Genomic DNA, 109,960 nt, shown 5'->3' with positions numbered 1-109,960 from the left:
CCGTCCCGCCGATCACCCGATACCCCTCAAGATCCTCACTCATCGCCGCACCCTACCGCCCACCCCCGACCCCCGCCCCGGACCCAAACCCCAGCCGAGTTGCCGGGCAGTCGGCCGTATCTCGGCCCCGAACACGCCCGACTGCCTGGCAACTCGGCTGATCTTGGCCGATCTGGCGGGGTTGGGGTGGGCTCGGCGGGACTTGGGGCGGTGGTGGTGGGATGATGGCCGGGTGTCCGGGACCGACCTGAGTGCTGATCTCGCCGCCTGCCGTGCCGCGCACGAGCGGCTGCACCGCACGCTCGACCGCGTCGACGACCTGGTGGTGCGCCAGCCCAGCCGGCTGCCGGGGTGGACGGTCGGGCACGTGCTGACGCATCTGGCCCGCAACGCCGACAGTGTGCTGCGGCGGCTGCGCGCGGTCGAGCGCGGCGAGCTGGTCACGCAGTACGAGGGCGGCCAGGCCGGCCGCGCCGCCGAGATCGAGGCCGGTCACGCCCGGCCCGCCGCCGAGATCGTCGCCGACCTGCGTGCCGCCGACGAGGCCGTGGACGCCGCGTTCGCGGCGGCCCCGCCGCAGGTGTGGGCGCGTACGGTGCTGGCCGGGGACGTCAACGAGATCCCGGCGACCCGGCTGGTGTTCGCGCGCTGGCGCGAGGTCGAGGTGCACCACGTCGACCTGGGCCTGGGCTACGGCTATGCGGAGTGGCCCGACGCGCTGGTGGCGCGCTGGCTGCCGGAGCTGCTGGAGCAGCTGCCCGACCGTACGGACCGGCACGGGCTGATGGCCTGGATGCTGGGCCGCGCGGAAGCGCCCGAGGTGCGTTCCTGGGGCTGACCGGCGGTCGCGGAGCTGCCGTGGCTCAGCGCTGGTAGCGGTGGCCCTCGGCGTCCGGGTCCGGCCCCAGGTGGACCGTGACGCGGCACTGCGGGTCGCCGACGGCGATGCGCTCGGTCAGCTCCACGGTGGCGGTGCCGTGGTTGCGGGCGCCGATGCCGCCGAAGACGCTGGAGGTCATCCGGCACAGCGCGGGGGCCAGCCGGACCGCGTCGCCGAACGGGCAGCTCCGGTTGCCCAGCACGATCCGGTCGTCGCTGACCTCGATCACGTAGAAGTCGCCGCCGATCGCGGCCTTGAGGCGGACGTAGCACTCGGCCAGCTGGGCGGATGTCAACCGCCCCACGATCTGCCGGGCGGCGCGGAACTCGGCCTCCATCTGGCCGCCGACGGTCGCCCCCACGTGCGCGACCAGCTCCTGCGCGCGTTGCAGGCCCGCGTCGTCCTCGACGGCCCGCGACAGCTCGACCACCAGCGCGCGCAGGAACGGCTCGCGCCCGAACCCGTCCGGGCCGGACTCGCTCGCGGCGGGCAGCGGGTCGGTGACCCGGGCGGGCGGGTCGAACGACTTCTCGGCGGCCCGCGCCACGGGCAGGGTGGCGCTGACCCGCTTGCCGCCGCCGCGCTTGGCCGCCACGGCCAGGTCGGTGGCCAGCTGCGACACCAGCCACATGCCGCGGCCGCGTTCGGCGGTGACCAGCGGCGGGGTCAGGTCCGGGGTGAACAGCGGGCCGAGGTCGTGCACGGTGATCGTGGGGTGGACCCGGTGCCAGTCGACCGACACCCAGATCGGGCCGCCCGCGTGCTCGACGGCGTTCATGATGAGCTCGGAGACGGTCAGCTCGGCCTCGGGCACGGCCACCGGGTCGTCGGCGTGGCGGGCCAGGTAGGTGCCGATCTCCCGGCGCAGCAGGCTGCCGGCCTCCGGCGTCGGCGGCGACAGCAGCCAGTCCATCTCGTCCTCACAGGTGCTCGGGCGCGGGGTGGTCGTAGGTCCATGCTCCCTGCTGGGGCGGCAGAGGACAACGCGAGAGCGCGGTCGGCGGTGATCTGCGTCGTTGACGCTCGTATGGGCCCCTGCTACCGTCCAAGCCGCCCGCGACGGTCTGGTGCGGATTACCCCCGTTAGGGGTTATTTGCCGTATCCGCCGCCCCGCTCGCGCGTCGGCGACGAGGCCGGTAGCCCGTACCCCGCCAGCGAGACGAGGTAGCTCTGCCATGACGGTTGTCCACCCCACCCGCGGCTACGCTGATGTCCTGGTCGGACTCCAGTACGGAGACGAGGGCAAGGCGAAGATCATCGACCTGCTCGCGCCCGACTACGACATCGTGGCCCGGTTCAACGGCGGCGCCAACGCCGGTCACACCATCGACACCCCTCAGGGCCGCGTCGTGCTCCAGCAGGTGCCGTGCGCGATCTTCCAGCCCGGCACGCTGCTCTACATCGGCTCCGGCTGCGCGGTGAACCTGTGGAAGCTCGTGGCCGAGCTGGACCAGATCGCGGCGCACGGCGTGGACCTCACCGGCCGCCTGCACGTCAGCGACCGCGCCGCCGTGGTGCAGCCGGTGCACCTCATCGTCGACGAGCGCAACAGCGCGGGCATCGGCACCACCAAGAACGGGATGGGCCCGTGCTACGCCGACCGGGCATACCGGATGCGCGGCGGTGCCCGCACCAACCTTCAGTTGCGCGACGTGCTCGCCGACCCGGCCGGGACGGTCGCGGCGATGCGCGCCGCGGCCGAGGCCGAGCTGGCCGCGTCCGGCGGCGACACCGCGGCGGCGCACCGCGACCTGGAGGAGCGCCTGACCTCGTTCGCCGCCTGCGTGGAGCGGGTGCGGGGATACGTCCAGCCGCGCCGCACCTGGCTGGCCGAGCAGGTCGGCGCCGGGGCGCGGGTGCTGTTCGAGGGCGCGCAGTCGATGATGCTGGACGTCGTGCACGGCGACCAGCCGTACGTCACCGCCAGCCACACCGTCCCCGCGTACGCCTACGTCGGCGGGGACCTTCCGCCGCGGTTCCACCGGTACACCATCGGCGTGGCCAAGGCGGTCATGTCCCGGGTCGGCAACGGGCCGTTCCCGTCCGAGCTGGGCGCGGAGCGCTCGGCGGCGTACTTCGCGCAGGCCGTCTCCACCGGCCGGGGCCGCGCCGAGGAGCACGCCGAGTTCGACGTACAGCTGCTGCGCGCCTCGACCGACGAGCTGGAGCTGGGCATCGCCATGCGCATGCTCACCCACGAATACGGCTCCGGCACGGGCCGTCCGCGCCGCATCGGCATCCTGGACCTGGAGCAGCTGCGGGAGATGGTCGTCGCGGTCGGGGTCGACGTGGTCTACCTGAACAAGGTCGACTGCCTTTCCCTGTACGGCGAGACCATGTTCAACGGCATCCCGGTGCGCGTGCCGGCCACCGCCGAGCACGGCGCGACCCGGGTGCTGCCGTCGTTCAGCGCCGCGCAGCTCGACGCCGCCCGCCCCGACGAGCTGCCGCTGGAGCTGCTGGAGTTCCGGTCGTTCGTGGAGCGGGAGATCGGGGTGCCGGTCATCGGATTCGGGATGGGCCCGCAGCGCGATCAGATCACCCAGTTCTTCCGGCTGGGCGAATACGCGCACTGAATTCCGAACGGAATGTGCGCCGGAAAGACAGGTTTGCGGCGGCGCGGCAAGGGGCAGTCCAAAAGCAGCGGAGCAACCCCTTTCGCGCACGTTAGGAGCACTGTCATGACTGTCGCCGGAATCATCTCGGCAATCATCGTCGGCCTCGTGATCGGCGCTCTCGGCCGGCTGGTCGTGCCGGGCCGGCAGAGCATGCCGATCTGGCTGACGATCCTGGTCGGCATCGTCGCCGCCCTCATCGGCACCGCGATCGCGCAGGCCGTCGGCGTCGCCGTCACGGACGGCATCGACTGGATCGAGCTGGTCTTCCAGGTCGGTCTGGCCGCCCTGGGCGTGGCCCTGATCGCCGGTGTCCGCGGGCGCAGCTCCGTCTGACGCAGCTGCTCAGCCCGGGTCGGGATACGTTCCCTACCCGGGCTGATCCGTGTCCGGGTACTGGAACACCGCGTCGAGTCCGACGCCGAATACCCGGGCGATCTGAAATGCCATCTCCAGCGACGGCGAATAGCGGCCCTGCTCGATGGCGATCACGGTCTGCCGGGTGACCCCGACGCGGTCGGCCAGCTCCGCCTGGGTCATCTCGCCGTGGGCGAACCGCAGCGCCCGGATCGAGTTGGTCACCCGGGTCGGCTTCACCACGACTGGAAGCCCCGCCGGTACGACACGATCTTCACGACCGAGGCGAGCAGCGACGACAGCACGAACGCCAGGTAGATCCCGTTGGCGATCCAGAACTGGTCCACCCGCAGCATCGCCATGGCCAGGGCGGCGATCGCGCCCGCGAGCACGAACCACTGCCCGGTGTACTCGCCGAACCGGTGGATCTCCCGGTCGCGCTGGTCCTTGCGGTCGGCGTCGGCGGGGGAGGCGATCGCGGCGGCGATGTACAGCACGATCGCGCCGACGATCGCGGCCCCGACACACCACAGCAGCGTCCCGGCGTAGGGCACCTCGGCCAGCGGGGTCTGCCCCGCCCGGCCGAGGACGACCGCGACGTAGACCGAGTACGCCGCGACGGTGACGGCGATCATGATCCAGGCGCGCTTCTCCTCGAAGGCCATGCCCCGAAGGTAGGGCCGCGCCCGGGTCATGTCAAATATTCTTTACTTCTCCTCGATCCCGGCGAGCTTGGCCAACGCGATCCGCAGCGCGGCCTTGGGGCGCGCCCCGACCAGCGAGCCGGCCAGCTCGCCGTCGCGGAACACCAGCAGCGTCGGCAGCGACATCACCTTGTACGCCCGCATCGTCTCCGGGTTGGCGTCGGCGTCGATGGCCAGGATGGGCAGCCGGTCGCCGAACTCGTCGGCCAGCTCGGTCAGGCTCGACGAGATCCGGGCGCACGACGGGCACCACTCGGCCCAGAAGTCGAGCACCACCGGCCGGTCGGCGGCGAGCACCAGCTCGGCGAAGGTGGCATCGGTGACGGCGGTCAGCACGGGTTGCAGCATGATTCCTCCCGGTGGGCGATGGCGTAGTCGAGCTGACCGGCCAGGCGGCCGCGCACCGCGGCCAGCTCGGCCAGGCACGCGTCGACCTCCTCGAGCTTGCGGCGCAGCACGGCCACCGAGTCCGGGCAGACGTCGCCCGAGCTGTTGCCCGCGCGCAGGCACGCGACGAACGGCTTGATGTCGTCGAGCCCGAAACCCACCGCGAGCAGCGTCCGGATCTCGTGCACCACGCGCAGTTCGGCCTCGTCGTACACCCGGTAGCCGTTGGCGGTGCGCTGCGGGCACACCAGACCGTGCGCCTCGTAGTAGCGCAGGGTGCGGGCGCTCGTACCGGCGCGTTCGGCAAGCTCACCGATCAGCATGGGACCACGCTAGACATTGCCGCCGACGTCAAGGCAAGACGGCGGACACCGTGCGGTCCGTCACAGGGGCGCGCAGGCCCGCCAGGAAGCCCCGGAAGTCGGCCGCCAGCGTCAGCTCGGCGGCGAAGTCGGCGTCGAACCAGGCCACGGTCGGCTCGGCGCGCGGGCCGCGCGGGCGGTAGTCCAGGGCCGCCCAGCTGTGGCCGGTAGTGCTGCTCAGCAGCACGATCCCGGACGGCAGCCCCCAGTACGACACCAGGAAGGGGCTGTCGAACAGGGAGAGCATGCCCGCCCGCCGCCCGACGCCGAGCAGGCTCTCGAACGGCACCTCGTCGGTGCACCACGACGTCGCCCCGTTGACCGGGAACGCGCTGAACGGCCGGGCCACCCCGCCGCCGTTGCGCAGCCGCAGCAGCTCCAGCAGCGACCCCGGCAGCACCACCCCGAGCGTGGTCTGCACCTGGTTGACCAGTTCACGCGTCAGCGGCGGCTGCGCGCCGTGCGCGCTGTCGCTCCAGAACGACGCCCTGATCTCATCGAAGCGGGTCACGGCCCGGGATGTTACCGACCCCGGCCGACACGCAGGGGGCGGCCCTGAGCAGTGCCCACGGCCCGTGTTAGCACATCCGTTCGCGCCGCTGCCAGGTAGGTAACGACCGTCTCGCCCGGCGGTGCTGGCATGCTGATCAGGTGGCACAACCCGTTGGCGCTACCGCGCACTGGCAGGCCGTGTACGCCCGGACCGAATCCCGGTCCGCCAGCTGGTATCAGGACCAGCCCGCAATGTCGCTGCGGCTGCTGTCCGCCGGAGGCGTCGGCCCCGGCAGCTCCGTCGTCGATGTCGGCGGCGGCGCCTCGACCCTGGTCGACGCGCTGCTCGACCGCGGCGTCACCGACGTCACCGTCCTGGACGTGGCGCAGTCCGCCCTCGACACGGCCCGCCGCCGCCTCGGCGACCGGGCCGGGGCCGCCCACTGGATGGCCCGCGACCTGCTGACCTGGTCGCCGCTGCGCCGATACGCCGGCTGGCACGACCGGGCCGTGTTCCACTTCCTCACCGACGCCGCCGACCGCGACCGCTACCGCCGGGTCCTGGAGGCGGCGCTGGCTCCGCGCGGCCAGGTGGTGCTGGGCGTGTTCGCCGAGGACGGCCCGCAGACCTGCTCCGGCCTGCCGGTGGTCCGCTACGGCCCGCAGGAGCTGGCCGCGCAGTTCCCGGGGTTCGTGGTGCTGCAGGCCGAGCGCGAGGAGCACCACACCCCGACCGGGCACGTGCAGCCGTTCACCTGGCTGCGGCTCACCCGCGCCGACCAGCTCACCCCGACCTGGGCCCCGGCCCCGGCCCCACAGCCCGGCCGCGTCGTCTGACCCGCCGGGCATACCGGCTGACAACGGCGCCTGCCCGCCAGGGCGGCGCCGTTCCCTTTCATCGAAGGACTGCTATATTGGCGGGCATCGTTGTGTCCCGGCCACAGCCCGTCCCCGTCCCCGATGAAAGGGAAACGACGATGAGAGCAGCTCGCTTCGTGGTGGCGGCCGCCGCCTTCGCCGCGGTGTTCGCCCTGCCCGGCGTCGCCCAGGCCGCCGTCAGCCAGACGTTCCACGCCGACTCCGGCGACGCCTGCCGCTACGGCGTCACCGACGGCACGCTCAACTGGCGCTTCGGCTCCACCTCGCCGGTGCCGGTCACCGCTGTCGACGTCAGCGGCAAGCTCACCGACCACCCCCAGCCCATCGACCCGGTCACCCAGTGCCGCGACGACGGCTACTACAGCACTGCCACGTTCGTGGCGTACTCCGGCAGCGTCGAGGTGGACCGGGCCAGCAGATCGGTCGACAACGGCTCGGTCGCGCTGACGTTCACCCTGAACACCAGCACCTTCTCGACCAGCATCAACCGGGTCGTGGTCCAGGTCTGCCGCAGCCCGCTGCACACCGTCCCGCCCAGCTACTGCGGTCGGGCCGTGACCTACCTGGCCCCTCCGGCCGCCTGACCCACGGACCGGCGGGCGGCCGGGACCCCCGCCGGTCCCACCCCGCGTCCCACCGCGGTGGCCCGCTCGCGTGCAGTTTCGGGGAAAGTGCACGAATCGGGGCGTCCATTCGTGCACTTTCCCCGAAACTGCACGGACCGGCACCGCAAGACGGGGCGGGGCGTGCAACGGATGGCGAGCGGTTCTCGTTTCTGATGGGTGTGACCCCCTCTGAAGAGCTCGACTTCACCCGGTTCGTGCGGGCGCACGGCGACCGGCTGCTGCGGTTGGCGCGCCTGCTCGTGCCCGACCCGGCCGAGGCCGAGGACGTGCTGCAGACCGCGCTGCTGCGGCTGACCCGGCACTGGTCGCGCCGGCTGGACTCGCCCGAGGCGTACGTACGCGCGGTGCTGGTCAACCTGGCCAAGGACCGGGGACGCCGCACCCATCTGGTGCCGGTGCCCGTCGACGTCGAGCCCGACCGGATCGGCGCCGACCCCGACCACGCCGAAGCGGTCGCGGCCCGCGCCCAGCTGGACCAGCTGCTGGCGCAGCTGCCGCCCCGCCAGCGCGTCACCGTCGTGCTGCGCGTCGTCGACGGGCTGTCCGAGGCCGAGACCGCGGCGCTGATGCGCTGCTCGGCCGGCACCGTCAAGAGCAACCTCGCGCGCGGGCTGGACAAGGTCCGCGCCGCCCTGCTGCCCGCGCCCCACCCCGAGAAGGAGACCACCCGATGACCGACGATCCGTCTGAGCGGCTGCGGACGCTGGCCGCCGCGGCCGCCCCGTCCGTACAGGCCGACCCCGGGCTGGCCGGCCGGGTGCTGGGCCAGGCCCGGCGCGGGCGGCGGCTGCGCCGGTGGCGCAACCTGCTGCTCGGGCTGGGCGCCGGGACGGTGGCCCTGTCGACGCTGGCCGCCGCGACGCTGCTCGGCCGTACCGACTTCTTCACCGTCGTCGAGCCCAGTGGCGCGATGAAGCCCACCGTGGGCATCAGCGAGCGGGTCGTGTTCGACCGGTCGCTGAGCCCGGCCCGCGGCGACATCGTGCAGATCCACATCGCGTACGGCGGCGACGAGTACGACGCGATCTTCCGGGTGATGGGGCTGCCGGGCGACACGGTCGCCTGCCCGGCCACCGCCGCGGGCACGTGCGACGCGGTGACGGTCAACGGGGTGGCGGTGGCCGAGCCGTACCTGGACCAGGCCACGGCGCCGTTCGCCCCCGTCGCGGTCCCGGCCGGGCAGGTGTTCGTGATGGGCGACAACCGGCCCGCCGTCAACGACTCCCGCTACCACGGCCCGGTGCCGCTCGCGGCGGTCAGCGGGGTCGCAGTGCAGATCAAGAGCGAGGACGGCAGGGTACGGCTGGTGCCGGGCGCCCCGCCGCACGACGGGCCGGGGGACCAGGACAACGTCGACCCGGCCGGACCGGTCCCGCCCGCCCGCGCGGTGCCGGCGGGCTGAACGGGGGTGGGCGGGCGGCCGGAAGGCTGCCCGCCCAGGATCAGGCGGGTGGCAGCGCGTCGGCGAACACCGCGCTGATCGTCTCGCTGACCAGGACCAGGATGCGCCCGTCGGCGGAGAAGTTGCCCGCCGCCATCCCGGGTTCGGTCCACAGGACGCGGCCGGTGCCGTCGAACAGGACGGTGCCGCTGTCGTCCACGGCGTGGACGAGCGGGCCGTGCTCGGCCCATACGCAGCGGGTGCACAGGATCGCCAGGGGCGAGTCGGCGGGCAGCTCGCTGCCCGAGGGCACGAGCGACGTGCCGGTCACCCGGTCGCCGTCCAGGGTGAGCAGCGCCGCGCCCGGCACGAGGCCCGCCTCGCCGCCGAGCCCGCCCGCGACCAGCAGGCCGGTCCCGTCGGTGGCGAAGGCGAGCGCGTTCACCCCGGCCAGGCCGGTGTCGTGGCGTAGCACGGTCTCGCCGGTGGCGGCGTCGCGGATCACGATCTCGCCGCCGCCACCGGCGTGGGCCAGCCGCCCGCCGTCGCGGTTCAGCGCCACCGGACCGCACGGATCGGCGGGGGTGCTGAGGCGGACCTCGCCGGAGGCGGTGTCCACCACGCGTACGCCGTGCGCCGCCGAACCGGCCGCGACCAGCCTGCCGTCGGCGCTGAACCCGATCCGGACGCTGGCCCGGTCGACGTCGAAGAAGTCGTCGCCGTCGGCGGTCGGGCCGAGGTCGAGCTGCCACAGCGCGGTGCCCTCGGGCACGGCCCAGGCGTGCAGACGGCCCTCGACCGAGGTGACCGCCACCGTGCCGTCGGGGCTGAGCGAGGTGTCCAGGGCCTCGTCGTGGAAGTGGGCGCCGTCGAGCAGCATCCGCGACGGCAGCTGCGGCACGGCACCCCAGACGACGATGTCGCCGCCGTTGTGGTGCCATTCGGCGGCGGCGGTCACGACCAGCCAGCGCGGGTCGTCGGGGCAGGCCACCGAGGTCGCACCGTGGTAGAAGTACGCGAAGTCCGCGTCCTCGTCGGGTTCGGCCAGGGCCGGGCGTCCGCTCTGGACGTGGTCGAGGTCGCCGAGCTGCCGCCAGGCCGCCAGCGCGTGGCACGGCCGGGACTGGCCTGCGGCGTACTGCTGCCACCAGGCGTCGGGCATCGGCCGCAGCCGCGGCGGCCAGGACCGCAGCAGCGGTGCTGCGGTGGCCAGCTCGTCGGGGGATGCCTGCTCCAGCAGCGGCCAGGCCTGCTCCCAGGCCTCGGCGGAGGGCTCGCCGGCCAGCAGTGCTGCCAGCGTGATCCGGTCACCGTCCACATCGTCCCCCTTGTCCGCATGCTGCGTCGGTGCGCGGCATGGACCGTACCATCGCGACGCACGCGAGGTCGGCTGGTGATCGTGCGGTATCAGGGCAGCAGCCGCCGGTCGGCGGCCACCCGCGCCAGCAGCTCGCCGGTGAACGCCGACGGCCGCAGCGCCGGGCGGCCGGTGCCCTGCTCGGCGGTCCAGGGCTGCCCGGCGGTGGCCGCGTCACCGGTGCCGGGCCGCCAGCGGACGGTGAGGAAGCCGCCGGTCAGGAACCGGGTCGCGGTGAGGCCGCCGTCGGCGGCGGTGTCGGTGCGCACCGCGACCCCGCCGACCGTGGCGACGGCGCAGGTGGCGGGCCCGAGCTCGACGTACGCGGTGAGCCGGGTGGTCACCGCCGCCGCGCACAGGTCGCCGCCGGGGACGCCGCCGCCGTCGCCGATCAGGGCCGCCGACAGGGAACCCTCGCCGCCGTCGTCGGAGACGACGAGCCTGGTCACCGAGACGTAGCGCGGCAGCGCCCCCGCGTCGGCGGCCAGGCGCCAGGTGTCGGTGGCCCCGTCGGGGCGGACCGCGTACCCGGACGGCACTGCCCCGGTCAGCACCTGCGCGATGCGGCCGCCGTGGGCGTGGGCGGCGTCGGGTCCGGGCAGCCGCGGCAGCGGCACCGCCGAGACCGCGGCGGCGGTCGGGGTCTGCTGCGCGAGCGGCGCGGGGCCGGGGGCGGCGGGCAGCAGCGCGGCCACCGCGGCGGCGGCCAGGGCGGCGCAGGCCAGGCCGCCGCCCGCGGCCAGGCGGGTCCGGCGCCGGTCGGCGTGCCGGGCGGCGGCCAGCACCTGCGCGCTGTCGCGCAACGGGGGCGCGGGCGCGTCGAGGATGCGGTCGCAGAGGTCCTTCACGTCGGTCATCGCATCCCCCAGTTCGGCCGCAGGCTGTCGGCGTCGACCGTGCCGTCGTCCAGCAGTTCGCGCAGCTGTGCCAGGCCGCGGGCGGTCTGGCTCTTCACGGTGCCGGTCGAGCAATCCATCGCCTGCGCGACCTGCTCGACCGACATGTCGGCCCAGAAGCGCAGCACCAGTACCGCTCGGCGCCGCCGGGGCAGCCGGACCAGCGCGGCGTGCAGCGCGGACCCCTCCTCGGCGTACTCGTCGCGGACGGCGCTGTCGAGTGCGCTGCTGCCGGGCTCGGTGGCGTACTCGCGCCGCCACGGCCGCCGCCGCTCGTCGAGGAACGCGCGCAGCAGCACGCGGCGGGCGTACTGGTCGAGGGCGTCGTGGCGCTCGACCCGGTGCCAGTGCCGGTAGAGCTTCGTGAACGCGGTCTGCACCAGGTCCTCGGCCAGATGCCAGTCCCGGCACAGCAGGTACGCGGTCTTGCGCAGGTGGTCGGCGCGCTCGGCGTAGAAGGCGACGAAGTCGGCCTCGGGGGCGCGGCGGTCCCGCCATCCCAGCAAAGCGTCACCTCGTCTCATCCCGGCCTGTCGGCGTCCTGCCCGCGTTCGGGCGGACCGTGCGGCAGGAACACGGAAGCGGGCCGCCGCAGGGTTGCCCGGCCCGCTATGACGATCACCACAGCCGCTCGGGGCGTCCACCCGGGCAACCCGGGGCCGCCGGGGCTCCGTGTCTGTCCCGGTGCGAAACCCCGCGCCCGGACGGAGAGGACCTTAGACGATGAGGATTCGCAGGTGGAGCGCGGTGCTGCTGCTGGCGCTGCTGACGGGAGCCTGCTCGGACGGCGGGGCGGCGCCCGAGGTGGCCACCGCCGCGACGCCCGGCGCGAGCGCCCCCGCGGCCGCGCCGCCGAGCACGCCGTCGGACGACCCGGTGCAGCGGGAGCTGGAGTTCGTCGCGTGCATGCGCGAGGCGGGCATCACCGACATGCCCGACCCGGTGCCCGGCGACCGGTCCGGGCGCAGCGCGCTGCTGCACGCCATGGACGACCTCGGTATGGGCCTGAAGGACTCGTTCCAGGCGGCGCTGGACGGCTGCATGAAGTTCCTGCCCCCGGCCGCGGCGCAGAGCCCCCGCCCGGTCGGCGACGTCGAGAAGCTGCGGCAGTACGCCCAGTGCATGCGCGACAACGGGGCGACGGACGTGCCCGACCCGGACCCGGTGACCGGGCACCTCGACCACTGGATCCGCCAGGACGACAAGGTCGCCATGGCGGCGCTGGAGAAGTGCCGCAACCTGCTGCCCACCGATCCGTCCCCGAAGCCGAACCGGTGAGCGTCCGGTTGCGCCGGCGGGCGGTGCTGGGCGCGCTGGCGGTGGCGACCGGCGCCGGGTCCGGCTGCGACGGCGGACCCGGCCCGGCCGCGGCCGCGCCGCCGCGCACCGCCGAGGTGCTCCGGGAGGATCTGGTCGAGTTCACCGACGTGCCCGGCGAGCTGGGCTTCGGCGAGGCGCTGCCGGTGCGCTACCCGCGCCCGGCCGAGCCGGACGGCGACGGGCTGGGGCTGCTCACCTGGCTCGCGCCGGTCGGCTCGACCGTGTCGCGGGGGCGGCCGCTGCTGCGGGTCGACGACCTGCCGGTGGTGCTGCTGTACGGCCCGCTGCCCGCGTACCGGCCGCTGGCCGTGGGCAGCCGGGGCCGCGACGTCCGGCAGCTGGAGGCGAACCTGGCCGCCCTGGGGCTCACCAAGGGCGGCGCGGACGAGCGCTACACGGCCGCGACGGCGGCGGCGGTGCGGCGCTGGCAGCGTTCGCTGGGCCTGCCGGAGACCGGGGCGGTCGAGCCCCGGCAGCTCGCGTACGCGGCCGGCCCGGTGCGGGTCGACGCGCACGCGCTGCGCGTCGGCGACCCGGCCGACGGCGAGGTGCTGCGCTGCACGGGCGCCGTCCGCTCGGTCGCGCTGCGGCTGGACGACCAGCGGCGGCACCTGGCCGTGCCCGGCACACCCGTGACGGTGCGCCTGGCCGCCGGGGCCGAGGTCGCGGGCACGGTCGAGAGCCTGGGCCCGCCCGCCGCGGGCGCCACCGGGGAACCGGAGGTCACCGCGTACGTCCGCGTGCCCGACCAGGCCGCGCTGGCCGCCGCCGGGCAGGTGACCGTCCGCTTCACCGCCCAGCGCCGCCCGGGGGTGCTCACGGTGCCGGTCACGGCGCTGGTCGCGCTGTCGGAGGGCGGCTACGGCGTACAGGTCGCCGACGGCGGCAGCACCCGCTACGTCGCCGTCCGGACCGGACTGTTCGCGGGCGGGCGCGTCGAGCTCACCGGCGGCGACATCACCCCCGGCACCCGGGTGGTGATCCCTCAATGATCCGCGCGAGGAAGGGCAGCTTGTCATCGCATTCCGACGTGGAGGGTGCCCTGCTCGACCCTGAGGGCACGCACGTGCTCGAACTCGTCGGCGTGTCCCGGGCGTACCCGGGCGGGGTCATCGCCGTCGACGGCGTCAGCCTGGCCGTGGGCCGCGGCGAGTTCGTCGCCGTCGCCGGGCCGTCCGGATCGGGCAAGTCGACGCTGCTGCACCTGGTCGGGCTGCTCGACCGGCCCACGGCGGGCACGGTCCGGGTCGCCGGGCACGACACCGGCACGCTGCCCGACCGGACGCTGGCCGCGCTGCGCGCCCGCGCCATCGGCTTCGTGTTCCAGCAGTTCCACCTGGCCCCCGGCGTACGCGCGCTGGACGCCGTCGCCGACGGGCTGCTGTACGGCGGCGTGGCCCGCGCCCGGCGGCGCGAGCGGGCCGCCGAGACGCTGGACCAGGTCGGTCTCGGGCACCGGCTGCGTCACCGCCCGCATGAGCTGTCCGGCGGCGAGCGCCAGCGGGTGGCCATCGCCCGCGCGCTGGTGAAGCGGCCCGAGGTGATCCTCGCCGACGAGCCGACCGGCAACCTGGACTCGGCGGCGGCGGCGACGGTGCTGGACCTGCTGCGGCGGCTGCACGCCGACGGGACCACGGTCGTGGTCATCACCCACGACCAGGGCATCGCCGACAGCCTGCCCCGGCGGGTGCGGATGCGCGACGGCCGGGTCACGGCCGACAGCACCCGGCGGGAGGCGGCGGCATGAGGCTGCCCCGACCGGCCCGGCTGCGCACCACCGACCTGCTGCTCATCGGGGTCGGCGCGCTGCGTGCCCGGCCGTTGCGCGCCGTCCTGTCGGCGCTGGGCATCGCGATCGGCATCGCGGCGATGCTCGCCGTGCTGGGCATCTCCGCCTCGTCCCGGGCCGACCTGGACCGCACCCTGGACCGGCTCGGCACGAACCTGCTCACCGTGGCACCGGGCGAGGCGGTGCTGTCGGGCGAACCGGCGGCGCTGCCCGCCGAGGCGGTGCCGATGATCCGCCGGATCGGCCCGGTGGTCTCGGCCGACGCCGTCGGGCTGCTGCCGCAGGCGCGGGTGTACCGCAACGACCGCATCCCGGAGCAGCAGTCCGGTGCGATCGCGGTCATGGCGGCCGACCTGGGCCTGCTCGGCACGGTCGGCGGTAGCCTCGGCACCGGCACCTGGCTGAACCCGGCCACCGAGCGGTTCCCGGTGACGGTGCTCGGGGCGACGGCCGCCCGGCGGCTCGGCGTCACCGGCGCCGGGCAGCAGGTGTGGCTGGGCAGGCAGTGGTTCACCGTCGCGGGCGTGCTCGCCCCGGTGCCGCTGGCGCCCGAACTGGACTCGGCGGCGCTGGTCGGCGGCCCGGTCGCGGCACAGCGGCTCGGGTACGACGGGCACCCGACGACCGTCTACTGCCGCACCGACCCCGACCGGGTGCTCGCCGTACGCGACGTGCTCGGGGCCACCGCGAATCCGGCGGACCCGCTGTCGGCGCGGGTGTCGCGGCCCTCGGACGCCCTGGCCGCCAGGCAGGCCACCGATCGCGCCTTCACGGGGCTGCTGCTGGGGCTGGGTGCGGTGGCGCTGCTGGTCGGCGGGGTCGGCGTGGCCAACACGATGATCATCTCGGTGCTGGAGCGGCGCGGCGAGATCGGGCTGCGCCGGGCGCTCGGCGCGACCCGGCGGGCCGTGGCGGCCCAGTTCCTGGTCGAGTCGCTGCTGCTGTCGGGCCTGGGCGGGGCGGCCGGGGCGCTGCTCGGCGCGGCGATCACCGCGGCGTACGCGGCGTCGCGGGGCTGGCCGGTCGCCGTGCCCGCCTGGGCGACGGCAGGCGGCGTGGCGGTGACCGTGCTGGTCGGCGCGGTGGCCGGGCTCTACCCGGCGGTCCGCGCCGCCAGGCTGTCGCCCACCACCGCGCTGGCCGCGGGATGAGGCGATAGGGAAGCCGGGACGAGGCGATAGGCAATATCTGACTGATTTGTAGAGAATTCTACATGTACGTGAGCTTCATATTAATCTGCGAAACATGGTCCTGTTTTCCTCCACGGCGGGCCTCGCCGCGCTGGTCACCGCGTCGCTGGCCGTGCCCGTGGCGCCCGCCCCGGGCAGTGTGGGCGCCGAACCCGGCACCCGCGCCGGTGCGGTGATCCGCGCTGCGGTGCCCTGTCCGAAGACCCCCGCCCCGAAGTGGTCCATGCCCGAGCGGCCGTCCCCGCCCACCGACGACCCGGTCCACCGGGCGGTCGGCGGGGAGGAACTGGCCACCACCGGTCTGGCCGTCCCGCCGGGCGCGTCAAGGCCGCCCGCGGTGAGCGCCACCTCGTGGATCGTGGCCGACCTCGACACCGGCGCCGTCCTCGGCGCCTGCGGCCCCCACGAGTACGGCGCCCCGGCCAGCGTGCAGAAGCTCCTGCTCGCCGCCACGATGCTGCCGAAGCTCGACCCGCACGAGGTGATCACCGTCACCCCCGAGGACATGGACTTCGAACCCGGCAGCTCCGCGGTCGGCCTGGTCGAGGGCGGGAAGTACTCCGTCGAGATGCTGTGGCTGGGGCTGCTGCTGGTCTCCGGCAACGACGCCGCGAACGTGCTGGCCCGCCTCGGCGGGGGGAGCGGCGGTGCCGCGGCCGGGGTGCGGGAGATGAACGCCGAGGCGCAGCGGCTGGGCGCGTACCAGACCCACGCGGTGACCCCGTCCGGGCTCGACGGGCCGGGGCAGTACACCAGTGCGTACGACCTCGCCCTCATCGCGCGGGCGTGCTTCGCCGACCCGGCCTTCCAGCGGTACACCATCACGAGGCAGGCCAAGGTCCCCGCCCAGCGCCGGCACGTCAAGGGCTTCGAGATCGGGAACCAGAACCGGCTGCTCGACGAGTATCCGGGCGCCCTGGGCGGCAAGACCGGCTACACCGACCTGGCCCGCCACACGTACGTCGGCGCCGCCGCCCGCAACGGCCGCCGGCTCGTCGTCACGCTGCTCGGCGCCGAATACCTGCCCCTGAGCGGCTGGCAGCAGGGCGCCGCCCTGCTGGACTGGGGCTTCTCCCAGCCCGCGGACGCGGCGGTCGGGCACCTGGTCGACCCGGCCGGGGCCGCGTCCCCGGCACCGGTGGTGGCGGCCGCTCAGCAGGCCTCGACCGCCGGCTCGGGCGGGGGAACGGGAACGCCCCGGATCCTCGCCCTCGGCGCCGTGGTCGCCGCGGCGGGCCTGGCGATCTCCGCCACCGCCCGCCGCCGGCGCCGGCGCACCTGACCTTCCCGGCCGGCTGCACTTTCGGGGAAACTGCACGAACGAACGCTCGGATTCCAGCACTTTCCCCGAAAGCGCAGCCAACCCATCCGCATCCGGTAGGGAAAAGAAAGAGGGCCTGTCCGCTATGCGGACAGGCCCTCTTTGCTGGTGGGCGATACTGGGTTTGAACCAGTGACCTCTTCCGTGTCAAGGAAGCGCGCTCCCACTGCGCCAATCGCCCGTGCTCTTACGAGGTGGAGACGGGATTTGAACCCGTGTACACGGCTTTGCAGGCCGTTGCCTCGCCTCTCGGCCACTCCACCGTGGTTTTACGTCCTTGCGGCCGTGCTCCGAGCGGATGACGAGACTCGAACTCGCGACCCTCACCTTGGCAAGGTGATGCGCTACCAACTGCGCTACATCCGCTTGTCAGTTTCGCCCGCCTTCCGGCGTGCTTGCCCAACGGATGAGAACTTTAGCCGGTCGAGGTCGGTCTTGCCAAACCGGGGTGCCCCGGGCGCGTCAGGCCTGGGGTGAAGGGGCCAGCCCGGTGCAACGAGCTGCCTGGTCAAGTCGCTGCTGGACCGCCTTGAGGGCGTTCCCGGTGACCGGGACGGGCTGCCCGTTGTTCGACACGGTGCCGGGCGTGAACACGCGGCTCTTCACCTTTCCGTTCTTGATGACGACGGTGAGCAGGCCGGTGTCGGTGCTCTTGGACACCGAATACCAGAGGAAGTTGCCCAGGCCGTAGTGGACGTACGTGTCCCCGAGGAACCCGTCGGCCAGCAGGACGTGCGCGTGGGTGCCGAGCACGAGGTCGGCGCCGCTGTCGGCCATCAGCTTGGCGAAGGTCTTCTGCTCGCCGTTGGGGCAGCTCTGCCCCTCGGTGCCCCAGTGCATGAAGACGATCACGACGTCGGCCTGCGCGCGGGCCTTCTTGACGGCCGCCACGGCCAGGTTCTTGTCGAACGCCATCGCGATGCCGGGCCGGGTCGCCGTGGGCTTCCACTGCTCCTTGAGGTCGTGCACCTGCGACATGCCCACGATCGCCAGCCGCACCCCCTTCACCGTGGTCAGGTACGGCGCGTACGCCTCCTCGGTGTCGTGCCCCGCCCCGACGACCGGCTGCCCGGCCTCCTTTGCCGAGTCGAGCGTGTCCAGCAGCCCGATCTGGCCGTAGTCGAGGGTGTGGTTGTTGGCGATCGACACCAGGTCGATCCCGGCCGCCTTGATCGCCGCGTACGACTCCTTGGGCCCCCGGAAATGGAACTCCTTGGGCTGCTCGCTGCCGCGGTCGGTGATCGGCGTCTCCATGTTGACCATGGCGAAGTCCGCGGCCCGCAGCTGCTCCGCGTACGGCCCGAATGCCGTGTCCGGGTTCTTGAGCAGCGCCAGGGTGCGGCCGGTGAAGTGCACGTCGCCCGCGAAGGCCAGCGTGATCTCCTCGGCGGGCGCCGGCGCGGGCGAGGCCGTGGCGGCCGGCTCGGCCGGACCGGCGGGCGGGTGCCAGGACGCGGGCTGCCGCGCCGCGCACGCGGCCAGGGCGGAGAGCAGGGCCAGGCAGGCGAGGGGGCGGGCGGCGCGGCCCAGGCGCGGTCGGGTCACCGATCGAGGGTACGGGCATGTGAGGGCTGCTCGCATCGGCGAGTCGGTGGTGCCGGACACCCGCGGCGCGCGGAAGGGGATACCGAGTGGCGCGGGCGGCGGGGCACCCGCTAGAGTTCTGTCTCGTCAGGCAGCAAGCCGCAGGGCAAGCCACCTGACATGCGGATGTAGCGCAGTTGGTAGCGCATCACCTTGCCAAGGTGAGGGTCGCGAGTTCGAGTCTCGTCATCCGCTCCACATCAACGATCGCCGGTAGCCCTCGGGCCACCGGCGATTCGTGTTTCCGGCCACTTCGCGGCCGCCTGCGCCCGCTGCCGGCATCCGCCCCGCGCTTACATAAACGTTGGCCTATGTCGTCGAGAACGATCACCGCCCAGTCGACGAGATAGGCCAACGTCAATGCTGAAGGCAGGGCCGCGGGCGCGGGTGGGGCGGCGGGGCGGACGGGTCAGGCCTCGCCGCGCAGGTAGCGGGCGGGGACCTCGTCGGTGAGCCATACGTCGTTGGCGCTGCGGTAGAAGTGGTGGCCGTCGTCGGCCATCGCGGCTGCGGCGACCACCAGGATCACCGGGGCGCCGTGGCGGCTGCCGACCTTGTGCGCGGTCTGCGCGTCGGCGGACAGGTGCACGTGGTGGCGGCTGCCGCGGTGCACGCCGTCGGCGTAGATCGAGGCCAGGTTGCGCCGGGCCGTGCCGTGGTAGAGCAGCTCGGGGGGCTCGACGGGGGTCAGGCCCAGTTCGACCTGCACCGAGTGGCCCTGGCTGGCCCTGATCCGGTCGCCGTCGACGGCGAAGCGCTGCTTGTCGTTGTCGGCCACCACCGTGTCGAGCTGGGCGCGGGTGACCCGGTGGCCGTGCGCGGCGAGGGCGCGCAGCAGGGTGTCGATCTGCACCCAGCCGTCGGGGCTGAGGGTGATGCCGATGCTTTCGGGGGCGTGTCGCAGCACGTACGACAGCCGCTTGCTGATTTTCACCGTATCCATGTCGATGCCACGGTAGGCATGGGCCGCCACCGCTGTCGACGCGTTATCGGCCCCGGTAGGGCAGGCTGCGCGGGCCGGTGACCAGGCCGCCCGCGGCGGTGACGCGGTCGCGCAGGCCCCGGTCGGCTGTGGCGACCACCACGGCGGGCCGGTCCGGGGCCTCCTGCCGGACCAGGCCGACGATGGCGTCGTCGCCGCTGCCGGGGGCGGCGTGCACCCGTACCCCCGGGGTCTGCGCCACGTCGCGGGCCGCGCCCTCCACGACCAGCACGACCTCGATCGGGCCGGGAAGTTCCGGCACGCCGGGCAGGCCGGTGCCGGGCAGGTCGGCGATCGCGTCGCGCAGGCGGGTGGCGGCGCCGTGGCGGTCGCGCCACCAGCCGTCGGGGACCGAACCGACGACGTTGGCGGCGTCGACGATGAGCAGGGGGAGCGCTGTCATGCCGACAGTGTCCCGCGTGGCGGGCCGGGGGCGGGGTTCGACGCGGATCGGCCCGGCGGCTGGCGCGGGCCGCCTAGGCTGGCGGCCATGGAACGCATTTCTCGCCTCTGGGCCGCTGCGGTGGCCGGTCTGCTGTCCACGATGCTCGTGCCCGCCGTCGCATGGGCGGAGGAGTCCGGCGTCGCCGAGGAGTTCAAGAAGCGGCGCGGCGGCTTCGGCTTCTTCGGCGGCGGCGCGCTGTGCTGCCTGGTCGTGGTCGCCCTGATCGTGGTGGGCGTCGTCTTGGTCATGAAGCGGCGCGGCAGGTAATCGTCGGGTGCCGGTGGACGCGTGGCGGGCGCGCCCACCGGCGGAGTTCGATCAGGCCGGAACGGCGGCCTTCACCATGGTGAGGACGTGCTCCACCAGGGTGATCAGGACGTTCTTGACCGAGACGCGGTCACGGGCGTCGGTCAGCAGCACCGGGACGTGGCCGTCCAGGTCCAGCGCCTCGCGCACCTGCTCGACGGTGTAGCGCTGCTCGCTGTCGAAGCAGTTCACCGCGATGACGAACGGCGTGCCGCGCTGCTCGAAGTAGTCGATCGCCGCGAACGAGTCGGCCAGGCGCCGCGTGTCGGCCAGCACGACCGCCCCCAGCGCCCCGGTGGCCAGCTCGTCCCACAGGAACCAGAAGCGGTTCTGGCCCGGGGTGCCGAACAGGTACAGCACCAGGTGCGGGTTGATGGTGATCCGGCCGAAGTCCATCGCGACCGTGGTGGTCGTCTTGGCGGACACGCCCGTGATGTCGTCGGTGCCCATCCCGGCGGTGGTGAGCACCTCCTCGGTCCGCAGTGGACTGATCTCGCTGACCGCCCCGACCAGCGTGGTCTTGCCGGCGCCGAAACCTCCGGCGACCAGGATCTTCAACGCCTGGGGGACCGGCGCGGCGTCAGAGCGCACGGAGTCCATGGATCACCGCCTGGAGGGTGTCGACATTCGGAAGGTGGTCGGTGGACGGCGGATCGTAGCGTGAGATCAGACCGTCCTGGAGCAAATCGCACAGCAGCACGCGGACCACGCCCAGGGGCAGGTCCACACGGGAGGCGATCTCGGCCATGGCGCGAGGCTCCTGGGTGAACGCCAGGATCGACTGGTGTTCGGGGGAGGGGGTGTCCGCGGCCAGGGTCGCGGTCGCCACCACGTACGTGATGAGGTCGAAGTCGGACGTCTTCGGCCGCACCCGGCCGCCGGTGACCATGTATGGGCGGACCACCGGCCCGGCCTCGTGGTCCCACCAGGCCGGGCCCTCCTCGACTACGGGGTCGACGGGGTCAGTTGACATCGGCACCCGGCCGCGACGGCGTGGCCAGGTGCGTGCCGACGCGGGTGGCGAGCATGGCCATCTCGTACGCGAGGATGCCCAGGTCGATGTCGGGGTCGGCCAGCACGGCCAGGCAGGAGCCCTGACCCGCGGCACTGACCAGCAGGAACGCCTCTTCCATCTCCACGATGGTCTGGCGGACCGGGCCGCCCTTGAACCGCTGGCCCGTGGCACCGGCCAGGCTGGAGAAGCCCGAGGCGACCGCGGCAAGGTGCTCGGCGTCGTCCCGGGACATGCCGGTGGAGGCGCCGGTGAGCAGGCCGTCGACGGAGAGCACGACGGCGCAGCGGGCCTGCGGCACTCGGGCGAGCAGGTCGTCGAGCAGCCAGTCAGTCGCGGGTCGGGTCGTCGTCGGTACCACGTCAGGCACGTCCTTCCAGGGTGGGACTGTCTTCCAAGCCGGCGCTGTCCTGCGGCCGGCTATGGCTCACGGTGTCTTCCCCGTTGTCGGAGATCTCGGTGACGGCTTTAGCCCGCCCGCGCACGGTACCCGACTGGAACGCGGACATCATCGTCCGTACCTGATCGGCGCTGCGGGCGCGTGGGGGCGCCGATTCCGAAGCCAGGGAGAGCGTGGTGTCCTCCCCCAGGGCGGCGGGGCTGCCCGCGGTGGCGGGCTCGGCGGTGCTGCGGCGTACCCGCTTGGGCAGCAGCAGCGCGGCCTCCTCATCGGTCCTGGCGCTCGCGGTGCCGAGATCGATCGTCTGCTCGTCGAGCGGGGCGGGCACGGCGGCCTGCGCGGTCACGGCGGGCACGCGCGGCGCCACGACCACCGGCTCGGTGCGCCCGCTGTCGTCGTCCAGCACGAGCTCGGCCGGGACCAGCACGACCGCGGTGATGCCGCCGTACGAGGACGGCCGCAGCCGCACCGTGATGCCCTGGCGGGCGGCCAGCCGCGCGACCACCAGCAGGCCCAGCCGCGAGCTGTGCGACGGGTCGAACGCGGGCGGCTCGGCCAGCTTCGCGTTGGCCTCCAGCAGTTCGGCGTCGCTCATGCCCAGACCGCGGTCCTCGACGTGCAGGGCCAGCCCGTGGCTCACGACCTCGGCGAAGACCCGGACCCGGGTGTGCGGCGGGGCGAACGAGGTGGCGTTCTCCAGCAGCTCGGCGACGAGGTGGATCAGGTCGCCGACCGCCCGGCCGACCACCTTCACGTCCGGCATGCGGTCGACCGTGACCCGCTGGTAGTCCTCGATCTCGGAGGTGGCGCCGCGGACCACGTCGATGGTGGGCACCGGGTGGCGCCAGCCGCGGCCCGGGGCCGCACCGGCCAGGATGACCAGCGCCTCGGCGTGGCGGCGCATGCGGGTCGCCATGTGGTCGAGCCGGAACAGGTCCTCCAGCTCCTGCGGCTCGGCGGTGCGCCGCTCCATCCGGTCCAGCAGGGTCAGCTGGCGGTGCAGCAGCGCCTGCGACCGGCGGGCGATGTTGAGGAAGACGTCGCTGATGCCGCGGCGCAGGATCGCCTCGTCGACGGCGGCGCGCACGGCGGTGCGCTGTACGGCGCCGAAGGCGTGGCCGACCTGGCCGACCTCGTCGGTGCCGACCGCGACCAGGGGCACCTCGGTCAGCGACGGATCGTTGACGACGGCGCCGGGCTGGCGCAGGGCGGCGATGGCGCGCGGCAGGCGCTCGTGCGCCACCTCCAGCGCCGACACCCGCAGCCGCTCCAGGCGCCGGACCACCGACCGGCCGGTGCGCAGCGACAGCACCAGCGAGATGACGGCGCAGATCAGACCGAGCAGGCCCGCGGAGATGGTCTTGACGAAGGCGCCGATGCCGACCTCGTTGGCCAGCTCGGAGGTGGCCGCGGCCGCGGCGCCCTCGGCGGCGTCCATCTGGGTGATGATCGCTTGGGTGGTGCTGCGCCAGATCGCGGCGTCCAGCGGGAGCTTCCCGCCCGTGCGCGCGTTGGACAGCGACTCCTCCATCGAGTACAGGGTCGTGTACGTGTCGCTGGTGAAGATCTGCTGGAACGTCTCGCGGTGCGGCGACTGGAGCGCCGCCTGCGACTCCTCCAGCAGCTGGCGGCGGGCGCCGATCATGCGCAGCAGCGCGGTCTGCTCGGCGGTGGTGACCTTGCCGTCGGCCACGGCGCCGGTGACCACGGCGTCCTCGCGGTTCAGCATCTCGCGGCTGCGGCTGACGGCGAACAGGCCGCGCGCCGACCGGGCCAGATCGGGGTCGGCCAGGTCGGTCAGCGGGGCGAACGCGCGATACAGCGTGTCGATGAGGTCGGAGTAGTCGCGGACGATCGCGGCGTTGTCGGCGCGCTTGGCGTCGATGTCGGCACGGGTCTGCGGCAGCCCGTTCAGCGCGGACAGGAACGCGTCGACCAGGCTCAGCTCGTGCGGAGAGAGGTCCTCGCGCAGGCCGCTGTCGGCGATGCGGCGACGCAGGATCTGCTCGTCGGCATCGGTCTTGGCGCGCTGCTCGGTCAGGGCCGCCGAACCGGGCTTCTCGGCCACGGAAAGGAGGCGCTCCTTCTGCAGCGCCGTCATCACGTGTTCGCCGTAGTTGCCGAACACCTGCTCGTACTGTCGGGCGTGCAGAAGGTTGAGCGCGCCATCCGCGGTGACCGCGACCGCGAAGGCGGACAGGCCGGTGATCGCTATCAGCGGGACCACGGCCAACGTCATGATCTTGGCGCGGATACTCCAGCCACGGTTTCTCACACTGACCACGTCCAAGGTACGGCGCACCGCGGCATCGACACGGGTCTGCGCCAACCCAGCCGAGCCCCCATCGGTTTCGTGACATGCCACAGGGCGCTGTTCGACAATTGCCTTCGGGCCAAGAAACTAGCCGCCCGAGAGTGCTCCTGTCCACTGCGGTGGATGTCCACAGCAGACATGATCACTTAAGGCGACCAAGGCATTGCGCTGGGTGTATCACCTTGGCATAGACGAACCCGCCCGGCAGACTGTCGCACGGCCCGCGTTCCCCCAGGGAGATCACTATGGACACTCTCAGCCTCATCTCCGCCGTGCTGTCCGTGCTCGGCGCGGTGGTGGCCGGCGTGATGACGACCTGGTCGGCGCGCAAGGCCAGCATGCTGGAACACCGGCTGGCCGAGCAGCGCCACCAGGAGAGCAAGGCCGAGCAGGCCAAGGAGGTGCTCAGCCGCTACCGCGAGCCGCTGCTGCTGGCCGCGTTCAGCCTCCAGTCGCGCCTGCACAACGCCGTCAGCGGTGTCTACTTCATGAACTTCCTCGACCACGACGACGTCGACGAGCGCCGCTACGCGCGCGACTACACCGTCTACGTGCTGGCCGAATACCTGTGCTGGGTCGAGATCCTCCGGCGCGAGATGCGGTTCCTCGACCTGGGCGACGACGAGAGCAACCGCGCCTTCACCCGCCATCTCAGCGCCGTCACCAACGAGCTGTCCACGCTGAGGCACCCGCTGCCGCACTTCCGGCTGTTCCGCGGCCAGCAGCGGGCCATCGGCGAGCTGTGCATGGTGTCCGGGGCCAACGGCCGCAGCGACAGCATCACCTACCCGGCCTTCTGCACCAGGATCGACGGCGAGCCCGAGTTCCAGCGCTGGTTCGGGCGCCTGCGCACCGACGTCGACGAGATCGTCACCCAGCGCCGCAGCGGCTCCCCGGACGGCAACGTGCGGCTGCTGCGCACCCAGCACGCGCTGATCGACCTCATCGACTTCCTCGACCCCGACCGCACCCGCGTCCCCGACGACCGGGCCAAGCTCCGCGAGCCCGTCGCGGACCAGGGGTCCGGGACCGGAACGGCCCCCGCACAGGCCGCGCCGACCGGGGCCTGACCGTCGCTGTCGGACAGGGTGGCTATGGTGCCGCCCATGTCCGAAGCAACGATGCCGCCGTGGACGGCGGAGCAGGTGCAGGCGCTCGCGCCCGACGCCTCCTCCTTCGCCTCGGCGCGCAAGCTCGCCGCCTCCGGCGGCTGGAGCAGCACCGGCACCGGCGGCGAGCCGGCCGGACTGTGGGGTTTGTGCCAGGGCAGCGGCAGCAACCCGTACCAGATCTGCGTGGACCTGACCGAGCCCGCGTACAAGTGCTCCTGCCCGAGCCGCAAGTTCCCCTGCAAGCACGGGCTGGCGCTGCTGCTGCGCTGGTCCGGCGGCCAGGTGGCCGCCACCGAGCCGCCGGACTGGATGGCCCAGTGGACCACCGGCCGGGGCGCGCGGGCGGAGAAGAAGGCCGAACGCGCCGCCGCGCCCCGCACCGAGGCCCAGGACCGGGCCGCGCAGCGCCGCGCCGACAAGCGCGCCGAGTCCGTCGCGGGCGGCGTCGGCGAGCTTCGGGTATGGCTGGCCGACCAGATCCGCCACGGCATCGCGGGCCTGGACCAGTCCGGCTACAAGCCGTTCGAGCAGGTGGCCGCCCGCCTCGTCGACGCGCAGGCCCCCGGGCTGGCCGCGGCGGTGCGCCGCCTGGCCCCGCTGCCCAGCTCCGGGGCGGGCTGGGAGCAGCGGCTGCTGGCCGAGTTGTCGCTGCTGCACCTGCTCACCGGCGCCGCGACCGTGGACGACCTGCCCGACGAGCTCGCCGCGACGGTCCGCACCCGGGTCGGCGCCCCTGCCACCACCGAGCAGGTGCTGGCCACCGCGCCGGTCCGCGACACCTGGCAGGTCGTCGGCGTACGCGACGAGGCCGAGGACAAGCTGACCAGCCGCCGGGTGTGGCTGCGCGGCCGCGACACCGGCCGGGCCGCGCTGGTCCTGTCCTTCGCCGCCCCCGGCCAGGCCCTGCCCGTCGACCTGGTCCTGGGCACCGAGGTCGAGGCGGACCTGTGCTTCCACCCCGGCGCCGCCCCGCTGCGGGCCCTGGTGGCCGAGCGCCACGGCGCCCCGCGGCAGTGCCCGCGCCCGGGTCCGGTGCACACCGTGGCGGGGGCGCTGGACGAGCTCGCCGCCGCGCTGGCCGCCGACCCGTGGCTGTCGGCCTGGCCGCTGCTGCTGGCGGGCAGGCTCGTGCCGGGGCAGCCCTGGCACCTGGTCGACGCCGACGGCGACGCGCTGCCGCTGGACCCGGCCGCGGGCGAGCCGTGGCGCACCGCCGCCGTCGCAGGTGGCGGCCCCGTCACCCTGGCGGCCGAATGGAGCCCCGCGGGGCTGCGGCCGCTCACCGCGTACACCGAGGGGGAGGTGGTGCGGGCATGAGCGAGCGAAGCGAGCGAATCATGAGGCACTGTGCGACCGAGCCTCATGCCGGAACCACGCGAAGCGGGGTTCCGGCATGAGCGAGCAGACTTCCGCGCTGTGGCCGGAGCTGCTGTCCAGTGCCCTGGTCGGCACCGACCGGCGCGCCTGCGCCCCCGAGGCGGTCCCGCCGCTGCTGGCCGGGGCGGTCCCGGAAGGGCCGCTCGACCCCGACGGGCTGCTCACCGCGGCCGCCGTGGTGACCGTGGCCGGCCGTGCCGCGCAGCGGCCCGCCCGGATCGAGGTCCCGGCCCCGGCCCCGGCCGAGACCGCCGCGTACGCCCCGGCCGCGGCCCAGCGGCGGCTGTCCGGGCTGCTGTCGGGATCGGACGCCGAGCTGGACCGCTCGGTGCAGCGCGACCTGGTCACCGAATGGCTGACCCTGGCCGCCGGACGGGGCCTGCTGGTCGCGCCGACGCACCTGGTGCCGCTGCTGGAGCAGGCCGACTCGGCCCAGCGTGCGCTGGTGCGCGCCGTCGGGGGCGCCCGCCTCCAGTGGCTGTGCGCCGAGGGCCCCGGCCGCTGGTCCTGGGCCGTGGCCACGCCGCAGCAGGCCCCGGCCGGCGACGACTGGGACACCGGCCGCGTCGAGGCCCGCGCCGCCCACCTGGCCCGGCTGCGCGCCGCCGACCCGGCCGCCGGACGGGACCTGCTCGTGCAGGCGTGGCCGCAGGAGAAGGCCGCCGACCTGGCCGTGCTCATCGACGCCTGCGCCACCGGGCTCGGGCTCGACGACGAGCCGTGGCTGGAGAAGGCCCTCGACGACCGGCGCACCCAGGTCCGCGACGCCGCCACCCGGCTGCTGGGGCGGCTGCCGGGCTCGGCATACCGGCAGCGCATGGCCGACCGGGTGCTGGCCTGCGTGGCGGCGCCGAAGTCGCGGCGGATGGAGATCACTCCGCCCGCCGAGTGCGACGACGGCATGCGCCGTGACGGCATCATCGCCAAGGCGCCGGCCGGGACCGGCGAGCGGGCCCACTGGCTGGCCCAGCTCATCGCCGCCGCCCCGCTGGACTGCTGGGCCGCCGTCGACGCCGACCCGGCCGCCGTGCTCAACCGCAAGGCCTCCGACGACTGGGGCCCGACCGTCCGGCAGGGCCTGGCCCGCGCGGCGGTCGCCCAGCGCGACGGCGTATGGGCCAAGGCGCTGCTGTCGGCCGGGTTCTCCGACGCCGGGGAACTGCACGTACAGCTCGTGGCCGTGCTGCCGCCGGAGGAACTGGCCGAGACCGTCGCCACGCACGTGCGCCGCAACGTGGACAGCGCGGTGCGGCTGCTGCCCGCCCTGCCCGAGCCCTGGCCGACCGTCGTGTGCGAGGCCGTGCTGGCCGTCCTGCGCGACCGGGAACGCTCCAGCAGCGGCCGCTTCCAGCTCCTGCGCCGCGCCGAGACCGGCCTCGACCCCGCGTACGCGCCGCAGCTGGCCGCACTGCTCGACGACATGCCGCAGCTCTACGTCCAGCTGCTCACCCGACTGCACACCATCCTCGCCATCCGGCACGACATCCACCGGGAGTTCGCATGACCGCCACCATCGACACGCCGACCGTGCTGCGCCCGCACGCCGAGCAGTCGTACGCCCACGAGCTGGCGGCCCTGGCCGCGGCCGACGACAAGCCCCGCCCGCCCGGCTGGCGCCTGTCCCCGCAGGCCGTGGTGACGTACCTGCTCGGCGACGGCGACCAGATCTCCCCGAAGTACATCGGCCCGCGCCGCCTGATGGAGGTCGCGGTCGCGACCCTGGCCACCGACCGGGCGCTGCTGCTGCTGGGCGTGCCCGGCACCGCCAAGACCTGGGTGTCGGAGCACCTGGCCGCCGCGATCAGCGGCGACTCGACGCTGCTGATCCAGGGCACCGCGGGCACCCCCGAGGAGGCCATCCGGTACGGCTGGAACTACGCCCGCCTGCTCGCCGAGGGCCCCACCCCGGCGGCGGTCGTGCCCAGCCCGATGATGGTCGCGATGCGCACCGGGGCCATCGCCCGGGTCGAGGAGCTGACCCGTGTCCCGTCGGACGTGCAGGACACCCTGATCACCATCCTGTCCGAGAAGACGCTGCCCGTGCCGGAGCTGGGCGACGAGGTGATGGCAGTCAAGGGCTTCAACGTGATCGCCACCGCCAACGACCGCGACCGGGGCGTCAACGAGCTGTCCAGCGCGCTGCGCCGCCGCTTCAACACCGTCGTGCTGCCGGTGCCGGGCTCGGTCGACGAGGAGGTCGACATCGTGCAGCGCCGGGTCGCGTCGCTGGGCCGGTCGCTGGAGCTGCCGGAGGTGCCCGACGCGATCAACGAGATCCGCCGCGTGGTGACCGTGTTCCGGGAGCTGCGCGAGGGGCTGGCCGCCGACGGGCGTACCAAGCTGAAGAGCCCCAGCGGCACGCTGTCCACCGCCGAGGCGATCTCGGTGATGACCAGCGGCATGGCCCTGGCCTCGCACTTCGGCGACGGCGTGGTCCGCGCCGCCGACGTGGCGGCGGGCATCCGCGGCGCGGTGGTCCGCGACCCCGTCACCGACGCCGTCATCTGGCGGGAGTACCTGGAGACCGTGGCGCGCGAGCGCGACGGCTGGAAGGACTTCTACCGGGCCGCGCGGGAGGCGGAGTGACCAGCGACCGCGTGCACGTCTTCGGCATCCGCCACCACGGTCCGGGCTCGGCCCGGGCCCTGGTGCGGGCCCTGGACGAGCTGCGCCCCGACCTGATCCTGGTCGAGGGCCCGCCCGAGGCCGACGCCCTGGTGGCCCTGGCCGCCCACGAGGGCCTCCAGCCGCCGGTGGCGCTGCTGGCGTACCCGACGGGCACCGGCACCACCCCCGGCGAGGGCGCGTCGTTCTGGCCGTTCGCGGTGTTCTCGCCCGAATGGCAGGCGCTGCGCCACGCCGCCGTCCACGACGTGCCGCTGCGCTTCTGCGACCTGCCCGCCGGGCACCGCTTCGCGGCTCGCGCCGCAGCCCAGGCGCCCGCCGAACCCACCGCGGACGCGGAGTCCGAAACGGACGCCGTCGACCCCGCCGAGCTGCGCGTCGACCCGATCGCCGGGCTCGCGCACGCGGCCGGGTACGACGACGCCGAACGCTGGTGGGAGGACGTGATCGAGCACCGCCGCGACGGCAACCCGTTCGCGGCGGTCGCCGAGGCGATGACCGAGGTCCGCAAGGACAGCCCGGCCATCGCCGAAGACCTGGTCCGCGAGGCGTACATGCGGCAGACGCTCCGCGCCGCGCTGCGCGAGGGCCACCAGCGCATCGCGGTCGTCTGCGGCGCCTGGCACGTGCCGGCGCTGTCCGGCGACCTGCCGCCGGAGAAGGCCGACAAGGACCTGCTCAAGGGCCTGCCGACGGTGCCGACCGCGATCACCTGGGTGCCGTGGACGCACGGTCGGCTGGCGTCCTGGAGCGGCTACGGCGCCGGAGTCACCTCACCCGGCTGGTACCACCACCTGTTCACCACCGACGACCACCCGGTCGAGCGGTGGCTGGTCGAGGTCGCCGGGGTGCTGCGCGGCCAGGACCTGCCCGTGTCCAGCGCCCACGTGATCGAGGCGACCCGGCTGGCCGACACCCTCGCGGTGCTGCGCGGGCGGCCGCTGCCGGGCCTGGCCGAGGTCACCGAGGCGACCCGGTCGGTGCTGTGCGACGGCGACGAGACGCGGCTGGAGCTGATCCAGCGGCAGGTCGTGGTGGGGGAGCGGCTCGGTGCCGTACCCGACGAGACCCCGTCGGTGCCGCTGGCGCGCGACGTGGCCGCCCAGGCCAAGCGGCTGCGCCTGGCCACCGAGGCCCTGGTCCGCGACCTCGACCTCGACCTGCGCAAACCCAACGAGCTGGAGCGCAGCCGCCTGCTGCACCGGCTGCGGCTGCTCGGCGTCGACTGGGGCCGCCCCGCCCAGCGGGCCAAGGGCGGCAAGGGCACCTTCTGGGAGTCCTGGCAGCTGCAATGGCAGCCCGAGTACGCCGTCGACCTGATCAGCGCCAGCGCGTACGGCGTCACCGTCGAGCAGGCCGCCACTGCCAAGGTCGTCGACTCGTGCGCGGGCGCCGACCTCGCCGGGCTCACCGGCCTGCTGGAGTCGTGCCTGCTCGCCCAGCTTCCGCAGGCCCAGCCCGCGGTGCTCAGGGCGCTGGCCGACCGGGCCGCCGTCGACACCGACATCGCCCAGCTGATGGCGGCCGTGCCCGCACTGGCCCGGTCGCTGCGCTACGGCGACGTCCGCGCCACCAGCACCGACGCCCTCGCCGAGGTGCTCGCGGGCCTGGTCACCCGGATCCGGCTCGGTCTGCCCGGCGCCGTCGCGGGCCTGGACGACGACGCCGCCCGCGCCCTGCGCGTCCACCTCGACGGCACCCACGAGGCGCTGACACTGCTCGGCACCGAGCTGCCGCTGCGGCAGGAGTGGCTGGACACCCTGGCCCGGCTCGTGGACCGGCCCGACCTGCCGGGACTGCTGGCCGGGCGGCTGCTGCGACTGCTGCGCGACGCGGGCGTCCTCGACGCCGACGCGGTCGAACTGCGGCTGGCCCGCTCGCTCACCGTCGGCGTGCCCGCCCCGGCCGCGGCCGCGTACGTCGAGGGCTTCATCGCCGGTGGCGGGCTGCTGCTCGTACACGATGAGGCACTGCTGTCCCTGGTGGACCGGTGGCTGGTCGGCCTCGGCCCGGACACGTTCACGGCGGTGCTGCCGCTGCTGCGGCGTACCTTCGGCGCCTTCGCCGCCCCCGAGCGGCGGTCGGTCGGCGTACGCGTAGGCCACCTGGGCACCGGCGGCTCCGGCAGTCCCGCGTCCGGTGACGACGAGCTGGCCGCCCTGGACCCCGATCGGGTCGCCCTGGTGCTGCCCACCCTGAAACTGCTGGTCAACGCCGGAGGGAGTCGGTCATGAGCGACGAGGAGCGGCTGCGCCGCTGGCGGCTGGTGCTCGGCGGCGACGGCGACGGCACCGGGGTCCAGCTGTCCGGAACGGACTGCGGCATGGACGACGCCCTGTCCGCCCTGTATCGCGGTGAGGACGGCGGCAGCACCCGCAGTGCCGGGCTCGGCGGGTCCGCGCCCAAGGTCGCCCGCTGGCTCGGCGACATCCGGCAGTACTTCCCGTCGACCGTGGTGCAGGTCATGCAGGCCGACGCGATCGAGCGGCTCAACCTGACCCGCCTGCTGGTCGAACCGGAGATGCTGGAGGCGGTCGAACCCGATGTGCACCTGGTCGGCACGCTGCTGTCCTTGAACAAGGTGATGCCGGACAAGGCCCGCAGCACCGCCCGCATGGTGGTCGCGAAGGTCGTGGCCGAGCTGGAGCGGCGCGTGGCGAACAAGACCCGCGCCGCGGTGACCGGTGCCCTCAACCGCGCCGCGCGGATCAACCGGCCCCGCCACCGCGATATCGACTGGCAGCGCACCATCCGCGCCAATCTCAAGCACTACCAGGCCGAACACCGCACGATCGTGCCGGAGCGGCTGATCGGCTACGGGCGCCAGACCCGGTCGGTGCAGCGCGACGTGGTGCTGTGCGTGGACCAGTCCGGCTCGATGGCGGCGTCGGTCGTCTACTCGGGAGTGTTCGCGGCGGTGCTCGCGTCGATGAAGACGCTGCGCACGTCGCTGGTGGTGTTCGACACGGCGGTGGTGGACCTCACCGACCAGCTGCACGACCCGGTCGAGGTGCTGTTCGGCACCCAGCTGGGCGGCGGCACCGACATCAACCGGGCCATCGGCTACTGCCAGGGGCTGGTCACCCGTCCGCGCGACAGCATCTTCATCCTCATCAGCGACCTCTACGAGGGCGGCGTGCGCGCGGAGATGCTGCGCCGGGTCGCCGCCATGACGGCGGCGGGGGTGCAGGTCATCGTGCTGCTGGCGCTGTCGGATGAGGGACAGCCCGCGTACGACCACGGCAACGCGGCCGCGCTGGCGGCGCTGGGGGTGCCGTCGTTCGCGTGCACGCCCGACGCGTTCCCGGAGCTGATGGCGGCGGCCATCGAAAGGCGTGATCTGACGCCGATCATAGAAAAGATCAAGAGCTGACCGTTTGCGCAGCTCAGGGGACCCGGCCGCGCTGACCTGGGGAGGTTGACGGGCGCGGCCGGATCACTCTGATCACACCGCGTGGTGACGCTGCGGTCAAGTCGTCCGGTCGTACGGCACGGGCAGGCTGACCGTCGCTGGGAGTTCCCTCAATGCGTGAGGAACCAGTCCCAGAGGCGCTGGAACACCCCCGGGCCGAACGTCAGCCGCAGCGAGATCATCACGATCGCCGCCACGAACAGCAGCCCGGCCAGCCCGATGAGCAGGCGCAGCGCCAGCGGCTGCCGCTTGACCCACCCGGTCCAGCCGCTGAGCTTGCCCCGGCCGAAGACCAGCAGGTTGCGGGCCCAGGCGAACTCGATCGCCCAGATGCCCAGGCCGGCGAAGACGATCAGCCAGCCCGGACCCGGCAGCGGGATCAGCACCAGCCCGGCCAGCACCACGAGCCCGCCCAGCAGGCCGATGACGATCCGCAGCGCGTACCGCCCGGTCGGGTTCGCCCGGATGGCGAGGTAACCCAGGCGGGCCCGGTCCTTCAGGCCGGGGCGAGCGGGCGCCTCCGGTTGCCGAAAGTCCGGTTTGTCAGCCATCGCCCCAACCCTGTCCGTCTCGCGCACCGGGCTCTTGAAATCACCCGTCACCAACCCTGATGACTGGACGTTACCGGAGTGTGTCGACGCCTTGGGCGGCATCACAATTGAGCAATTCAGGGCAAAGCACGGCATCTTACTCCCTGTAGGTGCGCCGGGGCCCGCGTTTTCATCGATCTTCCCGCGATCGGGTGAGATCGTAACGATGACGGAGCGTATAAGGGAGAGTCACCTTGAGTATGGGAGGGGCGGAGCGATTGAGCTCCGCCGCAGTGCCGGGGGGAGTACGTCCATGAGTGCCATCCGTCCTACGACCGTCGAGGTCGAGACATCGCTGCGGCTGGTCGCGCCCGACGCGACCTCGTTGCCGGTGCGGGCGAGCCTTCGCTACGACCCGGTCGACCCGTACGCGGTGCATGTGCTCTTCCACGCCGAATCCGCCGGCGGCGAGGCGGTGAGCTGGTCGTTCGCGCGCGAACTCCTGGTCACCGGACTCGACGAGCCGGCCGGCATCGGTGATGTGCGGGTCTGGCCCTGGGCCACCCCGCGCGGCGACTTCGTCGCGCTCGCCCTGTCGTCGCCCGACGGCAACGCGCTCTTCGAGGTCCCCCGCAGCGTCCTCGTCCGGTTCCTGCGCCGCACGTACGTCGTCGTACCGCGCGGCCGCGAGACCGACCACCTCGACGTCGACGCCGCCGTCAACCGGCTGCTGGCCGGGCGCTGAACCAACTCGACCCCACCACCCCGGCGGTCACCGACCGTCACCAAAGACCGGACGAGGTGCTCGCGAGAGCACCTCGACCTGTTTTGTGCGGGTTCTGGTCGGCGCGACGCGCCGAGGAGGTACCGAGATGCGAGCCAGGCTGGACATGCTGTAGAGTTCCATCTCGTTGCGGGCGATTGGCGCAGCGGGAGCGCGCTTCCTTCACACGGAAGAGGTCACTGGTTCGATCCCAGTATCGCCCACCAGATCAGAGGGCACATCCTATTGATGGATGTGCCCTCTCTTGGTATCTGGGTGACTAAGTCGGCAAGTTGGGGCGCCGCATCACCGAAGACTCAGCAGCTTCGCGCAAGCCAAACCCTTGAGATTTGCCGAATTGATCTCTGAAGGATCAAGGGCCGCTGACGCGGCCCGGCGCACCGCGTCCCCCCGCGCTCTGCCTGCGGCCCGCGCGGGGGACGCGGGCGCCAGCCGCCATGTTCGCCTTGAACCCCAAGAGCCATGTCGGAACACCACCGTGGACCAGACCGCGCCTCCCGCGACGCCGCCACGCCCGAACACCACAGCAACCACAGACCTCAGGGCTCCGCCCCGAACCCCGGCCACCGCTTCAGAGATGCACCCGGCACAGCTGCGGGAAGAAGGTGGGAAGAGTGGGGGTAGGGGTGGTGATCTCCTTACGCCGTCACCACAAGGGCAGTACCACACCCGCCGGCGGGCAGCTCCGCTCCGCTCCGCCACCCGCCGGCGGCTGCGGTCTGGTCAAGACTGCCGCCGCAAGGAGATCACCACTCGCCACGAATCGTCCTGTCGGCTCTCTCTCCCGGCCAGGCGGCTAGAACTCACGTCACGACCAGCATAATCTCGCGCGTGTAAGGCGCTGAGGTGGGACCATATCGCACGTGACAGATTTTGTCCCCGCCAAGAGCGCGATGGAGAAGATTCCGAGCCCGGAAAACGATCAGTACTTGTGCCCGCACAGCGCATGCGGGGTGTTCGCGCTGATGAAAGATCTTCCTCTTTTCAGGAGAGTCGAAGAGCACAAGTTCGCGCCGATCAGGTACTTCCAGACGCAGCAGTGCATGGCCTGCAACGAGAACATCGTTTGGTATCGAACCAATACAGACGGCTGGCGCATGGTGTTCCCGCTGTCGAAGGTGGGCGTATCGCCTAGTGCTGATATGCCTGACGACGTTCGAGCTATCTACGAGGAAGCCCGCGACGTTTCCACACTTTCACCGCGAAGCGCGGCAGCGCTTTTAAGGCTCAGCCTCCAGATGCTTGTAGATGACATTGAGCCGGGTTCCGGCCAGATCAACGACAAGATTGCGAAGCTTGTGCAGAAGGGCCTCGACCCCCAGGTCCAGCAGGCCATGGATGTACTTCGTGTCGTGGGCAACAATGCCGTGCATCCAGGAGAGATCCAGATAGACAACAGCACCGACCTCGTCGGATCCCTCTTTGCACTGGTAAACGTCATCGTTGACCAGATGATTTCCCGGCCGAAGCGCATCGGGACGTTGTTTGCCGCCCTTCCACAGCGCAGCCGCGACCAGATTGCACAACGCGACGCTGTGCCCTAGGTGGGCGCCGGTGAAGCGTTCGGGACGAGGGGTCCAGTTGCCCGTCGAGAGTCAGCAGAAAGTCAGCGAACCTGATGGCTCCTGCTTACCCTGAGCACTTCCAGTCAGTTGCGGAAGCACAGCGTTCCAGGCGCGTTGACAGCGGGCGATACCGGGGGAGAGCCCAGGACCGTGTTCACACGGAAGAGTCGGCTGGTTTCGATCCCAGTATCGCCTACCCATGCGATACGGAGATTTAACCCTTCTGAAGTCCCAGCTCGATGAGCTGGGACTTCGCTCAGCGTCGGCGTCCGCTTTGAGTACATTCGGCTTGACTGTACGTTTGGCCCGGCGCGAACCGGCCGTGCTGCTTGCGTGTCGCGCTATCAGGGTGGCGCTTCCTCGGTCGGTCGTGAGCGCATCATCAGTCCTGGCCAAAACTAGTGTCGAGCGCACACCGCACCCCCTAATATGGACACGCTTGCAGAGGAGGGCACATGCCACTTGCATTTCGGGATCAGTTTGCACATTACTTAGTCCCAACCGACAACGATCTTCGAACCTCATTCACGCTGGGCACGGTAGTTGTGGATACCAACGTGCTCTTCAACGCATACCGATATACAACCGAGGCAAGTGAACAACTGCTTAGCGCTTTGGAACGCCTTGAAAAGCGAATCTTCATTCCCCATCAGGTTGGTGAGGAATTCTACCGAAACCGCATACGCGTGATGAGCGATCTCCGTAACGGCTACGCTGCGCTCGCTGCAAGCATCCGGCAGGCAGAATCGAAAGTCAGTCAGGAACTTGGCGAGCGCATCAATGAACTGTTCAAGCGCGTCTCGCTGTCGGATGAAGAGAAGTCGCGTTTGACCGAAGCATTGACCAATGCTTTTACGCCGCTATCCAGGGTCGTGTCCGACCTTCAGGACAAGCACACTCCAGTGCGATCCTTCTCCAAGGACCCAATATTAGATCGAATAGAGTCGTTGTTGAACGGCAAGATCGGCCAGCCATTCGTCGATGATCTCGCCGAGCGTCTAGCTGAGGCGGATCGAAGGATAAAGAACTCCGAGCCTCCCGGCTACCGCGACGGCAACAAGGATCAGTCGCATGGTGACTACTTTGTGTGGGCACAGACTCTTGAACACGCCAAACGAGCCGGTGCCAGTCACATCCTGCTCGTAACGGGCGACGAGAAAGAGGACTGGTTCCGCCAAGTCAACCGGAAGATCGTATCTGCACGACCGGAATTGGTAAAGGAGGCGCGTGAGTACGCAAACTGCCATCTTGTCATATTGAACGTAGGGGAGTTTTTAAAAAGCGCAAAGAGGTTCCTCGATGCAGAAGTGAGTGAGGCAACCATCCGCCAAGCTGAGGTGCCCGCATCAATTGCCGCGAACGTGGGGGACCTCGAGATCGAGAATCTAGCGGCGTTGGCGGAGCGAATGAGCTACGAAATCGGCTATCACTCGGCCGAACTAGAATCGCTTCAAGATAGCGAGCGTCGCCTCGAAATGCAGTCACGTCACGTAAGCGACGAGCGGAATGTATTTTTAAAAAGCCCATCTGGTGTTAGGGATCAAGACGGCTACTATTCGGACTTGTACGAACTTGACTCTAAGGCCCGTCAGATCAGTAGATTGCTGGAGGGGGTATCACATCGAAGGCGTCACCTCGAAAGCGCCATCCTTGAGCGCCGGGACAAGCTTACGCACATCGAGGCAGAGTTAGTTGCCTGGCGAGCCCAGCAGGCGAAGGCCAGAAGCCTTCATCAACGCGCAGGCTGATCGCCGGCACAAGTGCGGACCTCGCATGACGGCTCGATCATGAGCACAGTTTACGGCGGGTGACAGCGCAGACGGAGGCATCATGTTGTGCCCGGCGCCCGGCTGCCAGTGTTCGCTACTTGGGGCCTCAACGGCGCACCTGCCACGCAGGTACCAGACGAACTCCAGGTGTCACTGCTACGGGAGCAGATTCAGCAGCGGCCGGTGGGACCGTCTAGGGGACGGCCCGCGGACGGCGTAATCCCAGTCCTGATCTACGTGGACCATGGCCGGCTCACCCGGTGCGCGATAGTCGAGAGCGATCATGTCGTGGCCAGCCGAGCGGCACTGCGCGATGTATGCACCGGACTAGGTTGGTTAAGCCTGACCGAGCGTATGGCGTCAGGTGCTATCGAAGAGAAGGAGCGAATGTGCGCCACCTACCTACCGTGCCGCTGGCGGTCTCCGCGCTGCCGACTGTCACCAGCCGCGACGAGTACGAAGCCGCCCGCGCCAGTCTCCTTGTCAAGGAGAAGGCGCACACCCGCGCGGGCGACGCGATCGCCGCAGAACGCCGCCAGCTACCGATGATCGAGATTCCCGGGTCCGTCACCGTGGTCGGCGCGAAGGGCGAGGTTCCGTTTCTGGACGTCTTCGAGGGGCGACGGATGCTCGTCGGCTACTTCCACATGTGGCATGACGGCCAGCCGGCCGAAAGGCAGTGCATCGGCTGCACCTACTTCGCATCCCAGGTCCAGGGCCCGCTGGCGCACCTGCATGCACGCGACGTGACGTTGGCCTACTTCTGTGAGGGCACCTACGAGGAGAGCCGACCGTACGCAGACTTCATGGGCTATACCGCGCCCTGGTTTTCGGCGCGTGACGCGGGCGACGGACTGCTGGCCGGCCGGGATTTCGGCTGGCTCGGCTGCTACGTGCGCGACGATCACGGCCGCGTCTACGAGACCTACTGGACGACCGACCGCGGCACCGAGGCGGGCTTCTGGTCCTACAGCCTGCTGGACCGGACCGTGTTCGGACGTCAGGAGGCGTGGGAGGACGCTCCGGACGGCTGGCCGAAGATCTCTGCCGGGCTGCACCAGTGGCGTGCCGACGGTCGCCCGCTGGCGCAGTGGGGCGTCACTGACCAACCCGCCGGGTAGGCGGCCGCCGTCAGGGTCACCAGCTCAGATCGACGACCGCCCGATTCGGCCGTGGACCGTGATCGGACGCCCGCTCGGCGAAGGTCCTAGAACCGGAGTTCATCGAGACGTGCTCGACGTCCGGGGCGTCGGTCTGACCGGTTCGAGGGGCGGGCGCGTACGGGACCGCTAGTTGCGAGCCAGGGACCGTACGCGCCCGCTGTGCCCCGCCGGTGTCGGCGGGGAGTCTCAACCGGCCAGATACGGCCGGACCAGAGCGGGTTCGACCGCTTGCCAGTCCGCGAAATGCGCCAGCAGTTGCGCTCCGCGCAGGCGGAATTCGCATGGATGCACTCGACCGCAGCGGCGGCAGCATCCGGTGGCCTCACGGCGGTGGACCAGAAGCAGGTAAGCGCCACGTGCTGCCTGAGCCTCGGCATACCGCTCGAACTCGCGTTCTGCGATCGGGGTCCCCATCGCATGCCCTTCCTGCGCATCGTGATCTTCTGGTGGGCTCGTCGCGACGGCCTTGACCATCCCGTGCTCACTCGACATCAACTGGCTTGAGCCACATCTGGCTTAAGCCAGTTTGCATCGATGGATGCAGCCCGTCAATAGGTGGCTCAAGCCAGTTGGGGTAGCGTAGAGACGACACCCCTACGAGCAGGTTGGAAAGGCCATGACTGATCGCGGCGAGGATCGGCGGCCACCGAGCAGGCGTATCGCAGACGAGCTGCGGGACAAGATCGAAAGCGGTGTGTACGCGCCTGGTGAACAGTTGCCCTCTGAGCGTGAGCTGGCGGCGACCTACCAGACGGCGCGCAACACAGCGCGCGAAGCGCTGGCGATCCTCCAGTCCGAAGGCCTCGCGGCGGCTCGCCACGGCAAGGGCGTCTTCGTCCGCCAGCGCAGGCCGCTGGTCAGATCCGGCGCCGACCGCTACTCCAAGCGGGCGCGAGACAAGAGCGGACTGTCGCCGTTCCGGATCGAGGTAATGAAGCAGGGCCGGATCCCGAGCACCGAATGTCGGTCCGTCACGCAGGTCCCCCCGCCCGCCGATGTCGCGGAACGGCTGGACCTCGACCCGGCGACCGACCTCGTAGTCCGGCGCGAGAACTGGTACTTCGCAGACGGTGAGCCGGTTCAGATCGGGGTCACCTACATCCCGGTGCCGATCGTCCTCGGTTCGCCGCTGGCCACGGAGAAGACCCTGGGGCGCGGCAGCATCTACGCCCGCTTCGAGGATCTCGGCCGGTCCATTACCCGCAGCCGCGAGGAGATCAGCTCCCGGATGCCGACACCCGCCGAAGCGTCGGGCCTGATGATGCCACCCGGCGTGCCGGTCATCGTCGTACTGCACACCAGCTTCGACCAGGACATCAAGCCGTTCGAGGTCACCCGGTTCGTCATGCGGGCCGACCTGACCGGCCTGGACTACCACATGCCGATCGAGGACTGAGCGTGCGCAGGGCAAACGTCGCACGGCTGGCGCTGCTGGCCCTGCTATGGGGGTCGAGCTTCCTGTGGATCAAGCTCGCACTGCGAGGTTTCAGCCCCGTGCAGCTCGTCTTCCTTCGACTGCTGCTCGGGTTCGCCGTGCTGGCACCGATTGCGCTCTACCGACGACTGCCCAGGCCACAGGGGATCGCGACCTGGGGACATCTGTTCGTCGCCGCGCTAATCGCCAACGCCGTGCCGTACGTGCTGTTCGGGATCGGTGAGCAGACCGTCGCATCCAACGTCGCGGGCGTACTCAACGCAACGACGCCCCTATGGACCTTCGGCGTTGCTTACCTTGCCGCCACGGACCGGGCCGTCACACCCGCCCGCGTGATCGGCATTGTGGTCGGATTCCTCGGCACCGTGCTCATCTTCTCGCCCTGGCAGTCCGCCAGCGAGATCGCCAGCGCGGGAGGACTGGCCTGTCTCGCCGCCTCGGCCTGTTACGGGGTGAGCTACGTCTACATGGGCAAATACCTGGCAGGCCGGGGTATGCCACCGCTGATGCTCTCTGCGAGCCAACTCGGCGCCGCGACGGTGCTTCTCGCGATCGCGCTGCTAGTGTTCGGCACGCAGCCGGTGACCTGGCGCGCCGATGCGGTCATCAGCGTCGCAATCCTGGGCGCGCTGGGCACAGGAGCTGCCTACGTCCTGAACTACCGGCTGATCGCAGATGAGGGACCGACAGCCGCGTCCGCGGTCACCTACCTTTTGCCCGTCGTCGCAGTTGCGTTGGGTGCACTTGTCCTCGACGAAACGGTCACCGTGGGGATGGTGTCGGGAACCGCGCTGGTGCTGGCAGGAGTGTTCCTCATCCAGCGGAGGAAAGCCGCGGTAAGTAGCCGCTAGTCCGTGATCTCGGATGGCACGGCTGAGGGGCATGGTTGCAGGCCGCCTGATGGCTGACGACGCTCTGGGTCGTCGCGCTCTGCCGTTGTCGCGATGCAGCGCTGTTTCGGCCAAGGGCGTTTGATTGCCGAATTAATCTCTATGGGATCAAGGGCCGCTGACGCGGCCCGGCGCACCGCGTCCCCCCGCGCTCTGCCTCCGGCCCGCGCGGGGGACACGGGCGCCAGCCGACGAGACAGCCCAGGATCCCAAGAACCATCACGGAACACCGCCGTGGACCAGACCGCGCCTCCCGCGACGCCGCCACACCCGAACACCACAGCTATCTCAGACCTCAGGGCTCCGCCCCGAACCCCGACCACCGCTTCAGAGATGCACCCGGAACGGCGGCGGGAAGATGGTTGGGGAGGGGTGGTTGGGGTGGTGATCTCCTTACGCCGTCACCACAAGGGCAGTACCACAGTGCCGGCGGGCAGCTCCGCTCCGCTACGCCACCCGCCGGCACTGTGGTCTGGTCAAGACTGCCGCCGCAAGGAGATCACCACTCGCCACAGCCCGACGCGTAGCGTCCGATAGGTCACGGTGAACGCACTCACGGCCGATCCGCCAGGATGCACGGGCTGGGTACAACAGACGATGTGAATCCTCGATGGATGAAGAGCGCCGTCACAGGCAAGCCCGCCGAACTGGTGAGGTTCCCCCTGGCGTTGGCCGCCGTGATCCTCTCTGCGATCGTCGTCCTCAGCGGTACCGGCGTACTTCTCTGGCTCGGGCTGGGGTCGCCTTCCCTCGGCGTAGGTGTCCCGCCGGTCTCCACCAACCCGACCGGCCCCGCACCGACGACGACGCAGTTGACCACGCAGGACCAGCTGAACATGGTCCAGATCGCCCTCATCATCACCGGCGGACTCGGCGGCGTCGTCGCCCTGGTCGTGGCCTACCGCAAGCAGCGCATCGCCGAGGACGCACACCGCTGGGCCGATGAGGCCAACCAACGCGCCATCGAGGCCAGCAGCCGAGACGACACCAGGCTGTTCAACGAACGATTCACCGCCGCCAGCGCCCAACTCGGCCACGAATCAGCCGCCGTACGCCTCGCAGGCGTCTACGCCATCGCCGGACTCGCCGACGACTGGCAAGCAGGCCGACAGACCTGCATCAACGTCCTCTGCGCCTACCTACGCATGCCCTACCAACCCGACCCCAAAGCCGAAGAAGGCGGATGGATCAAAGGCGAACGAGAAGTACGCCTCACCATCATCACCATCATCCGCGACCACCTTCGCGCCGACCCCGACACCGACACCCTCAGCTGGCGCGGACACGAACTCGACTTCACCGGCGCCACCTTCGACAGTGGCGACTTCAGCGACGCCCACTTCACCGCCAACACCAACTTTGCCAACACCACATTCTCCGGCGGCGAGGTCGGGTTCGTCGGGGCGACGTTTTCCGGCGGCACGGTCTGGTTCGGCGGGGCAGCGTTCTCCGGCGGTTCGGTCGGGTTCGTCGGGGCGACGTTTTCCGGCGGCACGGTCTGGTTCGGCGGGGCGACGTTCTCCGGCGGCGAGGTCAGGTTCGACAGGGCGACGTTCTCCGGCGGCACGGTCTGGTTCGGCGGGGCGACGTTCTCCGGCGGCGAGGTCAGGTTCGACAGGGCGACGTTCTCCGGCGGCGAGGTCAGGTTCGACAGGGCAGCGTTCTCCGGCGGCGAGGTCAGGTTCGACGTAGCGACGTTCTCCGGCGGCACGGTGAGGTTTGACGTAGCGACGTTCTCCGGCGGCGAGGTCAGGTTCGTCGTGGCGACGTTCTCCGGCGGCACGGTCTGGTTCGACGGGGCGACATTCTCCAGCGGCGAGGTCAGGTTCGACGGGGCGACATTCTCCAGCGGCACGGTCGGGTTCGACAGGGCGACGTTCTCCGGCGGCGAGGTCGGGTTCGTTGGGGCGAAGTTTTCCGGCGGCACGGTGAGGTTCGTCGTGGCGACGTTCTCCGGTGGCACGGTCGAGTTCTTCGGGGCGAGATTCTCCGGCGGCACGGTCGGGTTCGAGGTAGCGACGTTCTCCGGTGGCACGGTCGGGTTCGACGGGGCGACGTTCTCCGGCGGTGAGGTTGGGTTCGTCGGGGCGAGATTCTCCGGCGGCACGGTCGACCTGTCTATCCTGAACAGCTATCAGGCGCCACCGCAGTTCGACCCCTGGACCACGCCGCCGATAGGACTCAAGCTTCCGCAAGACAGCGAACAGGCGGCAGAACCATCCAGCCACAGCCAACAGACGACGACACTGGAAGACGCCGACGGCAGGCCGGACGAGCAACAGCCAACACAAGACGAACTCAGCCAAGAGGACTGATCGCGTTCGGGACGAAGCGCTCCGGCGCCCGCCGAGAGTCAGCAGAAAGTCAGCGAACCTGCTGACTCCGGCTTGGGCCGAGCGCTTCCAGCCAGTGGCAGGAGCGCAGCGTCTCGTGCGCGTTGACAGCGGGCGATACCGGGGGACAGGCCAGGACCGCGTTCACACGGTAGAGGTCAGTGGTTCAATCCCAGTACCGCCCACAGGTACACACACGTCAGAAGCTCGCTAGAGATCAAACCTAGCGAGCGTCTTCGAAATTGTTGGCGGGGTCAATGCTGCACGAGCTGACGGCGTTGGGGCGGTCGCTGCTTGGCGACCGCCCCTGAACTCGCCACACCGACCCGACCCGATCCGATCCGTTCGGGTCAGTACGCGGAGGTGCAGAGGAAGATGCCCGATGTGCTCCAGGACGTGGAGGCGCACGCCTCGGTCTTGTAGCCGGCGTCGTCGAACTGCTTGCCCCACTCGTGCGGCCGGTTGCTCGGCGGCCCGATCTGGTCGGCGGTGAAGTACTCGTAGGTGACCTCGCCGGTGGAGGCGCTCACCCACTTGCGCCGCATGTGGATGTAGTAGTACTGGTTGAGGCCGCCGTAGATGCGCCCCCAGACCGTCCGGCAGGTCGGGCTGTAGCGCAGCTGCACCGTGAGGCCGTGGGATGAGGAGTAGGCCGACACGGGGGTGGTGGCGCCGCTGGCGCACACGACGCCGTTGGGAGCGGTCTCGTCGGGCCACGTGTAGTTGCACGCGGACCCGCATGCGCCCGCGGCCTGCGCCGGTGCCGCGATGAGCAGGGACGCGACGCCTGCCAGAACCGTGACGACGAGCATAAAGAGTTTCTTCATGCGGATGAGCGTCGTCGGGCGCCTGTGTAGCGGCAACGAGGTGCGGCCAGTACCTAATGTTGCTGGTGGGCCTCCTGATCGGATACCCACACCACGATCTCTCGGCGGCCAGCTGTCCGACGACGCCGACTCAGCGTTTCGGGCATCCCGGTCGACTCTGGGCGGTCTTCGAAACCGGGGCTGCGCCCGAACAGATTCCCTCCATGTCTGCCGGTACCCTCCTGCGGTGGCGGAAGGCGGCAGGACACATGTGCAGGTATTGGCTTCATTTCGACATCTCCGGGATCTATCCGCGCGGCTGGCCGCCGGTGGTGGGTGTGACTGGCCGAGACCTCGATGACTGCCTGGAGATCGTCCGATGCCGGTACGGAACACCTGTGCCGCCCATGACGAAGATCGTCGAGAATCCAGATCTGACAGACTTCCGGCCTGGCACCGTGCCCCTCGGCAGGCCGCTCGGTGTGTCCGTCTGGCGGGGCATCTGGTATCCGCCCGAGAACATCACCGGACCTGAGCCTCCAGAACGCCAGCGAAGCCACCCGCGCCCGAAGGGCACCCTGAGGGCAGGCAGTCACGTGCCGGAGGCCACGACGAACTACGCCAGCTCGCGCTGCGCCTCGGCATGACCCCTCTCGATCCGCCCGACCCGTTAACGTGACCGGGATGCGTATCGCCATCACCGGCCACACCAAACTCCCGGTCGACACCCTCACCCTCGTCGACCTGGCGCTACGCGACGAACTGGCCCAGCACGCCACCCCGGCACTCGTCGGAGTGTCCCTGCTGGCAGACGGACCCGACCAGCTTTTCGCCCACGCCGTGCTCGACCTCGGCGGACGGCTTGAGGCCATCGCCGTTCAACCCGAGCACCGCCACTTCGACCAGGAACCCTTCGCCGCCCTCCTGGCTCGAGCCGCCGCGGTGGATCACCTCCCGCTCTACCCCACACCAGCGCAGGCGTGGACCGCGGGCGCTGAGGAACTCCTTCGCGGCGCAGACCTGCTCATCGCGATCTGGGACGGCTCCGACCCCGCCGGCAATGGCGGCACCGCCGACGTCGTCGTCCGCGCCCGCGTGCTCGGCGTGCCGGTGCGAGTCCTTTGGCCATCCGGGGCGAAGCGACGATGACTGCCACGTGCGCCGGTTGGGCTTAACGGATCGACGGCTCTGCCTGAAAGTATCGACGGTCGGCAACGGAGATGTCGCCTGACCTGTGAAGGAATGGTGAAACTCGCTCGCCGCGTTTGCGGGCGGTTGTTATACACGATCGTATGTCATCAATGTGGATTCGCCGGGCGGCATGCGTCCTGGCGGTCGCGACATCGGTCGCGGTCGTTGGCATCGCCGCGCCCGCGTCAGCGCAGGCAGGCAACCCGCTCTGCCTCAGATCCATCAACTTCGCCGCCAACCACGTCGACGCCCGCAACGGCGACGCCGTGGTCGCGCTGAAGTGGACGGTCCGCAACACCGACACCGCAGCCACGGACCTCAACGGCCTGCTCAAGCTGTACATGGTCGACAGCGCCGGCAAGCGGCTCGGCCAGCTCTACGAGGTCGACTTCCGCTACAACGAGCAGTGGTACACCAAGGCCCGCTGGCTGTCGGGCACGCCGCAGGAGTCGACGTACCAGTACGACTTCGTGGTGCCGAAGTTCGGCAGGACCAAGCAGGCGCTGTGGGCGGTCGCGGAGGTCGCCCTCTCCGACGAGCTCGGTCACTCCACGACGGTCACCGGCACCGCGCTGGGCGCGGCGACGCTGAAGGCCACCACCCTGGCCGACTCGACGGCGCCGAGCTTCACCCAGTTCTACCAGGAGCCGATCAACAACGAGCGGCCGTACGTCTACGTCAAGGACCAGGTCGGCTACCTGCGCTACTACGCGTCGCTACAGGACACGCAGGCGGGCTTCTGGAAGGGCACGCTGCGGCTGACCGGTCCGGGCGGGCAGAAGCTCGACACCGCCTTCGAGTCGGCCTGGTTCGTGCGCGACCCGCGCTGCGGGCCGTACACCGGCGGCGACGTGAACTACACCAACTGCGGCATCGAGGTGAGGTTCCCGGCGGGTACGGCGTCGGGCCGGTGGACCGTCACCGGGCTCACCCTGGTCGACAACGTCGGCAACAGCACCACGCTGACCACCCCGGAGACCCCCGCCGTCACCGTCACCTCGAACGAGACGGTGCGGGCGACCGGCTTCACCGCGACGCCGAACCCGGTCAACAACTGGGCCGGGGACACGATCACCACGCTGAGCTTCACCGTCAGCGGGGCGCAGGGCGGCGTGACCGAGGTCGTCGCCGACTTCATCAACTGGGGCTGCACCCAGACGACCACCACGCCGACGGTGAGCTCGGCCGGGGTCGTGACGATCCCGGTGCGGTTCACCCACGGTACGCCGTGGTGCGACCTCAACGGCCTGGTCGTCAAGGACGGCGCCGGCCGGGTGGCCGTCTACGGCGCCGCGTACGAGGCTCCGGCCACGGGGCTGCGGATCCGGCAGCTGCCCAACACGACCCCGCCGACGGCGACCGAGGCGACCCTGACGCCGACCACGGTCGCCCGCAGCCAGGCGGGCAGCCTGTGGCCGGTGGTGAAGGTGAAGGTCGTCGCGCCGCTGGCACCGGCGAACGGCTACTCGCTCTACCTGTACGACACCGCGGGCAACACGGTCGCCCAGCAGTTCGGCGGCAACGGCGTCGACGCCGACGGGTACATGACCATCTACGGTTACCTGCCCTACGACATCGCCCCCGGCGTCTACACGTACGGCTTCGAGCTGTACGACGAGAGCCGCCTGCGGTCGGCGTACGGCCCGTTCGGGCAGCCTATGCCCAACGGCCCGCTGCAACTGACCGTCACCGACAACTGATCGTCCATCGCTGAAGGTCCCGCTGCCGCCGTCCGTCTCATCGACGGGCGGCGGCAGAGGATCGGGCGACGTGCCCATCGCGATTTCGGCGGTCCGAGCAACCGCAGGCCCGGATCGTGCGGCTGATCGGCCGATCACATCGTGCGATCGCGACTCATACATTCCGTGTGTGCACCACGGGGTGCCGTTGACGGGAGTCGCGTGATGGCAGAAGAGGGCAACACCGGCAAGCCAGACAAGGACAGCACGGACAAGCCAACGAAGGACCACACCCTCCGAACGCTGATCGTCAGCGGTGTCGTGGTCGCCTTCGCGACGGCGGTGTTTGGTTGGATCTTCAACGTGAATGGCGGTCCCACTCCGCCGCCGTCTCCCACCCCATCTCCGTCCCCGTCGCCGTCCCCGTTGCCGTCTCCATCGCCTGAGCTGTCCCCTGTCGTTGACGCGGTAGTCAACCCCTACCTGCCGGAGCACTCCCGGCTGGCCATGAACGACGCGCTGACCAGTGACAGCGGGATCTGGTCCAACGGCGACCCGAATTCGGGCACCTGCGTCTTCGACGGCAAGGGCCTGCACGCCAAGGCGACGAACTACTACCACCAGTGCCACTCCTCGACGTCGGCCTCCGACTTCACGTACGAGGTGGAGTTCGAGTTCGGCACGGCCCGGGTCGCCGGGCTGCTCTTCCGCTGCAACGGCGGCGGCACCGGCTACTACGTCGAGGTGGGGCGCAGCGGGCACATCTGGCTGAACTACGGGATCGACGGCAAGAACCACGGCCCGGAGGACCTGCTCGACGTCAACGTGCCGGAGCCGGACGTGAAGGCCGCGCACAAGCTCGCCGTCACGGCGGTCGGCGACGTGCTGACCGTGTACTTCGACGGCAAGAAGCTGAAGTCGGTCACCGACAAGACGCTGACCAGCGGAACCGTGAGCGTGCTCACCGACGGCGGCGCGGCGCCGAGCGGCGCGTCCGGCGTGGGGGAGACCGTCTTCCGCAACGCCCGCCTGTGGACACCGGCCACCTGATCCGGTCAGACCTCCGCCGCAGACGCGGTCGGCAGCCCGTCGGCGATCCCCGCCGGCGGGCTGCTTCGATTTCTGCCGGCCGAATGCGGCAGGTCAGAGGCGGGACCACGAGGTACAGGTATTTGTACCTGTTTGGCGGTGAACCGTCGGTAACGTGAATACATGACTACGGTGACGGCGAACGAGGTGCGGGTGCTCGCGAGGTCCCGGGACGTCGATCCGGTCCTGGCCGTGGTCGACGACGAGGTCGTGGTGATCCCCAGGGCCGAGGTCCGGGAGCAGGACAGGGTGCTGTGCACCAAGCAGATGCTCGTCCACGAGCTGGGCAACGAGGTGAGCGACATCGAGGCGCAGCTGTTCGCCGGCCGCCTGACGAACCTTCTCACCGACTGATCCGTACGGCTGAGACGGACTTCCGGATCGAGGTGCAACCTTTGGGTTGCACCTCCCGTCGGCCATGTGCAACCATAGGGTTGCACGATGGTAGCGATGACCCGAGGAGTACCTGATGAGTGACGACCGAATCGAGCGCGAGACCCTGATCGAGGCGTCCCTGGAGCGGGTCTGGTCGCTGGTGGCCCAGCCCGGGTTCTGGGTGGCCGACGCGGCGAGCCTGCCCGGCACCGTGGCCCGCGAGGGCGAGTCGATGGTGGCCAAGAACTCCGAGTACGGCGAGTTCCCGGTGCGGGTGGAGAAGGTCGAGGCACCGACCTACCTGGCCTACCGCTGGGCCAGCGCCTTCCCCGGCGAGGAGCTGGGCGAGGACAACAGCACGCTGGTGGAGTTCACGCTGATCCCGGAGGGCGACAAGACGCGCCTGCGCGTCGTCGAGAGCGGGTTCGCGTCGCTGGCCGCATCCGAGCAGGTGCGCGGCCAGGCGATGAAGAACAACACTGACGGCTGGCCGCAGGTCCTCGCCGACCTGCGCAAGCGCGCCGAAGAGGCGTCCGTGTGACGCAGGAGGGCCCCGACGCCGAGCCCGTGGACAGCGTCCTGGCCGCACTGGCCGACCCGACCCGGCGCCAGCTGCTCGATCTCCTCGCCGCCCGGGGCGAGGCCACCGCGACGACGCTCGCCGAAGAGCTTCCCGTCTCGCGCCAGGCGGTGGTCAAGCACCTCACCGTCCTGGAGACGGCCGGGCTGGTGTCCGGAAACAGGGTCGGCCGCGAGGTGCGATACGCGGTGCGGTCGGTGGCGCTGAACGCGACCGCGCGGTGGATGACCGCGCTCGCGTCCGCCTGGGACCGGCGGTTGGCGAACATCAAGCAGGCCGCCGAGACGCCGGAGCAGGATTCTCCCTGACCGGCGGCATCAGCCGCCATCTCCTGGGATCGGTACGAGATCCCGACAACCCGCAGAGACACGCCGTCCGGCTCAGCCGGACGGCGTGCTGCCCTGCGCCCGCAGACAGGCTCATCGAACGAAGGAATCCGCATGACCACCGATCCACAACCGTCCGCATCGTTCGGCACCCGGCAGCGGCTGATCCTGTTCGTCCTGCTCGGTGCCGGGTTCATGCTGTCGGTCGACTTCTCGATCCTGAATGTCGCGCTGCCCGACGTCGCGGCCGGCGTCGGGCTGGCGGCGGCCGACCTCCCCTGGATCGTCTCCGCGTACGCGCTGCCCGCGGTCGGCTTCACCCTGCTGTTCGGCCGGATGGCGGACCTGTTCGGCCGCCGCCGGATGTTCCTGGCCGGGATGGTCCTGCTCACCGGGGCCTCGCTGCTGGGCGGGTTCGCCACCGGCCCCGAGACGCTGCTGACCGCCCGCGTGCTGCAGGGCTTCGCCACCGCGATGGCCATCCCCGCCTCGTTGTCCCTGCTCACGAGCACGTTCGCCGAGGGCGGTGCGCGCGAGCGCGTGCTCGGTCTCAACGGCGCGCTGCTCTCGGGCGGTTTCACCGTCGGCGCGCTGGCCGGCGGCACCCTGGTCAGCCTGCTGGGCTGGCGGGCCGCGTTCTTCCTCAACGTCCCGGTGGCGGTGGCGATCCTGCTGGTGGCCCCGATCCTGATCAGGGAGAGCGTCATGCCCGACCGGGTGAGGCTGGACCTGCCGGGCGCGGTGACCGTGACCGGCGGCCTGCTGGCCGTGATCTACGCGGTCATCGAGCAGAACGTCCCGGCGGCCGTCGCCGGTGTGCTGCTGCTGGCGGCGTTCTGGATGATCGAGCTGCGCTCGCCCGCGCCGCTGGCCTCGGTGCGCATCCTCAGCCGGCCCACGGTGAAATGGGGCAACTACGCCGGACTCGTGATCTTCACGATGGAGCCCGGCATGATCTTCCTGCTGACGTTCTACCTTCAGAATGTCCTCGGCTTCTCCCCGCTGGTCACCGGTCTGGTCTTCGGAGTGCCGGGCCTGGCCTCGGTGGCCGCCGGGGTGCTGGCCGGACGGTCCATCGGGCGTTTCGGCAGCCGCAAGGTCCTCACCGTGGGCCTGGCCGTGCAGGGTCTGGCGACCCTCCCGCTGGTGTTCGCCGGTGCCGACCGGATGGCGCTCGCGGTCCTGGTCCCCGCCCTGTTCATCGGGTTCTTCGGCCATGTCAGCGCCATCGTGGCCTACACGGTGACCGGAACCTCGGGCCTGCCGAACGAGGAGCAGGGGTTGGCCACCGGCCTGACCTCGATGACCCAGCTGGTGGCCATCACCATCGGGGTCCCCGTCCTGGGCGCGATCGCCGCGACGCAGCGCGAGGGCCTGGCCGGTATCCACCTCGCGCTGAGCGTGGATGTGGTCGTGACGCTGGTCAGCGCGGCCGCCGTCTGGTTCGGGCTGCGGCCGCGCGGCCGGGCGGGGGAGCGGACCGGTGGCGGCACCGGCCGCGACGGGCTTCGGCCGGTGGTGAAGCAGGCGCAGGCTGTGGCATGACCGCGTGGTGCCGGCCGGACTCTGCGCGATCCGGCCGGCACCCGCAGCCGTGTCTCAGGCGGTGGCGGTGCGGACGAGGCCGTCGACGGCGCCCTGGAACATGCTGTTCCAGCGCCGTGCGACCAGCGGGCGCACCAGGCCGACCGCCGTACCGGTGAGCGCCTCGACGTTGCTGATGTGCGTCCCGCCGGAGGCCGTCGGGGTGAACTGCCACGAGTGGCAGCTCCTGACGCCGCCGGAGTCGCCGGCCCAGGCGGCCCGGGACCCGGGTTCGAGTTCGGCGAGGGTGGCCTGCTCGGTCTTGGTGCCGACGGGGAAGCCCAGCGCCAGGGTCTGGTCGAAGCGCGCGCCTACGGCGAAGCCGGGGGTGCCGGCCCACGCCGTCGCCGTGTGCAGCGGCGACCAGCCCGGCCATCCCGACAGGTCGCTCCACACCCGCCAGACCTGCTGCGGGCTGGCGTCTGTCACCGCTGAGGCCTGTGCGACAAGGGTCTTCCAGCCGGCCGTGGGCGCCGTGATGCGCTCCAGGCAGTACGTGACGTTGTGCTCGTGATAGGACGCGAACTCACTGTGCATGAACTGAACCATACAGTTCAGTTCATATGAACTCAACGGTTCAGTTCAACTCTGCTAGCATCCAGCCATGACCCAGCCCCCGGCCCCCCGCGTACCAGCAGGTGAGCGGGCCGAACGCAAGCGCCAGGCGATCGTGCGCGCGGCCCGCGACGCCTTCGTCCAGCACGGCTTCGACGCCGGGATCGACCTGATCGCCAACCAGGCCGGGGTTTCCAAGGTCACCGTCTACAACCACTTCGGCAGCAAGGAAGGCCTGTTCCAGGCCGTCATCGGCGACGCGCTGGAACAGGCGCTCGACGAGGCGGTCGCCGGCACCCAGGCACGCCTGGACAGCTCCGACGACCTGCGCGAGAGCCTGGTCTGGACCGCGCGCTCCTGGGTCGCCGCGATGACCCGGCCGGACATGCTCGCCCTGCGCCACCTGGTCGTCAGCGAGGTGCGCCGCTTTCCCCAGCTCGGTCAGGCCTGGCGGCAGAACGGCCCCGACCGGGCCCGGCCGGCCCTGGTGGCGACGTTCGAGCGGCTGGTGGCCCAGGGGCGGCTGCGGATGCCCGACATCGACCTCGCCGTGATCCAGCTCTACTCCCTCGTGCTCTACCCGCATCTGATCCACAGCGCTTACGGCGCGTCGCTGCCGGAGCAGGTCACCGAGGGCCTCATCACCACCGGCGTGGACATGTTCCTCCACTTCCACCGGTACGAGCCCGCCCCGAGGTGAGGGCGTCCGGGCACCCGTCCCGGCAATCCGGAACCGGTGTGTGGTACGCCGTCGCGCACGTGGTGGCCGTCACGCCGCGTAGGCATACCTAGACACCGGTACGCACCCGCCTAGGTACGTCGCGGCCAGGGAAGATACGCCGCTGCTGCGGATGGGGAAAGCCGCTCGGCAGACCAGTATTGAGGACGTCAGAGAAACACACTGTCACGGACTTAGGAGTCTGGGATGTTCGAGTTGCCCGAGCTGAACTTCGAGCTCGCGAAGCTGCACCACCGAGAGCTCGTCGACGAGGCCGCGAAGGAGCGGCTGGCGGCGAGAGTGCACCGGCACGGCCACAAGCGCCGCCGCCAAGACCGCACGACGCGATGAGCACCACCGCAACAGGCCCGGGAGCCGCCACACGGCCCCGGGCCTGTTCGTATCCGGGGTCCGGCGGGCCGCGCGGATCGGCCCCGCTCCCATTCGGACACGGCGGGCGGTCGTCGATGGACGGGGCGGTCCGGTGACCGCCGCTCGGGCCGATGAGAGCGAGCACACAGGCCCGGCGGCCGGAAAAGGGCACCGGAGCTGTCCGGACGCGCCGGTACGCTGTCGCGCGTGGGAAGCCAGCGAGGTGCCGTGAGCTCGGCGATGATCGGGCGTGACCGCGAACTGCGCCGGCTGACCCAGCTGGTGGCGGCGCGGCGCCCGGCCGTGGTCTTCGTCGGCGGCGAGCCCGGCATCGGCAAGACGAGGCTGGTCCGCGAGCTGCTGGCCACACTGCCCGACCAGGCCGTGGTGCTGCTCGGCCACGCCGAGCCCGACTCGCTGGCCCGGCCGTACGAGCTGCTGCTGGACGCGCTCGACGCGGACGGCGTGAGCGTGGACGCCGACCGGCTGTCCGCGGTGACCGACCCGCAGCGCAGCCCGGTCGAGCGGCTGCACAGCGGCCTGGCCCTGGTCGCGGACCTGGTCGGCGAGTCGCCGTCGGTGGTCGTGTTCGAGGACCTGCACTGGGCCGACTCGGAGAGCGCCGCGCTGTTCGAGCGCCTCGCCGACGCCGACGGACCGCGCGTGCTCGTCGGGACGTACCGGCCGGACGAGGTGAGCAACCGGCACCCGCTGGCGTCGCTGCTGGAGCGGATGGAACGCCGCCACGCCGTGGCGCACCTGCGGCTGGAGCGGCTGACCGAGGCGGAGACCGCGGCGCTGCTGGCGACCGTCACCGGGCGGCCGGTGTCATACCGCACCGCCGCCGCGCTGTACCACCGCACCGGCGGCAACCCGTTCTTCCTGGAGGAGCTGCTCGGCTCGTGCGCGCCGGGCGACCTGGAGTCGCTGGTGGCGCAGCCGCTGCCGTGGAGCCTGGCCGAGGTGCTGCGCCGCCAGGTGACCAGCCTCGACCCGGCGTCGCAGCGGGTGGTGGAGGCGGCCGCGGTGCTGGGCCGCCGGGCGCCGTTCGACCTGCTGGCGACGGTCACCGGGGCGGGCGAGGACGAGCTGATCGGCGTGCTGCGCGAGCTGGTGGTGCGCGGCGTGCTGGTGGAGGCGGGCGAGGACGAGTTCAGCTTCCGGCATGCGCTGGTCCGCGAGGCCATCACCGGGCAGATGCTGGGCCGCCAGCGCCGCCGCCTGCACGAGAGCGCGCTGGAGGCGCTGCTGGCGGGTGGGGACGCCGACCCGGCGCTGATCGCCCATCACGCGCAGGCCGCCGGCCGCTACGCCGACATGGTCGGTGCGGCCCGCCGGGGCGCCCAGCTCTACCTGGCCATCGGTTCGGCGTACCAGGCGCTGCAATTGGCGGAGATGGGCATGGCGGAGGAGCCGGAGGATCTGGCGCTGCTGTCGGCCGCGGCCCGCGCCGCGTGGCTGGCCGGGCTGCTGGACGACGCCGCCTGCTACGGCCAGCGCTGGCGTGATCTGGCCGACGGCCCTGCCGACCGGGCCGACGCGCTCTACCTGCTGATCCGGCTGGCGTGGGAGGCCGGGGACGAGGCGTGGATGGAGCGGGTCACCGCCGACATCGAGCAGCTCATCGCGCAGCTGCCGCCGGGTGCCGACAAGGCGCGGGCGATGACGGCCGTGGCGCAGTCGGCGATGCTGCGCGACTACGACGAAGAGGCGCTGGCCTGGGCGGACCGGGCGCTGGCGCTGGCAGCCCAGTTCGACCTGCCGCAGATCCGGCTGGCCGCGCTGGTGGAGAAGGGCATCGTGCTGACCGGGAACTCCGACCGGTCGGCGGAGGGGCGCGCGATCCTGGCGGGCCTGGTCGACGAGGCGGAGAAGCTCGGCGAGTGGGTGCTGGCGGCGCGGGCGCTGAACCGGCTGCTGCAGATGCCGCAGGCGTCCTCGCTGACCGAGCAGGCCGAGCTGCTGGAGCGGATGCGCGGCGACGCCGAGCGGGCGGGGTTCGAGGCGCTGTCGGTCGCGGCGTACTACCAGGGCCGGGCCCGGCTGGCGATGCGTGAGGGCGACCTGCAGGCCGCGATCGGGGCGCTCGACGACGGGCGCGCCCGCGACCGCGGCTACCGCCACTCGGGCCGCCGCGCCGACTTCCACGCGGTGTTCCTCGCCGGATTGTGCCTGGAGTCCGGGGCGCTGGACCGGGTCCGCCGCCTGCTGTCCGATCTGGCCGAAGTCGAGAAGCTCGACCCGATGGTGCTGCTCTGCCTCGAATTCCACCTGGCGTGCCGCGGCGGCGACGTCGACCGGGCTCAGGAACTGCTCGGCCCGGTGCTGGAAGGGCTGCGCGCTCAGGCGTGGCGCAGCGGCGAGCAGGCCCACGACCTGCTGTCAGCGGCGCTGTACGCCGGACTGCCGCGGGAGCGGCTGCGCCTGCTTGCCGGTGAGCTGCTCGACGGGCAGGTCTGGGACCACTGGCGGGCGCTGGTGGAGGCGCAGCTCGCCGAGGTCTGCGGGCAGACCGCGGCGGCGCTGGACGGCTACCGCTCGGTCGCCGGATCACCCCTGCTGGCCCCGGCCGTGCGCGGCACCGCCCACCTGGGCGTGGCCCGATGCCTGCTGGCGCTGGGCCGCGACGCCGAGGCGGCCGGCGGCGTCGAACACGCCGCCGAGCTGCTGCGCCGCTGGACCGGCTGGCGCACCGTGCAGCTCGCCCAGTTGCAGGCGCAGCTCGGACTGGCCCCCGCAGACGGCCGGACGGCGGTCACCGGTGCCGCCGCGCTCACCACCCGCGAACGCGAGGTGGCGCTGCTGGTCGCCGACGGCCTCACCAATGCGGAACTGGCCCGCCGCCTGTACATCTCGCCCAAGACCGCGGCCGTCCACGTCTCCAGCATCCTGCGCAAGCTGGGCGTCACCTCCCGGACCGAGGTCACCGCCGCACTCGCCTCCTGACACGGCGGGCCCGGTTCACAGTACTAAATGGACTCTGACGGGAATGGTCGGTGAGCTGCGGATTGCTCCGTCCACTCCGGCCCGCCCCGGATCGCCTGCGGTGGAAGTGAAAGGATCTGGGCGTACGTCCGGCGCCGTGCCGGACCACCGATGCCGAAGGAGTGGCCATGCCGGTTTCCGCCGATCTCGCCAAGCTGCTGGACAAGGAGTACCAGGACAAGAGCCTGGAGGAGCTCGTCAACGCGCCGGTCGCCGCGCTCGCCGGTGTGAGCGAGCGTGCCGCTGAGCACATCAAGGACGCCCTGGGCGTCAAGACGATCGGCGAGCTGGGCCGCAGCCCGTACTTCCGCGCTGCCCGCGCGATCGCCGACCTGGCCGACTCCAAGTAGTCGCGTCGCGGGCCGGCCGCCCGCCGTGGCGGTCGGCCCCACCCGCCCCGCAGGCCGCATTACACTGCCGGTCGAGCGGGGCCGTAGCGCAGTAGTCGTCGCGCCGCACTTCAATGCGGAGGACGCCGGTGCGAATCCGGCCGGTCCTGCTCCCTTTGTGCGGGAGGCAGTCGAGCCCATGGCCACGTCGCGTCGTCGTACCGGACCGCGTCCGCAACCCCTGCGCCCGGCCACATCGGTGATCGCGGCCTGCACGGCTGCTCGCCTGGCGGGGGACTGGGAGGGCGCCTGCCTCGCGGTCGGGCTGCGGCCGGTCGTGGACCTGGCCCTGGTCGAGGCGTCCTGGGGCGAGGCGGCGGCGCGAGAGCTGGCGGAGAGCCTGGCCCAGCTGGCACCCGATCTGATGCAGCAGTACCTGCGGTCGGACTATCGCGGTTGGAACAGCTATGCGACCGTGGTCCTGACCGGCGAGAGCGCCGCGTTTCTGAGCATCCCCCGGCGGCCGGTGCCGCTGCCCGACGGGCCGGTGCTGGCGCTGACCGGTCCGGTGTCGAAGAGTGAGGGCGTGGGCGCGTATCTCGCCGTCACCACGCCCGACCGGTTGCCGTCGTCGTGGCAGGCGCTGCCGGTGTGGTGCTGGCGGGCCGACGCGGTGGACGAGCGCCGGGAGGCGTACCTGTCAGGCCGTGAGCAGGCCCGTGGCGACCTCGAAGCGTTCGCCTCCGGCGCGCTGGACCTGGCCGACCTGCACCCGCTGGTGTTCGAGGCGCTCTATCCCGGCGAGGTCCAGCCCCGGGCCGAGTACACGTGGGACTGGCCCGCGGTGCGGGTGCGGTGCGGGAGGGGTTGGCACCGGGTGCAGGTGGCCGACGGGCGGCTGGCCCTGCTGGACCATACCGATGACGAGATCCGCCGGGAGTCGGCGCTGGCCGCGCTCGGCGGCCCGGTCCCGGGCTGCGTGACCGTGCTGCGCACCTGGCGCAGCGGCCAGGGGCGGCTGCCGGGCGAGCTGCACCGGATCCGGCAACCGCTGTTCGAGTACGCGTTCGCGGGTCATACCGACGTGGTGGTCGCGATGCTCGACGCCGGATTCGACCCGGCGGTGGCCGACGGCAACGGCCGGAACCTGCTCCACTACCTGGCGCGGCTGGACGGCGTGCGGCTGCTGCCCCGGCTGCTGGCGGCCGGGCTCGCGGTGGGCGGCCGGGACCGGCACGGCGTCACGGCACTGCATCTGGCGGCGGCCCGCCGGGCTGGGGACCTCATCGCCGCGCTGGTCGAGGCCGGTGCCGAGCCGGGCACCGCCGACGGCGACGACCTGCCCCCGGCGGTGGAGTATCCGGCGTGGCGCTACGAGAGGGCGGCGCGCGTGCGCATCCCGGCCCGCCCCTGAGTGGAAAGGGCCGGGCCGGACCACCCGGCAAGAGTGGTCCGGCCCGGGGTCAGGTCAGCCGAGCAGGACGTGGAACAGGTCCGTGTGGTCGTTGGTGCCGAGCACGCCGAGCCCGCGCGGGCCGATCGCCCATACGGGGACGACCGCGCCGGTGTGCTGCTGGCTCGCCGGGGCGGTGACCGGGGCCGCGCCCGCGCCGCCGAAGCCGGCCGTGCCGTAGGTCAGGGTCAGGGTCTGGCCGTCCTTGGTCACCACGTTGGTGGAGTAGCCGGTCGGCAGGCCGGAGCCGGAGGCGTCCTCGCTCACGATCTGGCTGGTGTGCGAGTGGTCGGCGGTCACCACGATCAGGGTGTCGGGGTGGGTGCGCTGGTAGTCCAGCGCGACGCCGATGGCGCGGTCGAAGGCGACGGTCTCGCCCAGCTGGCCGCAGGCGTTGGTGGCGTGGTCCTGCTTGTCGATGGAGGCACCCTCGACCTGGAGGAAGAAGCCCTTCTTGTTCTCCAGCAGCGAGATGGCCTTGCCGGTCAGGTCGGCCAGGCTCGGCTCGTTGGCCGGGCGCACGTCCTCGGTGCACGCGACCGGGGTGTTGCCCTTGCCCAGCGCCGCGGTCGGGCCGCTCCACTCCAGCGACATGTTGCCGCCGGCGAACAGGCCGAGCACCGGCTTCTTGCTGTCGGCGACGCCGGCGAGGCCGGCGGCGTCGGTCACGTACTGGTATCCACGCTCCTGCGCGACCTGGACGAGCGTCTTGCCCGCGTCAGGGCCGCCCGGGATGGTCTGCGCGAACCGGTTGCGGCCGCCGCCCAGCATGACATCGATCTTGTGGTCGATCTCCTGCTCGGCGATGGAGCCCAGCCCGCCGGCGGCCTTGGTCTCCAGCGCGCAGTTGGCCATGTCGGCCGGGCCCTGGCAGCCGCGCAGCGAGATGTGCGAGGCCAGGACGGCCGGGGTGGCGTCGGTGATCTCGGCGGTCGACACGTCGCCGACCTTCATGCCCCGGCGCTGGGCGAGCTCCAGCACCGTCGTCAGGTTGGCGCCCGGGACGTTCAGCGCGCTGCTGGGGCCCTGCGAGATCCGCTCGTCGATCGTCTTCTGGCCGGTCGCCCACATGGTGCCGGTCGACGCCGAGTCCGGGTCGTAGTCGGGCAGGTACGGCTCGGCCGCGTTCGGCTTCACCGACCACGTGGTGTCGAAGCCGGTGAACGGCATCCGGTCCACGTTGAGCTTGTTGGCCACGCCCTGGTAGTAGCGGGCGGCCGTGATCTCCTGCGTGCCCATGCCGTCGCCGATGAACAGGATGACGTTCTTCGGCTGGCGGTGGGACTGCTTGATGAACCCGTCGTAGTCCTTGTTCCCCGCCGAGTGAGCCGCCGCGGTCCCCGCCACGCCGAGCGCGACCGCACTGGCGGCCGCCACGCAGGCAAGGGCAACCTTGCGCTTCATGTCGTGCCCTTCTGAAGAATGGATGCAACGACGGGACGGTAGGCGCGCGACATGACCGCGCGGCGACGCGACAGCGAACGTCCGGGGCGAAGCGACCGCGTCTGACCAGGATCTATAAGCGATTGTCCGCCGCCGTCGACTAATTCCACTTTGGCGTTGCGTACTCGATTCGGGCATTCGGCGACCGGTCGGCCGATGGATCGGTGCGGTTGTGCCCGAGGCGCCCGGCCGAACAGCCGAGGCGCGTGACGCCGGGGAGGACCGTTCGGTCCTGCGGCGGGTCCGTCCAGCCAGATTCCCATCGTTGGCACGCCGTACGCGCCCTCTTCACCGGCATTCCCCACGCTGTTGTCTGATCATCGCGATGCTGGCGGCGATCCCCCTTCCCTCAGCGAGGAGCATCTTCATGCGCCTGCCACTCGCCAGCCGCCGCGTCACGGTGCTCGGGACCGCGCTGGCCGGCATCGTCGCCGCCGGTATCGCGATCGCGAACCCGGCCGCGCTCGCCGCGCCGGGCGCCCCCGGCACCCGGCCGGTGTTCTGCGACCACGACAACCGCAAGACCCCGTTCGCGCAGTACCTGTGCGCCCAGCCCGGCGACCTGCTCGACGTGCGCATCGGCGACGTGCACCCGACGCAGCCGTCCCTGGGCTACGACGAGGTGTACTACAAGCTCGGCCGGTACACCCTCGGCAAGGACGCCATCAACAAGAAGTTCGACGACTGGTGCGAGGCCGACGGCCGGATCGCCGCCGCGTCGGCGGCCCCGGACGCGCGGCTGGACGACCCGTCGTCGTTCACCTGCCAGCTGCCGGTCGGCGCCGAGACCGCCGACAGCATCGCCCCCATGAAGACGGTCGTGATCGGGCCCGGCGGTGAGCCGTTCCTCACCGACGGCCACCACACGCTCACCTCGTTCTTCGAGACGCCGGACGGCGGGGCCGATCTGCACGTACGCCTGCGGGTGCAGGCCAACCTCAGCACGCTGACCCGCCCGGCCTTCTGGGACCAGATGCAGGCGAACAAGTGGGTATACCTGCGCGACCCGCAGGGCCACCCCACTAAGATCAACAAGTTGCCGACCAGCGTCGGGCTGGCCAACTTCGCCGACGACAAGTACCGCAGCCTGCTGTACTTCGGCCGCGACATCGGCTACGCGCAGAACGGGCTGCCGTTCCAGGAGTTCTACTGGGGCAGCTGGGTCCGCGACGCCCAGCCGATCGACCTGGCCGCCTGGAACCCGGACGACCTGGCCAGCTACCTGGCCGCCGTCAAGGCGCTGACCCAGACGATGACCGCGCTGCCCAAGGATACGGTCGTCGACAGCGGCTTCACCGCCGCCCAGCTGGGCGCACTGGCCCTGTGGAACGACGGCAAGGCCGCGAACAAGGGCGAGTTCGACAAGCTGAGCAAGCCGTACAGCGAGGCCAAGCCCGGAAAGCTCGCCTACACCCTGCAGTACAAGCTGGTGCACGGCCTGCTCTGACCACGGCTGAATGAGCGGTGCGAGCCCCGGCGGGATCAACCCGCCGGGGCTCGCACCGTCGGCGCCGCGTACGCCGTCCGGGCTACGGCTGTTCGCGCTCGGAGGGCGGCGGTTCGCAGGGCGCGGGGTAATCGCCGTCGTCGGCCGTGTAGCAGGTGCTCTCCGGCGCGGACAGGTCGAGTGCCGAGCTGCGTACCCCGGTGTCGCAGGCGGCGAAGCAGTCGGCGCCCGCGTCGCCGTACCCCCGGCCGGTGGCCTGGTTGTTGGTGTCCTGCCGGTAACTGTCGTGCGGACCGCCGAAGCCCATCTCCCGCAGCAGCTCGCGGCTCTGGCCCACGACCGCCGTCGCGGTCGCGCCGCACTTCTTTGTGCCCGCGCAGCCGATCCAGCAGTGGCCGAACGCGTCCCACTTGCGACTGGCGACGGGGCGGCCGGTGTCGCGGTGGTGCTTGGCGCGGAAGCGGACCGCCTCCGTTTTCATCGGGTCCAGCAGCGGGTCGAGGCAGTGTGCGGCCCAGGCCAGGTAGGCGGCGGTGCCGACGACCAGGACCCCGCCGGCGACCAGCGGCCAGCTCACTCGCTGGACCGGCCGCGCGGCCACCGGGCCGTTCTCGGTCTCGGACGCGCAGGGGCAGCCTTCGTGGACCTCGCCGCCACATCGCTGCACCGCCAGGGTCGGCGGAGGCGAACCCGGCGGCGGGCCACCGGTCAGGCTTGAGCAGACCGCGGCGTTGCCGGCGGCGCGCTGGAGCGCGAGCAGCCGTACCTCTACGGAGCGTCTGCCGTCAGCCGCTCCGACCGCAGGCGTGCGCGTCGGCTTGACCTCACGATCGTCACCGAGCGAGCGCATGAGGGCCTCCTCGACTCAGGGTCCACTATCAGCTGACCACATGCCGCCGTCACCGCACGGTGGATTACGAAGTCCGGCCCGTCCCGGCGGGCTGCCCCGCGTGGATCGCCACAGTCCAGAGGATTTCCAAATCGGCTATTAAGCTATAACAAGGACGAATATTCCATTATCCGATTAACCTCTTGAGACATCTCGACAGGCCCGCGAGACCCGGCGGTGATCAGCGCCAACCTGTCCCGCGCCCGTCGACGCCGTCCTGTCCGGCGGCGGGCGCTGACCGCGTCGTGCCGTTCGATACCTCAGGACGGCGGCATCAGGACGCGGTCGACGAGGTAGACGACGCCGTTGCGGGTCTGGATGTTGCCGCAGATGATCACCGCGCTGTTGTTGACCTTGAAGTCACCACCGCTGCCGGTCACCGTGATCTTCTGGCCTTCCAGGGTCGGGTGCGTGCCGGCCAGCTTCTCCGGCGCGATCCTGCCGTTGACCGTGTGGTAGGTCAGCACCTTCTTGAGCTGCGCCGGATCGGCGAGCAGCCGGTTCAGGTCCGCCTGCGGCAGTTGGGCGAACGCCTCGTTGACCGGGGCGAAGACGGTGACGGCCTCGGCGTTGTCCAGCACGCTGGTCAGCTTGGCCTGATTGAGGGCGTTGAACAGGGTGGAGAGCCGTGAATTGGCCGCCGACGCGGAGCCTGTGCGTTGCTGCGCCATCGCGTCGAGGCTGCCCTCCGGAAGCGACGCGCAGGCCGGCCCGAACACGGCCGGGCCGGGCGGCGGTGGCGGCGGCGGTGGCGCCGGTCGGGGCGACGGGGTGGGGGTGCGCGTCGTCGTGACCGACGGCCCCGGAGTGGATGGCGCCACGCTCGGGCCGCTGGGCCCCGCCTTCGGGCTGACCGGGGCAAGCGGTGGCGGGCTCACCGGTGCCACGTTCGGGCCGCTGGGCCCGGTCTTCGGGCGGACCGGGGCGAGGGGCTGGGGGCTTACCGGCGCGACATCCGGGCTCGGCGGTGGCGCATCGGGGCTCGGCGGTGGCGCATCCGGGCTCGGCGGTGGCGCTTCGGCGCTCTCGGGCGCGACGTCCGTGCTGGGTAGCAGGGCATCCGGGCTGTTCGGCGCGGTGTCCGGTTCGACCGGCGCATCGGCGGGGGGTTCGCCGTCGGTGGGCTCGTTCGCGGGCTGCGCGGCCCGGGTCAGGGTCGTCTCGCCGCAGGCGGCCAGGCCGAGCGGCAACGACGTCGCCAGTACGACCGCGAGCGTGATCAGCTTCCTCTTCCCGTGCATGGCGGGCCCTCTCTCCGGTCCGATTTCTCCACCGTGATTCGACCTGAACTCGGGCGCACTTTTGCACTTATCGCGAAAATTGCTCTCGTTCCGCGTATCTCGTCGTGATCGGAGCCGTTTCGGGTAAGCTCCCGCGTCCCACATGCCCGCCGAGATCCGCCATGCCATCGATGAAGATGGTGGCGAAGGTGGCCCCTGAGTGTCGACGTCGGTCGGTCGCGACATCTGTTCGGACCGCGCGACCCGCTGCGTGGGCGCCGCATCCCACTGGTTGACATCGATACCTGATATCTAGCTTGTTAAATGTTTTTGGCACATCGCTCACAAGCTCATCACAAGCCTCATGCCCGATGATGCGCCAATGACGATGAAATCGAGGATGCTGCCCGCGCTCGTCGCCGGTGCGGTGGCGCTGGCCGCCGTCATCACCGCCACGACCGTCGGCGGCCAGCCGGGCGCGGCCGCCGCCTGCCAGCGGTCGGTCGCGATCGACCCCCAGGTCACCGTGTCCGAGGCCACCGCCACGCTGACCTTCACCGTGTACACGGCGTCCTGCGCCGCGGCGGGCTCTGTCGGCTACACGGTCACCGACGGCACCGCCCACCGGCCCGCCGACTTCGAGCTGCCGGGCGGCCTGCTGCAGTGGCCCGCGGGCGACGGCGGCCTGCGCCAGATCCAGGCGGTCATCGTGCGGGACACGGTGTCGGAGGCGCTGCTGGAGGACTTCACGGTCACCCTGGTCAACCCCAGCCCGGACGTCCGGATCGTCGCCGCCACCGGCCGGGGCCGGATCTTCGACAACGACACCCCGATCCGCGCCGCGACCGTCGACAGCCGGCTGTGCCTGATCGAGCCCCGTACCTCGCCGCCCCCGCCGCCCCCGTCGCCCTCGCCGCGGCCCGACCCGGGCACGACGGCGGTGCCGTGCACGATCGAGCCCGGCAACATCGTCAGCACCCCGCTCGCCACCAACGATCCGTCCACCCTGGACCAGGCGGTGACGTTCAAGACCTCCGACGGTGACCTGTTCGCCGGGCTCGACTACGTGGCCGTCAACCGCACGGTCGTCGTCCCGGCCGGGCAGACCAGCGTGTACGTCCCCATCCAGCTGCTACCGCACGCGCTCACGCAGAACGGGAAGTACTTCAACGTCGCCATCACCTACTACTCGGCCGGGACCGTCGTCACCGGTACGGCCCGGGTGACCGTCTGGCACTAGCCCAGCAGGGACATGTTGGCCAGGGTCCTGGCCTCCATGGCACGGTCGTCGATCTCGCGGCACAGGGCGAGCGCCCGCCCGAAGTGGTCCAGGGCGCTCGCGTGCTCGCCGCGGGAGAGGCGGATGAGGCCGATGGCGTTGGACGTCTCGGCCTCCCGCCGCTGCTCGCCGATCCGCCGCCGGATGGCCAGGGCCAGCCCGAAGTGGTGCAGGGCGCCGTCCTCGTCGCCGGCGGCCAGCCTGGTCTCGCCGAGGTTCTGCAGCACGGCGCCCTCCAGGTGGGCGTTGCCGATCTCGCGGGCCAGCCGCAGCGCCCGGTCCAGCGCGGCATGGGCCAGGTCGAAGTCGCCGAGCCGGGTGTGGATGTCGGCGATGTTGTTGAGCGCGAGCGTGATCCCGGGCAGGTGGCCGTCGGCGGTGTGCAGGTCGAGTGCCTGCGCGAAGGCGTCGCGAGCCTCCGGCAGGCGCCCGAGCTGGGCGTGGGCGTGCGCGATGTTGTTCAGCGCCATGCCCTGGCCGCGCTGGTCGCCGCCCTCGCGCATGAGTTCCAGCGCCCGGTCGAGCTGCTCGAGGGCGTCCTCGTGGCGGTGGGTGACGTTGTAGGCGACGCCGAGGCCGCTGCGCATCAGCCGCTCCGCGACCGGATCGTCCAGGCGCAGCGCCGCGCCCAGGCCCTCCCGGCAGATCTCGGCATAGGCCGGCCAGTGGCCCCGGTGGGTGTAGTAGCTCGCGAGCAGGTAGGTGAGCTGCCAGGTGATCCGGGGCTCGGCGTGGCGGGCGACCGGCAGCAGGTTGGGGCGCTCGCCGTCCAGGAAGGACAGCACGCCGGTGGCGTCGCGCAGCGGCGGCAGGCCCGGCGGCGGGTGGTGCCAGTCCAGCTTCACCCGGTCGCGCGCGGGTTCCAGCGTCTGGTTGGCCGTCTCGGCCAGGGCCAGGTACCAGGTGGACATCGCCGTGCGGGCCTGCTCGGCCTCCACGGGGGCGCAGCACTCGACCGCGTAGAGCCGGATCAGGTCGTGGAAGCGGTAGCGGCCGTCCGCCACCTCGGTGACCAGGTGCACGGCGGCCAGCTCGTCGAGCGCCTGCGGCACCGGCCGGCCGAGGACCGCGGCGGCGAGGTGCGCGGTGAACGTCGGACCCGGATGGTGGCCCAGGCGCCGGAACAGCGCCGCCGCCCCCGGGCTCAGCGCCTGGTAGGCCGAGGCGAACACGGCCCGTACGCTGCGGGAGCCGCCGGGCACGGCCAGCGCGCCGAGGCGGTCCTCGCCGGTCAGGTCGGCGACGAGTTCCGCCAGCGGCCGCAGCGGGCGCGCGGCGAGCTTGGCGGCGGCGATCCGCAGGGCCAGGGGCAGCCGCCCGCAGAGGTCCACCAGGCGGTCGGCGTCGGCGGGTTCGCGGTCGACCCGCTCGGGGCCGAGCACCCGGCGCAGCAGCAGCGCCGCGTCGGCGTGGGGGAGGGTGTCGAGGCTGATCGCCGCGACCTCGTGGTCCAGGGCCAGGGCCGTGAGCTGGTGGCGGCTGGTGACGACCAGCAGGCTGTTGCCGTCGGGGGGCACCAGCGGCGCGATCTGGTCGGCCGTCGCGGCGTTGTCGAGCAGGATCAGCATCCGCCGCTCGTGCAGGGCCGAGCGGTAGCGGCCGAGGTCGTGCGGCGCCGCGTCGGCGGTGACGCCCAGCGCCCGCAGCAGGTGGGCCAGGGCCTCCGGCGCGGGCATGGCGGTGGCCGGGTCGTGGCCGCGCAGGTCGAGGAAGAGCTGCCCGTCGGGGTACCGGTCGATGACGCGGCGGGCCCAGTGCACGGCCAGCGCGGTCTTGCCCATACCGCCGGGGCCGGAGATCACCGCGACCCGGCCCGCGCCGCCGACGAGCGCGTCCAGCGCGGCCTCCTCCGGCGCGCGCCCGGTGAAGTGCCCGGCGGCGGCGGGCAGCTGGGCGGGCCTGCTCGCGGCGGCGGGCCCGGCCAGCTCCAGCGAGGGGTCGCGGCGCAGCACCGCCACGTGCAGGCGTTGCAACTGCGGGCTCGGCTCGACGCCCAACTGCTCGGCCAGGTGCTCACGCAGCCGCTGGTACGCCCTGATCGCGTTGGTGTGCCGCCCGGACCGGTACAGGGCCAGCATGAGCAGCCCGACCAGGCGCTCCCGGCCCGGGTCCGCGGCGAGCAGGTGCTCGATCTCGTCGGCGGCGGCCGCGTGCTCGCCCAGCCGCAGGCGCGCGTCCCACAGGTCGTCGAGCGCGCTCATCCGCGCCTCCGCCAGCAGCCGCACCTCGGTCGCGGCCCAGCCCGCGGGCTCGCCGTCCTCGAACGCGGTGCCGCGCCACAGCCCGAGCCCGTCGAGCAGGTGGGTGACCGCCTCGGCGGCGGCGCCGCGGTCCAGCGCCCGGCGCCCCAGGTCGGTGTGCTCGTGGAAACGCGCGGCGTCGACCTCGGCGGGGCGCAGGTCCAGCAGGTAGCCGGAGTCGCGCGTGACCAGGACGCCGGGCAGGCCGCAGTCGTCGAGCGCCTGGCGCACTCGGGCGATGTGGGAGTACAGCGACTGCGTCGCGGTGCGGGGCGGCTCGTCCCCCCACAGCCCCTCGGCCAGCCGTCCCGGCGACACCGGGACGCCGGCCCGCAGGCCGAGCAAGCCGAGCAGGGTGCGCTGGCGTCCGCCGACCAGGGTGGCCCGGCCCCGCGGGCCGACCACCTCGATCGGGCCGAGCAGGCGCACCGCCTGGGTGTCCGGCGCGGTCGGCTGCCGCCGGTCCTCATCGGCGAGATCACGCAGCGTGGCGAGTTTGCCCTGCTCCGCGGGGGAGGCGCCGAGCAGGCGCACGAGGGTGTCGAAGCGATCCGTCGGGGGCAGCGTCTTGCCGGTGAAGTAGTGCGCGATGATCCCGGTCGACCAGCCGGTCCGGGCGGCCAGCGCGCGGTAGGTCAGCTCCGCGCCGCCGCGCCGCCGGGCATCGCGCCGCTTGAGCTGCCGCAGGGTCCGGGCCAGCTCGTGCAGGGTGCCCCCGTCGGCCATCGGACTCCTAGATAGACAAACCTGAGTGTCTAATCGTACTTGCCGTGCGGCGGTGTTCAACGGTGTTCAGGATCGGCCCGCCGGTCGGCCCGGGGCTTCGACCATTGCCGCCATGACTGACACACTCCCTCGCCGCGCCAGGTTCGGTTGGGGCGTCGCCGCCCTGATCGTCGCCGCCGCGCTGCTCCCGGCGGCGGCCGCCTCCGCCGCCGAGGAGACCAAGACCGACCAGCCGGGCGTCGCGCCCGCCGAAGCCGTACCGGGTGGCTTCCGCACCTGGGAAGACCTGAGTGACGCGCAGACCCGCCTCAACACCGCCGCCGACGACATCCTGTCGGTCTCCTCGCCCGGCTACGCCGGCCTGGTCGCCGCCCCGGAGAACGGCGAACTCCAGATCTACTGGAAGGGCGCGGTGCCCGCCGACGCGCAGGAGCGCGCCGCGCGCACCGGCGTGCCGGTGCGGTTCCTGACGGCCCGCTACAGCGAGGCCGAGCTCGCGACCGAGGTCGACCGGCTCGGCGCCGACTCGCGGGTCGCCACGGCCGCGCCCAACGTGGACGGCTCGGGCCTGGCGGTCACGGTGACCAGCGACGCCGACCGCGCCGCGATCCTGGCCCAGGCGACGCTGCCGCTGACGGTCACCGTCGACCGCAAGCCGGACCTGCTCTTCGACCGCCAGAACGACATCTCGCCGTACTGGGGCGGGGCGCGCTGGACCAACCTCAGCACGGGCGGCGGCTGCTCCACCGGGTTCAGCGTGAACTGGGCGGGCGCCCCGCGCATGCTCACCGCCGGCCACTGCGGCGCCAACGGCAACGTGGCCCGGATCGGCAACGCCACCCAGCCCAACACCACCATCACCGCCGACGTCAACGCCCGTGACACCCAGATGCTGAACCGCCCGGCCGGGCGCACCTTCGCCGGCCGCATCTACACCGGCGCCTGGAACAGCTCGTCGAGCATCCGGGTGGGCGGGTCCGCGATCGACTACGTCGGCAACTGGATCTGCACCGGCGGCTCGTTCAGCGGCGAGCACTGCAACGCCAAGGTGTACGCCGTCAACACCAGCGTGCTGGGCATGGCGCCGATGACCTACGCGGCGAAGGTGCCGGGCACCCCGGCCGCGGGCAACTGCATCGCCGCCCCCGGCGACAGCGGCGGCCCGGTGTACTCGCACGGCCTGTTCGTCGACAAGTGGCCCCACCTCGAGATCGCGGCGCTGGCCCGCGGCACGATCACGGCCGGGTACCTGGACACGCCCTGCATCTCGCTCGGCGTCTGGAAGACCGGTTCCTACCGGGTCTTCTACGCGCCGGTCCGGCGGCCGTTCTTCGGCCCGTACGTCGGGTCGCTGACCTTCTACGGCGCCACGCTCATGTGACCGCGGGCGGCGGCGCGGCCGGGAGGGCAGGTCCCCGCTCTCCCGGCCGCGCCGCCGCGATCGGCGTGCGGTGTCGGTGCGCCCACGAGGTCACGGCCTGGTGGGGCGGGAGAAGCCGGTCCAACGCAGGTCGTCGGGCAGGTGGCCCATGTCGTTGAACATCACCAGCGCGGGTGGCAGGCCGTTGCGGTATTCGATGGCGGTGAGCGCGGTGTTGGCGCTGCTGAGACCCAGCCACCGCGACGGCGGAGCGTCGAGGGCATGGCGGACCAGCCACGCGATCGGGTAGTCATGCGTGATCAGGACCTCGTGCACGTCCCCTCCCGGCACGGACGTCGCGAAACGGTCGACCAGGGCAGCGGCGAGGCGATGGCCGGAGGCGGCGAGCGCGTCGTCGTACCCGTCGAAGAAGCCTGCCCACGACGCGGGCCGCTCGGCGGGTCCGGGCACGTGGGGCACGTGGTCGACGAGCTCGGCCGCCTCGGCGACCGGGATGTCCGTGAGGTGGCGGGCGACCTCGTACGCGCTGGCGGTGGCGCGGGGCAGCGGCGAGTGCCACACGGCGTCGACGGGCAGCGGGGCCAGACGCCGTCCGAGCAGCTGCGCCTGCTGCCGGCCGACCTCGGTGAGCTGCCCGAAGGCGTCCGCCGCGCCGTGACGTGCCAGATAGAGGTGTCGGGTTCCCATGGGCTGCTCCCAGGTCAGGGGTGGTCGGCGGGTGTCACGGTGCCGCCCGTGCCGTCGACGGTGATCAGGGCACCGTCGCGCAGGCGGGTGGTCGCGTCCGGGACGGCGAGCACGGCGGGGATGCCGTGCTCGCGGGCGACGATCGCGGCGTGGGAGAGCACGCCGCCGAGTTCGGTGACGACCCCTGCGGCCAGGCGCAGCAGCGGGGTCCAGGCGGGGTCGGTGCAGGGGCAGACCAGGATGTCGCCGGGGCGTACGCGGCCGAAGTCGCCGGGGCCGCGCACGATCCGGGCGGTGCCGGTGGCGGTCCCGCGGCTGCCCGGCGTTCCCGCGAGCGCGGCCGCCGGAAGCCCGGCCGCCGCGACCGCGGGGCCGGACGGCGGCGGTGCGGCGGTGACCGGGCGGGCCTGCAGCATCCAGAGGACGCCGTCGGCCCCGATCGCCCACTCGATGTCCTGCGCCCCGCCGAGCACCGCGGCGACCTGCTGCCCGAGCCGGGCGAGCCGTCGTGCGGCCGCGTCGTCGAGTGCGGGCAGGTCGCGCTGCCACGCGGGCACGTCCCCGGTGACGAGCGCGGTGCCGCGCCGGTCCAGGCGGGTCTGCTTGCCGGCGACGGTACGGGCGACCGTCCCGTCCCCGGCCACGCGGTAGGCGTCCGGGGTGACCGTGCCCCCGACGACGCTCGGGCCCAGGCCCCAGGCCGCCTCGATCGCGGTCGTGCCGCCGGGACGGTCCGGGGTGAACATGACCCCGGCGACCTCGGCGTCGACGTGGCGCTGGACGAGGACGGCCATCACGTCCTCGGCCCCGGTCTTCCGGGCGTCGCGGTAGGCGGCGGCACGGGGCGAGTGCAGCGAGGCCCGGCAGGCGCGCACCGCGTCGGCGACGGCGGCGGGGCCGTACACGGCCAGGAAGCTCTCGTACTGCCCGGCCGCCGAGCCCTGCGCGGTGTCCTCCGCCGCCGCGGACGACCGCACCGCGACCGGGGTGTCGCCGAGCGCGTCGAGCTCCGGGCCCAGCGCGTCGAGCAGCCCGGTGTCGGCGTCGAACGGGACGACGAAGCCCGGCGGCACCGGCAGCCCGGCGCGCAGCAACGCGCCCAGGGCGCCCGCCTTGCCGCCGCAGGTCGCCGGGACCGCATCGGCGAGGGGCACGAGCATGATGCGACCTCTCAACGAAAAGTTGACAACCTTTTGTTGATAATCCATGCTCGGGGCATGCCGCGCAACCCCGACGAGCCCGCCTCGTCCGCACACGCCGACCAGGCCCAGGCGCGCCGCGAACAGGACGCGCGCGAGCGGCTGCACGACCTCGGCGCGGCCGGGCTCGAACCCCGCCCGTGGCGGCCCGCGCCCGTCCCGCCGTCGGCCGTGGACCTCGCCCACTTCGCCCTGTGGCGATCGGCCGACCTGGACCCCGCCGACCTGCTCGGCGCGCTCTCGCTGCTGCCCGCCGCGCGGGCCGAGATCGAAGGGCTGGAGGCCGGGCTCCTGTTCACCGCGCGCAGCGCGGGCCTGACCTGGGCCCAGATCGCCGCCGCGCTCGGCTTCAACTCTCCGCAGGCATGCCAGCAGCACTTCCACCGACTCACCTCGCGACAGGGAGCCGACTGATGACCCGCGACTCTGCGACCGACCTGCTGGCCCTGCACGCGGTGCGTATCACCGGGTTCGCCGACACGCCCGTGCTCGCCCGGCGCTACGGGCTGGATCCCGCCGCGACCGCGGCCGTGCTGCGCGACGCCGAGCAGCGCGGCTGGGTCGTCCACACCGCCTTCGCCGACCTGCGGGGCTGGTCGCTGACCGACGCCGGCCGGGCCGAGAACGAGCGGCAGCTCGCGGCCGAGCTCGCCGGCGCCGGCGCGGCGGACGAGGTGCGCGCCGTCTACCGCGAGTTCCTGCCCGCCAACGGGCGCCTGCAACGGGCCTGCACCGACTGGCAGCTGCGGCCCACCGCCGGGGACCGCCTCGCGGCCAACGACCACACCGACCCCGACTGGGACGCCGCCGTCCTGGACGAGCTCGCCGGGGTCCACCGGGCCCTGGCCCCGCTCGCCGTCCGGCTGGGCGCCCTGCTCGCCCGGTTCCGGGGCTACGACAGCCGGTTCGCCGCCGCGCTGCGCCGGGCCTGGTCGGGGGAGAGCGGCTGGGTGGACCGCACCGACGTCGACTCCTGCCATCGCGTGTGGTTCGAGCTGCACGAGGATCTGATCGCCACGCTCGGCATCGACCGCCGCACGGAGTTCTGACCTCCGCGCTGTCACCTGTCGTGTTCGCATGGGCACTCTGAGAGAAGAATCGCCCGCGACATCTGTCTAATTTGGAGGCATCCCGCTCCTGCGGAAGGGTGTCCCATGAAATACGAGCAGATCGTCAGCCTGATCAACACCGATCCCGTGGCGCAGACCCTGCTGGAGGCGCCGGTCTTCATGCGCCTGTCGTACGTCGGGCTGGACGGCCACCCCCGTGCCGTCCCGGTCTCGTACGCCTGGAATGGCAGAGCCTTCGTCTTCGCGTCCCCGACCGCGGCGTACAAGGTCAGGGCGATCGCGGCGCATCCCCAGGTGGCCTTCACCGTCGACACGATGTCGCCGGAGCCGCGCGCCAAGGTGATCGCCCAGCTCGGGCCGCCCGTGGCCGACTACACGCCGCTCATCATGCTGGTGCGCGGCACCGCCACGATGGAGCTGCGGCAGGGCCTGCCCTGGGAGCACGTCGAGGCGTCCCGCCGGATGGTGGGCGAGGCCAGCATGAAGGAGTGGGAGCACCACAAGCGCGAGCACACGTCCGACATGACCGTGGTCACGATCAAGCCGACCCATGTCACCCTGTGCGACTTCATCACGCGCTTCCCGCCCCCGGTCGGGGTCAACATCGCCACCCACGGCGGGTGACCGCCCGCGACGGCGCGCGGTGCCCCGGCGTCGGCCGGTAGGGAGGCGGCCGAGCGCCGGGGCACCCGTCAGGGCTGCCGCCGGGTCACGGCGTCCATCTGACGCCGGGGTTCACGTGGCCGGTCCAGTCGAAGACGGCCATGTTGTCCCACTGATCGCCGGTGCCGTTGATGTTGGCCGGATCCCAGCCGTTGCCGGAGATCGCGTACCAGGTGGGCTCCCAGTAGAAGACGCCGATCGCCCCGGCGTTGCGGGCGGTGTTCTGCACGTGGGTGAACTCGGTGGCCTGCCCGCTCCAGGTCGCCGGGTAGCCCGAGCAGGGCTCGGCGCCGGAGACCGAGTTGGCCTGGCTGTCGGCGTTGGCCGAGGTGAACGGGTACGCCGTCTCGGCGAGCACGACCGGCTTGCCGTAGCGGGACTTCACGTCGGCGATGACGTTGTACAGGTTGGTCAGGCTGCCGTGCCACATGCAGTAGTACGACAGGCCGGTGATGTCCCAGGTGACGCCCTTGGCCTTGATGCCGTCGTAGAACCAGCGGGCGTTGGCCATGCTGTCGGCGTCGGCGGTGTGGATGATGACCTGGGTGCCGCTGTTGCAGGCCTTGACGGCGTTGTAGCCGGACTTGAGCAGCAGGCTCAGGTTGGTGAAGTCGTTGTTGACGACCTTGCCGTCGTTCCACAGCATGCCGACGTTGATCTCGTTGCCGATCTGGATGCTGTCGGGGGTGGTGCCCTGGGCCTTCAGGCTGTTGCAGACGTCGTAGGTGTAGTTGTAGACGTCGGTCTGGAGCTGGCTGATGCCGTGACCGGCCCACGCGGCGGGCTTGTACTGCTTGCCCGGGTCGGCCCAGGTGTCGGAGTAGTGGAAGTCGACCATCAGCTTCAGGCCCTTGGCCTTGACGGTCTTGGCGTACGCCAGGACCTTGGCCTTGTTGTTGTAGCCGCTGGCGGGGTTGTTCCAGACCCGCAGGCGGGCGTAGTTGACGCCGAGGCCCTTGAGGATGTCCAGCGGGTCCTTGGCGGTCCCGGCGGCGTCGTAGTACTTCGCCCCCAGGTCCAGGCTGCGCTGCACCGAGGACACGTCGGCGCCGAGCATGGACAGCGTGTTCGCGGCGGCGGCGGGAGCCGCAGGGGAGAGCAGGGTCGCGGGCAGGAGCGCGGTCACGAGGAGCAGCGCGGCCCGGGCTCCGGGGCGGCGGTGGGGCGCCATCATCTCAACCTCCTTGAATCGAGACGTACTGCGGGGACGGTCCCGGGTGCGACCGGGCCGGAGTCGTCTGTGAACGTTCACAACCGATCGCAGACGCAGGCCCCGTGGGCTGGTGGTGTTTTATGGAGGAGCGATGTGCCCAAGGGGTCTGTGAACGTTCACAGTAGATAGACCGCGCACGGAAGTAAAGACCGTGTTTCGGCTGTGAGTTCCGGCTCAGGCCGCCGACGTGCGGTCCTGCCTGGTCCGCCCGGATCGGCCACCTCGGGGGTCGCCGATCCGGGCGGTGCGGCGGCGGTTCAGGACCCGCTGACGGCGAACGTGTAGGCGCCGGTGCGCTCGGGGATGACCGACCCGGCACCGCCCTCGACCACCAGCCGGTACGTCCCCGCGGCGGTCGCGGTGAACGGGTGCGACAAGCCGCAGCCGCCGTTGCCGATCCAGCCGTGGAAGACCTCGGTGCCGTCGGGGGCGTACGCGGTGGCGTCGAGGTCCATCCGGCAGCCCTTCGCGCCGTCCGGGGTGATGGTCTTGACGTCGAACACGAGCTGCTGCCCGGCGGTCGCGGTGAACCGCCACTCGTCGGCGGCGAAAACCGCCTCGATCTTCCCGGCGGACGCGGCGCCCAGCTTGAGCGGGCGGACGTCGGGAGCGGGCACACCGAGCACCGCCAGGGCGTACGACCCGGTGCGGGAGCGGATGACCGGCCCGGCCCCGCCCTTGACCACCAGCCGGTACGTGCCGGCGGCGGTGGCGGTGAACGGGTGCGCGTAGCAGCCGCCGTTGCCGATCCAGGCGTGGAACACCTGGCTGCCGTCGGGGGCGTACACGTCGGCGTCGAGGTCGAGGCGGCACTTCTCGCTCGCGCCGTCGGCGGTGATCGAGGCGATGTCCAGGGCGAACCGCTGCCCGGCGGCGGCGGTGAACCACCATTCGTCGGCGGCGAACGTCGACTCGATCTTCCCGTTCACCCTGGCGCCCAGGTTTAGCGGCGTGACCTGCGGCGCGGGCACGTCCACGATCCGGAAGTCGACCGTGCCGGTCTGCGTCTTGATCACCTCGCCGCGCCCGCCGAGCAGCACCAGCCGGTAGGTGCCGTCGGTGGGCAGGGTGACCGGCCCGAACGCCTGGTCGCAGCCGCCGTTGCCGATCCAGCGGTGCCACAGCTCCGCGTAGTCCGGGCCGAGCAGGTAGGCGTCCACGTCGAACCGGCATGCGCCGTCGCGGGTGTCGCCGGGCGTGATGGCGCCGACCTCGACGGCCAGCCGCTGCCCGGCATGCCCGGTGACCGTGTACGCCGCCCCGGCCAGCTTGTGCGCCAGCGTGGCGGTCTGCTGCTGTCCGAGCTCTACGGCGACGGTCTTGATCGCCTGGTGCGCGGCGGCGTCGGCGGCGAACGCCGGGTCCTTGGTGGTGCCGACGTCGAGGATGCACCCGGCCAGCACGTCCTCGCGCAGCACGCCCGCGTCGCGGCAGATCTTCTCCGCGTCGGCACGCTCCTGCGCGGTGAGCGTGTCCGCGCCGGTCAGCTCGTGCGGGTAGGACTTGTCGGTGAACTTCTGCGTGCTCTCCCCGGGCAGGTAGTCGAACAGCGAGGCCTGCTGGGTGATGCGCCAGGTGTCGCCGTACCGGTCGTAGAGCGCCTCGCGGGTGTCCGGCTGCACGACCTCGGTGCCGCCCCGGGGGCGCAGGTCGTCGGCCGGGTCGCCGTCGAAGTCGCCGAGCAGCCCCTCCATGCGCGCGGCGCGGGCGGGCGACGGGGCGATCTCGGTGCTCATGAAGTATGTGCCGCGCGTGACGGTGACGACCGTGCCGTCGGCGAGGGTCACCGTCATCCCGTCGGCCGTCACGGTGGCGGAGGCGCTGCCGAGTGACACCGTGCCCGGTCCGGCCGGTGCGCCGTCGACCAGCACGCCCCGGGTCGTGTCGTAGATCGCGATCCGGTGGCCGTCGGCGCGGATCGCCACGGCGACGGTGATCGCGACGTTCGGCCCGAAGACGCCGACCGGAGGCTGGTGGCGGCCCTGGACCTCGAAGTCGTCCACGGTGGACCGGGTGAGCACGAACTCGCCGACGGCCTGGAAGTCGTAGGAGTACCCGTCGAAGGTCAGCAGGTGCGGGTCGCCCAGCGAGTGCGCGGGCCGTCCCGCGACCTGCTGCGCCGTGGGCTGCTCCCCGGCCGGGGCCGACGCCGCGGCTGTGGCCGCCGGGGGAGGTGCGGTGACCGCCGCGGGCTTGCGGATGAACACCCACCACAGCACGCCACCGATGAGCAGCAGCACCAGGCCGGCGATGAGGAACGGACCCAGCACGAACCCGCCGGCGGCGGCTTCGCTGACCACGACGACCTCGCCGGCGACGACGGTCTCACCCGCGACGACAGTCTCACCCGCGACGACGGTCTCGGCGGCAGCCGTTTCGGCGGCGGCTGTCTCAGCGGCGGCCGTCTCGGCAGCGCCCGCCTCGGTGGTGGCGGCCTGCCCGTTGAGCCCGGGGTTGTCTATGTTGACCTTGGCGCGCCCGTAGTTTTCGAGCCCCTTCTGCTCCACCTCGAACGCGGGCCCCTCCGGCGTCGTCGGCGGCTTGACGGTCTCCGGTATCTCCTTCGGGATCTCCTTGGGCACCTCGGGCTGGTAAGGCGGTCGCTGCGGGTTGTTGTTCGGATTGCTGTTGAACGACCCTGTCGGATCGATGCTGCCGCTCATGACCGCACCCCTGCCACCCGCCGCATGAAACGCCTCCCCACCGGAGCACATCCTCGGACGGCGTGAAGCTACCGCGCACCGGTGGCCGCGACGATCCCAGCAATCTGGGATCGGGCCGATGCGGGGCCAGGTCGGGCTGATCGGGCGGGCGCCGCCCGCGACCCGGACCGCGGCGCCGGTCCGAACAGGCCACCGCCTCCCGCGACGGCGCGCCGGCCGGCGGTCACGGGGGTTCCGGCGTCGCCGCCGTGCCTCGCGCAGCGCCGGACGCTGCAACAATCCTGCAAACGCTCATCCATTGACTTCGCTGCGTCAGGGACGCACCGTGTAACGGGAATGCGCTTTCCAAGCGTCGGCGGGGCGGGCGACCCGCCGCACGGACCGTGTGGGCGCCGACCGTCCGACCATGCCCGGATCGGATGCCGCCGGCTCAGTAGGGAACCCCGCGGATCGGTTCGACCTGGACGCGGCCACTGCGGATCCGCAGGACCGGCCGTGTCGCCATACCCCATCCGGGAACCCGGGGCGACGAGCCCGACCGGCCGCAGGCCGGCGGCTCGGCGACCCTCCGGGGCGACCCCGGACACCCGCACCCGAAGACGAAGGCGAGAAGAAGATGAGACGAGCAGTCACCTGGCGCATCTGCGCCGCCCTGGCCACGACGACCGCCGCGGCCGGGATCGGGGTGGCGCTGTCGGTGCCCCAGGCCTCGGCGGCCACCGGCGGCGTCACCGGGTACGCCACCCAGAACGGCGGGACCACCGGCGGCGCTGGCGGCCAGACGGTGCGGGCCACCACCGGCACCGCGATCCACACCGCCCTGTGCAACCGGGCCAGCAGCAGCACCCCGATCATCATCCAGGTCGAGGGCACCATCAACCACGGCAACACCACGAAGGTCTCCGGCGCGAGCTGCAACACCGCCGCCGACAAGATCGAGCTCAAGGAGATCAGCAACGTCACGATCATCGGGGTCGGCGGCGGGGCGGTCTTCGACCAGCTCGGCATCCACATCCGGGACTCCAGCAACATCATCATCCAGAACGTGACGGTCAAGAACGTCAAGAAGTCGGGCTCGCCCACCTCCAACGGCGGTGACGCCATCGGCATGGAGAGCACCGTCCGCAACGTCTGGGTCGACCACGTCAGCCTGGAGGCGTCCGGCGGCGAGGCCGAGGGCTTCGACGGCCTGTTCGACATGAAGGACAGCACCCAGTACGTGACCCTGTCCTACAGCACGCTGCGCAACTCCGGCCGCGGCGGCCTGATCGGGTCCAGCGAGACCGACCTGGGCAACAGCTTCATCACGTTCCACCACAACCTGTACGAGAACCTCGACTCCCGCACCCCGCTGCTGCGCGGCGGCACCGCGCACATCTACAACAACTACTACGTCAGCCTCAACGAGTCCGGCATCAACTCCAGGGCCGGGGCCAAGGCGAAGGTCGACAACAACTACTTCAAGAACTCCAAGGACGTGCTGGGCACGTTCTACACCGACGCGCGCGGATACTGGCAGGTCAGCGGCAACATCTTCGACAACGTGACCTGGTCGGCCACCGGCACCGAAAACTACCCGGCCGGTCCGAACCCGACCTCCAACACCACGGTCAGCATCCCGTACGCGTACACCCTCGACGCGGCCAGCTGCGTGCCCAACGTCGTCAGCGTGACCGCGGGCGCCAACAAGGGCCTGCAGGTGTCCAACGGCAGCTGCGTCCCGGTGTCGCCGACCGCCGGGCCGTCGGCCAGCCCGTCCCGCTCCGCCGTGCCGTCGGCCAGCCCGTCGCGGTCGCCGAGCCCGTCGCCCAGCCAGCCGAGCGGGACCAACCTCAGCCTCGCGTCCAACGCCGGCGCCGACGGCTCCAGCAAGGCGGCCGACACCAGCTACGGCAACGTCCGGGACGGCAGCCTGAGCACCTACTGGTCGCCGTCCGGCGCGACGGGTGACATCTCGATCAAGTGGGGCTCGGCCGTCACCGTGTCCCGGGTCGTCATCCGGGAGCCGTCCGGCACCTCGGGCAGCATCGGCTCCTGGCAGCTGATCAACTACAGCACCGGTGCCGTGCTGGCCTCCGGCAGCGGGGCGGGCACCATCGCCTTCTCCGCGACGTCGCTGACCAAGATCACGTTCAGGATCACCGGTTCGGGCGGCGCGCCGAAGGTCGCCGAGTTCGAGACGTACGCCTAGCGGCGGATTCGCGCCGCCCGCTCCGTCACGGGGCGGGCGGCGCGGCGTGTTCGGCCAGCATCCGGCCCTGGCGGGCGTACCGCTCCCGCCGGGCCAGCTGCTCGGCCCGCCGCTCGCGCCACCTGCGGACCGGTCCGGCGGCCCGGATGATCACCCCAACCGACCAGCCCGCCAGGCCGAGCAGCCCCAGCAGCAGCAACGCGGCGTCCGCCAGCCACGCGCCGCCGCCCGCGACGTAGACCCCGGCGGAGTTGCCGGTGTACAGGGCACGGACCGTGTCGTCCTCGCGCACCTCGCCGTCGGGGGCGTCGATGACGTGCACCCGGCGCAGGGCTGTCCGGCCGTCGTCGGAGATCCAGTCGCCGAGCCGGGTGCACTCGCCCCGGACGCATTCACGCGGGCCGTAGGTGTAGATCCCGGGAGTGCCGGTGCCGAGGTGCGCCCGCCAGGCCGGGCCGATCTCCGCAGCCTTGTCGACCAGCAGTCCCAGGGACAGCACCGGCAGCGCCAGACCCCAGAAGAGCCACTTCGCAGCGGCCCTGTTCATGGCGAACCTGTTCGGCGATGGTTCCATCGCGGCTTCTCCCCGTCCCCGGACCGTCCCGACCGGACGTCCGCCCTCAGCCTGCTCCCAGCCGCCGGAGCACGCAACGGCCGGTTGGCCGACCGGGCAGCGGGCCGGCCCGGGTGGACGGCGATCGATATCTTCGGGGCATGGCAGCCCCTGTCCCGCAGCCGTCCGCCGAGCCGCCCGCCCTGGCCGCGCTGCTCGTCCAGCCACCGCGCCGGCTCGCCGCCGCCGGGGCGTACGCGACGATGCTCGACCTCGTGGCGCGCGGTGTCCTCGTCCACGACCAGGCGGCTGGGACGATCCGGGCGCCCTCACCGAGGCCGGTCGGCCTGGCCGCGTTCGAACAGCAGGTCGTGGACGCCGTCACCGACCGCACCGGCGGGTCCGAGCCGACCCCGCTGGGCGCGATCGACCTCGGCTCGCAGAAGCAGGCCGAGCAGTGGCACGAGCGGTTCGCCGGCTTCGTCGGCGCCGCGGGCCAGGCCCGCGGGCTGGCCCGGCCGCGCGTCAGCGCAGGTGCGCGCACTCTGCTGTGGACGGTGTTCACGTTCACGTGGATCGGTGCGGCGGTCGCGATGTGGCTGACCGGCTACGGCCCCTACATCTTCCTGGTGGTCCTCGGCGCGGGCGTGGCCGCCGTCCCGTTGCGGACGATGGGGCGGCTGGTGCCGCACGGCCGGGGCGTCGGGCTCGCTGCCGTGTACGCACGCCTGCGCCGCGAGCGGATCGACCCTGCCGACCCCCGCCTGCCGTACGCCGTCGCCGCCGGGGCGAAGGTGCCGGGCCTGGCCGCGTCGCCGTTCGCGGAAGGTGCGGGCGACTTCGCGTGGTCGCGGCGCGACGGCACCTGGCGCCGCATCCCCGTCGTGCACCCGCGCGGTCTGTCCGCGGGCTTGGCCCCGAAGGGCGCGCTGTTCGCGCTGCCGGGCGGGCTGGTGTTCTTCGGCGCGTGGCTGATCGTGCTGTCCATGCTGTCGGCCGACCTGACCCTGCCCGAGCTGGCGCTGCTGTGGCCGCCGCTGGCGCTGGCCGCGGGCTGGCTCCTCTGGGCGCTCGGCGTGTTCGTGATCGGCCGGATCGCCTACCGGGGGGCGTACGACCTCACCCATCCGGTGCGGATCGTGACCGGGCCGGTGGTCCGGCTGGAGGAGGGGTCCGGCGACGAGGCGGGGCCGCCGGCGGTGGCCGTCGACGAGGGCGCCGGCGCGGCGGTCCGCTACGAGGTCGGCGCCGAGCTGCACGGACGGCTGCGCAAGGACATGTGGCTGCGGCTGGAGGTGACCCCGAGGCTCGGGCACGTACGCCGGGCGGAGATCTTCGAAGGCTAGCCCGGCGGGGCCCGTACGGTGCGGTCACCGGACGGGCCCCAGGCCGGGGTCAGCGGGTCCGCGCGGCTGCGGCAAGGAGGGCGGTGGCGATCAGGGCGGCGGCCGTGCCGAGGGCGGGCAGCACGGCGGTGCCCCACCGGTCGACGGCCGCGCCGCCCGTGGCCGCCCCGGCGGCGATGCCGAGGTTGAGGACGGTGACCGCGATCGCCCCGGCAGCGGTCTCCCGACCCGGGACGGCCACCCGCATCAGCCGGGTCTGGAACACCGGCGGGAACAGCCCGATCAGCGCGCCCCAGGCGGCCAGCACCGCCACCGCGACCGCCGTGCCGGCGCCGAGCAGGGCCAGCGCGGCCAGGACGGCGGCGAACACCCCGGCCGACCAGGCCAGGGCGTGACGCGGGAACCGGTCGGACAGCGGCCCCGCCGCGAAGGTGCCGGCCAGGCCGCCGAGGCCGAACAGGAACAGCAGCGCCGCGCGTACGCCCGCGGGGTAGCCCGCGCCCGCCAGCAGCGGCGAGATGTAGGTGTACACCAGGAAGTGGCCGACCAACAGCACTCCCGTGCCGGCGGTGACCGCGAGCACCGCCCGTCCGCCGCGCCCGCCCGGACTCGGCGCGGCGGCCGGGGCGCTCGGCAGGCGCAGGGCCCGCACGGCCACCGCGGCGCCCACCAGCACGACCGCGATCAGCGCGAACGCGGCCCGCCAGCCGACGGCGGCGCCGATCACGACCCCGAGCGGGATGCCGACGATGCCCGCCAGGGTCGGCCCGGCCGACACGACGGAGATGGCCCGGCCGGTCAGCCGGGGCGGGGCGATGGCGGCGGCGGTCGGCATGAGCAGCGACCAGAACAGGCCGTGCGCGGCGGCGGCGACCATCCGCCCGGCCAGGGCCGCGCCGTAGCCGGGGGCGGCGGCGGTGGCGGCGACGGCCAGCGCGAACACCAGCAGGGTCAGCGGGATCAGGCGTGCGGGCGGCACCCGGCGGGTGAGCCGGGCCAGCGGCAGGCTGGCGACGGCGACGGTCAGCGCCCAGGCGGCGACGAGCAGCCCGGCGGCGGACTCGCCGACGCCGAGCCCACCGCCGATCTCGACCAGCAGGCTGGCGGGCAGCAGTTCGGCGGTGACGGAGGCGAAGGCGGCGCCGGACAGGAGCAGCAGGGGCCGCCAGGGCAGGCGGGCAGTGGTCTCGGGGGCGGCGGTGATCGTTTGCGCGCTCATGGATCCGACCGTAAAGTCTCACATAAGTGTGAGGGTCAAGGGTGATGTGACGTGCGTATCGGCGAGCTGTCGAAGCGGGCCCAGGTGCCGGTCCGGATGCTGCGGTACTACGAGGAGCGCGGCCTGATCCGGCCGACCCGCACGGCCAACGGCTACCGCGCGTACGCCGAGGGCGACGTGGCCCGCGCCTCGACGATCACCAGCCTGATCCGATCGGGACTGACCACGAAGCTGATCGTCTCGATGCTGCACGACGACGCCCGCCCCCAGGCCCCGGGGGAGTACGGCGACGACCTGGTCGGGCTGCTGACCGCCGAGCGGGCCAAGCTCGACGCGAAGATCGCCTGCATGACGATGAGCCGCGACGCGATCGACACCCACCTGGCCCGGCTCGCGACAGCCGCGGCCTGACGGCCTCAGTGCCGGGGCCGGTAGCGGCGGAACGGCGACGCCACCTGCTCCATGTGGTGCCGTGAGCCGACGGGCACCGACGCGGCGACCGTGAGCAGCAGCAGTGCCCCGGTGGCGAGCCCGAGCCCGCGTACGCCGTCCAGATCTCCCGCTTCCACCGGATCGAGTTCGGCGTCCCGGTCGGCCACGACGTCGACGCGGTCGCCGGTGCGGTAGACGTCCTGATACTCGGTGAGTGCCCCGGGCAGGGTCCGCCCGTCGGGGCCGCGCAGCTGGTACTGGTACATCCGCTGCTTGCCGCCGATGACGTGCACGCCGGAGACCGTGGCCGTCACGGGGTCGCCGCGCAGGTCCAGCACTGCCAGCGGCGCCCAGAAGAAGGCCAGGACGGCGGCCGTGATGCTCAGCACCGCGCACAGCCCCAGGTCGAGGCGTCCCTCGGGGAACAGCTGGCTGGCCACCAGGACGAACGCGACGGCGACGAGAAGGGTGATGTTCTCGGCCGCGCGGGTGCGGACGAGGGCCGAGACGATTGCGGCGGTGGCGGTCGGCACCGTGAGCACCGCGGCCAGCACGAACCCCTGGCGCAGGGCGCGGCGGTCCGGTCCGGAAGATCGTGGCACGCGGCCAGTATGCGCGGCCGCCGCCAGCGGCGATCTGCTCGCCCGGCGTGGTGGTGCCCGTGGTGGCACCGCAGACGCGGTGGCGCGGCCCGAGACGGGCCGCGCCACCGGTCGACCTGGCGAGGCGGCGGAGGTCAGGCGTAGGCGAACAGGGGCGGGAACACCAGGACGACCACCGCGGCCCAGGCCGCGTACACGACCAAGTAGCGGGTCTGCCACCGCTCCAGCACGGTGAAGGGCCGGCGGCCGCGGATGAAGCCGAGGAACAGCCAGGCCGACCAGCCCAGGTTGGCCAGCAGCACGAGGTTCTCGCCCAGCGCCGCGGTCTTGTTGGCGGTGAACCCGAACTCGGTGATGCGCCCGGTGATCGCCACCAGCACCAGGACGTCGATGGCGAGTGCGCTGACGACCAGGGCGAGCTGGAGCTTGTCGAACAGGCCGGGCGGGTTGGCCGCGTCGCGGGCGGAGATGGAGTACAGCAGCAGCCCGAGCACCACCACCAGCAGCACGTCGAACAGGATCAGCACGTCGCGGTCGGCGTCGATGCCGTTGCCGGCCACGATGAACGCGCCCAGCAGCGTCAGCAGGGTCGCCGTGAACAGCGGGGTGAACACCCGGGTCAGCACGGGTGCCATGTTCTCGACGACGCTCTGCTTGGCCTCGACCAGCCACGCGGCCACCACGACGGCGGCCATGGCGCCGCAGGGCAGCAGCCATTCGCTGATGAACGTCTCCGGGTTGAGGCCGATGGCGTTGAACGTGCCCGCGATGATGCCGGTCAGCACGCCGCCGCCGAGCGCCAGCAGCACGAAGTAGATGAACCACTCGCCGGTGAACCGGATGAAGTCCATCCGCCGCTGCTCTGAGCGCCACTGGCCTGCGGCGTAGGCGACGCCGACCACGAGCCACAGGGCGATCGGCAGGTGGATCGTGGTCAGCACGAGGGTGTGCGAGTCGGCGGCCAGGGGGTACGCGTTGGCGCCGACCACGCCGACGGCGAACAGCAGGGCCAGCAGGCCGGTGACCATGGGTTGCAGGCGCCGCCGCCAGGCGAAGTACGCCGCGAGCGGTGCGAGGGCGAACAGGCTCATGTTGCGCATGAAGAAGACGCTGTCGTCGTCGAAGTCCAGCCCGAACAGGGCGGGGATCTTGATCGCGAGGGCCGCGGCGGCCGCGCAGACGATCATGACGAGCAGATCGTGCCGGTTGCGCGTCGTCGCGCCGCCGTCGTCGCCGGTCAGCACCAGTTGCTTCCACAGGCGCCCGGAGTGCTCGCGGGCGAACTCGCGGGACACCTCGTCGAGGCTGCCCATCCGCTTGACCGCGATGAGGAATGCCTCGTCGGGGTGCAGCCCGGCCGCCGTCAGGTCGGCGATCCGGCCGCGCAGGTGGTCCTCCAGCTCCTCGGCGTCGGTGGAGTGCAGCTCGCGCCGCCGCCGCACGTACGCGCGCCATTCGGCGATCTGGCTCTCCAGATCCTTGTCGCTGTCGACGCTCATCAGGCCACCCCCCACTGCGGTGTGATCGGGCGCAGCACCGGCCCGGCGGTCCAGACGCCGCGCAGGGCGTCGACGACCGCCGCCCACTGCCGGCGCTGCTCGGCCAGCTCGGCCAGGCCCTGGTCGGTGATGCGGTAGTACTTGCGCCGCCGCCCGCCGGGCGGGCTGTCCCACGTCGACTCGACGTGGCCCAGCCGCTCCAGCCGGTGCAGCAGCGGGTAGAGCAGCCCGTCGGTCCATTCCAAATGGCCCCCGGACAGCTCGTTGACCTGCTTGAGGATCGCGTAGCCGTAGCTCTGGCCCTCAGCCAGGATGCCTAGCACGAGGGGAGTCGCCGAGGCCGCGACGAGATCTTTCGTGATGTGCACGAGAGGACACCGCCTAACCCTAGAACTGGAATGCATAGTAGTTCTAGGTATCGGCTGTGCGCAACGCCCCGTCCGGCAGCGGAGCCGAAGCGGCGATCATGGTGTGCGACCCTGGTCGGATGCAGCAGGACCCCCTCGCGTACGCCCAGGAGCTGGCCGCCGCCGGCGACCACGCCGGTGCCCTGCGGCTGGCCCGCGAACTGGAGCAGCAGTACGCGCAGGAGGGCCCCGCCGGTGCGGTCATGCTCGTCTGGGTGCGCCTGTGCGCGGCCCGGTGGCTGGCCGTGCAGGAGCAGCCGGACCGGCACGCCGCCCTGGCCGTGCTCGACGGCGCCGAGCAGGTGTGGCGTGCCCGCGCCGTCCAGGACTCCCAGCTGGCGCAGGTGCTCGGCGCCGAGCTGATGTCGCTGCGCGCCTTCGTGCTGCGACTGCTCGGCCGCCCGGCCGACAGCCTCGCCGCCGGGGAGCAGGCCCTCGACTTCTTCGCCGACCTCGCCCAGACCGCGCCGGAGGTGCTGTCCGCGGTGGGCCACGTGCCGATCCTGCTCAACCGGGGTGCGGCCCTGGCCGACCTCGGCCGCACCGAGGAATCGCTCGCCCCGCTGGGCGAGGCCCTCGACGTGCTGCGCGCTGCCGGGGCCGGGCACCGCGAGGTCGAGGTCGAACTGCTGGTGCTGCGCGGCACGTCGCTGACCCTGCGCGGCCGCTTCGCCGAGGCCGAGGCCGCCGAGGCGGAGGCGATCGCCCTGGCCCGCATCGAGACCGGCCGGGCCGCCCGGCACCTGCTGGCCACCGCGCTGAGCAACTACGCCACCACGCTCATCCGGATGCGCCGCCTCGACGAGGCCCTGGCCGCGGTCGGCGAGGCCATGGCCGTGCTGCGCGACGTCGACGGGGAACCGGTGACCGCGTCGCAGCGGCGCCGCTGGTGGCTGCCGCTGTCGACCGAGGCCGAGGCGCTGCTCGCGCTGGGCCGCCGGGAGGACGCCGCGCGGTCGGCCCGCCGGGCCGAGCCGATCCTGCGGGAGTACGCCGAGCAGGTGCCGCTGCTGGTGGCGGGCTCCCTGGCCACGGTGTGCCTGCTCATCGGCGAAGCCGAGGACGACCCCGGCTACGCCGCCGAGGCCCTGGCCCGCCTCACCGAGCTCAACGACCGCTACCCCGGCCGGTACGAGTACTGGTGGCGCCGCGCGGGCGAGCTGGTCGCCCGCCTCGGCGGCTAGATGACTGATTCCTAATGGTCGTACGCGGTCAGTGATCGTTTCTCGGGTGCGTCGGTCAGCCAGTTGTGCCAGATCACGGCTGCGAGGGCGGCCAGGCGTTGTGCGATGCGGGCGTGCACCCCTGCGGGTGTGCGCCCGCCGTGCTGTTCGAGGCTGAGCTGACCTTTCAGGGTGTCGAAGATCGATTCGATGCGTTGACGGACCGGGGCCAGGTTGCCGTGGCGTCGGGCTTCGTCGCGGCGGTCGGGGCGTATGAACACGATTTTCAGGTCGCGTGTCTGTTGCTCGAACGCGCGGCCGGCGAAGCCCTTGTCACCGATGAGCACGACTCCGGCGGGTAGGAGGCCGTGGTCGCGGGCGTGTTCGAGCAGTTCGGCGGCGACTTCTCGTTCGCCCAGGCTCGGGGTGGCCAGGCACCAGGTGACCGGTGTGCCGTCCAAGGCGGTGACGAGGTAGAGCTTCAGGCCCCAGATCCAGCGGGAGTGCGATCTGCAGTAGCCGTACCCGGCCCATCCGGCCAGGGCCGAGCCGATCGCGGTCTGGCGGGACATCCCGCACGGGATCACGGTGGCGTCGATGAGGCGGATGCCGTCGTGGCCGGCCGGGGTCTGGGCGGCCAGGCGTGTGATGACGGTGGTGATCAGCGGCGCGGCCGCGGTGACGCGTTTGTGGTAGCCGGCCTGTTTGGGCAGGTACGGGAACATGCGGCCGAGCCTGCCGTAGCAGAACCGCAGCCAGTGGTGCTGCGACGGGAACCCGAGCAGGACCTGCGCCACGGCCAGGCAGACCAGCTCGGCGTCGGTCAGCTTCTTCGGGCGTCCGGGACGGCGCCGGGACGCGGTGATGACATGGTCATCGACGAACACGTACAGTGCCGTCAGAAGGGTATCGAGGTCTGTCTTCACACACTGACATCGATACCCTTCCCCATACCCGCGTCAAGACCACGGACCAAACCAACCCTGATTAGGAATCAATCATCTAGAGGGCCGCGGCCTTGCGCAGGAGCACCGAGCGCTCCTGCACGTTCGCGCACAGCCGGGCGGCCAGCTCCAGCTCGGCGCGCGCCTCGCGGATCCGGCCCAGCCGCGACAGCAGCTCGCCGCGCACGGTCGGCAGCAGGTGCGACCCGGACAGGCGCCCGGAGACGGCCAGGTCGTCGACGATGGACAGGGCCTGGTCCGGCCCGTACGCCATGGCGACGGCCACGGCCCGGTTCAGCTCGACGACCGGTGACGGCGCGACCCGGCCCAGCGCCTCGTACAGCAGCACGATGCGTTCCCAGTCGGTGTCGGCCACCGCCGGGGCCGTGGCATGGCACGCGGCGATGGCGGCCTGGAGCCCGTACGGCCCGAGTCCCCGCCCCGCCGCCGCGGCCCGGTCGAGCGCGGCCAGCCCGCGCCGGATCGCCGAGCGGTCCCACCGCCGCCGGTCCTGGTCCTCCAGCAGCACCGGCTCGCCGTCGGCGCCGGTACGGGCCGGGAAGCGCGCGGCGGTCAGCTCGAACAGGGCCAGCAGCCCCGACAGCTCCGGCTCGTCGGGCAGCAGCGCGGCCAGCGTCCGGGCCAGCCGGATCGCCTCGTACGCCAGGTCGGTGCGCAGCAGCTGGTCGCCGCTGGTCGCCGTCGAGCCCTCGGTGAAGATCACATACAGCACGCTCAGCACCCCGCCGAGCCGCTCGCGCCGCTGCTGGACCGGCGGCACCTCGAACGGCACCGCCGCCGCGGCGATCGTCTTCTTCGCCCGGGTGATCCGGGCCTGGACCGTAGGCACCGGCACCAGGAACGCCCGCGCGATCTCCTCGCTGCCCAGGCCGCCGACCACGCGCAGGGTCAGCGCCACCCGGGCCTCGGGGGCCAGCACGGGGTGGCAGGACACGAACATCAGCGCGAGCACGTCGTCGTCGATGCGGTCGGGGTCCCACAGCAGGTCGTCGCCGTGCTGCGGCAGCGCGCCCGCGGTCGCCTCACCCTCGGCGAGCTCGCCCGCGAGCAGGGCGTACCGCTGGTCGCGGGCCGCGCGGCGGCGGAAGCCGTCGATGGCCCGCCGGCGCGCGGTGGCCAGCAGCCAGCCGACCGGGTTGTCGGGCGCACCGTCGCGCGACCAGGTCACCAGCGCCTCGGCCAGCGCCTCCTGCGCGACGTCCTCCGCCAGCGCGAAGTCCCCGGTGTAGCGGGCCAGCGCGCCGACGATGCGCGCCGACTCGATACGCCAGACGGCCTCGACGGCCCGCCGCGCCGCCTCGGCGACAGGCGGGCCGTCGACCAGCTCGGACATCAGAGCTGACCGGTCCGCTCGCGCCAGGCCCGCTCCTTGATGATCCACTCGTTGTCCTGCGGGAACTCGTCGATGGTCGGCACCCGGCGGATCTCGCACTTGGAGCCCGGGAAGCCCGGCATCCGCTTGGCCCACTCGACGGCCTCCTCCTTCGAGGCCACCTCCAGCAGGTAGAAGCCGCCGAACAGCTCCTTGGTCTCGCCGTACGGGCCGTCGGTGACCACCGGGGTCTCGCCGCTGTAGTCGATCACCACACCCTGGGACGGGTCGTCCAGGCCCTCGGCCGCGACCAGCACCCCGGCCCGGATCAGCTCGTCGTTGAAGCGGCCCACCGTCTCCAGCATCTGCTCGAACGGCGTCTCCATCATCTTCGCCATCGACTCGTCCGAGCCCCGCATGATCAGCATGTACTTGGCCATCGTTCGTCTCCTAGTTCGATCTTCGGGGTGGCAACCCCACCCTCTCACCCCCAGGTCGAACGGCCCGGCGCCGGATCGACAGCCGGGCCGGAAAATCTCAGCGAGTTTTTTCGCGCCCCTGAGCAGCACCGCGAAGGCGGGGCTGGACCGGCTCGATGCTCATGTATTTGAATGGACGCCAAACTAAGTGCCGGATTCGCGCCCAGCGGACAGTCCGGCCTGTCGATGGGAAGGGTCCTCGTGATACCCGTCAGCGTCTTGCTCCACCGATACACCAGTCTCTTCATGGGGGCGGTGCTGATGCTCGTCGCCATCATCATGGCCAGCGGGGACGTCATGTGCCGAGGCGAGGCCATCCACCCGGGCGAGGTGTGCGGCAGCTGGCCGGACGTCACCACGTACGAGCAGGAGCTGGCGGACACCCGCGCGGCCGTCTTCGGCATGCTCGTGCCCGGCGCGCTGCTGTTTTTCGGAGCCGTGGCCCGGATCGTGGTGCTGCAGCGGCGACGCCGCAATCCGCTGGGCTGACACCGGGCGGTGCCGTGGCGAGGGCGACCGCCTTCGCCACGGCACCTGCTGTCAGGGCAGCGGCGGAACCTCGGCCGCGACCGGCTCCTCCCGGCCCGTGCGCAGCACCAGCCGGTCCAGCACGAAGATCTGCACGGCGGCAATGGCCGCCGCGACCAGCAGCAGGACCGGCAGCGGGTACGCCCACCCGGTGGGCGCGCCGTCGGGACCGGCGAACCGGTTGACGACCTGCACCAGCAGCACCTGGACCGGCATGTCGTCCGGCTCCAGCGAGACGATCAGCGGCCACCACAGGTCCTGGGCGGCGGTGACCCAGACCAGCAGCCCGGCCGCCGCGACGACCGGCAGCGCCCGGGTCCAGCGCACCCCGGCGAACAGCAGCGCGCTGCCGAACAGCACCGGGATGCTCAGGCTCGCGGGCGGGATCAGGGTCAGGAACAGGGTGCCGTCCTCGCCCCGGTGCGCGAAGGCGTCCGGGGTCAGCACGGGCAGGCCGGTGAACAGCCACGGCGCGAACGGCAGCAGCAGCAGGCCGCTGAGCCGCCCGAGCGGTCGCAGCGCGCCGATGCCGTATCCGGCCAGCGCCGCCGCCACCACCCCGAGCCCGGTCGACAGCAGCGGCGGCACCCAGGTGGAGACCAGGTGCGGCAGCACGCCCGAGCCCATCGCCCGGGTCGGGAAATCGAACGAGTGCAGCAGCAGCGGCACCAGGCCGGCCAGCGCGACCAGCACCGCCACCACCGTGGCCAGCACGCTCACCACGCGCCAGGCTGCCTGTCCGGCCGCCTGGCCGTCCACCGGCTGCTCGGGCTCGGCCGCCTCGACCCGGGCCCGCGCCATGATCAGCCAGACCGCGACGCCGAGGCCGAGCACCGCCAGCAGCAGCCACAGCAGCACCGCACCGGCGCTGGCCTGCCCGAGCCGGGCGAAGCGGAACGCGGTGTCGAAGATGAGCATCGACGGGGTCCGGCTGCCGCGCGGGCTGTCCCTGGACACCAGCAGCAGCGGGAACGCGAACGACTGCACCGCGTACGCCAGCGACGTCGCCGCGACGACCCCGGTCACCAGCAGCGTGCCCGGCCAGGTGTCGGACAGCCGGGTCGAGTGGCGGAACACCAGCAGGTATCCCGTCGCGCCCAGGCCCACGACCAGCCCGACGAAGGCGGCGAACTGGGCCAGCCCGGCGTTCACCGGCGCACCCTTGAACGCCAGCAGCCAGGAGACGGCCGCGACCGCGCTGCCCACCGCCGCCATCGGCAGCGCGAACGCCGCCCGCAGCGTCCACCGCGCGGGGCGTCCGGCCCGCGCGGCGAGCCAGGCCAGCACCCCGCCGACCAGCGCGGCGAAGGTCAGCGCGACGGCCAGCACCAGCGGCCCGACCAGCGACTCGCCGAAGCGCCCGCCGATGTCGGAGTAGTTCTCCAGCCCGACCGACTCACTCGGCTTGGACAGCAGCGAGGCGTCGGTGAAGCTGGCCAGCACCGTACGCACCGTCGGCACGAGGTAGCCGGTGAGCAGCAGGACGATCGCGGGAATGAGCGCTAGCAGTCCGAACAGGAGGTTCCCGCTTCGGCGGGCAGGTATCGGGTTCTCTGTCACGCAACAGCATCCTAGCCGCGCCGATCTATGTGGACACCCGCCGCAAACCCCGCCGGGCGCCTGAGGGCCACCCCCAAGATCCGCCAAGTTGCCGGGCAATCGGGCGAAAGCGGGGGTGTCATACGCCCGATTGCCCGGCAACTTGGCCGATCTTGGGGTGGGTGGAGTGGTCGGGGCTTGGGCGGAGGGTGGTCGGGCCGGATATGGTCGCCGGACGGGGCAGTGGCGGCACGGTGACCTGGATCACGGGAACTCGGGGCCGCCGCGGGACAGAGAAACGGTCATGGAGTCGAGTCTGCGCGCCCGGATACGAGCCGGCGATGCCAGCGCGTTTTCCGAGCTGTACGACCAGTACGCGCGGTCGGTCTACAACCACGCGTTCCGGCTCACCGCCGACTGGTCGGTCGCGGAGGACGTCATGGCCGCCACGTACCTGCAAGCCTGGCGCTCGCGGGCCCGGATCGACGACGAGGGCGGCTCGCTGCGGCCGTGGCTGCTCGGCATCGCCACCAACGAGGCGCGCAACCACACCCGCAGCAACCGCCGCTACCGCGCGGCCGCGTCCGCGCTGGCCGCGGCCGAACTCACCGAGCCCGACCACGCCGAGGCGGTCGCCGGACGGCTCGACGACCGCGACCGGATCACCGCCGCGATCGGCGCGCTGGCGCAGCTGCGCCGCCAGGAGCGCGAGGTGGTGACGCTGTGCCTGTGGGAGGGGCTGGACTACGAGTCGGCCGCGCGGGCGCTGGGCGTGCCGGTCGGCACGGTGCGCTCGCGGCTGTCGCGGGCCCGTGCCCGGCTGCGCGGGCTCGTCGACGCGGCGCAGGCCGCCCGGAACCCGGCCCGCCCGGTCGGACAGACAACTCAGGTACGTGACACCGCCGGGCTCGCACAGGAGGTCAACCGATGAAGGTGCACCCGCCGCTGGACCCGTCCGAGCGCGCCGAGCTGGCCGAACTCGCCGAACTGCTGCCCGACCCCGGCTCCCGCGACCTGCCGCCCGGCCGCCGCGAGCTGCACCGGCAGCGGCTGCTGGCCGCGATCACGGCCCCGCCGCGCCGGGCACCCCGGCTCGGCCTGCTGCGTCCGGCCCTGGCCCTGGCGTCGGTGGCCGTCGTCGCCGGAACGGTGGCGGCGGTGGTCGCGAACACGGGCTCCGGCCCGGTCGTGGCGGTGCCGACGCCCGCGGTCTCCGCGCCGGCATCGGCCACGCCCGGCGGCCAGATCGCCAAGATCCGTGCGTACGGCACCGTCCGCCAGCTCACCGCCGCCGCCGACCTGGTGGTGCGCGGCGAGGTGACCCGGGCCGACGGCACCGGCCCGGACCGGGTCGCCGCCTTCCGCGTCGCCGAGGTGCTGCGCCGCGCCCCCGGCCTGCCCGACACCGCCGAGCTCACCCTGCGCGTGCCGGAGCTGGCGGGCATGTCGCGGCTGGAGCCCGGCCAGCACGCCGTGCTCTACCTGGCCGCCGACGGGGCGGGCGGGTACACCCCGCTCAGCGGGGATTTCGGGGTGTTCGACGTGGTCGGTGACGCGGCCGTGGCGCGCTCGCAGACGATGGCGGTCACCGGCCTGCGCGACGAGGACGCCACCGCGCGGCAGCGCCACTTCACCGCCCCGCTCGACGACCTGCGCGCCGTGGCCCGGGAGGTGGGCTAGAAAAAACTGCTGCGAACGGGAACTCGTCGCGGGCGGCGCACAGATAGAGGGGGAAGGCAGCGCCGCACCGGGCCGGACGGTCCGGGTGGCGCCAGACGCAAGGAGCATTCCCATGGCACACACCCCCCGCCGCACCCTGGCCCTGGCCGCCGCGGCCGTCCTCGCGACGGCCGCCCTGGCGGCCTGCGGCGCCGACCCGGTGACCCCGGCGGCGGCGCCCGCGACCAGCAGCGCCGCCGCGACCGCAGCGCCGTCCGAGGCCGTCCCGCCGGTGCGGGGCAAGCTGCGCGGATACACCACGGTCAAGGAGCTCACGGCGGCGGCGGACCTGGTGGTCCGCGGCCAGATCACGGCGGCCGGGCTGCGCGTCGACGAGGTGCTGCGCGCCGCGAACGGCGCCACCGCCAAGGTCGGCGACGTCCTCAAGCTGACCGGCCTGAACGGGCAGACCGTCGACATGCAGCACATGTCGAAGCTGGAGCCGGGCCAGGCCGTCGTGCTGTACCTGGCCCAGGTCGAGGCGGGGTCGTACAGCACCCTCAGCGGCGACTTCGGCGTCTTCGACGTCACCGGCGCCGGCGACCAGTCGGCCGTCACCACCCGGTCGCAGGCGATGGCCGTGACCGGCCTGCTCGTCGAGGACCCGGCCGCCTCGGGCAAGGGCTTCGGCACCACCCTGGGCCAGCTGCGCGCCGTCGCCGCGCAGGCCTGACCGGGACCGCGCTGGCGGCGTGCCCCCACGCCGCCAGCGCACCGTCACAGGTCCAGCACCTCGACGGTCGCCGACAGCACGTCGCCCACGTCGAGCCGCTCGGCCTTGCGAACGGCTCGCTTGACGGGCAGCACGTAACAGCCGCGCCCGCTGTCCGGGAAGATCGAGGTCTGCCACGTGGTGGCACCGACGGTCACCCGCACCCGCAGGGAGCCGAACCCCCGGCGCGGCCCGTCGGACAGTTCGCGGATCTCGGTGGACCCGTCCTGCGGCAGGCTGACGAAGGTCCAGCTCTCGTCGCGTCGGGCGTCCCACAGCCACAGCTCGGCGTCGAAGGTGAGGATCACCGCGCCAGCATCACACGCCGCACCGACACCGCCGGGCCACCAGGCCCGGGGCACCGGCGCTCCGCGCCCGGTAGCCGGGGTGATCGCTGTCGGCGGTCAAGACCTGTCTGTGCAGGCCACACCGTGACCGCAAACGCCGATCATGCAGGCCCGCACGGTCCCCGAAACAGTGATCACGGCGGGTCGGGACGACTCGGCACCTCGCCGGGTAGAGTCTGGTCTGTCTAGACAGAGTGCTGGAGGTGGTCGTGCGCTGGCAGGTGCAGGAGGCGAAGCAGCGGTTCAGCGAGGTGCTGCGCGCCGCCGAAGGGGAACCGCAGATCGTGACCAAGCACGGTCAGGAGATCGCGGTCGTCCTCGACATCGACGAGTACCGGCGGCTGCGCGGCGAGCCGGTCGGGTTCATGAGCTATCTGCGCGCCGACGCGGTCGCGGGCGACGAGTTCACCGTCGAGCGCAGCCGCGAGCTGCCGCGCGAGATCGACCTGGGCGAGTGACGGCGTTCCTGCTCGACACCAACGTGGTGTCGGAGCTGCGCCGGCGTACCCCGGATGAGAACGTGCTGGCCTGGCACCAGGCGCACCAGCACGCCGACGTCTACATCAGCGTCCTGGTCGTCGGCGAGATCCGGCAGGGCGTCGAGCGGCTGCGGCCGCGCAAGCCGGGGCAGGCCGAGGTGCTGGAGCAGTGGCTGGACGGGCTGGTCGCGATGTACCAGGACCGGATCCTGCCGGTCACCGTCGAGGTGGCGCAGCAGTGGGGGCGGCTCAACGTGCCGCCGTACATCCCGCCGATCGTCGACGGGCTGATGGCCGCGACCGCGCTGGTGCACCGGATGACCCTGGTGACCCGCAACGTCGTCGACTTCGTCCGCACCGGCGTCCCCATCGTCAACCCGTTCGACCCCGCCCAGAGCTGAGCAGCCGGGCGAATTAAGAAAGGCACCTTCTACCGCGTCAAGCGATAAGAAGGTGCCTTTCCTTCGCTCAGAGCGTGGTGGTGAGGGGGCGGGTGGCGTACGACGGGCCCGCGGTGACGTGGTGCGGCCCGGGGACGGGGGCCCAGCCGCCGTCCCAGTGCTGGAAGGTGCGCTCGGGCAGCGGGATGCGGGCGGTGGCGGTCCGGCCGGGGTCGGCGGTGACCGTGGCGAAGCCCGCGAGGCGGCCGTCGGCGTAGACCTGCACGGTCTCGCGGCCGGGGCGGGCGCCGGTGTTGCGTACGGTCACGACAGCCTCGGCGCCGTCGACGGCCAGCTGCTCGTACGCCCAGGTGGTGTAGCCGAGCCCGTGCCCGAACCACCAGCGCGGCGCGACCGGCGCCCCGTCCCAGGCCCGGTATCCGATCCGGACGTCCTCGGCGTACTCCAGCACCCCGTCGGCGGGCGTGGTGCCCAGCACCGGGCAGTCCTGCTCGCGGACCGGCCAGGTGGTGGGCAGACGGCCGCCCGGCTCGGCGGCGCCGGTGAGCACGTCGGCCAGCGCGTGCCCGGCCTCCTGCCCGGGGAACCAGGTGAGCAGCACGGCGGCGACGTCGTCGGCCCACGGCAGCTCGACCGGCGATCCGGCGTTGACCACGACGATCGTGTTCGGGTTGGCGGCGGCGACCCGGGCGACGAGCTCGTCCTGCCGTCCGGGCAGGGCCAGGCAGGTGCGGTCGAAGCCCTCCGACTCGACCTCCTCGGTGGTGCCCACGACGACGACCGCGACGTCGGCCGCGGCCGCGGCGCGCACCGCCTGCTCCAGCAGCGCGTCCTCGGAGGCGGTCGGCTCGCCGAAGGAGAGCGTGAGCGAGACCACGGCGAACCCTTCCGGCAGCATGACCTGCTGGCGCAGGGTCACGTCCACGGGCACGCCCGCGGCCAGCTCGATCGGGCACCGCTGCTCCGGCGGGGCGAGGAAGATCGCGGCCGGGTCGCTGGACTCGGGCAGCAGCGCGCCGTCGAAGACGGTCTGCTCGCCCGCGGTCAGCGTGAACCGCCCGACGCCGCGTACGCCCAGCTCGTGGGTTCCCGTCACGGCCGGGGTGAGGCGGCCGGTGATCTCGGCGGTGGCGAGGTTGTCGCGGTCCACCCCGGCGGGCAGCTCCATCCACAGGCCGCGCCCGCTGCCCAGCGGGGTGGTGTGCAGGACGGCGCCGTCGCGGTCGCGGAACGTCGCGGTCAGCCCGGCCCACTGCGGACCGGTCGCGGGGGGCAGCTTGGTGCGCGGGTCGGCGCCGAGGGCGTACTCGACCTTCAGCCCGGCGGCGGTGAGCCCGTCCAGCGGAGACACCACGTGCGGCGGGAAGACGAAGGCGCTGCCGCCGCCGAGGATGCGCGCGTCGCGGGCCAGCGCGCCGATCAGCGCGATCGTGCCGGTCGCGGCCGGGTCGAGCGGCAGCACCCCGCGCGGGTTGGCGGCCAGCACGAACGAGCGGGCCGCGAGCTCGCGGGCCAGCGCGTCGCCGTCGATCGCCGCGGGCCGGTCGGCCGCGGGCACCGCCGGGGGTACGCCGTCCAGCGCCCCGACCCGCGCCGCCAGGCGCAGCACGCGCCGTACCTGGTCGTCGACGAGCTCGGGGTCGACGGCGCCGGCGCGCACCGCGTCGGCCAGGCGCCGCCCCCACGGGCTGCCCACGGCGGGCATGGCCACGTCGAGTCCGCCGGTGACGGTGGCGACGGTGTCGCGGGCGGCCATCCAGTCGGAGATGATGAAGCCGTCGAAGCCCCACTCGCCCTTGAGCACGTCGCGCTGCAAGGGCGCGTGCTCGGTCATGGTCGTGCCGTTGACCTTGTTGTACGCCGCCATCACGCCCCACGCGCCCGCCGCGACGATCGCCTCGAACGGGGCGAGGTACACCTCACGCAGCGTCTTCTCGCTGACCCGGTTGTCGACGGTGAACCGGTCGGTCTCGGCGTCGTTGGCCACGAAGTGCTTCACCGTGGTGCCCACGCTGTGCTCCTGCACGCCGCGCACGTAGCCCGCGCCGATGGCCCCGGTCAGCAGCGGGTCCTCCGAGTACGCCTCGAAGTGGCGGCCGCCCAGCGGGCTGCGGTGCAGATTGACCGTGGGGGCGAGCAGCACGTGCACGCCCTTGCGCCGGGCCTCCTGGCCGAGCAGGTTGCCCGCGCGGCGGGCCAGCTCCGGGTCCCAGGTGGCGGCCAGCGCGGTGGGGCTGGGCAGCGCGATCGACGGGTCGGCGGCGCTCCACTGGGTGCCGCGTACGCCGATGGGGCCGTCGCTCATCACGATCGAGGCCAGCCCGATCGCGGGCACGGCCGGAAGCGACCACATGTCCTGCCCGGACAGGATGCTGACTTTGGTGTCGAGGTCGAGCGCGGCCAGGGCGGACTCGACCGCGGCCTCATGCTCGGTACGCAGCGCTGACATGCCGCCATCCTGCACTACCTACCGAGTGCTCGGTAGGCACCGTTACCATCCCGTGATTCTACGGGCCGATATGCTCCGGTCCATGACACACCCGCGGCGCAGGCTCCCACCGGAGCGGCGGCGGTCGGAGATCCTCGCCGCCGCCCTGGAGGTCTTCGCCGAGCGCGGCTACCGGGGCGCCTCGCTGGCCGCCGTCGCCGAGCGGGTCGGCCTGACCCAGCAGGGCCTGCTGCACTACTTCCCGAGCAAGGACGCGCTGCTGGCCGAGGTGCTGCGGCTGCGCGACGACCTCGACCGGCACGCCTACCCCGACGACTGCGGCCTGGACGCCCTGGAGAAGGTCGTCGCGCACAACACCGCGCGGCCCGGCCTGGTGCAGTCGTTCACGGTGCTCGCCGCCGACAGCGTCACCGACGAGCACCCCGCCAAGCCGTTCTTCACCGAGCGCTACCGGGCCGTGCGCGCGGTCATGGCCGAGGCCGTCCGCCGCGACCTCGGCGACGACCTGCCCGCCGGGCTGACCCACGAGCAGGCCGGGGCGCTGCTGGTGGCGGTCATGGACGGGTTGCAGCTGCAATGGCTGCTCGACCCCGACGAGGTGCGGATGACCGACGCGTTCCGGGCCTTCGTCGCCCTGCTGCGCCGCTGATCCGGACGGTGGAGGTCAGGCGCGGGTGAGGTCCCCGGGGCGCCAGACGCCGTCGAACGCCGCCTGCTCCGGCCCGTAGATCCGCAGGTAGGTGAACCAGCCTCGCCCCGGCACCGTCTGGATCCAGTGCGTGTCCGAGTTCTCGGCCGGCGGGGTCGGCCCGAAGTGGAGCGTCACCGGGTCGGTGCCGGTCACCCCGCGCAGCTCGACCAGCGACCGCAGTGCCGCCCGGCCCTGCGCGGCCTGCACCTGCGAGCGCGTCTGCGCGTCGTACGCGGTGACCGACCAGAACAGGTTCGCGGGCACCGGTTGCGGCACCACGAGGGTGTAGTTCGCCCCGCCGTCCAGGTAGGCCCCGGTGGCGTCCCGGGCGGCCAGCCAGTAGAGCGAGCCGCCGCCGACCTGCCGCCGGAACATGGCGGGGGAGGCGACGATCGCCTGGGCGAACCACCGGTCGCGCGCCTCCAGGTCCAGCCCGACCGGGGTCTGGAAGTCGGGGTCGTCGGGCACCAGGCCCGCCCACTCCCAGCGCCGGTCCGGCCAGGCCATCCGGTCGCGCCGGGCGCTGGCGAACGCGGAGACCAGCAACTGGTCGCGGCCGATGCGGGCGGCCCGGGACAGGATCGAGGTCATCCGCTGGTCGGGCGTGAACGGCTGGCCCTTGATGATGCCGAGCGTGGTGAGCAGGCCGTACATGCCGCGGTAGGCGTCGATGACGGGCTCGGTCTCCACCACGCGGTGCAGGACCTGCCAGAACTCGAAGTCGTCCTCCCAGCGCAGGCAGGTGAAGTCCATGTCGCGGTCGGTGGTGTCGACGATCTCCAGCGGCCGGTCCGGGTGGCCGAGCGGGTACACCTTGATCCGGCGCAGCGCGTCCAGGGCCCGGCCCAGGTTGCCGTCCAGCGGCAGCGCGCGCACGGCCAGCAGCACCTTGTACGTGGCGGCCCGCCCGACGTGGTGCCCGTCGGGCACCGCGCCGGTGTAGCCGGGGGGCAGGATCACGTGCCGCCCGCCCTTGCCCGCATCCGGCCCGGGGATGCCCAGGTCGGCGATCCAGGCCTGGTGGTGGTCGTCGACGAGTCCGATGTAGGGGCCGGCCGGCAGCTCGACCACCATCGGGCCGCCGGTCAGGTCGAGCGCGGCCGCGCCGTACGGGGTGTCGGAGTTCAGGGTGAAGCCGACCTGCCGGGGCGAGGTGGCCATGACGGCCATGGTGCGCCCGTCCTCCAGGCCGAGCTCGCGGCTGCCGTTGAAGATCCCCTCGGCCGAGACGGTCGGATACCAGAACCGGTACGCCGTCACCGCCCGCGCCAGGTCGGCGTCGTCCCGGATCTGCGCCACCGCGGCGTCGGCCGGATACCCGTGCTCGAACCGGTACGCCTGCGCCGCATCCGCTGCGCGAGGCAGTGTGCTGGTCATCGCTGCTCCTCCGGCTCGGGCCCGACGGGTGCCCGCCGCGCCGGCCCCGGCGCACGGCACCTCTCCGCCGAGGTTAGGTGCGAACGGCGACATTCGTGCAGTTTCGGGGAAAGTGCAGGAATACCCGCCAAGATTCCAGCACTTTCCCCGAAACTGCACGCCGATCTTGGCGGGGTGGGGGAGGGGGAGGGCGGTGTTTTCGAACGTGTGTTCGAAAACACCCTAGGAAAGTGTGGGCTGGTGGGGTGGGGAAGTGCATCGACGTGGTGCTATCGGCGTATCGGGTATCTCCGGAAATGAGTGAATGTCTGATCGACTTCCCTCACTAGAGTCACTCCCCTTGACCAAAATGGAGGGGCAGATGTGCGGGATTGCGGGACTGGTCGCCTGGTGGCAGGGCCAGGCCCGGAACAGGCAGGTCATCGATGCGATGACCGCGACACAGCACCACCGCGGCCCGGACGACGCGGGCGTATGGGTAGACGATCACGTCGCCTTCGGACACAACCGGCTGGCCATCATCGACCGCTCCGGCGGCGCCCAGCCCATGCTGGTGCGGCGCCCCGGCAGCGGCGAGGTCGCGATCACGTTCAGCGGCGAGGTCTACAACCACTTCCAGCTGCGCGAGCAGCTCACCGCCGCCGGGCACCGGTTCACCGGCCGCAGCGACACCGAGGTCGTGCTGCGGGCGTACCTGCACTGGGGTGAGGACTTCGTGCACCACCTGCGCGGGATCTTCGCGTTCGGGCTGTGGGACTGCGACCTGGAGCTGCTGCTGCTCGTGCGCGACCGGCTCGGCGTCAAGCCGCTCTACTTCGCGCGCACCCCCACCGACGTGGTGTTCGGCTCGGAGCTCAAGGCGCTGCTGGCCCACCCCGACATCACCGCCGAGGTCGACACCGAAGGGCTCGGCGAGCTGCTGGGCCTGGTGCCGATGACCTCGCCGGGGCACGCGGTGCTGCGCGGCATCGAGGAGGTGCCGCCCGCGACCGTGCTGCGCTACGACCGCGACGGGCTGACCCGGCGCCACTACTGGCAGCTGGAGAGCCACCCGCACCTCGACGACCGCGAGACCACCGTCCGCCGCGTACGCGACCTGCTGGAACGGGCCGTGATCGAGCAGGCGGCCGCCGACGTGCCGGTGGGCGCGCTGCTGTCGGGCGGGCTGGACAGCTCGGCCGTGGTGGCGCTGGCCGCCGGGACGACCACCCAGCCGCTGCTCACCTTCGACGTCGACCACGGCAGCGCCGCCGCGCACGCCGCCAGCGCGTTCCACCGCAGCCACGACCACCCGTACGCGCTGGCGGTGGCCCGGCACGCCGCCACCGAGCACCGCACCGTCGAGGTCGGCACCGGTGACCTGCTGCGGGCGCACGACGCGACCCTGTGCTCGATGGACCTGCCCAGCCTGACCACCATCAACGCGTCGCTGTCGCACCTGTTCGCGCGGATCAGCCCGCACCGGCGGGTGGTGCTGTCCGGCGAGGGCGCCGACGAGCTGTTCGCGGGCTACCGCTGGCACGACGCGGCGGCCGCCCCGCGCGGCACGTTCCCGTGGTCGTCGACGTACCAGCCGCTGGTGGGGGTGCTGCGGCGGGAGACGCTGCGGCAGGTGCGGCCGGTCCGGTACGCCCGGCAGCGCTGCCTGGCCGCGCTGGAGCAGATGCCGTCGCTGGACGGCGAGACCGGGCCCAGCCGCCGGCTGCGCGAGGTCCGCTGGCTGACCATCGTCTTCTACCTGGCGTTCCTGCTGCGCCGGGCCGACCGGCTGGCGATGGCGCACGGGGTCGAGGTGCGGGTGCCGTTCCTGGACCACCGGCTGGTGCAGTACACCTGGAACATCGGCGCCGGCCTGCACCGGGCCCGGGGCCTGGAGAAGGGGCTGCTGCGCGAGGCGGTCGACGGGCTGCTGCCCGAGCAGGTCACCTGGCGGCCCAAGTCGGGCTATCCGGCGAGCCTGACCGCGCCGTACCAGGACGCGCTGTGGGAGCGGGCCCGCGAGCTGCTGGCCGAGCCGGGTGCGCCGGTGTTCCGGCTGGTGTCGGCGCGGCGGCTGAAGGCGCTGCTGGACGTCAACCACGGGCACCTGGACGACTGGACGGCGACCCAGCACGTGGCGTACGTGCTGGAGCTCGACGCCTGGCTGCGCCGCTACTCGGTCAGCATCCGCTGAGGTCCGGGGCGGCGAGCCGCCGCCCCGGACCCGCTCCGTCCTACGTGCATTCGGGCAGGTTGTAGCCGGTCTCCGGATAGTCGGACGGCTGCCCGCCGCCGATCGGCGGGGGTGCCTCGTCGTTGCGCTCGCTGATCCACGCGTGCGAGACGAACCCGGTGACGCCGTCGAAGGTGACGCGGTCCCACTGGTCCGTCGTGGTCGGGCCGTAGTCGCTGACCGGGCTGCTGACCGTTTCGCCCTTGGTGTAGCACTGGAGGTAGACGGTGCTGCCGTACGGGATCGCGCCCTTGCGCGTGGCCGTGGTCGCGGCGGCGTCGCGGATCACCAGCGTCGGCCGGCCCAGGGTCTCGGCCTGCTGGAGGTCCTTGTCGAAGTCGTCGGTGAACGCGTCGTGCAGGCCCGCGCAGAGGATGTTGCTGGAGGCGACCCAGAGCACGGTGAAGTCCTGGCCGCCCGAGGTCTTCCGCGCGTAGTCGAAGCACGGCCGGATCTCGGGTTTGGGCCGCTCCTCGCCGCCGCCGCAGCCGGGGCAGATGTAGTTGCGGATCAGCTTGCCCAGGTAGCAGCCGGACACGTCGAGGAAGGCGTCGGCGTCACCGCGGATGACGAGCACCGCGCCGACCGACCACTTGATCTTCGTACCCTGGTAGACGCCGACGGCCAGGCGGTCGGTCTGGTAGCCGCACTGGATCACGTCCTTGAGGTCGTTGAGCCGGTTCACCGTCGTGGTCAGCTTGGACCGGAACGCGTCGAACCGCCTGACCTGCTTGCGCTCGGCCTCGGGGACGAGGTCCAGCACGGTGGAGACCAGGTCGAGGAACTCCAGGCACGGGTTGACCGTGACGTGGTGCTTCTCCTCCCAGACCTCGAAGCCGTCCTTCGGCAGCAGGGCCTGGGTGCGGCTCTGATCGACCGAGCAGCCCTCGGCCTCCGGCTTGGCACCGGGTCCGGCGGGCGGGTCGTCGGTGATCGGGTCGCAGCCGGTGCCCGCCGCCAGCAGCAGCGCGGCGGCCAGCGCGGCCAGCGTCCGCCGGAGCCCGATCCTGGTGTGGCGCATGCGTTCGACCTCCGTCGCCTGTGGCCCGTCACCGTGGCGGTGCGGCGTCACCAGCGTGCGGTCGGACCGTGACGCGGGTCAATGCATATACGTCGGTCGAGGTCAGTGCGGGGTCGGCGCGGGCGCCGGGCCGCCGAACGCGGCCAGGAAGCGGTCGCGGAAGGCGTCCATGCGCCAGACCGGTGCGTCCGGGCCGGGGCGCAGGCCGGGCTGCCAGCCCCAGGACGCGACGCGGTCGAGCACGGCCGGGTCGTGGGCCAGGATCGTGACCGGCACGTCGCGGTTGGCGTCCGCGCCGGTCACCGACGGCGCGGGCTGGTGGTCGCCCAGGAACACCATGACCAGGTCGTTGCCGCCGTAGTGCTCGACGTACGAGATCAGGGTCTCCAGCGAGTAGGCGACGGCGGTGCGGTAGGCGGTGCGGACCCGGTCGTGGTCCTGCTCGGTGAGGGCGTCGGCGCGCGGCTCGGCCGGGTACGCCGAGCTGTCCCCGGCCCGGTCCCACCCGAGCATGGGCGGCACCGGCTGCCAGGGGGAGTGGCTGGAGATCAGTGCGATCGCCGCCATCACGGGGGTATGGCCGTCGCCGCGCTCGCGCCGCTGGAACTCCGACAGCGTGTACTGGTCGGGAATGACCCCGAAGCTGTACGTCGGCCCCTGGTAGCCCAGGTCCGGCCCGATGTAGGTCTGGTGGTAGCCGTAGACGGCGCCCTCGGGCCACGGCTGGGTGGTGGCGGGCATGACCGACGCGGTGTGCCATCCGGCCAGCTTGGCCGCGCTGCTCAGCGTCATCCGGTGGCTGTAGAGGAACGCCTGGTAGCGGGGTGCGCTGTCGATCCACAGGCCGGACAGCAGGGTCGACTGGGCCAGCCAGCTGCCGCCCCCGGCGGTGGACGAGGTGAGCCAGCCGCTGCGGGCGGTGTACCCGGCGGCGCGCAGCCGCTCGTATCCGGTGGTCAGCACCGGTTCGACCTGCGCGGCCAGCTCGGGGTCGGACAGCGCGATCCGGCCGTAGCTCTCGACGAAGGTGACCAGGACGTCCTTGCCGCGCAGCCCGGTGAGCAGCTGCGACCCGGGCACCTGCGCGTAGGCGTCGGCCGCGAGCTGGCCGAGGAACGCGTCGTGGTCGCGGGCCCCGGCGCGCAGCTGCGCGACCCGATCGTAGGTGTCGTGCGCGGCCACCGGCAGTCCGGGCACGAGCTGGGCGCCCGTCAGCGCGCAGGCGGCCCAGACCACCGTGAGCAGGGCCAGCGTGCGGGCACCGGCGGTGCGGTGTGCGACGGCCACCCGGGTGATGCGGCGAAACGACACGCTGGTCAGCAGGATCAGGCCGACCGCCAGCGCGACCGCGCCCGCCACGACGGCGTCGGCGAGCCCGTCCCCGGCCGACCGGCGCACGTATTCCACCGCCGCGTCCAGGAACGACCCGTCCTGCACCGGGTTGAACGGCCGGTCCAGGAACTGGGAGAACCCGAGGCTGACCACCTTCAGCACGGCGAGCACCCCGAGCAGCGCCCCGAGGACGGGCACCGCGATCCGCCGGGCCCGCTGCGGCAGGGCCAGCACCAGGCCGATCGCGACCAGCCCGTCGACGGGTACGCGTACGAACCCGGCCGGGCTGAGCTGCGAGATCCGCTCCGGCGCGAGCAGCACCGCCAGCAGCACCACCAGCGCGAGTCCGGTGAGCACCCGTCCCGCGACCGCCCGTGCCGTCGTGCGTCGGGTGGCGGGCGCGGTGAGCTCGTCGTCGGGCGGCACGTCGGTTCCTCCTGAACGGGGCGGTGCTGGCTGGTTCATCGCCGCGCGGCCTCCAGCGCCGTCGCGGGGTGGGGAAGGGGCCCTTCCACCTCGGATTCCGATGGGAGGGTGCCCTTCCTTCGCTCAGGGAGGAGCGTGAGGACGCCGGGGAGGGTGGCGGCGAGGGTGAGCACGCCGTACGTGGCGGCGGTGGCGACGCCCTGGGCGGCGGTCAGCCCGGCGGCGGCGAACGCCCAGGCGGCGACGCCTTCGCGCGGCCCCCAGCCGGCCACGTTCAGCGGCAGGGCCATGGCCAGCAGGGCGAGCTGGGTCAGCGGCACGAGCAGGGATGCCGGGGCGGTGGCGCCCGCGGTGCGGGCGGCGAGCAGGAACAGCACCAGGTGTGCGGGGACGATGAGGGCGGAGGCGGCGGCGATGCCGAGCCACCGGCGCCCGCGCAGCGCGGCGCGGACGTCGGCGCCGGTGGCGCGCAGCGTACGGGCCCAGCGGGCGGTGCGGCCCCGCAGCAGCACCCGGCCCGCCACCGCCAGGACCAGCCCGGCGGCGAGCACGGCCCCGGCGATCAGGGGCATCCGGGCGCGCACCGGCGAGGGCAGCACCAGCAGCAGCAGCGTGGACGCGGCGACCTGCACGGCCAGCCCGATGGCGCGTTCCAGCACCACGGCGCGTGCGGCCAGGCGCAGGTCGCTGATGTCGAGCCCGTGCCGCACAGCCCGGTGCACGTCGCCGACGACCCCGCCGGGCACGGTCGTGTTGATCAGCAGCGAGCGGTAGTAGGCGGCGACGGCGCGGCGCAGCGGCAGCCGTACGCCGAGCCCGGCCGCGACCAGGGACCAGCGCCAGGCGCTGCCGACGGTGGCCAGCGCGCCGAGGCCGAGCGCGGCGGCCAGCACCACCGGGTCGACGCGGCGTACGCCGTCGAGGAACGGGCCGGTGCCGACCTGCCACACCAGCAGGCCGAGCAGGAGCAGCCCGCCGAGCAGCCGGGCCCAGGCCCACCCGTCGCGCATGTTCGGCCGCACGTCATTCCTTCCGTGGCTCGTCTGTGGAGTTATACACAGTCCGGCCGCCGGGGAGCGCGGGTTCGGCCGGCAGTGACGCCAGCACGCCGGAGATCGCGGCGGTGGTGCGGTCCCAGCCGGTCAGCGTGGCGCGGCGGCCCAGCGCGGCGCGGCGGAGCGTGGTGCGCAGGCCGGGGTCGGTGAGCCAGCGGCGCAGCGCGGCGGCGAGCGCGGCCGGATCGCCGGGCGGGACGAGCAGGCCGGGCCGGGTGCCGTCCGGGGCCCGGCCCAGCGCCTCGGGCAGCCCCTGCACGTCGGTGGCCAGCACGGGGACGCCCCGGGCCAGCGCCTCGGTGATCACCATGCCGTACGACTCGCCGCGCGAGGCCAGCACCAGCAGGTCGGCGGCGGCGTACGCGGCGTCGAGGTCCGGGCCGGTGCGCGGGCCGGTCAGGTGCAGCCGGCCGGCGAGCGGGGCCGCGTCGGCGCGCAGCCGGGCGGTGAACGCGGGGTCGCGGTCGAGCGGGCCGACGCAGGTGCAGTCCCAGTCCAGGCCGGTCAGCGTGGTCAGTGCCGCGACCAGGGTGTCGTGTCCCTTGTGGGCGGCGACGGCGGCCACGCACAGCAGCCGGGTGCCCACAGGGGTGCCGGGGGCGACGGCGGCGGGGTCGGCGCCGGGCGGTGCGGCGTGGACGGTGGCGGGCGGTAGTCCGTACCGGCTGATCAGCCGCTCGCGGCACCACCGGCTGGTGGTGACGACGGCGCGGGCGGCCGTCAGGACCGCGTGCTCCGCCCCGGCCAGCGCCGCGTCGGCGTCGCCGAACACCATGTGCGCCAGCACGACCGTCCGCAGCCGCGCCGCATGGGCGGTCAGCGGCTCCGGCACGCCGACCGCGACCAGGCCGTCGACCAGCACGGTCGCGCCGTCGGGCAGCGCGGCGAGCAGCGTCGTGAGCCGCCGGACGGCATTCGGGCCGGGGTGCGGCCACGCCCCGGGCAGGCCGTGCTCACGCACCGTCCAGCCCGCGCCCGCCAGCCCGGCGCAGATCCGCCGGTCGTAGCGGTTGCCGCCGCTGGGCGCCGCCGGGTCGTCGATGTCGCCGGGCAGGACGACGTGGACCGTGCCCAGGTCGCCGGGCGCGGGGACGGGCAGGGTGCCGGGACGGCCCGGCGGCCCGCCGCCGAGCCCGGCCGCGGTCACAACGGCCGCTCGTAGCTCGCCCAGGCCACGTGCGACTCGTGCAGGGTGACCGCGATCCCGGACAGCCCGAGCGCGCCGGGCCCGAACGCCCCGGCGCGCACCCGCTCGGCCAGGCGGTCGGCGACGACCTGGGCCATCACCTCGGTGGTGGTGTTGCGGCCGGCCAGCGCCGGGTCGTCGTCGAGGTTGCGCAGGTGGAACGCGGCCAGCACGGCGTTCAGCTCGCGCGCGGCGGCGGCGATGTCCACCACGATCCCGTCGCCGTCCAGTTCGGCCCGCCGGAACGTGGCGTCGACCAGGAACGTCGCCCCGTGCAGGGCCTGGGCCGGGCCGAAGGCCTCGCCCCGGAAGCTGTGCGCGACCATCATGTGGTCGCGGACCGTGACGCTGAACAAGGGGTTCACTCTCCGTCGTAGGTGATGACGTGGCACAGGGCCGGGCGGGTGCCGTCGGCGAGCCCGGCCATGACGTCCGGCAGCCGCCCGAACGGGGACTCGCCGGTGACCAGGGTGTCGAACACGGGGTCGCGCAGCAGGTCGAGGGCGAGCGCGAGCCGGTCGGTGAAGGTGCGGGTGGCGGCGCGGGCCGGGGACACCGTGCCGACCTGGCTGGCGCGGATGGTCAGGCGGCCGGAGTGGAACACCCCGCCCAGGCGCAGGCCGATCTCGCGGTCGCCGTACCAGCTGAGCTCGACGACGGTGCCCTGCGGCGCGAGCAGGTCGAGGCTGCGCTGGAGGCCGGCGGCGCTGGCGCTGGCGTGGAAGACCAGGTCGCGGCCGGTGTCGGCGAGCTGCGGCGGGGCGTACGCGGCACCGAGCGCCGCCGCGGTCGCGGCGCGGGCCGGGTCGGGGTCGACCAGCTGCACCGACACCCCGGGGATGCGGGCGGCGACGGCGGCGACGCAGCAGCCGACCATGCCCGCGCCGACGACGCTGATCCGGTCGCCGACCAGCGGCGCGGCGTCCCACAGCGCGTTGACGGCGGTCTCGACCGTGCCCGCGAGCACGGCCCGGCGGGCGGGCACGCCGTCGGGCACCGGCACCACGGCGGCGGCGGGCACCACGTAGCGGGTCTGGTGCGGGTACAGGCAGAACACGTCGCGGCCCAGCAGCTCGGCCGGTCCGTGTTCGACGGTGCCGACGTTGAGGTAGCCGTACTTGACCGGCGCCGGGAAGTCGCCGTCCTGGAACGGCGCCCGCATGGTCGCGTACTGGCTCGGCGGGACGTGCCCGGTGAGGACGAGGGTCTCGGTGCCGCGGCTGATCCCGGTGTAGCGGGTGCGTACGAGCACGTCGGCGGGGCCGGGCTCGGGCAGCGCCACATCGCGGATCTCGCCCGCGTCAGGCGCGGTGATCCAGTACGCGCGCGCGTAGGATGCCATCGGCCTCCTTTCGCACGGGTCGAGGTCGAACCCTATACGGAGGTGCGGTGCCGCCGCAGGTGATCCCGGGTCCACTGGCGGGTCTGCTCGGCCAGGTGGTGCTGCTGGCCGTGCTGGAGGCCGGGGTCGGGCTGGGCGCGCTGGGCTGGGGCTTCGGGCTGGCGTACGCGCTGGCGCTGTGCGTGCTGCTCACCCGGGCGATGCACGGCAGCGGGACGGTCGCCTTCGGACCGGCCGATCTGGTCACCCTGACCCGGGCGGTGCTCGTCGGCGGGGTCACCGCGCTGACCGCGGAGTCGTACGCCCGCCCGCTCGACGTCGCGCCGCTGGTGGCGGTGACGGTGGTGGCCCTGGTGCTCGACGCCGTCGACGGCCTGGTGGCCCGGGGCACCGGCACCGCCACGGAGTTCGGCGCCCGCTTCGACATGGAGACCGACGCCTGGCTGATCGCGGTGCTCAGCGTGTACGCGGCCCCCGGCTACGGCGCCTGGGTGCTGTGCATCGGCGCGATGCGGTACGCGTACGTCGCCGCGAGCTGGGTGCTGCCGTGGCTGCGCGGGCAGCTGTTCCCGCGGTACTGGCGCAAGGTCGTCGCCGCGGTGCAGGGGATCGTGCTGGCGGTGGCGGCCGCCGACGTGCTGCCCCGCGCGCTGGTGCTGCTCGCGCTGCTCGGGGCGCTCGCCCTGCTCACCGAGTCGTTCGGCCGCGACGTGGTCTGGCTGTGGCTGCGCCGCCCCGCCCGCGCCGCCGTCCCGGCGTCGGAGTTCGAGCAGTTTCGGGGAAACAGCACGAAAGCGCGCCGAGATTCCAGCACTTTCCCCGAAACTGCACCTTCCACCGGGGGCGGGGCTCAGCGTAGGCGGGCGTAGACGTCGCCGCTGCGGTTCCGCGGGCGGTAGCGGTCGAGCAGGGTGAGCAGGTCGTCGGCGTCGAGCCAGCGGTCCGAGGCCAGGTGCATGGTCTCGACGGGGGCGTAGTTGTACTCGTATCCGCTCGCCTGGGCGCCGAGGCGTTCGATCAGGTCGAGGGCGGCGGGCATGGCGTCGTGGGCCATGGGCAGGTATTCGAAGGACAGGGCGCGTAGCGGGCGGCTGAGCCCGCGCAGCACGTCGACCTCGTAACCCTCCACATCGATCTTGCAGAACGCGGGCTCGCCGTGCCGCGCGATCAGTTCGTCCAGGGTGGTCACCGGGACCTCGACGGTGCGGTCCCAGCGGACCCCGGCGAAGCTGCGGTCGGCGGTGACCGTGTCGATCCAGTCGCGGGACAGAGTGGACACCGTCGGGCTGGCCGAGGACAGGGCGAGCGCGGCGTGCCCGGCGTGCGCGCCGACCGCGACGGGCAGCACGGTGACGCCGGGGTCGCGGCCGAAGAACAGGCGCAGCACGCGCAGGCAGTCCGGCTGCGGTTCGATCGCGAGCACCCGGGCGCCCAGGCGCCGCCAGGGCCGGACCCGGCTGCCGACGTGGGCGCCGATGTCGAAGGCGAGGTCGCCGGGGCGCAGGAACTGCGCGTAGAAGCGGCGCATGCGCCGGTGGCGGCCCGGGATGCCGTGGTACATGGCGAGCGAGCGGGTGAGACCCCAGGCGCGGGCGAGCATGGCCGACTCTAACGCGAGTTGCGTCCACTGAGCAGCGACGGCTGGCCGTTCGGCGCAATCGATGTAACGGAAATGTTGACGCGCCGGTAGCACATCGGTAACGTTGGCTCCAACACAGTGCAAGATTTCGACAAAGACATGCATGTTTTTGTCGTCCACATGTGCAAGTACTCGGGACAGCTCCTGCCCGGACGGCACATGCTGCTCCAACCGCCCGGTTCCGCTCGCCGTCGCGGCTCACCGGCTTCGTGCCGGTCCTGCCCCCGCGTTGGTGGTCTTCCGCCATACGCGGAAACGTCCCCCCAGCGACAAGGACCGTGATGAGACGAATCAATCCGATCAGGGCGGTGGCGGCTGCGGCCGTGACCGTGCTGGTCGCCTCCGGGGTGTGGGCCGGTGTGGCTCAGGCCGCCGGCGGCCCCAACCTCTCCCTCGGCAAGAGCGCCGGCGCCAGTTCCAGCAACGGCGCGTACACCCCCGGCAACCTCAACGACGGCAACCAGGCGTCCTACTGGGAGAGCAGCGGCTCGCTGCCGCAGTGGGCGCAGATCGACCTCGGTGCCGCGACCAGCGTCGACCAGGTGGTGCTGAAGCTGCCCACGAGCTGGGGCACCCGCACCCAGACCCTCGCGGTCCAGGGCAGCACCAACGGCTCGACCTTCACCGACCTGAAGGCCTCGGCGGGCTACCAGTTCACCGCGGGCACCAACGCGGTGACGATCAACTTCACCGCCGCGAGCGTGCGCTACGTACGCGTCAGCATCAGCGCCAACACCGGCTGGACGGCCGCGCAGCTGTCCGAGCTGGAGGTGTACGGCGTCGCCGGCGGCTCCACCAACCTGGCCCAGGGCCGCCCCACCACCGAGAGCGGCCACGCCGACGTCTACGGCTCGGGCAACGTCGTGGACGGCAACCAGGCCACCTACTGGGAGAGCGTCAACAACGCCTGGCCGCAGTGGGTGACCGTCAACCTCGGCGCCGCCACCTCGGTCAACAAGGTCGTGCTGAAGCTGCCCGCCGGCTGGGGGACCCGCACCCAGACGCTGTCCGTCCAGGGCAGCACCAACGGGTCCAGCTTCACCGACCTCAAGGCCTCGGCCGCGTACACGTTCGACCCGGCTGTGGCGAACAACGCGGTGACGATCAACTTCACCCAGGCCAGCACCCAGTACGTGCGGGTCAGCTTCACCGCCAACACCGCGTGGCCTGCGGGCCAGCTGTCGGAGCTGGAGGTGTACGGCCCCGGCGCGGGCACCGACACCACCGCCCCGAGCGTGCCCGGCACGCTGAGCTACACCACCTCCGGCACGACGATCACCCTGAACTGGGGCGCGTCGACCGACAACAGCGGTGGCAGCGGCATGGCCGGCTACGAGATCTACCGCAACGGCGCCCTGGCCACCACGGTCGGCCTGGTCACCACGTGGGCCGACACCCAGCCGACCTCGGCGACGGTGTCGTACTACGTCAAGGCGCGCGACGTCGCCGGGAACACCTCGGCCGCGGGTAACACGGTCACCCGTACCGGGACCAGCACCGACACCACCGCGCCGAGCGTGCCCGGCACGCTCAGCCTGTCCGCCTCGGGCACCACGCTCACCCTGAACTGGGGCGCGTCGACCGACAACAGCGGCGGCAGCGGCATGAGCGGGTACGAGATCTACCGCAACGGCGCCCTGGTCACCACGGTCGGCCTGGTCACCACGTGGAGCGAGACCCAGCCGCTGACGGCGAACGTCTCCTACTACGTGAAGGCGCGCGACGTCGCGGGCAACGTGTCGGCCGCGGGCAACACCGTCACCCGCAACGGCGACACCACCGCCCCGTCGGTCCCGACCAACCTGGCCGTCAGCACCTCGGGCAGCACCATCACGCTGACCTGGACCGCCTCGACCGACTCCGGCTCGGGCCTGGCCGGGTACGACGTGTTCCGCGAGGGCAACTACGTCACCGGCATCGGCACGGTCACCTCGTGGCAGGACACCCAGGCCGTGACGACCACGGTGTCCTACTACCTGCGGGCGCGCGACGTCGCGGGCAACGTGTCGGCCAACAGCGGCACGGTGACCCGTACCGGCACCGGGAACCCGGGCTGCACCAACGTGGCCGCGGGCAAGACCGCGACCGCCAACGGCTCGACGTTCACCTTCCTGCCGGCCAACGCGGTCGACGGCAACCTCGCCACCTACTGGGAGGGCGCGGGCCTGCCCGCGACGCTGACCGTGGCGCTGGACGCCAACCACAGCGTCACCCAGGTCAACGTGAAGCTGAACCCGGACGCGTCCTGGGGCACCCGTACCCAGAACATCGAGGTGCTCGGCCGCGACCAGGCCGCCACCACCTACACCACGATCAAGGCCGCGGCGAACTACCAGTTCACCCAGGGCAGCAACGTGGTGAACATCCCGGTGTCGGCGACCACCGCCGACGTCCAGCTGAAGATCACCTCCAACAACGGCGCCCCCTCGGGCCAGGTGGCGGAGTTCGAGGTCTGCGGCACCCCGGCGCCCAACGCCGACCTGGCCGTCAGCAACGTGTCGTTCAGCCCCTCGGCGCCGACCGAGGCCAGCAACGTCACCGTCAGCGCCACCGTCAACAACATCGGTGAGCTCGCCTCGA

The 109,960-nt window shown here is 72.3% G+C and carries 107 protein-coding genes and 6 tRNA genes (2 of these 113 only partly in view); 62 read left to right on the top strand and 51 right to left on the bottom strand.

The annotated features are described in order from the left end of the window. Positions 1-43, bottom strand: the start of a protein-coding gene (locus tag Cs7R123_RS33265; RefSeq protein WP_212832453.1) for an N-formylglutamate amidohydrolase. It extends 752 nt beyond the left edge of the window; 43 of the gene's 795 nt are visible here — the first part of the coding sequence; its start codon is at positions 41-43; its stop codon lies beyond the left edge, outside the window. A gap of 189 nt (positions 44-232) precedes the next feature. Between Cs7R123_RS33265 and Cs7R123_RS33260 the strand changes: the two genes are divergently transcribed. Further along, positions 233-838 (top strand): maleylpyruvate isomerase N-terminal domain-containing protein, encoded by a 606-nt coding sequence (locus Cs7R123_RS33260; RefSeq protein ID WP_212832452.1) that lies wholly within the window; start codon positions 233-235, stop codon positions 836-838. A 25-nt stretch (positions 839-863) separates the two neighbouring features. On the opposite strand, the gene Cs7R123_RS33255 is transcribed toward Cs7R123_RS33260, so the two are convergent. Then, positions 864-1,793, bottom strand: coding sequence for a methanogen output domain 1-containing protein (locus tag Cs7R123_RS33255; RefSeq protein WP_212832451.1), 930 nt, complete (start codon positions 1,791-1,793; stop codon positions 864-866). A gap of 263 nt (positions 1,794-2,056) precedes the next feature. Between Cs7R123_RS33255 and Cs7R123_RS33250 the strand changes: the two genes are divergently transcribed. Together Cs7R123_RS33250 and Cs7R123_RS33245 are read left to right on the top strand one after the other, a co-directional pair. Continuing rightward, positions 2,057-3,457: an adenylosuccinate synthetase gene (locus tag Cs7R123_RS33250; RefSeq protein WP_212832449.1), complete on the top strand. Its 1,401-nt coding sequence runs from the start codon at positions 2,057-2,059 to the stop codon at positions 3,455-3,457. Positions 3,458-3,562: 105 nt separating this feature from the next. Beyond that, positions 3,563-3,832 carry a GlsB/YeaQ/YmgE family stress response membrane protein gene (locus Cs7R123_RS33245; RefSeq protein WP_212832447.1) on the top strand — a complete coding sequence of 90 codons (270 nt, stop codon included), beginning with the start codon at positions 3,563-3,565 and terminating at the stop codon, positions 3,830-3,832. A gap of 33 nt (positions 3,833-3,865) precedes the next feature. Here Cs7R123_RS33245 and Cs7R123_RS33240 read toward each other — a convergent pair whose 3' ends face one another. Genes Cs7R123_RS33240 through Cs7R123_RS33220 form a run of 5 tightly spaced genes read right to left on the bottom strand, consistent with a single transcriptional unit; the run spans position 3,866 to position 5,817 of the window. Then, on the bottom strand, positions 3,866-4,096 hold the full coding sequence (locus Cs7R123_RS33240) for a helix-turn-helix transcriptional regulator (RefSeq protein ID WP_212832445.1): 231 nt from the start codon (positions 4,094-4,096) through the stop codon (positions 3,866-3,868). Continuing rightward, positions 4,090-4,518, bottom strand: a complete 429-nt coding sequence (locus Cs7R123_RS33235; protein ID WP_212832443.1) for a hypothetical protein — start codon at positions 4,516-4,518, stop codon at positions 4,090-4,092. The genes Cs7R123_RS33240 and Cs7R123_RS33235 overlap by 7 nt, the downstream gene beginning before the upstream one ends. 42 nt (positions 4,519-4,560) lie before the next feature. After that, positions 4,561-4,905, bottom strand: coding sequence for a co-chaperone YbbN (locus tag Cs7R123_RS33230; protein WP_212832441.1), 345 nt, complete (start codon positions 4,903-4,905; stop codon positions 4,561-4,563). Continuing rightward, positions 4,887-5,267, bottom strand: coding sequence for a MerR family transcriptional regulator (locus Cs7R123_RS33225; RefSeq protein ID WP_212832439.1), 381 nt, complete (start codon positions 5,265-5,267; stop codon positions 4,887-4,889). The genes Cs7R123_RS33230 and Cs7R123_RS33225 overlap by 19 nt, the downstream gene beginning before the upstream one ends. A 28-nt stretch (positions 5,268-5,295) precedes the next feature. Beyond that, the gene (locus tag Cs7R123_RS33220; protein ID WP_212832437.1) at positions 5,296-5,817 is read right to left on the bottom strand and encodes an SMI1/KNR4 family protein; all 522 of its coding nucleotides are present in this window, start codon (positions 5,815-5,817) and stop codon (positions 5,296-5,298) included. A 140-nt stretch (positions 5,818-5,957) separates the two neighbouring features. Between Cs7R123_RS33220 and Cs7R123_RS33215 the strand changes: the two genes are divergently transcribed. The 4 genes from Cs7R123_RS33215 (at position 5,958) to lepB (ending at position 8,705) form a co-directional block, all read left to right on the top strand. Next, positions 5,958-6,635 (top strand): trans-aconitate 2-methyltransferase, encoded by a 678-nt coding sequence (locus Cs7R123_RS33215; RefSeq protein WP_212832435.1) that lies wholly within the window; start codon positions 5,958-5,960, stop codon positions 6,633-6,635. Between the two features lie 140 nt (positions 6,636-6,775). After that, positions 6,776-7,261: a hypothetical protein gene (locus tag Cs7R123_RS33210; RefSeq protein WP_212832433.1), complete on the top strand. Its 486-nt coding sequence runs from the start codon at positions 6,776-6,778 to the stop codon at positions 7,259-7,261. 200 nt (positions 7,262-7,461) lie between these two features. Then, positions 7,462-7,977: a SigE family RNA polymerase sigma factor gene (locus tag Cs7R123_RS33205; protein ID WP_212832432.1), complete on the top strand. Its 516-nt coding sequence runs from the start codon at positions 7,462-7,464 to the stop codon at positions 7,975-7,977. Then, complete coding sequence (gene lepB, locus Cs7R123_RS33200) at positions 7,974-8,705, top strand: signal peptidase I (RefSeq protein ID WP_212832430.1); 732 nt, start codon at positions 7,974-7,976, stop codon at positions 8,703-8,705. Before Cs7R123_RS33205 ends, lepB begins: the two co-directional genes overlap by 4 nt. Before the next feature lie 40 nt (positions 8,706-8,745). Here lepB and Cs7R123_RS33195 read toward each other — a convergent pair whose 3' ends face one another. The 3 genes from Cs7R123_RS33195 to Cs7R123_RS33185 all read right to left on the bottom strand — a co-directional run bounded on the left by Cs7R123_RS33195 (position 8,746) and on the right by Cs7R123_RS33185 (position 11,443). Further along, complete coding sequence (locus Cs7R123_RS33195) at positions 8,746-10,002, bottom strand: WD40 repeat domain-containing protein (protein ID WP_212832428.1); 1,257 nt, start codon at positions 10,000-10,002, stop codon at positions 8,746-8,748. A gap of 89 nt (positions 10,003-10,091) precedes the next feature. Next, entirely contained in the window at positions 10,092-10,898 is an 807-nt protein-coding gene (locus Cs7R123_RS33190; RefSeq protein WP_212832426.1) for a hypothetical protein, read from the bottom strand. Further along, the gene (locus Cs7R123_RS33185) at positions 10,895-11,443 is read right to left on the bottom strand and encodes a SigE family RNA polymerase sigma factor (RefSeq protein WP_244872305.1); all 549 of its coding nucleotides are present in this window, start codon (positions 11,441-11,443) and stop codon (positions 10,895-10,897) included. The genes Cs7R123_RS33190 and Cs7R123_RS33185 overlap by 4 nt, the downstream gene beginning before the upstream one ends. 217 nt (positions 11,444-11,660) lie before the next feature. On the opposite strand from Cs7R123_RS33185, the gene Cs7R123_RS33180 reads away from it, so the two are divergent. From Cs7R123_RS33180 to Cs7R123_RS33160, 5 genes are all read left to right on the top strand, one after another. Continuing rightward, entirely contained in the window at positions 11,661-12,215 is a 555-nt protein-coding gene (locus tag Cs7R123_RS33180) for a hypothetical protein (RefSeq protein ID WP_212832422.1), read from the top strand. Beyond that, positions 12,212-13,249 carry an efflux RND transporter periplasmic adaptor subunit gene (locus tag Cs7R123_RS33175; protein WP_212832421.1) on the top strand — a complete coding sequence of 346 codons (1,038 nt, stop codon included), beginning with the start codon at positions 12,212-12,214 and terminating at the stop codon, positions 13,247-13,249. Before Cs7R123_RS33180 ends, Cs7R123_RS33175 begins: the two co-directional genes overlap by 4 nt. 20 nt (positions 13,250-13,269) lie before the next feature. Further along, the gene (locus tag Cs7R123_RS33170; protein ID WP_244872304.1) at positions 13,270-14,004 is read left to right on the top strand and encodes an ABC transporter ATP-binding protein; all 735 of its coding nucleotides are present in this window, start codon (positions 13,270-13,272) and stop codon (positions 14,002-14,004) included. Then, positions 14,001-15,197 (top strand): ABC transporter permease, encoded by a 1,197-nt coding sequence (locus Cs7R123_RS33165; RefSeq protein WP_212832419.1) that lies wholly within the window; start codon positions 14,001-14,003, stop codon positions 15,195-15,197. The genes Cs7R123_RS33170 and Cs7R123_RS33165 overlap by 4 nt, the downstream gene beginning before the upstream one ends. A 94-nt stretch (positions 15,198-15,291) precedes the next feature. Beyond that, complete coding sequence (locus Cs7R123_RS33160) at positions 15,292-16,518, top strand: D-alanyl-D-alanine carboxypeptidase family protein (RefSeq protein ID WP_212832418.1); 1,227 nt, start codon at positions 15,292-15,294, stop codon at positions 16,516-16,518. Between the two features lie 145 nt (positions 16,519-16,663). Here the strand turns inward: Cs7R123_RS33160 and Cs7R123_RS33155 are convergent. The 4 genes from Cs7R123_RS33155 to Cs7R123_RS33140 all read right to left on the bottom strand — a co-directional run bounded on the left by Cs7R123_RS33155 (position 16,664) and on the right by Cs7R123_RS33140 (position 18,102). Further along, a tRNA-Val gene (locus tag Cs7R123_RS33155) sits at positions 16,664-16,738 on the bottom strand. A gap of 11 nt (positions 16,739-16,749) precedes the next feature. Beyond that, positions 16,750-16,820, bottom strand: a tRNA-Cys gene (locus tag Cs7R123_RS33150). Between the two features lie 30 nt (positions 16,821-16,850). After that, positions 16,851-16,923: transfer RNA gene (locus Cs7R123_RS33145), tRNA-Gly, on the bottom strand. A gap of 96 nt (positions 16,924-17,019) precedes the next feature. Continuing rightward, positions 17,020-18,102: a CapA family protein gene (locus Cs7R123_RS33140; RefSeq protein ID WP_244872303.1), complete on the bottom strand. Its 1,083-nt coding sequence runs from the start codon at positions 18,100-18,102 to the stop codon at positions 17,020-17,022. A gap of 161 nt (positions 18,103-18,263) precedes the next feature. On the opposite strand from Cs7R123_RS33140, the gene Cs7R123_RS33135 reads away from it, so the two are divergent. Continuing rightward, positions 18,264-18,339, top strand: a tRNA-Gly gene (locus Cs7R123_RS33135). Positions 18,340-18,550: 211 nt separating this feature from the next. Here the strand turns inward: Cs7R123_RS33135 and Cs7R123_RS33130 are convergent. After that, positions 18,551-19,084, bottom strand: coding sequence for an RNA 2'-phosphotransferase (locus tag Cs7R123_RS33130; protein ID WP_212832416.1), 534 nt, complete (start codon positions 19,082-19,084; stop codon positions 18,551-18,553). A gap of 43 nt (positions 19,085-19,127) precedes the next feature. Further along, positions 19,128-19,526, bottom strand: coding sequence for a hypothetical protein (locus tag Cs7R123_RS33125; protein ID WP_212832415.1), 399 nt, complete (start codon positions 19,524-19,526; stop codon positions 19,128-19,130). 87 nt (positions 19,527-19,613) lie between these two features. Between Cs7R123_RS33125 and Cs7R123_RS33120 the strand changes: the two genes are divergently transcribed. Further along, on the top strand, positions 19,614-19,835 hold the full coding sequence (locus tag Cs7R123_RS33120) for a hypothetical protein (RefSeq protein WP_212832414.1): 222 nt from the start codon (positions 19,614-19,616) through the stop codon (positions 19,833-19,835). 51 nt (positions 19,836-19,886) lie between these two features. Here the strand turns inward: Cs7R123_RS33120 and Cs7R123_RS33115 are convergent, their stop codons facing one another. The 4 genes from Cs7R123_RS33115 to Cs7R123_RS33100 are packed head-to-tail and all read right to left on the bottom strand — an operon-like array spanning position 19,887 to position 23,513. Further along, positions 19,887-20,474: an ATP/GTP-binding protein gene (locus tag Cs7R123_RS33115; protein WP_212832407.1), complete on the bottom strand. Its 588-nt coding sequence runs from the start codon at positions 20,472-20,474 to the stop codon at positions 19,887-19,889. Beyond that, on the bottom strand, positions 20,455-20,847 hold the full coding sequence (locus tag Cs7R123_RS33110; protein ID WP_212832405.1) for a DUF742 domain-containing protein: 393 nt from the start codon (positions 20,845-20,847) through the stop codon (positions 20,455-20,457). The genes Cs7R123_RS33115 and Cs7R123_RS33110 overlap by 20 nt, the downstream gene beginning before the upstream one ends. Next, positions 20,837-21,247: a roadblock/LC7 domain-containing protein gene (locus Cs7R123_RS33105; RefSeq protein WP_212834811.1), complete on the bottom strand. Its 411-nt coding sequence runs from the start codon at positions 21,245-21,247 to the stop codon at positions 20,837-20,839. Before Cs7R123_RS33105 ends, Cs7R123_RS33110 begins: the two co-directional genes overlap by 11 nt. Position 21,248: 1 nt before the next feature. Further along, positions 21,249-23,513: a nitrate- and nitrite sensing domain-containing protein gene (locus Cs7R123_RS33100; protein ID WP_212832403.1), complete on the bottom strand. Its 2,265-nt coding sequence runs from the start codon at positions 23,511-23,513 to the stop codon at positions 21,249-21,251. 332 nt (positions 23,514-23,845) lie between these two features. Between Cs7R123_RS33100 and Cs7R123_RS33095 the strand changes: the two genes are divergently transcribed. The 6 genes from Cs7R123_RS33095 (at position 23,846) to Cs7R123_RS33070 (ending at position 32,087) form a co-directional block, all read left to right on the top strand. Continuing rightward, a complete protein-coding gene (locus Cs7R123_RS33095; RefSeq protein ID WP_212832402.1) occupies positions 23,846-24,670 on the top strand; it encodes a hypothetical protein in 825 nt (274 codons plus the stop codon). 36 nt (positions 24,671-24,706) lie between these two features. Continuing rightward, complete coding sequence (locus Cs7R123_RS33090) at positions 24,707-26,029, top strand: SWIM zinc finger family protein (protein WP_212832401.1); 1,323 nt, start codon at positions 24,707-24,709, stop codon at positions 26,027-26,029. A 76-nt stretch (positions 26,030-26,105) separates the two neighbouring features. Further along, a complete protein-coding gene (locus Cs7R123_RS33085) occupies positions 26,106-27,593 on the top strand; it encodes a DUF5691 domain-containing protein (RefSeq protein ID WP_212832400.1) in 1,488 nt (495 codons plus the stop codon). Further along, positions 27,590-28,675: an AAA family ATPase gene (locus Cs7R123_RS33080; protein WP_212832399.1), complete on the top strand. Its 1,086-nt coding sequence runs from the start codon at positions 27,590-27,592 to the stop codon at positions 28,673-28,675. Before Cs7R123_RS33085 ends, Cs7R123_RS33080 begins: the two co-directional genes overlap by 4 nt. Continuing rightward, positions 28,672-30,948, top strand: a complete 2,277-nt coding sequence (locus tag Cs7R123_RS33075; RefSeq protein WP_244872302.1) for a DUF5682 family protein — start codon at positions 28,672-28,674, stop codon at positions 30,946-30,948. The genes Cs7R123_RS33080 and Cs7R123_RS33075 overlap by 4 nt, the downstream gene beginning before the upstream one ends. Next, complete coding sequence (locus tag Cs7R123_RS33070; RefSeq protein ID WP_212832398.1) at positions 30,945-32,087, top strand: VWA domain-containing protein; 1,143 nt, start codon at positions 30,945-30,947, stop codon at positions 32,085-32,087. Before Cs7R123_RS33075 ends, Cs7R123_RS33070 begins: the two co-directional genes overlap by 4 nt. A 149-nt stretch (positions 32,088-32,236) precedes the next feature. Here Cs7R123_RS33070 and Cs7R123_RS33065 read toward each other — a convergent pair whose 3' ends face one another. Next, positions 32,237-32,677: a TIGR02611 family protein gene (locus tag Cs7R123_RS33065; RefSeq protein WP_244872301.1), complete on the bottom strand. Its 441-nt coding sequence runs from the start codon at positions 32,675-32,677 to the stop codon at positions 32,237-32,239. Positions 32,678-32,969: 292 nt separating this feature from the next. Between Cs7R123_RS33065 and Cs7R123_RS33060 the strand changes: the two genes are divergently transcribed. The 5 genes from Cs7R123_RS33060 (at position 32,970) to Cs7R123_RS33040 (ending at position 37,895) form a co-directional block, all read left to right on the top strand. Next, the gene (locus Cs7R123_RS33060) at positions 32,970-33,401 is read left to right on the top strand and encodes an SsgA family sporulation/cell division regulator (RefSeq protein WP_120318938.1); all 432 of its coding nucleotides are present in this window, start codon (positions 32,970-32,972) and stop codon (positions 33,399-33,401) included. Positions 33,402-33,571: 170 nt separating this feature from the next. After that, positions 33,572-33,646: transfer RNA gene (locus tag Cs7R123_RS33055), tRNA-Val, on the top strand. Between the two features lie 657 nt (positions 33,647-34,303). Further along, positions 34,304-34,984 carry a DUF4145 domain-containing protein gene (locus tag Cs7R123_RS33050; RefSeq protein WP_212832391.1) on the top strand — a complete coding sequence of 227 codons (681 nt, stop codon included), beginning with the start codon at positions 34,304-34,306 and terminating at the stop codon, positions 34,982-34,984. A 476-nt stretch (positions 34,985-35,460) separates the two neighbouring features. Further along, positions 35,461-36,753 carry a PIN domain-containing protein gene (locus tag Cs7R123_RS33045; RefSeq protein ID WP_212832390.1) on the top strand — a complete coding sequence of 431 codons (1,293 nt, stop codon included), beginning with the start codon at positions 35,461-35,463 and terminating at the stop codon, positions 36,751-36,753. Between the two features lie 410 nt (positions 36,754-37,163). Further along, positions 37,164-37,895: a DUF899 family protein gene (locus Cs7R123_RS33040; protein WP_212832388.1), complete on the top strand. Its 732-nt coding sequence runs from the start codon at positions 37,164-37,166 to the stop codon at positions 37,893-37,895. A gap of 228 nt (positions 37,896-38,123) precedes the next feature. Here the strand turns inward: Cs7R123_RS33040 and Cs7R123_RS33035 are convergent, their stop codons facing one another. Next, complete coding sequence (locus Cs7R123_RS33035) at positions 38,124-38,411, bottom strand: hypothetical protein (protein WP_212832386.1); 288 nt, start codon at positions 38,409-38,411, stop codon at positions 38,124-38,126. Between the two features lie 142 nt (positions 38,412-38,553). Between Cs7R123_RS33035 and Cs7R123_RS33030 the strand changes: the two genes are divergently transcribed. The 3 genes from Cs7R123_RS33030 (at position 38,554) to Cs7R123_RS33020 (ending at position 42,577) form a co-directional block, all read left to right on the top strand. Beyond that, positions 38,554-39,333 carry a GntR family transcriptional regulator gene (locus tag Cs7R123_RS33030; RefSeq protein WP_212832384.1) on the top strand — a complete coding sequence of 260 codons (780 nt, stop codon included), beginning with the start codon at positions 38,554-38,556 and terminating at the stop codon, positions 39,331-39,333. Between the two features lie 2 nt (positions 39,334-39,335). Further along, positions 39,336-40,223, top strand: a complete 888-nt coding sequence (locus Cs7R123_RS33025) for a DMT family transporter (protein WP_212832382.1) — start codon at positions 39,336-39,338, stop codon at positions 40,221-40,223. Positions 40,224-40,876: 653 nt separating this feature from the next. After that, positions 40,877-42,577 carry a pentapeptide repeat-containing protein gene (locus Cs7R123_RS33020; protein ID WP_212832380.1) on the top strand — a complete coding sequence of 567 codons (1,701 nt, stop codon included), beginning with the start codon at positions 40,877-40,879 and terminating at the stop codon, positions 42,575-42,577. A gap of 368 nt (positions 42,578-42,945) precedes the next feature. Here Cs7R123_RS33020 and Cs7R123_RS33015 read toward each other — a convergent pair whose 3' ends face one another. Beyond that, entirely contained in the window at positions 42,946-43,422 is a 477-nt protein-coding gene (locus tag Cs7R123_RS33015; protein ID WP_212832378.1) for a DUF2690 domain-containing protein, read from the bottom strand. A 663-nt stretch (positions 43,423-44,085) separates the two neighbouring features. Here Cs7R123_RS33015 and Cs7R123_RS33010 point away from each other — a divergent pair. The 7 genes from Cs7R123_RS33010 (at position 44,086) to Cs7R123_RS32980 (ending at position 50,186) form a co-directional block, all read left to right on the top strand. After that, positions 44,086-44,550 (top strand): hypothetical protein, encoded by a 465-nt coding sequence (locus tag Cs7R123_RS33010; protein ID WP_212832376.1) that lies wholly within the window; start codon positions 44,086-44,088, stop codon positions 44,548-44,550. Between the two features lie 143 nt (positions 44,551-44,693). After that, complete coding sequence (locus Cs7R123_RS33005; RefSeq protein ID WP_212832374.1) at positions 44,694-46,292, top strand: hypothetical protein; 1,599 nt, start codon at positions 44,694-44,696, stop codon at positions 46,290-46,292. Between the two features lie 486 nt (positions 46,293-46,778). Then, entirely contained in the window at positions 46,779-47,321 is a 543-nt protein-coding gene (locus Cs7R123_RS33000) for a family 16 glycoside hydrolase (protein ID WP_212832373.1), read from the top strand. A 162-nt stretch (positions 47,322-47,483) separates the two neighbouring features. Further along, positions 47,484-47,714, top strand: a complete 231-nt coding sequence (locus tag Cs7R123_RS32995; RefSeq protein WP_212832372.1) for a hypothetical protein — start codon at positions 47,484-47,486, stop codon at positions 47,712-47,714. A gap of 115 nt (positions 47,715-47,829) precedes the next feature. After that, positions 47,830-48,276, top strand: a complete 447-nt coding sequence (locus Cs7R123_RS32990; protein WP_212832371.1) for an SRPBCC domain-containing protein — start codon at positions 47,830-47,832, stop codon at positions 48,274-48,276. Beyond that, positions 48,273-48,623 (top strand): helix-turn-helix transcriptional regulator, encoded by a 351-nt coding sequence (locus Cs7R123_RS32985; protein ID WP_212832370.1) that lies wholly within the window; start codon positions 48,273-48,275, stop codon positions 48,621-48,623. Before Cs7R123_RS32990 ends, Cs7R123_RS32985 begins: the two co-directional genes overlap by 4 nt. Before the next feature lie 132 nt (positions 48,624-48,755). Beyond that, the gene (locus Cs7R123_RS32980) at positions 48,756-50,186 is read left to right on the top strand and encodes an MFS transporter (RefSeq protein WP_244872300.1); all 1,431 of its coding nucleotides are present in this window, start codon (positions 48,756-48,758) and stop codon (positions 50,184-50,186) included. Positions 50,187-50,240: 54 nt separating this feature from the next. Here Cs7R123_RS32980 and Cs7R123_RS32975 read toward each other — a convergent pair whose 3' ends face one another. Next, on the bottom strand, positions 50,241-50,762 hold the full coding sequence (locus tag Cs7R123_RS32975; RefSeq protein ID WP_212832369.1) for an SRPBCC family protein: 522 nt from the start codon (positions 50,760-50,762) through the stop codon (positions 50,241-50,243). A 67-nt stretch (positions 50,763-50,829) separates the two neighbouring features. On the opposite strand from Cs7R123_RS32975, the gene Cs7R123_RS32970 reads away from it, so the two are divergent. The 6 genes from Cs7R123_RS32970 to Cs7R123_RS32945 all read left to right on the top strand — a co-directional run bounded on the left by Cs7R123_RS32970 (position 50,830) and on the right by Cs7R123_RS32945 (position 56,598). Further along, positions 50,830-51,480 carry a TetR/AcrR family transcriptional regulator gene (locus Cs7R123_RS32970; protein WP_212832368.1) on the top strand — a complete coding sequence of 217 codons (651 nt, stop codon included), beginning with the start codon at positions 50,830-50,832 and terminating at the stop codon, positions 51,478-51,480. Between the two features lie 225 nt (positions 51,481-51,705). Continuing rightward, positions 51,706-51,849, top strand: a complete 144-nt coding sequence (locus Cs7R123_RS32965) for a hypothetical protein (protein ID WP_212832367.1) — start codon at positions 51,706-51,708, stop codon at positions 51,847-51,849. Positions 51,850-52,077: 228 nt separating this feature from the next. Next, positions 52,078-54,816, top strand: coding sequence for an AAA family ATPase (locus Cs7R123_RS32960; protein ID WP_244872299.1), 2,739 nt, complete (start codon positions 52,078-52,080; stop codon positions 54,814-54,816). A gap of 167 nt (positions 54,817-54,983) precedes the next feature. Further along, positions 54,984-55,205, top strand: a complete 222-nt coding sequence (locus Cs7R123_RS32955; RefSeq protein ID WP_212832365.1) for a hypothetical protein — start codon at positions 54,984-54,986, stop codon at positions 55,203-55,205. Positions 55,206-55,282: 77 nt separating this feature from the next. Then, positions 55,283-55,354 (top strand) — tRNA-OTHER (locus Cs7R123_RS32950). A 29-nt stretch (positions 55,355-55,383) separates the two neighbouring features. Further along, complete coding sequence (locus Cs7R123_RS32945; protein ID WP_212832363.1) at positions 55,384-56,598, top strand: ankyrin repeat domain-containing protein; 1,215 nt, start codon at positions 55,384-55,386, stop codon at positions 56,596-56,598. Positions 56,599-56,652: 54 nt separating this feature from the next. Here the strand turns inward: Cs7R123_RS32945 and Cs7R123_RS32940 are convergent, their stop codons facing one another. Then, a complete protein-coding gene (locus Cs7R123_RS32940) occupies positions 56,653-58,041 on the bottom strand; it encodes an alkaline phosphatase (RefSeq protein WP_212832362.1) in 1,389 nt (462 codons plus the stop codon). 406 nt (positions 58,042-58,447) lie between these two features. Between Cs7R123_RS32940 and Cs7R123_RS32935 the strand changes: the two genes are divergently transcribed. After that, positions 58,448-59,527 carry a ParB/Srx family N-terminal domain-containing protein gene (locus tag Cs7R123_RS32935; protein WP_212832361.1) on the top strand — a complete coding sequence of 360 codons (1,080 nt, stop codon included), beginning with the start codon at positions 58,448-58,450 and terminating at the stop codon, positions 59,525-59,527. Between the two features lie 82 nt (positions 59,528-59,609). On the opposite strand, the gene Cs7R123_RS32930 is transcribed toward Cs7R123_RS32935, so the two are convergent. After that, the gene (locus Cs7R123_RS32930) at positions 59,610-60,377 is read right to left on the bottom strand and encodes a hypothetical protein (RefSeq protein WP_212832360.1); all 768 of its coding nucleotides are present in this window, start codon (positions 60,375-60,377) and stop codon (positions 59,610-59,612) included. Positions 60,378-60,676: 299 nt separating this feature from the next. Then, positions 60,677-61,087 carry a fasciclin domain-containing protein gene (locus Cs7R123_RS32925; protein ID WP_212832359.1) on the bottom strand — a complete coding sequence of 137 codons (411 nt, stop codon included), beginning with the start codon at positions 61,085-61,087 and terminating at the stop codon, positions 60,677-60,679. Between the two features lie 106 nt (positions 61,088-61,193). On the opposite strand from Cs7R123_RS32925, the gene Cs7R123_RS32920 reads away from it, so the two are divergent. Both Cs7R123_RS32920 and Cs7R123_RS32915 read left to right on the top strand, forming a co-directional pair. Next, complete coding sequence (locus Cs7R123_RS32920; RefSeq protein WP_212832358.1) at positions 61,194-61,694, top strand: hypothetical protein; 501 nt, start codon at positions 61,194-61,196, stop codon at positions 61,692-61,694. A 324-nt stretch (positions 61,695-62,018) separates the two neighbouring features. Further along, entirely contained in the window at positions 62,019-62,876 is an 858-nt protein-coding gene (locus Cs7R123_RS32915; protein ID WP_212832357.1) for a Calx-beta domain-containing protein, read from the top strand. Here Cs7R123_RS32915 and Cs7R123_RS32910 read toward each other — a convergent pair. Next, positions 62,873-65,881, bottom strand: coding sequence for a BTAD domain-containing putative transcriptional regulator (locus Cs7R123_RS32910; RefSeq protein ID WP_212832356.1), 3,009 nt, complete (start codon positions 65,879-65,881; stop codon positions 62,873-62,875). The genes Cs7R123_RS32915 and Cs7R123_RS32910 overlap by 4 nt on opposite strands. 112 nt (positions 65,882-65,993) lie before the next feature. Here Cs7R123_RS32910 and Cs7R123_RS32905 point away from each other — a divergent pair, with 112 nt between their 5' ends. Then, entirely contained in the window at positions 65,994-67,262 is a 1,269-nt protein-coding gene (locus Cs7R123_RS32905; RefSeq protein ID WP_212832354.1) for a hypothetical protein, read from the top strand. A gap of 90 nt (positions 67,263-67,352) precedes the next feature. Here the strand turns inward: Cs7R123_RS32905 and Cs7R123_RS32900 are convergent, their stop codons facing one another. Both Cs7R123_RS32900 and Cs7R123_RS32895 read right to left on the bottom strand, forming a co-directional pair. Continuing rightward, complete coding sequence (locus tag Cs7R123_RS32900; RefSeq protein WP_212832353.1) at positions 67,353-67,949, bottom strand: histidine phosphatase family protein; 597 nt, start codon at positions 67,947-67,949, stop codon at positions 67,353-67,355. Between the two features lie 14 nt (positions 67,950-67,963). Next, positions 67,964-69,109, bottom strand: coding sequence for a PEP/pyruvate-binding domain-containing protein (locus tag Cs7R123_RS32895; protein ID WP_212832352.1), 1,146 nt, complete (start codon positions 69,107-69,109; stop codon positions 67,964-67,966). A gap of 57 nt (positions 69,110-69,166) precedes the next feature. On the opposite strand from Cs7R123_RS32895, the gene Cs7R123_RS32890 reads away from it, so the two are divergent. From Cs7R123_RS32890 to Cs7R123_RS32880, 3 genes are all read left to right on the top strand, one after another. Then, positions 69,167-69,562 carry a DNA-binding protein gene (locus Cs7R123_RS32890; RefSeq protein ID WP_244872298.1) on the top strand — a complete coding sequence of 132 codons (396 nt, stop codon included), beginning with the start codon at positions 69,167-69,169 and terminating at the stop codon, positions 69,560-69,562. Next, on the top strand, positions 69,562-70,197 hold the full coding sequence (locus tag Cs7R123_RS32885) for a transcriptional regulator (protein ID WP_212832351.1): 636 nt from the start codon (positions 69,562-69,564) through the stop codon (positions 70,195-70,197). Before Cs7R123_RS32890 ends, Cs7R123_RS32885 begins: the two co-directional genes overlap by 1 nt. A 105-nt stretch (positions 70,198-70,302) precedes the next feature. Then, positions 70,303-70,842, top strand: a complete 540-nt coding sequence (locus Cs7R123_RS32880; RefSeq protein ID WP_212832350.1) for a pyridoxamine 5'-phosphate oxidase family protein — start codon at positions 70,303-70,305, stop codon at positions 70,840-70,842. Positions 70,843-70,927: 85 nt separating this feature from the next. Here Cs7R123_RS32880 and Cs7R123_RS32875 read toward each other — a convergent pair whose 3' ends face one another. Further along, on the bottom strand, positions 70,928-72,055 hold the full coding sequence (locus tag Cs7R123_RS32875) for a glycosyl hydrolase 53 family protein (protein ID WP_244872297.1): 1,128 nt from the start codon (positions 72,053-72,055) through the stop codon (positions 70,928-70,930). 296 nt (positions 72,056-72,351) lie between these two features. Then, entirely contained in the window at positions 72,352-74,757 is a 2,406-nt protein-coding gene (locus tag Cs7R123_RS32870; RefSeq protein ID WP_212832349.1) for a VWD domain-containing protein, read from the bottom strand. Between the two features lie 616 nt (positions 74,758-75,373). Between Cs7R123_RS32870 and Cs7R123_RS32865 the strand changes: the two genes are divergently transcribed. After that, positions 75,374-76,948, top strand: a complete 1,575-nt coding sequence (locus tag Cs7R123_RS32865; protein WP_212832348.1) for a polysaccharide lyase family 1 protein — start codon at positions 75,374-75,376, stop codon at positions 76,946-76,948. Positions 76,949-76,973: 25 nt separating this feature from the next. On the opposite strand, the gene Cs7R123_RS32860 is transcribed toward Cs7R123_RS32865, so the two are convergent. Then, a complete protein-coding gene (locus Cs7R123_RS32860; protein WP_212832346.1) occupies positions 76,974-77,495 on the bottom strand; it encodes a hypothetical protein in 522 nt (173 codons plus the stop codon). Between the two features lie 167 nt (positions 77,496-77,662). Between Cs7R123_RS32860 and Cs7R123_RS32855 the strand changes: the two genes are divergently transcribed. Beyond that, positions 77,663-78,847, top strand: a complete 1,185-nt coding sequence (locus Cs7R123_RS32855; RefSeq protein WP_212832344.1) for a hypothetical protein — start codon at positions 77,663-77,665, stop codon at positions 78,845-78,847. A gap of 49 nt (positions 78,848-78,896) precedes the next feature. Here Cs7R123_RS32855 and Cs7R123_RS32850 read toward each other — a convergent pair whose 3' ends face one another. Next, positions 78,897-80,066 carry an MFS transporter gene (locus Cs7R123_RS32850; RefSeq protein WP_212832342.1) on the bottom strand — a complete coding sequence of 390 codons (1,170 nt, stop codon included), beginning with the start codon at positions 80,064-80,066 and terminating at the stop codon, positions 78,897-78,899. A 51-nt stretch (positions 80,067-80,117) separates the two neighbouring features. Here Cs7R123_RS32850 and Cs7R123_RS32845 point away from each other — a divergent pair, with 51 nt between their 5' ends. Next, the gene (locus Cs7R123_RS32845) at positions 80,118-80,477 is read left to right on the top strand and encodes a MerR family transcriptional regulator (RefSeq protein WP_212832340.1); all 360 of its coding nucleotides are present in this window, start codon (positions 80,118-80,120) and stop codon (positions 80,475-80,477) included. A gap of 5 nt (positions 80,478-80,482) precedes the next feature. Here the strand turns inward: Cs7R123_RS32845 and Cs7R123_RS32840 are convergent, their stop codons facing one another. The 3 genes from Cs7R123_RS32840 to Cs7R123_RS32830 form a co-directional block, all read right to left on the bottom strand. Continuing rightward, on the bottom strand, positions 80,483-81,100 hold the full coding sequence (locus tag Cs7R123_RS32840) for a hypothetical protein (protein WP_212832338.1): 618 nt from the start codon (positions 81,098-81,100) through the stop codon (positions 80,483-80,485). Between the two features lie 134 nt (positions 81,101-81,234). Continuing rightward, positions 81,235-82,599: a permease prefix domain 1-containing protein gene (locus tag Cs7R123_RS32835; protein WP_212832336.1), complete on the bottom strand. Its 1,365-nt coding sequence runs from the start codon at positions 82,597-82,599 to the stop codon at positions 81,235-81,237. Continuing rightward, a complete protein-coding gene (locus Cs7R123_RS32830; RefSeq protein ID WP_212832335.1) occupies positions 82,599-82,967 on the bottom strand; it encodes a PadR family transcriptional regulator in 369 nt (122 codons plus the stop codon). Before Cs7R123_RS32830 ends, Cs7R123_RS32835 begins: the two co-directional genes overlap by 1 nt. Positions 82,968-83,086: 119 nt before the next feature. Here Cs7R123_RS32830 and Cs7R123_RS32825 point away from each other — a divergent pair, with 119 nt between their 5' ends. Beyond that, entirely contained in the window at positions 83,087-84,190 is a 1,104-nt protein-coding gene (locus tag Cs7R123_RS32825; RefSeq protein WP_212832333.1) for a hypothetical protein, read from the top strand. Between the two features lie 11 nt (positions 84,191-84,201). Here Cs7R123_RS32825 and Cs7R123_RS32820 read toward each other — a convergent pair whose 3' ends face one another. The 3 genes from Cs7R123_RS32820 to Cs7R123_RS32810 form a co-directional block, all read right to left on the bottom strand. Next, positions 84,202-85,095 (bottom strand): IS982 family transposase, encoded by an 894-nt coding sequence (locus Cs7R123_RS32820; RefSeq protein WP_212825660.1) that lies wholly within the window; start codon positions 85,093-85,095, stop codon positions 84,202-84,204. Positions 85,096-85,171: 76 nt separating this feature from the next. Then, a complete protein-coding gene (locus tag Cs7R123_RS32815) occupies positions 85,172-86,467 on the bottom strand; it encodes an RNA polymerase sigma factor (protein ID WP_212832331.1) in 1,296 nt (431 codons plus the stop codon). Continuing rightward, positions 86,467-86,886, bottom strand: coding sequence for a YciI family protein (locus Cs7R123_RS32810; RefSeq protein WP_212832329.1), 420 nt, complete (start codon positions 86,884-86,886; stop codon positions 86,467-86,469). The genes Cs7R123_RS32815 and Cs7R123_RS32810 overlap by 1 nt, the downstream gene beginning before the upstream one ends. A gap of 285 nt (positions 86,887-87,171) precedes the next feature. Here Cs7R123_RS32810 and Cs7R123_RS32805 point away from each other — a divergent pair, with 285 nt between their 5' ends. Further along, the gene (locus Cs7R123_RS32805) at positions 87,172-87,414 is read left to right on the top strand and encodes a hypothetical protein (protein WP_212832327.1); all 243 of its coding nucleotides are present in this window, start codon (positions 87,172-87,174) and stop codon (positions 87,412-87,414) included. Between the two features lie 51 nt (positions 87,415-87,465). On the opposite strand, the gene Cs7R123_RS32800 is transcribed toward Cs7R123_RS32805, so the two are convergent. Next, entirely contained in the window at positions 87,466-89,013 is a 1,548-nt protein-coding gene (locus Cs7R123_RS32800) for a sugar ABC transporter permease (protein ID WP_212832325.1), read from the bottom strand. Between the two features lie 283 nt (positions 89,014-89,296). Between Cs7R123_RS32800 and Cs7R123_RS32795 the strand changes: the two genes are divergently transcribed. The 3 genes from Cs7R123_RS32795 (at position 89,297) to Cs7R123_RS32785 (ending at position 91,384) form a co-directional block, all read left to right on the top strand. After that, the gene (locus Cs7R123_RS32795) at positions 89,297-89,923 is read left to right on the top strand and encodes an RNA polymerase sigma factor (protein WP_212832323.1); all 627 of its coding nucleotides are present in this window, start codon (positions 89,297-89,299) and stop codon (positions 89,921-89,923) included. After that, complete coding sequence (locus tag Cs7R123_RS32790) at positions 89,920-90,672, top strand: hypothetical protein (protein ID WP_212832321.1); 753 nt, start codon at positions 89,920-89,922, stop codon at positions 90,670-90,672. The genes Cs7R123_RS32795 and Cs7R123_RS32790 overlap by 4 nt, the downstream gene beginning before the upstream one ends. A gap of 112 nt (positions 90,673-90,784) precedes the next feature. Next, on the top strand, positions 90,785-91,384 hold the full coding sequence (locus Cs7R123_RS32785) for a hypothetical protein (RefSeq protein ID WP_212832319.1): 600 nt from the start codon (positions 90,785-90,787) through the stop codon (positions 91,382-91,384). 44 nt (positions 91,385-91,428) lie between these two features. Here the strand turns inward: Cs7R123_RS32785 and Cs7R123_RS32780 are convergent, their stop codons facing one another. Continuing rightward, on the bottom strand, positions 91,429-91,731 hold the full coding sequence (locus Cs7R123_RS32780; protein ID WP_212832318.1) for a DUF1905 domain-containing protein: 303 nt from the start codon (positions 91,729-91,731) through the stop codon (positions 91,429-91,431). 248 nt (positions 91,732-91,979) lie between these two features. Between Cs7R123_RS32780 and Cs7R123_RS32775 the strand changes: the two genes are divergently transcribed. Continuing rightward, positions 91,980-92,228 carry a type II toxin-antitoxin system Phd/YefM family antitoxin gene (locus tag Cs7R123_RS32775; protein WP_212832316.1) on the top strand — a complete coding sequence of 83 codons (249 nt, stop codon included), beginning with the start codon at positions 91,980-91,982 and terminating at the stop codon, positions 92,226-92,228. Beyond that, a complete protein-coding gene (locus Cs7R123_RS32770; protein WP_212832314.1) occupies positions 92,225-92,650 on the top strand; it encodes a type II toxin-antitoxin system VapC family toxin in 426 nt (141 codons plus the stop codon). Before Cs7R123_RS32775 ends, Cs7R123_RS32770 begins: the two co-directional genes overlap by 4 nt. A gap of 67 nt (positions 92,651-92,717) precedes the next feature. On the opposite strand, the gene Cs7R123_RS32765 is transcribed toward Cs7R123_RS32770, so the two are convergent. Further along, complete coding sequence (locus tag Cs7R123_RS32765) at positions 92,718-95,099, bottom strand: glycoside hydrolase family 3 C-terminal domain-containing protein (RefSeq protein WP_212832312.1); 2,382 nt, start codon at positions 95,097-95,099, stop codon at positions 92,718-92,720. An 82-nt stretch (positions 95,100-95,181) separates the two neighbouring features. Between Cs7R123_RS32765 and Cs7R123_RS32760 the strand changes: the two genes are divergently transcribed. Beyond that, positions 95,182-95,748 (top strand): TetR/AcrR family transcriptional regulator, encoded by a 567-nt coding sequence (locus Cs7R123_RS32760; RefSeq protein ID WP_212832310.1) that lies wholly within the window; start codon positions 95,182-95,184, stop codon positions 95,746-95,748. A 15-nt stretch (positions 95,749-95,763) separates the two neighbouring features. Here the strand turns inward: Cs7R123_RS32760 and Cs7R123_RS32755 are convergent, their stop codons facing one another. After that, the gene (locus Cs7R123_RS32755; RefSeq protein WP_212832309.1) at positions 95,764-97,167 is read right to left on the bottom strand and encodes a DUF1254 domain-containing protein; all 1,404 of its coding nucleotides are present in this window, start codon (positions 97,165-97,167) and stop codon (positions 95,764-95,766) included. A 361-nt stretch (positions 97,168-97,528) separates the two neighbouring features. Between Cs7R123_RS32755 and asnB the strand changes: the two genes are divergently transcribed. Next, positions 97,529-99,340: an asparagine synthase (glutamine-hydrolyzing) gene (gene asnB / locus Cs7R123_RS32750; protein WP_212832307.1), complete on the top strand. Its 1,812-nt coding sequence runs from the start codon at positions 97,529-97,531 to the stop codon at positions 99,338-99,340. Between the two features lie 40 nt (positions 99,341-99,380). Here the strand turns inward: asnB and Cs7R123_RS32745 are convergent, their stop codons facing one another. From Cs7R123_RS32745 to Cs7R123_RS32720, 6 genes are all read right to left on the bottom strand, one after another. Continuing rightward, entirely contained in the window at positions 99,381-100,400 is a 1,020-nt protein-coding gene (locus Cs7R123_RS32745; protein WP_212832305.1) for a hypothetical protein, read from the bottom strand. A 102-nt stretch (positions 100,401-100,502) separates the two neighbouring features. Continuing rightward, positions 100,503-102,158, bottom strand: a complete 1,656-nt coding sequence (locus tag Cs7R123_RS32740; RefSeq protein ID WP_244872296.1) for a sulfatase — start codon at positions 102,156-102,158, stop codon at positions 100,503-100,505. Positions 102,159-102,193: 35 nt separating this feature from the next. Beyond that, the gene (locus Cs7R123_RS32735) at positions 102,194-103,168 is read right to left on the bottom strand and encodes a lysylphosphatidylglycerol synthase transmembrane domain-containing protein (protein ID WP_212832303.1); all 975 of its coding nucleotides are present in this window, start codon (positions 103,166-103,168) and stop codon (positions 102,194-102,196) included. Between the two features lie 13 nt (positions 103,169-103,181). Further along, positions 103,182-104,288, bottom strand: coding sequence for a glycosyltransferase family 4 protein (locus Cs7R123_RS32730; protein WP_212834796.1), 1,107 nt, complete (start codon positions 104,286-104,288; stop codon positions 103,182-103,184). A 68-nt stretch (positions 104,289-104,356) separates the two neighbouring features. After that, positions 104,357-104,755: a 6-carboxytetrahydropterin synthase gene (locus tag Cs7R123_RS32725; protein WP_212832301.1), complete on the bottom strand. Its 399-nt coding sequence runs from the start codon at positions 104,753-104,755 to the stop codon at positions 104,357-104,359. Between the two features lie 5 nt (positions 104,756-104,760). Continuing rightward, positions 104,761-105,741 carry a zinc-binding alcohol dehydrogenase gene (locus Cs7R123_RS32720; protein WP_212832299.1) on the bottom strand — a complete coding sequence of 327 codons (981 nt, stop codon included), beginning with the start codon at positions 105,739-105,741 and terminating at the stop codon, positions 104,761-104,763. A gap of 47 nt (positions 105,742-105,788) precedes the next feature. Here Cs7R123_RS32720 and Cs7R123_RS32715 point away from each other — a divergent pair, with 47 nt between their 5' ends. Then, positions 105,789-106,610, top strand: coding sequence for a CDP-alcohol phosphatidyltransferase family protein (locus Cs7R123_RS32715; RefSeq protein ID WP_244872295.1), 822 nt, complete (start codon positions 105,789-105,791; stop codon positions 106,608-106,610). On the opposite strand, the gene Cs7R123_RS32710 is transcribed toward Cs7R123_RS32715, so the two are convergent. Continuing rightward, positions 106,592-107,341 (bottom strand): FkbM family methyltransferase, encoded by a 750-nt coding sequence (locus Cs7R123_RS32710; RefSeq protein ID WP_212832295.1) that lies wholly within the window; start codon positions 107,339-107,341, stop codon positions 106,592-106,594. The two genes, Cs7R123_RS32715 and Cs7R123_RS32710, sit on opposite strands and share 19 nt — an antisense overlap. 320 nt (positions 107,342-107,661) lie before the next feature. Between Cs7R123_RS32710 and Cs7R123_RS32705 the strand changes: the two genes are divergently transcribed. Then, a protein-coding gene (locus Cs7R123_RS32705; RefSeq protein ID WP_212832293.1) for a discoidin domain-containing protein crosses the window boundary here: on the top strand, positions 107,662-109,960 show its 5' portion. The gene runs 2,279 nt beyond the window's last position; 2,299 of the gene's 4,578 nt are visible here — the first part of the coding sequence; the start codon lies at positions 107,662-107,664; the stop codon falls past the right edge of the window.

The sequence above is a fragment of the Catellatospora sp. TT07R-123 genome, assembly GCF_018327705.1.
Taxonomy (GTDB): domain Bacteria; phylum Actinomycetota; class Actinomycetes; order Mycobacteriales; family Micromonosporaceae; genus Catellatospora.
Note: the sequence above shows the minus strand (reverse complement) of the source record. Positions and strands in the feature narration are given on the sequence as shown.

Bases quoted from the DNA above. Each gene is read 5' to 3' on its own strand.
- Cs7R123_RS33180 (WP_212832422.1), top strand. From the start codon at position 11,661: ATGAGGATTCGCAGGTGGAGCGCGGTGCTGCTGCTGGCGCTGCTGACG.
- Cs7R123_RS32915 (WP_212832357.1), top strand. From the start codon at position 62,019: ATGACGATGAAATCGAGGATGCTGCCCGCGCTCGTCGCCGGTGCGGTG.
- Cs7R123_RS32835 (WP_212832336.1), bottom strand. From the start codon at position 82,599: ATGAGCGTCGACAGCGACAAGGATCTGGAGAGCCAGATCGCCGAATGG.
- Cs7R123_RS33120 (WP_212832414.1), top strand. From the start codon at position 19,614: ATGGAACGCATTTCTCGCCTCTGGGCCGCTGCGGTGGCCGGTCTGCTG.
- Cs7R123_RS32875 (WP_244872297.1), bottom strand. From the start codon at position 72,055: ATGATGGCGCCCCACCGCCGCCCCGGAGCCCGGGCCGCGCTGCTCCTC.
- Cs7R123_RS32965 (WP_212832367.1), top strand. From the start codon at position 51,706: ATGTTCGAGTTGCCCGAGCTGAACTTCGAGCTCGCGAAGCTGCACCAC.
- Cs7R123_RS33035 (WP_212832386.1), bottom strand. From the start codon at position 38,411: ATGGTCAAGGCCGTCGCGACGAGCCCACCAGAAGATCACGATGCGCAG.
- Cs7R123_RS32710 (WP_212832295.1), bottom strand. From the start codon at position 107,341: ATGCTCGCCCGCGCCTGGGGTCTCACCCGCTCGCTCGCCATGTACCAC.
- Cs7R123_RS33165 (WP_212832419.1), top strand. From the start codon at position 14,001: ATGAGGCTGCCCCGACCGGCCCGGCTGCGCACCACCGACCTGCTGCTC.
- Cs7R123_RS33065 (WP_244872301.1), bottom strand. From the start codon at position 32,677: ATGGCTGACAAACCGGACTTTCGGCAACCGGAGGCGCCCGCTCGCCCC.
- asnB (WP_212832307.1), top strand. From the start codon at position 97,529: ATGTGCGGGATTGCGGGACTGGTCGCCTGGTGGCAGGGCCAGGCCCGG.
- Cs7R123_RS32900 (WP_212832353.1), bottom strand. From the start codon at position 67,949: ATGGGAACCCGACACCTCTATCTGGCACGTCACGGCGCGGCGGACGCC.
- Cs7R123_RS32935 (WP_212832361.1), top strand. From the start codon at position 58,448: ATGCGCCTGCCACTCGCCAGCCGCCGCGTCACGGTGCTCGGGACCGCG.
- Cs7R123_RS33225 (WP_212832439.1), bottom strand. From the start codon at position 5,267: ATGCTGATCGGTGAGCTTGCCGAACGCGCCGGTACGAGCGCCCGCACC.
- Cs7R123_RS32975 (WP_212832369.1), bottom strand. From the start codon at position 50,762: ATGCACAGTGAGTTCGCGTCCTATCACGAGCACAACGTCACGTACTGC.
- Cs7R123_RS33020 (WP_212832380.1), top strand. From the start codon at position 40,877: ATGAAGAGCGCCGTCACAGGCAAGCCCGCCGAACTGGTGAGGTTCCCC.
- Cs7R123_RS32980 (WP_244872300.1), top strand. From the start codon at position 48,756: ATGACCACCGATCCACAACCGTCCGCATCGTTCGGCACCCGGCAGCGG.
- Cs7R123_RS33190 (WP_212832426.1), bottom strand. From the start codon at position 10,898: ATGACCGACGTGAAGGACCTCTGCGACCGCATCCTCGACGCGCCCGCG.
- Cs7R123_RS33095 (WP_212832402.1), top strand. From the start codon at position 23,846: ATGGACACTCTCAGCCTCATCTCCGCCGTGCTGTCCGTGCTCGGCGCG.
- Cs7R123_RS32745 (WP_212832305.1), bottom strand. From the start codon at position 100,400: ATGCGCCACACCAGGATCGGGCTCCGGCGGACGCTGGCCGCGCTGGCC.
- Cs7R123_RS33015 (WP_212832378.1), bottom strand. From the start codon at position 43,422: ATGAAGAAACTCTTTATGCTCGTCGTCACGGTTCTGGCAGGCGTCGCG.
- Cs7R123_RS32720 (WP_212832299.1), bottom strand. From the start codon at position 105,741: ATGGCATCCTACGCGCGCGCGTACTGGATCACCGCGCCTGACGCGGGC.
- Cs7R123_RS32940 (WP_212832362.1), bottom strand. From the start codon at position 58,041: ATGAAGCGCAAGGTTGCCCTTGCCTGCGTGGCGGCCGCCAGTGCGGTC.
- Cs7R123_RS32805 (WP_212832327.1), top strand. From the start codon at position 87,172: ATGGGGGCGGTGCTGATGCTCGTCGCCATCATCATGGCCAGCGGGGAC.
- Cs7R123_RS32910 (WP_212832356.1), bottom strand. From the start codon at position 65,881: ATGGCCGACGGGGGCACCCTGCACGAGCTGGCCCGGACCCTGCGGCAG.
- Cs7R123_RS33115 (WP_212832407.1), bottom strand. From the start codon at position 20,474: ATGGACTCCGTGCGCTCTGACGCCGCGCCGGTCCCCCAGGCGTTGAAG.
- Cs7R123_RS32970 (WP_212832368.1), top strand. From the start codon at position 50,830: ATGACCCAGCCCCCGGCCCCCCGCGTACCAGCAGGTGAGCGGGCCGAA.
- Cs7R123_RS32955 (WP_212832365.1), top strand. From the start codon at position 54,984: ATGCCGGTTTCCGCCGATCTCGCCAAGCTGCTGGACAAGGAGTACCAG.
- Cs7R123_RS33005 (WP_212832374.1), top strand. From the start codon at position 44,694: ATGTCATCAATGTGGATTCGCCGGGCGGCATGCGTCCTGGCGGTCGCG.
- Cs7R123_RS33210 (WP_212832433.1), top strand. From the start codon at position 6,776: ATGAGAGCAGCTCGCTTCGTGGTGGCGGCCGCCGCCTTCGCCGCGGTG.
- Cs7R123_RS33090 (WP_212832401.1), top strand. From the start codon at position 24,707: ATGTCCGAAGCAACGATGCCGCCGTGGACGGCGGAGCAGGTGCAGGCG.
- Cs7R123_RS32795 (WP_212832323.1), top strand. From the start codon at position 89,297: ATGGAGTCGAGTCTGCGCGCCCGGATACGAGCCGGCGATGCCAGCGCG.
- Cs7R123_RS33160 (WP_212832418.1), top strand. From the start codon at position 15,292: ATGGTCCTGTTTTCCTCCACGGCGGGCCTCGCCGCGCTGGTCACCGCG.
- Cs7R123_RS33045 (WP_212832390.1), top strand. From the start codon at position 35,461: ATGCCACTTGCATTTCGGGATCAGTTTGCACATTACTTAGTCCCAACC.
- Cs7R123_RS32825 (WP_212832333.1), top strand. From the start codon at position 83,087: ATGCAGCAGGACCCCCTCGCGTACGCCCAGGAGCTGGCCGCCGCCGGC.
- Cs7R123_RS32890 (WP_244872298.1), top strand. From the start codon at position 69,167: ATGCCGCGCAACCCCGACGAGCCCGCCTCGTCCGCACACGCCGACCAG.
- Cs7R123_RS32765 (WP_212832312.1), bottom strand. From the start codon at position 95,099: ATGTCAGCGCTGCGTACCGAGCATGAGGCCGCGGTCGAGTCCGCCCTG.
- Cs7R123_RS32995 (WP_212832372.1), top strand. From the start codon at position 47,484: ATGACTACGGTGACGGCGAACGAGGTGCGGGTGCTCGCGAGGTCCCGG.
- Cs7R123_RS32865 (WP_212832348.1), top strand. From the start codon at position 75,374: ATGAGACGAGCAGTCACCTGGCGCATCTGCGCCGCCCTGGCCACGACG.
- Cs7R123_RS33235 (WP_212832443.1), bottom strand. From the start codon at position 4,518: ATGGCCTTCGAGGAGAAGCGCGCCTGGATCATGATCGCCGTCACCGTC.
- Cs7R123_RS33060 (WP_120318938.1), top strand. From the start codon at position 32,970: ATGAGTGCCATCCGTCCTACGACCGTCGAGGTCGAGACATCGCTGCGG.
- Cs7R123_RS33070 (WP_212832398.1), top strand. From the start codon at position 30,945: ATGAGCGACGAGGAGCGGCTGCGCCGCTGGCGGCTGGTGCTCGGCGGC.
- Cs7R123_RS33030 (WP_212832384.1), top strand. From the start codon at position 38,554: ATGACTGATCGCGGCGAGGATCGGCGGCCACCGAGCAGGCGTATCGCA.
- Cs7R123_RS33230 (WP_212832441.1), bottom strand. From the start codon at position 4,905: ATGCTGCAACCCGTGCTGACCGCCGTCACCGATGCCACCTTCGCCGAG.
- Cs7R123_RS32860 (WP_212832346.1), bottom strand. From the start codon at position 77,495: ATGAACAGGGCCGCTGCGAAGTGGCTCTTCTGGGGTCTGGCGCTGCCG.
- Cs7R123_RS33000 (WP_212832373.1), top strand. From the start codon at position 46,779: ATGAACGACGCGCTGACCAGTGACAGCGGGATCTGGTCCAACGGCGAC.
- Cs7R123_RS33245 (WP_212832447.1), top strand. From the start codon at position 3,563: ATGACTGTCGCCGGAATCATCTCGGCAATCATCGTCGGCCTCGTGATC.
- Cs7R123_RS33255 (WP_212832451.1), bottom strand. From the start codon at position 1,793: ATGGACTGGCTGCTGTCGCCGCCGACGCCGGAGGCCGGCAGCCTGCTG.
- Cs7R123_RS32895 (WP_212832352.1), bottom strand. From the start codon at position 69,109: ATGCTCGTGCCCCTCGCCGATGCGGTCCCGGCGACCTGCGGCGGCAAG.
- Cs7R123_RS32815 (WP_212832331.1), bottom strand. From the start codon at position 86,467: ATGTCCGAGCTGGTCGACGGCCCGCCTGTCGCCGAGGCGGCGCGGCGG.
- Cs7R123_RS32880 (WP_212832350.1), top strand. From the start codon at position 70,303: ATGAAATACGAGCAGATCGTCAGCCTGATCAACACCGATCCCGTGGCG.
- Cs7R123_RS32850 (WP_212832342.1), bottom strand. From the start codon at position 80,066: ATGAGCGCGCAAACGATCACCGCCGCCCCCGAGACCACTGCCCGCCTG.
- Cs7R123_RS32870 (WP_212832349.1), bottom strand. From the start codon at position 74,757: ATGAGCGGCAGCATCGATCCGACAGGGTCGTTCAACAGCAATCCGAAC.
- Cs7R123_RS32735 (WP_212832303.1), bottom strand. From the start codon at position 103,168: ATGCGCGACGGGTGGGCCTGGGCCCGGCTGCTCGGCGGGCTGCTCCTG.
- Cs7R123_RS32755 (WP_212832309.1), bottom strand. From the start codon at position 97,167: ATGACCAGCACACTGCCTCGCGCAGCGGATGCGGCGCAGGCGTACCGG.
- Cs7R123_RS32785 (WP_212832319.1), top strand. From the start codon at position 90,785: ATGGCACACACCCCCCGCCGCACCCTGGCCCTGGCCGCCGCGGCCGTC.
- Cs7R123_RS33010 (WP_212832376.1), top strand. From the start codon at position 44,086: ATGCGTATCGCCATCACCGGCCACACCAAACTCCCGGTCGACACCCTC.
- lepB (WP_212832430.1), top strand. From the start codon at position 7,974: ATGACCGACGATCCGTCTGAGCGGCTGCGGACGCTGGCCGCCGCGGCC.
- Cs7R123_RS32885 (WP_212832351.1), top strand. From the start codon at position 69,562: ATGACCCGCGACTCTGCGACCGACCTGCTGGCCCTGCACGCGGTGCGT.
- Cs7R123_RS32945 (WP_212832363.1), top strand. From the start codon at position 55,384: ATGGCCACGTCGCGTCGTCGTACCGGACCGCGTCCGCAACCCCTGCGC.
- Cs7R123_RS32930 (WP_212832360.1), bottom strand. From the start codon at position 60,377: ATGCGCTCGCTCGGTGACGATCGTGAGGTCAAGCCGACGCGCACGCCT.
- Cs7R123_RS33130 (WP_212832416.1), bottom strand. From the start codon at position 19,084: ATGGATACGGTGAAAATCAGCAAGCGGCTGTCGTACGTGCTGCGACAC.
- Cs7R123_RS33250 (WP_212832449.1), top strand. From the start codon at position 2,057: ATGACGGTTGTCCACCCCACCCGCGGCTACGCTGATGTCCTGGTCGGA.
- Cs7R123_RS32990 (WP_212832371.1), top strand. From the start codon at position 47,830: ATGAGTGACGACCGAATCGAGCGCGAGACCCTGATCGAGGCGTCCCTG.
- Cs7R123_RS33080 (WP_212832399.1), top strand. From the start codon at position 27,590: ATGACCGCCACCATCGACACGCCGACCGTGCTGCGCCCGCACGCCGAG.
- Cs7R123_RS32810 (WP_212832329.1), bottom strand. From the start codon at position 86,886: ATGGCCAAGTACATGCTGATCATGCGGGGCTCGGACGAGTCGATGGCG.
- Cs7R123_RS32760 (WP_212832310.1), top strand. From the start codon at position 95,182: ATGACACACCCGCGGCGCAGGCTCCCACCGGAGCGGCGGCGGTCGGAG.
- Cs7R123_RS33110 (WP_212832405.1), bottom strand. From the start codon at position 20,847: ATGTCAACTGACCCCGTCGACCCCGTAGTCGAGGAGGGCCCGGCCTGG.
- Cs7R123_RS32905 (WP_212832354.1), top strand. From the start codon at position 65,994: ATGACTGACACACTCCCTCGCCGCGCCAGGTTCGGTTGGGGCGTCGCC.
- Cs7R123_RS33085 (WP_212832400.1), top strand. From the start codon at position 26,106: ATGAGCGAGCAGACTTCCGCGCTGTGGCCGGAGCTGCTGTCCAGTGCC.
- Cs7R123_RS32855 (WP_212832344.1), top strand. From the start codon at position 77,663: ATGGCAGCCCCTGTCCCGCAGCCGTCCGCCGAGCCGCCCGCCCTGGCC.
- Cs7R123_RS33125 (WP_212832415.1), bottom strand. From the start codon at position 19,526: ATGACAGCGCTCCCCCTGCTCATCGTCGACGCCGCCAACGTCGTCGGT.
- Cs7R123_RS32790 (WP_212832321.1), top strand. From the start codon at position 89,920: ATGAAGGTGCACCCGCCGCTGGACCCGTCCGAGCGCGCCGAGCTGGCC.
- Cs7R123_RS32925 (WP_212832359.1), bottom strand. From the start codon at position 61,087: ATGGCGCAGCAACGCACAGGCTCCGCGTCGGCGGCCAATTCACGGCTC.